This window comes from Pseudomonas sp. PDM09 (genome assembly GCF_014852305.1).
Taxonomy (GTDB): domain Bacteria; phylum Pseudomonadota; class Gammaproteobacteria; order Pseudomonadales; family Pseudomonadaceae; genus Aquipseudomonas.
This window is the reverse complement of the sequence record NZ_JACVBI010000009.1, coordinates 1-113,970: the sequence shown is the minus strand read 5'-3', so window position 1 is coordinate 113,970 and position 113,970 is coordinate 1. Positions and strand designations below refer to the sequence as shown.

General features: G+C 58.9%; 105 protein-coding genes, 2 tRNA genes, 1 other RNA gene, 5 pseudogenes and 1 riboswitch (1 of these 114 only partly in view). Of the genes and pseudogenes, 45 read left to right on the top strand and 68 right to left on the bottom strand.

Annotated features, from left to right (window positions below):
* The 13 genes from murC to rsmI form a co-directional block, all read right to left on the bottom strand.
* Window positions 1–1,141 carry the 5' portion of a UDP-N-acetylmuramate--L-alanine ligase gene (gene murC, locus IB250_RS21420; RefSeq protein WP_123494463.1) on the bottom strand. It extends 320 nt beyond the left edge of the window, so only the first 1,141 of its 1,461 coding nucleotides appear in the window; it begins with the start codon at window positions 1,139–1,141; the stop codon falls past the left edge of the window.
* Window positions 1,134–2,204, bottom strand: a complete 1,071-nt coding sequence (gene murG, locus IB250_RS21415; protein WP_008072109.1) for an undecaprenyldiphospho-muramoylpentapeptide beta-N-acetylglucosaminyltransferase — start codon at window positions 2,202–2,204, stop codon at window positions 1,134–1,136. Before murG ends, murC begins: the two co-directional genes overlap by 8 nt.
* Window positions 2,194–3,411, bottom strand: coding sequence for a putative lipid II flippase FtsW (gene ftsW, locus IB250_RS21410; protein ID WP_008005016.1), 1,218 nt, complete (start codon window positions 3,409–3,411; stop codon window positions 2,194–2,196). Before ftsW ends, murG begins: the two co-directional genes overlap by 11 nt.
* Entirely contained in the window at window positions 3,408–4,754 is a 1,347-nt protein-coding gene (murD, locus tag IB250_RS21405) for a UDP-N-acetylmuramoyl-L-alanine--D-glutamate ligase (protein WP_192345503.1), read from the bottom strand. The genes ftsW and murD overlap by 4 nt, the downstream gene beginning before the upstream one ends.
* Window positions 4,755–4,759: 5 nt before the next feature.
* Window positions 4,760–5,842 (bottom strand): phospho-N-acetylmuramoyl-pentapeptide-transferase, encoded by a 1,083-nt coding sequence (gene mraY, locus IB250_RS21400; protein WP_007904350.1) that lies wholly within the window; start codon window positions 5,840–5,842, stop codon window positions 4,760–4,762.
* Window positions 5,842–7,209 (bottom strand): UDP-N-acetylmuramoyl-tripeptide--D-alanyl-D-alanine ligase, encoded by a 1,368-nt coding sequence (locus IB250_RS21395; protein ID WP_192345502.1) that lies wholly within the window; start codon window positions 7,207–7,209, stop codon window positions 5,842–5,844. Before IB250_RS21395 ends, mraY begins: the two co-directional genes overlap by 1 nt.
* Complete coding sequence (locus IB250_RS21390; protein WP_192345501.1) at window positions 7,202–8,665, bottom strand: UDP-N-acetylmuramoyl-L-alanyl-D-glutamate--2,6-diaminopimelate ligase; 1,464 nt, start codon at window positions 8,663–8,665, stop codon at window positions 7,202–7,204. The genes IB250_RS21395 and IB250_RS21390 overlap by 8 nt, the downstream gene beginning before the upstream one ends.
* Entirely contained in the window at window positions 8,665–10,404 is a 1,740-nt protein-coding gene (locus tag IB250_RS21385) for a peptidoglycan D,D-transpeptidase FtsI family protein (RefSeq protein ID WP_177319036.1), read from the bottom strand. Before IB250_RS21385 ends, IB250_RS21390 begins: the two co-directional genes overlap by 1 nt.
* Complete coding sequence (gene ftsL, locus IB250_RS21380; protein ID WP_032830409.1) at window positions 10,404–10,697, bottom strand: cell division protein FtsL; 294 nt, start codon at window positions 10,695–10,697, stop codon at window positions 10,404–10,406. Before ftsL ends, IB250_RS21385 begins: the two co-directional genes overlap by 1 nt.
* Window positions 10,694–11,641, bottom strand: a complete 948-nt coding sequence (rsmH, locus tag IB250_RS21375; protein ID WP_412548348.1) for a 16S rRNA (cytosine(1402)-N(4))-methyltransferase RsmH — start codon at window positions 11,639–11,641, stop codon at window positions 10,694–10,696. The genes ftsL and rsmH overlap by 4 nt, the downstream gene beginning before the upstream one ends.
* Entirely contained in the window at window positions 11,638–12,093 is a 456-nt protein-coding gene (gene mraZ / locus IB250_RS21370) for a division/cell wall cluster transcriptional repressor MraZ (RefSeq protein ID WP_008147486.1), read from the bottom strand. Before mraZ ends, rsmH begins: the two co-directional genes overlap by 4 nt.
* A gap of 354 nt (window positions 12,094–12,447) precedes the next feature.
* Window positions 12,448–12,801, bottom strand: an RNA gene (gene rnpB, locus IB250_RS21365) — RNase P RNA component class A.
* Window positions 12,802–12,875: 74 nt separating this feature from the next.
* Entirely contained in the window at window positions 12,876–13,748 is an 873-nt protein-coding gene (gene rsmI / locus IB250_RS21360) for a 16S rRNA (cytidine(1402)-2'-O)-methyltransferase (RefSeq protein WP_008005002.1), read from the bottom strand.
* 210 nt (window positions 13,749–13,958) lie between these two features.
* Between rsmI and IB250_RS21355 the strand changes: the two genes are divergently transcribed.
* The 4 genes from IB250_RS21355 to IB250_RS21340 all read left to right on the top strand — a co-directional run bounded on the left by IB250_RS21355 (window position 13,959) and on the right by IB250_RS21340 (window position 17,405).
* Window positions 13,959–15,770, top strand: coding sequence for a penicillin-binding protein activator (locus IB250_RS21355; protein ID WP_192345500.1), 1,812 nt, complete (start codon window positions 13,959–13,961; stop codon window positions 15,768–15,770).
* Window positions 15,770–16,132: a YraN family protein gene (locus tag IB250_RS21350; protein ID WP_007904371.1), complete on the top strand. Its 363-nt coding sequence runs from the start codon at window positions 15,770–15,772 to the stop codon at window positions 16,130–16,132. The genes IB250_RS21355 and IB250_RS21350 overlap by 1 nt, the downstream gene beginning before the upstream one ends.
* 104 nt (window positions 16,133–16,236) lie before the next feature.
* Window positions 16,237–16,830 (top strand): phosphoheptose isomerase, encoded by a 594-nt coding sequence (locus IB250_RS21345; RefSeq protein ID WP_007904374.1) that lies wholly within the window; start codon window positions 16,237–16,239, stop codon window positions 16,828–16,830.
* Window positions 16,827–17,405 (top strand): BON domain-containing protein, encoded by a 579-nt coding sequence (locus IB250_RS21340; protein ID WP_008072118.1) that lies wholly within the window; start codon window positions 16,827–16,829, stop codon window positions 17,403–17,405. The genes IB250_RS21345 and IB250_RS21340 overlap by 4 nt, the downstream gene beginning before the upstream one ends.
* Window positions 17,406–17,508: 103 nt before the next feature.
* On the opposite strand, the gene IB250_RS21335 is transcribed toward IB250_RS21340, so the two are convergent.
* From IB250_RS21335 to rplM, 7 genes are all read right to left on the bottom strand, one after another.
* On the bottom strand, window positions 17,509–17,922 hold the full coding sequence (locus IB250_RS21335; protein WP_008004998.1) for a ClpXP protease specificity-enhancing factor: 414 nt from the start codon (window positions 17,920–17,922) through the stop codon (window positions 17,509–17,511).
* Window positions 17,923–17,938: 16 nt separating this feature from the next.
* Window positions 17,939–18,556, bottom strand: coding sequence for a glutathione S-transferase N-terminal domain-containing protein (locus IB250_RS21330; protein WP_007905304.1), 618 nt, complete (start codon window positions 18,554–18,556; stop codon window positions 17,939–17,941).
* A gap of 150 nt (window positions 18,557–18,706) precedes the next feature.
* Window positions 18,707–19,489 carry a cytochrome c1 gene (locus tag IB250_RS21325; RefSeq protein ID WP_008072119.1) on the bottom strand — a complete coding sequence of 261 codons (783 nt, stop codon included), beginning with the start codon at window positions 19,487–19,489 and terminating at the stop codon, window positions 18,707–18,709.
* Window positions 19,489–20,700, bottom strand: coding sequence for a cytochrome b (locus IB250_RS21320; protein WP_192345499.1), 1,212 nt, complete (start codon window positions 20,698–20,700; stop codon window positions 19,489–19,491). The genes IB250_RS21325 and IB250_RS21320 overlap by 1 nt, the downstream gene beginning before the upstream one ends.
* Entirely contained in the window at window positions 20,700–21,293 is a 594-nt protein-coding gene (petA, locus tag IB250_RS21315; RefSeq protein ID WP_123494473.1) for a ubiquinol-cytochrome c reductase iron-sulfur subunit, read from the bottom strand. The genes IB250_RS21320 and petA overlap by 1 nt, the downstream gene beginning before the upstream one ends.
* Before the next feature lie 267 nt (window positions 21,294–21,560).
* Window positions 21,561–21,953 carry a 30S ribosomal protein S9 gene (rpsI, locus tag IB250_RS21310; RefSeq protein WP_002555064.1) on the bottom strand — a complete coding sequence of 131 codons (393 nt, stop codon included), beginning with the start codon at window positions 21,951–21,953 and terminating at the stop codon, window positions 21,561–21,563.
* A gap of 14 nt (window positions 21,954–21,967) precedes the next feature.
* On the bottom strand, window positions 21,968–22,396 hold the full coding sequence (gene rplM / locus IB250_RS21305) for a 50S ribosomal protein L13 (protein ID WP_007905295.1): 429 nt from the start codon (window positions 22,394–22,396) through the stop codon (window positions 21,968–21,970).
* A gap of 245 nt (window positions 22,397–22,641) precedes the next feature.
* On the opposite strand from rplM, the gene IB250_RS21300 reads away from it, so the two are divergent.
* Window positions 22,642–23,682 (top strand): NADP(H)-dependent aldo-keto reductase, encoded by a 1,041-nt coding sequence (locus IB250_RS21300; RefSeq protein WP_192345498.1) that lies wholly within the window; start codon window positions 22,642–22,644, stop codon window positions 23,680–23,682.
* Between the two features lie 106 nt (window positions 23,683–23,788).
* On the opposite strand, the gene IB250_RS21295 is transcribed toward IB250_RS21300, so the two are convergent.
* Complete coding sequence (locus tag IB250_RS21295; protein ID WP_008004989.1) at window positions 23,789–24,925, bottom strand: acyl-CoA dehydrogenase family protein; 1,137 nt, start codon at window positions 24,923–24,925, stop codon at window positions 23,789–23,791.
* 244 nt (window positions 24,926–25,169) lie between these two features.
* Between IB250_RS21295 and IB250_RS21290 the strand changes: the two genes are divergently transcribed.
* A complete protein-coding gene (locus tag IB250_RS21290; RefSeq protein ID WP_192345616.1) occupies window positions 25,170–26,066 on the top strand; it encodes a GlxA family transcriptional regulator in 897 nt (298 codons plus the stop codon).
* 173 nt (window positions 26,067–26,239) lie between these two features.
* On the opposite strand, the gene zapE is transcribed toward IB250_RS21290, so the two are convergent.
* The 3 genes from zapE to IB250_RS21275 all read right to left on the bottom strand — a co-directional run bounded on the left by zapE (window position 26,240) and on the right by IB250_RS21275 (window position 29,437).
* Window positions 26,240–27,334, bottom strand: coding sequence for a cell division protein ZapE (gene zapE / locus IB250_RS21285; protein WP_192345497.1), 1,095 nt, complete (start codon window positions 27,332–27,334; stop codon window positions 26,240–26,242).
* A 90-nt stretch (window positions 27,335–27,424) separates the two neighbouring features.
* On the bottom strand, window positions 27,425–28,780 hold the full coding sequence (locus IB250_RS21280) for a tryptophan--tRNA ligase (protein ID WP_192345496.1): 1,356 nt from the start codon (window positions 28,778–28,780) through the stop codon (window positions 27,425–27,427).
* Between the two features lie 24 nt (window positions 28,781–28,804).
* Entirely contained in the window at window positions 28,805–29,437 is a 633-nt protein-coding gene (locus IB250_RS21275; RefSeq protein ID WP_192345495.1) for an alpha/beta hydrolase, read from the bottom strand.
* A 145-nt stretch (window positions 29,438–29,582) separates the two neighbouring features.
* Between IB250_RS21275 and IB250_RS21270 the strand changes: the two genes are divergently transcribed.
* Window positions 29,583–30,017: a YhcB family protein gene (locus IB250_RS21270; RefSeq protein WP_192345494.1), complete on the top strand. Its 435-nt coding sequence runs from the start codon at window positions 29,583–29,585 to the stop codon at window positions 30,015–30,017.
* Window positions 30,018–30,261: 244 nt separating this feature from the next.
* Here the strand turns inward: IB250_RS21270 and IB250_RS21265 are convergent, their stop codons facing one another.
* The 7 genes from IB250_RS21265 to IB250_RS21235 all read right to left on the bottom strand — a co-directional run bounded on the left by IB250_RS21265 (window position 30,262) and on the right by IB250_RS21235 (window position 41,005).
* Complete coding sequence (locus IB250_RS21265; protein WP_123494478.1) at window positions 30,262–30,984, bottom strand: OmpA family protein; 723 nt, start codon at window positions 30,982–30,984, stop codon at window positions 30,262–30,264.
* Between the two features lie 117 nt (window positions 30,985–31,101).
* Window positions 31,102–31,743, bottom strand: a complete 642-nt coding sequence (locus tag IB250_RS21260) for an MBL fold metallo-hydrolase (RefSeq protein WP_007905270.1) — start codon at window positions 31,741–31,743, stop codon at window positions 31,102–31,104.
* A gap of 85 nt (window positions 31,744–31,828) precedes the next feature.
* A complete protein-coding gene (locus IB250_RS21255; RefSeq protein WP_192345493.1) occupies window positions 31,829–34,567 on the bottom strand; it encodes a LuxR C-terminal-related transcriptional regulator in 2,739 nt (912 codons plus the stop codon).
* A gap of 324 nt (window positions 34,568–34,891) precedes the next feature.
* The gene (locus IB250_RS21250) at window positions 34,892–36,256 is read right to left on the bottom strand and encodes a DUF1329 domain-containing protein (protein ID WP_192345492.1); all 1,365 of its coding nucleotides are present in this window, start codon (window positions 36,254–36,256) and stop codon (window positions 34,892–34,894) included.
* Between the two features lie 28 nt (window positions 36,257–36,284).
* The gene (locus IB250_RS21245) at window positions 36,285–38,174 is read right to left on the bottom strand and encodes a DUF1302 domain-containing protein (protein WP_192345491.1); all 1,890 of its coding nucleotides are present in this window, start codon (window positions 38,172–38,174) and stop codon (window positions 36,285–36,287) included.
* A gap of 334 nt (window positions 38,175–38,508) precedes the next feature.
* Complete coding sequence (locus IB250_RS21240; RefSeq protein WP_192345490.1) at window positions 38,509–40,191, bottom strand: fatty acid--CoA ligase; 1,683 nt, start codon at window positions 40,189–40,191, stop codon at window positions 38,509–38,511.
* A gap of 184 nt (window positions 40,192–40,375) precedes the next feature.
* Complete coding sequence (locus IB250_RS21235; RefSeq protein WP_192345489.1) at window positions 40,376–41,005, bottom strand: LysE family translocator; 630 nt, start codon at window positions 41,003–41,005, stop codon at window positions 40,376–40,378.
* 285 nt (window positions 41,006–41,290) lie between these two features.
* Between IB250_RS21235 and IB250_RS21230 the strand changes: the two genes are divergently transcribed.
* From IB250_RS21230 to IB250_RS21220, 3 genes are all read left to right on the top strand, one after another.
* A complete protein-coding gene (locus IB250_RS21230; RefSeq protein WP_192345488.1) occupies window positions 41,291–42,256 on the top strand; it encodes a 2-hydroxyacid dehydrogenase in 966 nt (321 codons plus the stop codon).
* 33 nt (window positions 42,257–42,289) lie between these two features.
* A complete protein-coding gene (locus IB250_RS21225) occupies window positions 42,290–43,288 on the top strand; it encodes a class I SAM-dependent methyltransferase (RefSeq protein ID WP_192345487.1) in 999 nt (332 codons plus the stop codon).
* 99 nt (window positions 43,289–43,387) lie between these two features.
* Window positions 43,388–43,509, top strand: a riboswitch (yybP-ykoY riboswitch).
* Between the two features lie 92 nt (window positions 43,510–43,601).
* Entirely contained in the window at window positions 43,602–44,186 is a 585-nt protein-coding gene (locus tag IB250_RS21220) for a TMEM165/GDT1 family protein (protein WP_192345615.1), read from the top strand.
* 150 nt (window positions 44,187–44,336) lie between these two features.
* Here the strand turns inward: IB250_RS21220 and IB250_RS21215 are convergent, their stop codons facing one another.
* Window positions 44,337–45,155 (bottom strand): M48 family metallopeptidase, encoded by an 819-nt coding sequence (locus IB250_RS21215; protein ID WP_123501266.1) that lies wholly within the window; start codon window positions 45,153–45,155, stop codon window positions 44,337–44,339.
* A gap of 275 nt (window positions 45,156–45,430) precedes the next feature.
* Between IB250_RS21215 and IB250_RS29090 the strand changes: the two are divergent.
* Both IB250_RS29090 and IB250_RS29085 read left to right on the top strand, forming a co-directional pair.
* Window positions 45,431–46,717 (top strand): annotated as a pseudogene (locus IB250_RS29090) (HAMP domain-containing protein); the annotation flags it as partial.
* Between the two features lie 12 nt (window positions 46,718–46,729).
* Complete coding sequence (locus IB250_RS29085) at window positions 46,730–47,572, top strand: methyl-accepting chemotaxis protein (protein ID WP_390176107.1); 843 nt, start codon at window positions 46,730–46,732, stop codon at window positions 47,570–47,572.
* Window positions 47,573–47,699: 127 nt separating this feature from the next.
* Here the strand turns inward: IB250_RS29085 and IB250_RS21205 are convergent, their stop codons facing one another.
* Genes IB250_RS21205 through IB250_RS21195 form a run of 3 tightly spaced genes read right to left on the bottom strand, consistent with a single transcriptional unit; the run spans window position 47,700 to window position 48,808 of the window.
* A complete protein-coding gene (locus tag IB250_RS21205) occupies window positions 47,700–48,323 on the bottom strand; it encodes an SOS response-associated peptidase (RefSeq protein WP_192345485.1) in 624 nt (207 codons plus the stop codon).
* A gap of 35 nt (window positions 48,324–48,358) precedes the next feature.
* Window positions 48,359–48,619: a putative signal transducing protein gene (locus IB250_RS21200; protein WP_192345484.1), complete on the bottom strand. Its 261-nt coding sequence runs from the start codon at window positions 48,617–48,619 to the stop codon at window positions 48,359–48,361.
* Between the two features lie 6 nt (window positions 48,620–48,625).
* A complete protein-coding gene (locus IB250_RS21195) occupies window positions 48,626–48,808 on the bottom strand; it encodes a CPXCG motif-containing cysteine-rich protein (protein ID WP_123359205.1) in 183 nt (60 codons plus the stop codon).
* Window positions 48,809–48,950: 142 nt separating this feature from the next.
* Here IB250_RS21195 and IB250_RS21190 point away from each other — a divergent pair, with 142 nt between their 5' ends.
* Window positions 48,951–50,114, top strand: coding sequence for a 1-acyl-sn-glycerol-3-phosphate acyltransferase (locus IB250_RS21190; RefSeq protein ID WP_192345483.1), 1,164 nt, complete (start codon window positions 48,951–48,953; stop codon window positions 50,112–50,114).
* 164 nt (window positions 50,115–50,278) lie between these two features.
* Here IB250_RS21190 and IB250_RS21185 read toward each other — a convergent pair whose 3' ends face one another.
* Window positions 50,279–50,557 carry a hypothetical protein gene (locus IB250_RS21185; protein WP_008014178.1) on the bottom strand — a complete coding sequence of 93 codons (279 nt, stop codon included), beginning with the start codon at window positions 50,555–50,557 and terminating at the stop codon, window positions 50,279–50,281.
* Between the two features lie 193 nt (window positions 50,558–50,750).
* On the opposite strand from IB250_RS21185, the gene IB250_RS21180 reads away from it, so the two are divergent.
* The gene (locus tag IB250_RS21180; RefSeq protein WP_018929592.1) at window positions 50,751–50,957 is read left to right on the top strand and encodes a hypothetical protein; all 207 of its coding nucleotides are present in this window, start codon (window positions 50,751–50,753) and stop codon (window positions 50,955–50,957) included.
* Between the two features lie 314 nt (window positions 50,958–51,271).
* The gene (locus IB250_RS21175; RefSeq protein ID WP_192345482.1) at window positions 51,272–51,649 is read left to right on the top strand and encodes a DUF6124 family protein; all 378 of its coding nucleotides are present in this window, start codon (window positions 51,272–51,274) and stop codon (window positions 51,647–51,649) included.
* Window positions 51,650–51,815: 166 nt separating this feature from the next.
* On the opposite strand, the gene IB250_RS21170 is transcribed toward IB250_RS21175, so the two are convergent.
* Entirely contained in the window at window positions 51,816–52,400 is a 585-nt protein-coding gene (locus IB250_RS21170; protein WP_007905851.1) for a YajG family lipoprotein, read from the bottom strand.
* 205 nt (window positions 52,401–52,605) lie between these two features.
* Between IB250_RS21170 and IB250_RS21165 the strand changes: the two genes are divergently transcribed.
* Window positions 52,606–52,839 (top strand): hypothetical protein, encoded by a 234-nt coding sequence (locus tag IB250_RS21165; RefSeq protein ID WP_008012002.1) that lies wholly within the window; start codon window positions 52,606–52,608, stop codon window positions 52,837–52,839.
* 741 nt (window positions 52,840–53,580) lie between these two features.
* Window positions 53,581–55,089 carry a malate dehydrogenase (quinone) gene (gene mqo, locus IB250_RS21160; protein ID WP_192345481.1) on the top strand — a complete coding sequence of 503 codons (1,509 nt, stop codon included), beginning with the start codon at window positions 53,581–53,583 and terminating at the stop codon, window positions 55,087–55,089.
* A 171-nt stretch (window positions 55,090–55,260) separates the two neighbouring features.
* On the opposite strand, the gene IB250_RS21155 is transcribed toward mqo, so the two are convergent.
* Together IB250_RS21155 and IB250_RS21150 are read right to left on the bottom strand one after the other, a co-directional pair.
* Window positions 55,261–55,548 (bottom strand): PA4642 family protein, encoded by a 288-nt coding sequence (locus IB250_RS21155; RefSeq protein WP_192345480.1) that lies wholly within the window; start codon window positions 55,546–55,548, stop codon window positions 55,261–55,263.
* 63 nt (window positions 55,549–55,611) lie between these two features.
* A complete protein-coding gene (locus IB250_RS21150; protein WP_192345479.1) occupies window positions 55,612–56,097 on the bottom strand; it encodes a hypothetical protein in 486 nt (161 codons plus the stop codon).
* 151 nt (window positions 56,098–56,248) lie between these two features.
* Between IB250_RS21150 and dauA the strand changes: the two genes are divergently transcribed.
* Window positions 56,249–57,970, top strand: a complete 1,722-nt coding sequence (dauA, locus tag IB250_RS21145; protein WP_192345478.1) for a C4-dicarboxylic acid transporter DauA — start codon at window positions 56,249–56,251, stop codon at window positions 57,968–57,970.
* A gap of 100 nt (window positions 57,971–58,070) precedes the next feature.
* Here dauA and IB250_RS21140 read toward each other — a convergent pair whose 3' ends face one another.
* Complete coding sequence (locus IB250_RS21140) at window positions 58,071–58,628, bottom strand: hypoxanthine-guanine phosphoribosyltransferase (protein WP_052965782.1); 558 nt, start codon at window positions 58,626–58,628, stop codon at window positions 58,071–58,073.
* 173 nt (window positions 58,629–58,801) lie between these two features.
* Between IB250_RS21140 and upp the strand changes: the two genes are divergently transcribed.
* Both upp and IB250_RS21130 read left to right on the top strand, forming a co-directional pair.
* Window positions 58,802–59,440 carry a uracil phosphoribosyltransferase gene (gene upp / locus IB250_RS21135; RefSeq protein ID WP_007905839.1) on the top strand — a complete coding sequence of 213 codons (639 nt, stop codon included), beginning with the start codon at window positions 58,802–58,804 and terminating at the stop codon, window positions 59,438–59,440.
* A gap of 2 nt (window positions 59,441–59,442) precedes the next feature.
* Window positions 59,443–60,717 carry a uracil-xanthine permease family protein gene (locus tag IB250_RS21130; protein ID WP_192345477.1) on the top strand — a complete coding sequence of 425 codons (1,275 nt, stop codon included), beginning with the start codon at window positions 59,443–59,445 and terminating at the stop codon, window positions 60,715–60,717.
* 88 nt (window positions 60,718–60,805) lie between these two features.
* On the opposite strand, the gene hemH is transcribed toward IB250_RS21130, so the two are convergent.
* Window positions 60,806–61,831: a ferrochelatase gene (hemH, locus tag IB250_RS21125; RefSeq protein WP_192345476.1), complete on the bottom strand. Its 1,026-nt coding sequence runs from the start codon at window positions 61,829–61,831 to the stop codon at window positions 60,806–60,808.
* Window positions 61,832–61,839: 8 nt separating this feature from the next.
* Window positions 61,840–62,748, bottom strand: a complete 909-nt coding sequence (locus IB250_RS21120; protein WP_192345475.1) for a TIGR01777 family oxidoreductase — start codon at window positions 62,746–62,748, stop codon at window positions 61,840–61,842.
* A gap of 196 nt (window positions 62,749–62,944) precedes the next feature.
* Between IB250_RS21120 and IB250_RS21115 the strand changes: the two genes are divergently transcribed.
* The 6 genes from IB250_RS21115 to IB250_RS21090 all read left to right on the top strand — a co-directional run bounded on the left by IB250_RS21115 (window position 62,945) and on the right by IB250_RS21090 (window position 68,655).
* The gene (locus tag IB250_RS21115) at window positions 62,945–63,931 is read left to right on the top strand and encodes an NAD(P)/FAD-dependent oxidoreductase (RefSeq protein WP_192345474.1); all 987 of its coding nucleotides are present in this window, start codon (window positions 62,945–62,947) and stop codon (window positions 63,929–63,931) included.
* A gap of 141 nt (window positions 63,932–64,072) precedes the next feature.
* Window positions 64,073–65,032 carry a YbgA family protein gene (locus IB250_RS21110; protein WP_192345473.1) on the top strand — a complete coding sequence of 320 codons (960 nt, stop codon included), beginning with the start codon at window positions 64,073–64,075 and terminating at the stop codon, window positions 65,030–65,032.
* Window positions 65,032–65,973, top strand: coding sequence for a MerR family transcriptional regulator (locus IB250_RS21105; RefSeq protein ID WP_192345472.1), 942 nt, complete (start codon window positions 65,032–65,034; stop codon window positions 65,971–65,973). The genes IB250_RS21110 and IB250_RS21105 overlap by 1 nt, the downstream gene beginning before the upstream one ends.
* 34 nt (window positions 65,974–66,007) lie before the next feature.
* The gene (phrB, locus tag IB250_RS21100) at window positions 66,008–67,456 is read left to right on the top strand and encodes a deoxyribodipyrimidine photo-lyase (protein WP_192345471.1); all 1,449 of its coding nucleotides are present in this window, start codon (window positions 66,008–66,010) and stop codon (window positions 67,454–67,456) included.
* Between the two features lie 56 nt (window positions 67,457–67,512).
* Window positions 67,513–68,289 carry an SDR family NAD(P)-dependent oxidoreductase gene (locus tag IB250_RS21095; RefSeq protein ID WP_192345470.1) on the top strand — a complete coding sequence of 259 codons (777 nt, stop codon included), beginning with the start codon at window positions 67,513–67,515 and terminating at the stop codon, window positions 68,287–68,289.
* 60 nt (window positions 68,290–68,349) lie between these two features.
* Window positions 68,350–68,655, top strand: a complete 306-nt coding sequence (locus tag IB250_RS21090; RefSeq protein ID WP_063342543.1) for a YkgJ family cysteine cluster protein — start codon at window positions 68,350–68,352, stop codon at window positions 68,653–68,655.
* A 130-nt stretch (window positions 68,656–68,785) separates the two neighbouring features.
* Here the strand turns inward: IB250_RS21090 and IB250_RS21085 are convergent, their stop codons facing one another.
* The 6 genes from IB250_RS21085 to hemA form a co-directional block, all read right to left on the bottom strand.
* Entirely contained in the window at window positions 68,786–69,304 is a 519-nt protein-coding gene (locus IB250_RS21085; protein ID WP_192345469.1) for an acyloxyacyl hydrolase, read from the bottom strand.
* 120 nt (window positions 69,305–69,424) lie between these two features.
* Window positions 69,425–70,216: a glutamate racemase gene (gene murI / locus IB250_RS21080; RefSeq protein WP_123501310.1), complete on the bottom strand. Its 792-nt coding sequence runs from the start codon at window positions 70,214–70,216 to the stop codon at window positions 69,425–69,427.
* Window positions 70,209–70,964 (bottom strand): molybdopterin-synthase adenylyltransferase MoeB, encoded by a 756-nt coding sequence (locus IB250_RS21075; RefSeq protein ID WP_192345468.1) that lies wholly within the window; start codon window positions 70,962–70,964, stop codon window positions 70,209–70,211. Before IB250_RS21075 ends, murI begins: the two co-directional genes overlap by 8 nt.
* Window positions 70,958–71,788: a peptide chain release factor N(5)-glutamine methyltransferase gene (gene prmC / locus IB250_RS21070; RefSeq protein WP_192345467.1), complete on the bottom strand. Its 831-nt coding sequence runs from the start codon at window positions 71,786–71,788 to the stop codon at window positions 70,958–70,960. Before prmC ends, IB250_RS21075 begins: the two co-directional genes overlap by 7 nt.
* The gene (prfA, locus tag IB250_RS21065) at window positions 71,789–72,871 is read right to left on the bottom strand and encodes a peptide chain release factor 1 (protein WP_095051167.1); all 1,083 of its coding nucleotides are present in this window, start codon (window positions 72,869–72,871) and stop codon (window positions 71,789–71,791) included.
* Window positions 72,868–74,157 (bottom strand): glutamyl-tRNA reductase, encoded by a 1,290-nt coding sequence (hemA, locus tag IB250_RS21060; RefSeq protein ID WP_192345466.1) that lies wholly within the window; start codon window positions 74,155–74,157, stop codon window positions 72,868–72,870. Before hemA ends, prfA begins: the two co-directional genes overlap by 4 nt.
* A gap of 235 nt (window positions 74,158–74,392) precedes the next feature.
* Here hemA and IB250_RS21055 point away from each other — a divergent pair, with 235 nt between their 5' ends.
* The 9 genes from IB250_RS21055 to IB250_RS21015 all read left to right on the top strand — a co-directional run bounded on the left by IB250_RS21055 (window position 74,393) and on the right by IB250_RS21015 (window position 82,488).
* The gene (locus IB250_RS21055) at window positions 74,393–76,117 is read left to right on the top strand and encodes a tetratricopeptide repeat protein (protein WP_192345465.1); all 1,725 of its coding nucleotides are present in this window, start codon (window positions 74,393–74,395) and stop codon (window positions 76,115–76,117) included.
* 4 nt (window positions 76,118–76,121) lie between these two features.
* The gene (lolB, locus tag IB250_RS21050) at window positions 76,122–76,739 is read left to right on the top strand and encodes a lipoprotein insertase outer membrane protein LolB (protein WP_008074188.1); all 618 of its coding nucleotides are present in this window, start codon (window positions 76,122–76,124) and stop codon (window positions 76,737–76,739) included.
* Window positions 76,740–76,741: 2 nt separating this feature from the next.
* Window positions 76,742–77,593, top strand: a complete 852-nt coding sequence (gene ispE / locus IB250_RS21045; RefSeq protein WP_192345464.1) for a 4-(cytidine 5'-diphospho)-2-C-methyl-D-erythritol kinase — start codon at window positions 76,742–76,744, stop codon at window positions 77,591–77,593.
* A gap of 37 nt (window positions 77,594–77,630) precedes the next feature.
* Window positions 77,631–77,705, top strand: a tRNA-Gln gene (locus IB250_RS21040).
* Between the two features lie 46 nt (window positions 77,706–77,751).
* Window positions 77,752–78,693 (top strand): ribose-phosphate pyrophosphokinase, encoded by a 942-nt coding sequence (locus IB250_RS21035; RefSeq protein ID WP_003171603.1) that lies wholly within the window; start codon window positions 77,752–77,754, stop codon window positions 78,691–78,693.
* A gap of 142 nt (window positions 78,694–78,835) precedes the next feature.
* The gene (locus IB250_RS21030) at window positions 78,836–79,435 is read left to right on the top strand and encodes a 50S ribosomal protein L25/general stress protein Ctc (RefSeq protein ID WP_123501321.1); all 600 of its coding nucleotides are present in this window, start codon (window positions 78,836–78,838) and stop codon (window positions 79,433–79,435) included.
* A 168-nt stretch (window positions 79,436–79,603) separates the two neighbouring features.
* Complete coding sequence (gene pth, locus IB250_RS21025; RefSeq protein ID WP_007905795.1) at window positions 79,604–80,188, top strand: aminoacyl-tRNA hydrolase; 585 nt, start codon at window positions 79,604–79,606, stop codon at window positions 80,186–80,188.
* 23 nt (window positions 80,189–80,211) lie between these two features.
* Window positions 80,212–81,312, top strand: coding sequence for a redox-regulated ATPase YchF (gene ychF / locus IB250_RS21020; RefSeq protein ID WP_123501323.1), 1,101 nt, complete (start codon window positions 80,212–80,214; stop codon window positions 81,310–81,312).
* Between the two features lie 162 nt (window positions 81,313–81,474).
* Window positions 81,475–82,488 (top strand): 1-aminocyclopropane-1-carboxylate deaminase, encoded by a 1,014-nt coding sequence (locus IB250_RS21015; protein ID WP_123501325.1) that lies wholly within the window; start codon window positions 81,475–81,477, stop codon window positions 82,486–82,488.
* Between the two features lie 15 nt (window positions 82,489–82,503).
* On the opposite strand, the gene IB250_RS21010 is transcribed toward IB250_RS21015, so the two are convergent.
* On the bottom strand, window positions 82,504–83,721 hold the full coding sequence (locus tag IB250_RS21010) for an MFS transporter (RefSeq protein ID WP_192345463.1): 1,218 nt from the start codon (window positions 83,719–83,721) through the stop codon (window positions 82,504–82,506).
* A gap of 322 nt (window positions 83,722–84,043) precedes the next feature.
* Between IB250_RS21010 and IB250_RS21005 the strand changes: the two genes are divergently transcribed.
* The 3 genes and pseudogenes from IB250_RS21005 to IB250_RS20995 all read left to right on the top strand — a co-directional run.
* Window positions 84,044–86,101: a methyl-accepting chemotaxis protein gene (locus tag IB250_RS21005; RefSeq protein ID WP_192345462.1), complete on the top strand. Its 2,058-nt coding sequence runs from the start codon at window positions 84,044–84,046 to the stop codon at window positions 86,099–86,101.
* A gap of 116 nt (window positions 86,102–86,217) precedes the next feature.
* A tRNA-Met gene (locus tag IB250_RS21000) sits at window positions 86,218–86,294 on the top strand.
* Window positions 86,295–86,487: 193 nt separating this feature from the next.
* A pseudogene (locus tag IB250_RS20995) lies at window positions 86,488–86,955 on the top strand (tyrosine-type recombinase/integrase); the annotation flags it as partial.
* 101 nt (window positions 86,956–87,056) lie between these two features.
* Here IB250_RS20995 and IB250_RS20990 read toward each other — a convergent pair.
* The 10 genes and pseudogenes from IB250_RS20990 to IB250_RS20945 all read right to left on the bottom strand — a co-directional run.
* Window positions 87,057–87,368, bottom strand: a pseudogene (locus IB250_RS20990) (integrase); the annotation flags it as partial.
* 492 nt (window positions 87,369–87,860) lie between these two features.
* A complete protein-coding gene (locus IB250_RS20985) occupies window positions 87,861–88,292 on the bottom strand; it encodes a hypothetical protein (RefSeq protein ID WP_192345461.1) in 432 nt (143 codons plus the stop codon).
* Window positions 88,273–89,040, bottom strand: a complete 768-nt coding sequence (locus IB250_RS20980) for an SDR family NAD(P)-dependent oxidoreductase (protein WP_192345460.1) — start codon at window positions 89,038–89,040, stop codon at window positions 88,273–88,275. Before IB250_RS20980 ends, IB250_RS20985 begins: the two co-directional genes overlap by 20 nt.
* Before the next feature lie 8 nt (window positions 89,041–89,048).
* Window positions 89,049–89,867 carry an SDR family NAD(P)-dependent oxidoreductase gene (locus IB250_RS20975; protein WP_225603689.1) on the bottom strand — a complete coding sequence of 273 codons (819 nt, stop codon included), beginning with the start codon at window positions 89,865–89,867 and terminating at the stop codon, window positions 89,049–89,051.
* Window positions 89,821–90,969: an NADH:flavin oxidoreductase gene (locus IB250_RS20970; protein ID WP_192345459.1), complete on the bottom strand. Its 1,149-nt coding sequence runs from the start codon at window positions 90,967–90,969 to the stop codon at window positions 89,821–89,823. The genes IB250_RS20975 and IB250_RS20970 overlap by 47 nt, the downstream gene beginning before the upstream one ends.
* A 13-nt stretch (window positions 90,970–90,982) precedes the next feature.
* Window positions 90,983–92,182 (bottom strand): AfsA-related hotdog domain-containing protein, encoded by a 1,200-nt coding sequence (locus IB250_RS20965; protein WP_192345458.1) that lies wholly within the window; start codon window positions 92,180–92,182, stop codon window positions 90,983–90,985.
* Window positions 92,179–92,709, bottom strand: coding sequence for a DUF2867 domain-containing protein (locus tag IB250_RS20960; protein ID WP_192345457.1), 531 nt, complete (start codon window positions 92,707–92,709; stop codon window positions 92,179–92,181). Before IB250_RS20960 ends, IB250_RS20965 begins: the two co-directional genes overlap by 4 nt.
* 13 nt (window positions 92,710–92,722) lie before the next feature.
* Entirely contained in the window at window positions 92,723–93,316 is a 594-nt protein-coding gene (locus IB250_RS20955) for an NAD(P)H-dependent oxidoreductase (protein ID WP_192345456.1), read from the bottom strand.
* Window positions 93,317–93,459: 143 nt separating this feature from the next.
* Complete coding sequence (locus IB250_RS20950; RefSeq protein WP_192345455.1) at window positions 93,460–94,035, bottom strand: acyl-homoserine-lactone synthase; 576 nt, start codon at window positions 94,033–94,035, stop codon at window positions 93,460–93,462.
* Window positions 94,036–94,195: 160 nt separating this feature from the next.
* On the bottom strand, window positions 94,196–94,897 hold the full coding sequence (locus tag IB250_RS20945; protein ID WP_225603687.1) for a helix-turn-helix transcriptional regulator: 702 nt from the start codon (window positions 94,895–94,897) through the stop codon (window positions 94,196–94,198).
* Between the two features lie 676 nt (window positions 94,898–95,573).
* On the opposite strand from IB250_RS20945, the gene ggt reads away from it, so the two are divergent.
* Entirely contained in the window at window positions 95,574–97,418 is a 1,845-nt protein-coding gene (gene ggt / locus IB250_RS20940; protein WP_192345453.1) for a gamma-glutamyltransferase, read from the top strand.
* A gap of 129 nt (window positions 97,419–97,547) precedes the next feature.
* On the opposite strand, the pseudogene IB250_RS29080 reads toward ggt, so the two are convergent.
* The 3 genes and pseudogenes from IB250_RS29080 to IB250_RS20930 form a co-directional block, all read right to left on the bottom strand.
* Window positions 97,548–97,979: pseudogene (locus IB250_RS29080) on the bottom strand (methyl-accepting chemotaxis protein); the annotation flags it as partial.
* Window positions 97,980–98,087: 108 nt separating this feature from the next.
* Window positions 98,088–98,774 (bottom strand): annotated as a pseudogene (locus IB250_RS29075) (PAS domain-containing protein); the annotation flags it as partial.
* Between the two features lie 208 nt (window positions 98,775–98,982).
* Window positions 98,983–100,296: an MFS transporter gene (locus IB250_RS20930; RefSeq protein WP_192345451.1), complete on the bottom strand. Its 1,314-nt coding sequence runs from the start codon at window positions 100,294–100,296 to the stop codon at window positions 98,983–98,985.
* A 239-nt stretch (window positions 100,297–100,535) separates the two neighbouring features.
* On the opposite strand from IB250_RS20930, the gene IB250_RS20925 reads away from it, so the two are divergent.
* Window positions 100,536–101,708 carry a hypothetical protein gene (locus tag IB250_RS20925; RefSeq protein ID WP_192345450.1) on the top strand — a complete coding sequence of 391 codons (1,173 nt, stop codon included), beginning with the start codon at window positions 100,536–100,538 and terminating at the stop codon, window positions 101,706–101,708.
* 180 nt (window positions 101,709–101,888) lie between these two features.
* Window positions 101,889–102,413 carry an SET domain-containing protein-lysine N-methyltransferase gene (locus tag IB250_RS20920; protein ID WP_192345449.1) on the top strand — a complete coding sequence of 175 codons (525 nt, stop codon included), beginning with the start codon at window positions 101,889–101,891 and terminating at the stop codon, window positions 102,411–102,413.
* Window positions 102,414–102,419: 6 nt separating this feature from the next.
* On the opposite strand, the gene can is transcribed toward IB250_RS20920, so the two are convergent.
* A complete protein-coding gene (gene can, locus IB250_RS20915) occupies window positions 102,420–103,064 on the bottom strand; it encodes a carbonate dehydratase (RefSeq protein WP_052965823.1) in 645 nt (214 codons plus the stop codon).
* A 183-nt stretch (window positions 103,065–103,247) separates the two neighbouring features.
* Here can and IB250_RS20910 point away from each other — a divergent pair, with 183 nt between their 5' ends.
* Complete coding sequence (locus tag IB250_RS20910) at window positions 103,248–103,652, top strand: serine kinase/phosphatase (RefSeq protein WP_192345448.1); 405 nt, start codon at window positions 103,248–103,250, stop codon at window positions 103,650–103,652.
* Window positions 103,653–103,772: 120 nt separating this feature from the next.
* On the opposite strand, the gene rimI is transcribed toward IB250_RS20910, so the two are convergent.
* Window positions 103,773–104,225 (bottom strand): ribosomal protein S18-alanine N-acetyltransferase, encoded by a 453-nt coding sequence (gene rimI / locus IB250_RS20905; protein ID WP_007896888.1) that lies wholly within the window; start codon window positions 104,223–104,225, stop codon window positions 103,773–103,775.
* Window positions 104,218–104,958 carry an energy transducer TonB gene (locus tag IB250_RS20900; protein WP_192345613.1) on the bottom strand — a complete coding sequence of 247 codons (741 nt, stop codon included), beginning with the start codon at window positions 104,956–104,958 and terminating at the stop codon, window positions 104,218–104,220. Before IB250_RS20900 ends, rimI begins: the two co-directional genes overlap by 8 nt.
* Window positions 104,959–105,164: 206 nt before the next feature.
* Between IB250_RS20900 and mksB the strand changes: the two genes are divergently transcribed.
* Genes mksB through mksF form a run of 3 tightly spaced genes read left to right on the top strand, consistent with a single transcriptional unit; the run spans window position 105,165 to window position 109,970 of the window.
* Window positions 105,165–106,442 (top strand): Mks condensin complex protein MksB, encoded by a 1,278-nt coding sequence (mksB, locus tag IB250_RS20895; RefSeq protein ID WP_192345447.1) that lies wholly within the window; start codon window positions 105,165–105,167, stop codon window positions 106,440–106,442.
* Window positions 106,432–107,133 carry an Mks condensin complex protein MksE gene (mksE, locus tag IB250_RS20890; RefSeq protein WP_192345446.1) on the top strand — a complete coding sequence of 234 codons (702 nt, stop codon included), beginning with the start codon at window positions 106,432–106,434 and terminating at the stop codon, window positions 107,131–107,133. Before mksB ends, mksE begins: the two co-directional genes overlap by 11 nt.
* Window positions 107,130–109,970, top strand: coding sequence for an Mks condensin complex protein MksF (gene mksF, locus IB250_RS20885; RefSeq protein WP_192345445.1), 2,841 nt, complete (start codon window positions 107,130–107,132; stop codon window positions 109,968–109,970). The genes mksE and mksF overlap by 4 nt, the downstream gene beginning before the upstream one ends.
* Before the next feature lie 219 nt (window positions 109,971–110,189).
* Here mksF and IB250_RS20880 read toward each other — a convergent pair whose 3' ends face one another.
* The 3 genes from IB250_RS20880 to IB250_RS20870 are packed head-to-tail and all read right to left on the bottom strand — an operon-like array spanning window position 110,190 to window position 113,755.
* Window positions 110,190–112,493 carry an intermembrane transport protein PqiB gene (locus IB250_RS20880; protein WP_192345444.1) on the bottom strand — a complete coding sequence of 768 codons (2,304 nt, stop codon included), beginning with the start codon at window positions 112,491–112,493 and terminating at the stop codon, window positions 110,190–110,192.
* The gene (locus IB250_RS20875) at window positions 112,486–113,109 is read right to left on the bottom strand and encodes a paraquat-inducible protein A (RefSeq protein WP_007896874.1); all 624 of its coding nucleotides are present in this window, start codon (window positions 113,107–113,109) and stop codon (window positions 112,486–112,488) included. Before IB250_RS20875 ends, IB250_RS20880 begins: the two co-directional genes overlap by 8 nt.
* Window positions 113,096–113,755 (bottom strand): paraquat-inducible protein A, encoded by a 660-nt coding sequence (locus tag IB250_RS20870; RefSeq protein WP_192345443.1) that lies wholly within the window; start codon window positions 113,753–113,755, stop codon window positions 113,096–113,098. Before IB250_RS20870 ends, IB250_RS20875 begins: the two co-directional genes overlap by 14 nt.
* Window positions 113,756–113,970 lie beyond the last annotated feature (215 nt).

The following is a 113,970-nucleotide window of genomic DNA, read 5'->3' as shown; positions in this document are numbered from 1 at the left end:
CGCGGGTGCGGCTGTAACGGTGCGGCTGGTAAACCATCACCAGACGGCGCTCCGGCCAGCCACCGCGCACGGCTTTGATCACGGCCGCGACTTCGGTCGGATGGTGACCGTAGTCATCCACCAGCATCACATTGCCGCCTTCAACCGGCAGTTCGCCGTACACCTGGAAGCGACGACCGACACCCTGGAACCCGGACAGGCCCTGGACGATGGCTTCATCGCTGACGCCTTCGTCGGTGGCGATGCAAATGGTCGCCAGCGCGTTCAACACGTTGTGATTGCCCGGCATGTTCACCGAGACATCCAGCGGCTCACGATCAGGGCGCAGCACGGTAAAGAAGGTCTGCATGCCTTGTTGGCGCACATTGATGGCACGCACATCGGCATCGTCGCCAAAGCCGTAAGTGACCGTCGGACGTTTCACCTGCGGGAGGATTTCGCGCACCACCGGATCGTCCAGGCACACCACCGCCAGACCGTAGAACGGCAGGTTGTGCAGGAACTCGACGAAGGTTTTCTTCAGTTTGTTGAAGTCGCCGTCGTAGGTCGCCATGTGGTCGGCATCGATGTTGGTGACCACGGCCACCAGCGGCTGCAAGTGCAGGAAGCTGGCATCGCTTTCGTCGGCTTCGGCGATCAGGTAACGGCTGGTGCCGAGCTGGGCATTGGTGCCCGCGGCATTCAGACGACCACCGATCACGAATGTCGGGTCCAGGCCACCGGCGGCGAACACCGAAGCGATCAGGCTGGTGGTGGTGGTTTTGCCGTGGGTACCGGCGACGGCGATGCCGTGGCGGTAGCGCATCAGTTCTGCCAGCATCTCTGCACGCGGCACCACCGGAATCCGGCGTTCCAGGGCCGTGGCCACTTCCGGGTTGGAAGTGTTCACGGCGCTGGAGGTGACCAGCACATCGGCGTTCGTGGCGTTCTCGGCACGGTGACCGATATAGATGTGGGCACCGAAGGATTCCAGGCGCTCGGTCACCGGCGATGCTTTGAGGTCGGAACCGGACACTTCATAGCCCAGGTTCAGCAACACTTCGGCAATGCCGCACATACCCACGCCGCCGATACCGACGAAGTGGATGCGACGGATGCGGCGCATTTCCGGGTGCGGCATGGCTTTCTTGTTCTCAACCATGGGCCACCTCCAGGCAGGTATCGACCACGTTACGAGTGGCATCGGGTTTGGCCAGGCGGCGTGCCGCGGTGGCCATGTCGTTGAGTCGTTGCGGTTGCATCAAGACCTCTGTCAGGCGAGCGGCAAGATCCGCTGCGCCAGTCGTTCTTTGCGGCATCAGGAAGGCAGCGCCTTCACGGGCCAAATAATCGGCGTTGCGGGTCTGGTGATCGTCGATCGCGTGGGGCAAAGGCACCAGCATCGAGGGCAGACCGGCAGCCGCCAGTTCACTGATGGTCAATGCGCCTGCGCGGCACACCACCAGGTCGGCCCAGCCATAGGCTTGGGCCATGTCTTTGATGAAAGGCTGCACTTGCGCCTCGACGCCAGCTGCGCGATAGCGCTCTGCAGTCACTTCATCGTGGTTTTTGCCGGCCTGATGAAACACGTCCGGGCGCAGGTCGGGAGCGACTTGCGACAGGGCTTCAGGCAGCAACTTGTTCAACGGCTCTGCGCCCAGACTTCCGCCCAGGATCAGCAAACGCGCCTTGCGACCGGCCAGGGCAGGTCGCGGTGTTTCGAGGAACAGCTCGGTGCGCACCGGGTTACCGGTGGTGCGACGGCTGTTCGACAGGGTAAAGGTGTCGGGGAACGCTTCACAGACTCGGGCGGCCAACGGCACCAGCAACCGATTGGCGGTACCGGCCACGGCGTTCTGCTCATGAACGATCACCGGCACGCCGGACAATTTGGCTGCAACGCCGCCGGGGCCGGTCACATAACCCCCGAAGCCGACCACGCAGACTGGTCGCAGCTGACGAATGATCGCCCGCGCCTGCCAGATCGACTTGAGCAACATGAACGGTGCCTTGAGCAGGGACAATTTGCCCTTGCCGCGCAAACCGCTGGCGTTGATCCGATGCAATTGAAGACCGGCCGCTGGCACCAGATCGTTCTCGATCCCGCGTGGCGTGCCCAACCAGTGCACGGTGTAACCGCGGGCCTGGAACTCGCGAGCGCAGGCCAGTGCCGGAAACACGTGGCCCCCGGTGCCGCCCGCCATGATCAATACGTTAGCGCCCATGGTTCGGCTCCTCGGCGAAGTCGCTCTCATGGAATTCCATCTCTTCACTGCCCAAGTGGGTTCGACTCTCCCACTCGATGCGCAGCAACAAGCCAAGACAGGCACAGCAGATCACCAACGAACTGCCGCCATAACTGAGGAACGGCAGGGTCAGACCCTTGGTTGGCAACAGGCCTACGTTCACTCCAATGTTGATCAGGAACTGACCGATCCACAGGAACGACAAGCCATATGCGATATAGGCGGCGAAAAATTGCTTGGCCTTCTCGGCCCAATAACCGATGTACATGCCACGAATACAGACAAAGACGAACAGCGCTACGGTGCACAAAGAACCCACGGCACCCAGCTCTTCGGCCAGGACCGAGAACACGAAGTCAGTGTGGGCTTCCGGCAGGTAGAACTGTTTCTGCACACTGTTGCCCAGGCCAACGCCCAGCCATTCGCCGCGACCGAAAGCGATCAACGCTTGAGACAACTGATAGCCAGCACCGAACTGGTCGGCCCACGGATCGGCAAAGTTGGTCAGACGCGCCATTCGATACGGCTGCATTTGAATCAACAACACCACCGCACCGACCGCCAGGACCACCATCAAGGAAAAACGGAACAACCCGACACCGCCAAGGAACAGCATTGCTGCAGCCGCCCCCATCATTACAACGGTGGCACCGAAGTCCGGCTCCATCAGCAACAGCCCCGCCATCGGCAGCAGAACGATGAACGGCTTGAAGAAACCCATCCAGCTTTCACGCACTTCTTTCTGGCGACGCACCAGATAACCGGCGAGGTAGATCACCACGAACACCTTGGCGATCTCGGAAGGCTGAACGTTGAAAAAGCTGAAGCCGATCCAGCGCATCGAACCGTTCACTTCACGGCCAATGCCGGGGATGATCACCATCACCAGCAAACCGAACGCACCAATCAGCATCAGCCAGCCCAGGCGCTGCCAGGTCGCGATCGGAATCATCATGGTGACGATGCAGGCACCAAGGCCCAGCACCACGTAGATAAGGTGGCGAATCATGTAATAAAAGGCACTGCCCGACTGCACTGCCGCCACTTCGGTCGAGGCCGACGCAATCATGACCAGACCCAGGCCGAGCAGCGCCAGGCAGCCAGCGAGCATCGGGAAATCGAGGTCGATGCCGCGCCCGGTGATGATCGGCGACGGGTACGGCTTGATGATATTCAGGAGGCTCATGCCAAATCCTCCACGGCGCGGACAAACTGATGACCGCGATCTTCGTAGTTCTTGAACATGTCGAAACTGGCGCAGGCCGGCGACAGCAGCACCGCGTCGCCCTTTTCGGCGATGGCGCGGCATTGCTCGACCGCTTCGATCAGCGAGCCGACGCGAATCAGTGGCACGGCATCGCCGATGGCCTCGCCGATCTTGTCGGAATCACGGCCCATCAAAATGACGGCGCGGCAGTTGGCCGCCACCGGATCACGCAAATCCTTGAATTCGGCGCCCTTGCCATCGCCACCGGCGATCAGCACAAGCTTGCCGTCGATGTCCGCACCCAGGCCTTCGATGGCGGCCAGAGCAGCACCGACGTTGGTGGCTTTGGAGTCGTTGTAGTAGCTCACGCCATTGAGCTCGCGTACCCATTGGCAGCGATGCTCGAGCCCGGCGAAATTGCGCAGGGCCGAAAGCATGGCGTCGAACGGCAGGCCGACGGCATGCCCCAGTGCCAAGGCCGCGAGGGCGTTGGACTGGTTATGCGCGCCACGAATTTTCAATTCGCGCACCGGCATCAGGTTCTGGAATTCGAAGGCCAGGTATTTCTCGCCATCCTCTTCCCGGATCCCGAAGGCCTTGAAATCGGGTTTGCTCAAACCGAAGGTCCAGCATGGCTGACCTTCGCCCATCAGCGGACGGCTCAAGGCGTCCTGACGGTTGACCACAAACTGCCTGGCGCCCCGGAAGATCCGGTGCTTGGCCAGGTGATAGGCCGGCAGACCGCTGTAGCGGTCCATGTGGTCTTCACTGATGTTGAGCACGGTCGCCACTTCGGCGTTGAGTTGATCGGTGGTTTCGAGCTGGAAGCTGGACAACTCCATCACGTACAACTCGATGTCGTCGCTGAGCAAATCCAGCGCCGGCGTACCGAGATTGCCGCCGACGGCAACACGCTTACCGGCCGCTGCGGCCATCTCGCCGACAAGGGTGGTGACGGTGCTTTTCGCATTGGAACCGCTGATGGCGACAATCGGCGCCTTCGCGTTACGCGCGAACAGCTCGATGTCGCCGGACAACTTCACGCCACGGGCGGCGGCAGCCTGCAGGGCCGGGGTCGCCAGCGCCAGGCCGGGGCTCACGTAGAGCTCGTCGGCACGGCACAGGAATTCGACGTCCAGCTCGCCACAACGCACTTCCACGTGCGGATAGTCACGCTTGAGCGTGGCCAGTTCCGGTGGATTTTCCCGCGTATCGGCGACAGCAAACGACACGCCCCGGTTCGCCAGGAAGCGAACCAGGGACATGCCGCTCTTGCCGAGGCCGACAACGATGCGGAAGTGGTCAGAAGCGATCAGAGACACTCGTTCTACCTCAGCTTCAGGGTGGCAAGGCCGACCAGTACCAGAATCACGGTGATGATCCAGAAACGGACGATCACGCGCGGCTCGGGCCAGCCCTTGAGTTCAAAGTGGTGGTGTATCGGTGCCATGCGGAACACACGGCGACCGGTCAGCTTAAAGGAGGCAACCTGAATGACGACTGACAGGGTCTCCATCACGAACACGCCGCCCATGATGAACAGGACGATTTCCTGCCGGACGATCACCGCGATGGTGCCCAGGGCCGCGCCCAGCGCCAGTGCGCCGACGTCGCCCATGAACACTTGGGCCGGATAGGTGTTGAACCACAGGAACCCCAGGCCCGCACCGATCAGCGCGCCACAGAACACAATCAACTCACCCGCGCCCGGTACGTAAGGAATCAGCAGGTATTCAGCGAATTTCACGTTACCCGACAGGTAGCAGAAGATCCCCAAACCGCCGCCGACCATCACGGTAGGCATGATCGCCAGACCGTCGAGGCCATCGGTCAGGTTGACCGCGTTGCTCGAGCCGACAATCACGAAATAGGTCAGGACGATGAAACCCGCGCCCAGTGGAATGCTGTAGTCCTTGAGCATCGGCAGGATCAGGGTGGTTTCTACCGGCGTCGCGGCAGTCATATAAAGGAAGATCGCCGCGCCCAGGCCGAACACCGACTGCCAGAAATACTTCCAGCGGCTCGGAAGGCCACGGGAGTTTTTCTCGATGACTTTGCGGTAGTCGTCGACCCAGCCGATGGCGCCGAACAGCAGGGTCACCAACAACACCACCCAAACGTAACGGTTGGCCAGGTCAGCCCAGAGCAAGGTGCTGACACCAATGGACGACAGAATCAGCGCGCCACCCATGGTCGGGGTGCCGGATTTGGACAGGTGCGATTGCGGGCCGTCGTTGCGAACGGATTGACCGATCTGACGGTTCTGCAAAGTGCGGATCATCCACGGGCCATAGCACAGCGACAAGACCAGCGCGGTCAGCACACCGAGGATCCCGCGCAGGGTCAGGTACTGAAAGACCGCGAAGCCTTTGTAGAACTGTTGCAGATACTCCGCTAGCAGCAGCAGCATTAATGTTTCTCCAGACGGGTCCCGCACAAAGCGGCGACGATGTTTTCCATCGCGGCGCTGCGCGAGCCCTTGATCAAAATGGTGGTGTTTGGGTCCTGCTCGGCTTCCAGGGCCTTGATCAGCTCAGCCTGAGTGCTGAAGTGAAAAGCCTGCTCGCCGAAAGCGTTTACGGCGTGGGTCATCATTGGCCCGACCGCGTAAAGCGCGCAAACCTTGCCGCGGGCGTACTCGCCCACATCGCGGTGCCCCTGCTCCGCCCAATCGCCCAACTCGCCGATATCTCCGAGCACCAAAACGGTGCGACCGGAAAAGCCGGCGAGTATATCAACGGCGGCGCACATAGAGGTGGGGTTTGCGTTGTACGTGTCATCGATCACGCGCATACCGTTAGTTGCCAGTTGTGCGACGGTACGACCCTTGACCGGTTGCACCGCGCCGAGACCGGTGGCGATGCCGGACAGCGACACGCCCAAGGCATGGGCTGCAGCGGCGGCGGCCATGGCATTGGCGACGTTATGGGTGCCGAGCAGGTTGAGCTGAACCCGTTCCACACCTTCAGGGCTGTGCAGGTTGAATGCCGGGCAACCGCGGGCATCGCGGTCCAGATCGCTGGCGTAGAAGTCGGCGCTGATGTTGCTCAGGGCAAACGTCAGCACTTTGCGACCGGCGGCTCGGGTTTTCCAGATTTCAAAAGCCTTGTCGTCGAGATTCAGCACGGCGACGCCATCGGCATCCAGCCCTTCGAGAATCTCACCTTTGGCTTCAACGATTTTTTCCGGCCCGCCGAATTCGCCGACGTGAGCGGTCCCGGCGTTGTTGATGACAGCCACGTGCGGCTTGGTCATACCGACGGTGTAGGCAATCTCGCCGAGCCGCGAAGCGCCGAGTTCGATCACGGCAGCGGTATGTTCCGGTGCCAGTTCGAGCAGGGTCAGCGGAGCGCCCAGGTCATTGTTCAAGTTGCCACGGGTCGCCAACACAGGACCGCGCGTGCGCAGGATGCTCGCGAGCATTTCCTTGACCGTGGTCTTGCCGCTGGAACCGGTGATGGCCACGACCGGCTGAGTGAACGCAGCGCGGTTCATCGCGCCCAGTTGTCCGAGGGCCTGGCGGGTGTCCTTGACCAGCAGTTGCGGCAGCGCGCTGTCGGCAACTTCGCGCTCGACCAGAGCACCCGCGGCGCCTTTGGCGGCAACGTCATTGAGGTAGTCATGGCCATCGAAACGCGGGCCGGCCAGAGCAATAAACAACTGGCCGGGCTTGATCGCGCGGCTGTCGATGCTGACGCCGTCGAAGCTGGCGTCGCTGGCAATCAGACGGCCATTCAATGCACTGGTCAGTTCGCTCAGTTTCAAGGCTTTAAGCATGGGCCACCTCCCATGCGGTCAGGGCGTGATCGGCCTCGACCAGATCGGAGAAAGCGTGGCGCTCGCCATTGATTTCCTGATAGTCCTCGTGACCTTTACCGGCCAGGACAATCACGTCATCGGCCGATGCGCTGGCGATCAATTGGGCAATCGCCTGGCCACGGCCGGCGACGAAGGCAACTTTATCCACAGCGGTAAAACCGGCGCGGATGTCGTCGAAAATCACCGTAGGGTCTTCGGTGCGCGGATTGTCATCGGTGACCAGTACGCCATCGGCCAGACGCTCGACCACTTCCGCCATCAGCGGACGCTTGCCACGATCGCGATCACCACCGCAACCGAACAGGCACAGCAACCGGCCTTTGGCGTGTGGACGCAGGGCCATCAAGACTTTTTCCAGCGCATCCGGTGTGTGGGCGTAATCGACCACCACCAATGGCTGAGTACCGCCACCCAGGCGCTGCATGCGACCGGCCGGGCCTTCGAGTTTCGGCAGTACTTTGAGGATTTCGTCCAGTGCGTAGTCCAGTCCGAGCAAGGCGCCGATGGCTGCCAAGACGTTGCTCAGGTTGAAACGGCCGAGCAAGGTGCTGCGCAAATGGTGTTCGCCTTGCGGCGTGACCAGCGTGGCGCGCACGCCTTCGTCGTCGAACTGCGCTTGGCGGCAATACAGGTAGGCGCTGGAATCTTCCAGGCTGTAAGTGATCAGTCGCGACTCGCCTTCATCGCCAGCCAGTTGCCGGCCAAAATCGTCGTCCAGGTTGACCACCCGGCACTTCAGATCATTCCAGGCAAACAACTTGGCCTTGGTTTCGCCATAGGCCTGCATGGTGCCGTGGTAATCCAGATGATCGCGCGACAGGTTGGTCATCACCGCCACATCGAACGCCAACGCGCTCACGCGGCCCTGATCCAGGCCGTGGGAAGAGACTTCCATGGCCACGGCTTTGGCGCCGGCTTTTTTCAGGTCGGCGAGGGTCGCTTGCACCGCAATCGGGTTTGGCGTGGTATGCAGACCGCTTTCCAGCGCGCCATAGAAACCGGAGCCCAGGGTGCCGACAATGCCGCAGTGCTGACCGAGCAGGTCGAGCGCCTGGGCGACCAATTGCGTCACACTGGTTTTACCGTTGGTGCCAGTCACGCCGATCAGGTTCAAATGACGGCTCGGGTCGCCATAAAAGCGCCCGGCGATGTCCGACAGCTGCGCCGCCAGGCCTTTGACCGGAATCAACGGCACGTCGGTGATCGGTAGCACAGTCGCGCCTTCGACTTCATAAGCCACGGCAGCAGCGCCGCGTTGCAAGGCGTCGGCGATGTGCGCACGCCCGTCAAACTTGCCACCAGGAACCGCGAGAAACAGATCGCCTGCTCGTACGTTGCGGCTGTCCAGCGCCAATTCGCGGATCAACAGATCGCGGCCGGCGTGGGCGAAAATCTTGTTCAGGCTCAGCGACATCAGCCGCGCCCTCCATTAGCTTTCAGCGGAACGACCGGTGCGGCGTTCGCTTGTTGAGTGGCAGGCAGGTTGTCCGGGGTGATGTTCATCAGGCGCAGGGTCCCGGACATCACTTTGCTGAACACCGGCGCCGATACCAGACCACCGAAGTAACCGGCCTTGGTCGGTTCATCGATCACCACCACGATTGCGTAACGCGGATCGCTCATCGGGCCGAAGCCGGCGAACAGCGAGCGGTAGGAATTCTCGGCGTAGCCCTTGGTGCCGACCGACGTTTTACGTGCAGTACCCGACTTGCCGCCCACGTGATACGCCGGCACCTGCGCACGGAATACACCGCGCGGGGCTTCGATCACTTGTTGCAGCATGGTTTGCATGGTTTTCGCGACGGCTTCCGGCAACACCTGTGTGGTTTGCGGCGCCTTGTCGGTTTTGATCAGGGTCAGCGGCGCGAGGCGACCATTGTTGGCCAGGGCCGAGAAGGCGTGGACCAACTGGATCGCGGTCACGGAAATACCGTAGCCGTAGGACAGCGTGGCGGTTTCAGCCTTGCGCCATTCGCGGTAGTTCGGCAGGTTGCCGACGCGCTCACCCGGGAAGCCGAGGCCGGTGTCCTGGCCGAGGCCGACTTTCTGCGCCAGGCGGAAAATCGTTTCGCCGCCGATATCGAACGCGACCTTACTCATGCCGACGTTACTGGAATTGATCAGGATACCGGTCAGGTCGAGCACCGGGCCTTCACTCTTGGATACGTCCTTGATGGTGTACTTACCAATCTGCAAGGTGCCTGGATACACCTCAACCGTATCGGTCGGCTTCCAGCGCCCGGTTTCAATCGCGGCGCTCATGGAGATCGCCTTCATGGTCGAACCCGGTTCGAACACGTCGATCATCGCGCGGTTGCGCATCATCGCCGGTTGCAGATTGCGACGGTTGTTCGGGTTGTAGGTCGGCTGGTTGACCATGGCGAGGATCTCGCCGGTCTTCACGTCCATGATCACCAGGCTGCCAGCCTTGGCGCCGTTCTCGATGATCGCATTGCGCAGTTCACGGTTGGCCAGATATTGCAGACGCAGGTCAATGGACAACGCCAAGGGCTTGCCGGCCTTGGCGTTTTTGGTGACCTGGACATCTTTGATCAGCCGGCCGCGCCGGTCCTTGATCACCTGCCGCTTGCCGGGCACGCCGGCCAGCCATTCGTCGTAGGCCAACTCGACGCCTTCGCGCCCGTGGTCATCGATGTCGGTAAAGCCGACCATGTGGGCGGTGACTTCACCGGCCGGGTAGAAACGCCGGAACTCTTCGATGCCATAAACGCCCGGCACTTTCAGATCGAGCACAGCCTGGCCTTGCTCGGGGGTCAACCCGCGCACCAGATAAATGAATTCTTTGTTGGCCTGGGCTTCGAGACGTTCGGCCAGGGCTTTCGGGTCCTGCCCCAAGGCAGCCGCCAGTGCCGGCCACTTCTCTTTGGCCGTTTGCATTTCCTTGGCGTTGGCCCACAGGGTGGTGACCGGGGTACTCACGGCCAACGGCTCGCCGTTACGGTCGGTGATCAGACCACGGTGAGCCGGAATTGGAATATGACGAACACTGCGCGCATCGCCCTGACCTTTAAGGAAGGCACGGTCGACCACTTGCAAATCGATGATGCGCCAGGCAATCGCCGCCACCATGATGCCGAGCAACCCGACCACCAGACGGAACCGCCATGGAAAGAGCGCGCCTTCGAGTTTCATCATGGCGCCACCATCTGCACTTCAGCTGCGCCGGGAATGCGCATCTTCAGTTGCTCGGTGGCCAGGACTTCGATGCGGCTATGGGCGGTCCAGGTGCTCTGCTCGAGAATCAACCGGCCCCACTCCGCCTGTGCCTTGTCGCGCACGCTCAATTCGCCGTACAGCGAATTGAGCAACTGACGGTTCCAGTGCGCGCTATAGGACACGCCTATAGCCGACACAAGGACGCCGGCAAACAACAGCAGCATGAAAAAGCTTCCGCCGGGAAGTGGCTTGGCGAAAAGCTTGCTCACCGCAATTTCTCCGCGACACGCATGACGGCACTACGGGAACGTGGGTTGGCTTTGAGTTCGGCCTCCGAGGCGGTCTGCGCTTTGCCAAGGATTTTGATTACAGGTTCGAAAGCGACGTGACGGACCGGCAGGTTGCGCGGCAGGTTGTCGGCTTCGCCTTTCACCAGTTTGCGCATGAACAGTTTGACGATGCGGTCTTCCAGCGAGTGGAAGCTGATGACGACCAGACGCCCGCCCACTTCCAGGCATTCCAGCGCCGCTTCGAGGCCGGCTTCCAGATCGCCCAGTTCGTTGTTGACGTGAATACGCAGGCCCTGGAATGCACGGGTGGCCGGGTTCTTGCCCTTTTCCCACGCCGGGTTGGCGACTTTCAGCACTTCAGCCAGATCGCCAGTGCGCTCGAACGGCTTGATGTCGCGACGCTCGGCCACGGCACGCGCCATGCGTCCGGAGAAACGCTCCTCGCCGTATTGCTTGAACACCCGGGCGATTTCTTCCACCGGCGCGGTGTTGACGAACTCGGCAGCGCTGATCCCCCGGGACGGGTCCATGCGCATGTCCAACGGACCGTCGTTGAGGAAGCTGAAGCCGCGCTCCGGGTCGTCGAGTTGTGGCGAGGACACGCCGAGGTCGAGCAGAACACCGCTGACCTTGCCGGCCAGACCGCGTTCGGCGACTTCCGAACCGAGTTCGGCAAAGCTGCGCTGCACAACGACAAAGCGGCCGTCTTCGGCCGCTAGCGTTTGCCCGGTGGCAATCGCTTGAGGATCTTTGTCGAATCCGAGCAACCGGCCATCAGGCCCGAGCTGGCTGAGGATCAACCGACTGTGCCCGCCACGTCCGAACGTACCGTCCAGATAGCAGCCATCAGGACGTACGGCGAGAGCCTCGACGGCTTCGTCAAGCAGTACGGTGATGTGGTTAAAGCCGCTATCAATAGTCACAGGATTAAATCACGCAGTTCATCAGGCATGGCGCCCGGTTGTTGAATAGCAGCCAGGTCAGCGGCAGAAACCGCATCCCAGGCATCCTCGTCCCACAATTGGAACTTGTTCAGTTGGCCTACCAACATCGCGCGCTTATCCAACTTGGCATATTCGCGAAGACGTGGCGGAACCAGAAAACGACCACTGCCATCGAGCTCGAGGTCGACGGCATTACCAATCAGTAAACGTTGCAGGCGGCGGTTCTCTTCGCGAAGCGAAGGCAGTGCGCGCAGTTTGGTTTCGATAATTTCCCACTCATCGAGGGGATAAACACACAAACACGGATCAACGGCATCGATGGTGACGATTAATTGACCGGAACTACGCGAAACCAGCTCGTCACGGTACCGGCTCGGCATTGCGAGACGGCCCTTTGCATCGAGACTGATAGCGTTAGCTCCGCGAAACACGTCAGCGTTTCTCCAAATATTAGCGTTTTACGCTCAAAAAACCCACTTCATGCCACTTTCCGCCACTTGCGCACACTATAGGAATGCGCCCACCACACCGTCAAGGCGCGGATTAAAGGAAAAGCCTTACAGAACGGAGATTTAGCAGCGTAAAAGGAGGGTTAACGAGAATCTGACGGATGAATTCACTCGATAACTTGAATCAGCACAGAAGGCTGCGCTCAGAAGTTAAAGTAGTTTGTTAAGAGTAAGATTTTTTCGGTATTACAAAAGCGCTTCTGCTATTGATTCAGCAGGGAGGGAAATTGCCATTACGTATATCGCTGCCAATGATCCGGCAGAGAGGAAAAAAAGGTGGAGAGTCGATCTGTAAGCCGGGTTCTGTCTTGAACAGTCATTCGTCTACGATGGCCATCACTGGACATCTTTAGCAACCTACCCGGTCCCAGCGCGGGCCACGCCTTGGGACCCTATTTGGTCTTGCTCCAAGTGGGGTTTACCTAGCCACGAACTGTTGCCAGACGTGCGGTGCGCTCTTACCGCACCTTTTCACCCTTACCGGCGCCGAAGCGCTTAGGCGGTTATTTTCTGTGGCACTTTCCGTAGGCTCACGCCTCCCAGGCATTACCTGGCACTTCGCCCTATGGAGCCCGGACTTTCCTCCCCCCCCTAATTTTCATAGAGGGCAGCGACTGTCCGATCGACTCTCCGCCGCGAAGATTAACGGCAGAGCGGCCGAAGAACAAGCGCTAAAAGCCTCTGGCCGGCGCTGCACATCGGTTTTACTCGCCCTTCTGTTTATCCAGCGCGACCTGATAGAGCACATTCTTGCGTTCGCCGGTAATTTGCGCCGCCAATGCCGCCGCACGCTTGAGCGGCATCTCTTCGAGCAGCAGATTGAGAATACGCATGGCTTCACTGCTGACAGCGTCTTCGGTCTCAGGGGCAGTCCAGCCCGCCACCAGCACTACACACTCGCCACGCTGCTGATTGCTGTCCGATTCGACGAACTCGCGCAACTCGGCCAGCGGCAAGCCTTTAAGGGTTTCGAAGGTCTTGGTCAGTTCACGCGCCAGCAACGCCGGACGCTCGGCGCCGAATACCAGCTCCATGTCTTGCAGGCACTCGAGAATGCGGTGCGGTGCTTCATAGAAAATCAGCGTGCGCGGCTCTTCTTTTACCAGCTCCAGACGAGCCCGTCGGCCGACAGCCTTGGCCGGCAAAAACCCTTCGAAGATGAAACGATCGGACGGCAGGCCCGCGGCCGACAATGCCGCAATCAAGGCGCACGCCCCCGGCACCGGCACCACATTGATTCCTGCGGCACGAGCCTGACGCACCAGGTGATAACCCGGATCGGAAATCAGCGGCGTCCCGGCGTCGGAAATCAACGCCACATCGTCGCCCGCCAGCAGACGCGTGATAAAGCGGTTACCCTCCTCACGCTCATTGTGTTCATGGCAGGCCGCCAGCGGCGTGGGAATACCGAAATGCTGCATCAATCGCTGGGAATGGCGAGTGTCTTCGGCCGCGATCAAGGCGACCTCACGCAGGATCTTCAGCGCACGCGCACTGATGTCGTCCAGGTTGCCGATGGGCGTCGCCACCACATAAAGCGAGCCAGCAGCGGAATTCAAAGCACCTGGAGCAGTCAAAGCGCACACCTCATGATCGGTAAAAAGGCGACATTGTAGCGCGTAGCGGCGCTTGCGATACGCTTCACCCTCCGCGGGTTTTCCAGCGTTATGTGCAGTGCTGCAACATTTGTACGAGCTAAATTGATCGATTCACGCCAGTAACATCGCGCCCCGGCCAGCGCTTGGGTACAATTCCACGCTAATTTGATCGAGTATCAGGAACACTACATGATCGCTTGCCTGCGGCTGTTCACTGCCCTCTGCCTCGCTGCCTTGCTGGCGGCTTGCGCCAGCTCGCCCTCTTCCAGCCTTGGCGAACTTCCACGGACCCCGGATGCCAGTATCGAGCAACTGCTCGAGCAGGCCACTCGAAGCAAAGACCCGGAAAAAGCCGCTCTACTGCGCTTGAGCGCGGCAGACCTGGCTTATCGCCAGGGCAATGCCGGCCAGTCCGCGCAAATCCTGCAACAGGTGCCGGTGGAACAACTCAAGCCTGGCCAACAAGTCTTCGCCAGCACCCTGGCGGCTGAACTGGCCATGGTCCGCAATCAGCCCAAAGCGGCGCTGACTGCCCTGAGCCATCCGAGCCTGCAACGCCTGAGCGAACTGCCCGTCGAACAACAGGTTCGCACCGGCACCGTTCATGCCCGCGCCCTTGAGGCCGACGGCCAGACCCTGGCCGCCGCACGGGAGCGCATCTTTATTGCGCCGATGCTTGAAGGTGAAGCAGCCAGCAAAAACCACGAAGCGATCTGGACCCTGATCGCTTCGCTGCCGACCGATCAATTGCAGCCGACCACCGACGATGACCTCGGCGGCTGGATCCGTCTGGCGCTGGTGGTGAAAACGGCCGGCACCCTGGAACAGCAGCAAGCCGCGATCGACAACTGGCGCGAGCAGAATCCAAAGCACCCGGCTGCCATCCAGCTGCCGCTGCCACTGACCAAACTCAAGGAGCTGGCCAGCCAGCCCCTGAGCAAGATCGCCCTGCTGCTGCCGCAAGACGGCCCGTTGGGCTCAGTTGGCAAAGCACTGCGCGAAGGTTTCATGGCCGCTCACTACCAGGCGCAACAAGCCGGGCAGAAGCCTCCAGCCATCGAGTTCTATGACAGCTCGCGCCTGACGTCCCTCGACGAGTTCTATCGCAAGGCCCAGGCCGATGGCGTGCAACTGGTGGTCGGCCCGCTGGAGAAGCCGCTGGTCAAACAGCTCAGCGCCCGCCCGCAACTGCCGATCACTACCCTGGCGCTGAACTACAGCGAAGGCGCACAAGGTCCGGCCCAACTGTTCCAGTTCGGTCTTGCCGCTGAAGACGAAGCCCGCGAAGTGTCTCGCCGTGCACGCGCCGATGGCCTGCATCGCGCCGCGATCATGGTGCCGAAAGGCGAATGGGGCGACCGCGTCTACAAGGCGTTCAGCCAGGATTGGCAAGCCAACGGTGGCAGCATTGTCGCTACCGAGCGCGTCGACCAGCCGGTACAATTGGCCCAGCAGATTGCCGACATGTTCCAGCTGCGCCAGAGCGAAGGCCGCGCCAAAAGCCTGCAAAGCACCGTTGGCTCGCAGGTTGCCGCACAACCTTCGCGTCGTCAGGACATCGAGTTCATCTTCCTGGCTGCGACGCCGCAACAGGCTCAACAAATCAAACCGACCCTGAACTTCCAGTACGCCGGGGACGTGCCGGTTTACGCCACCTCCCACGTGTTCAGCGCCAGCGGCGACCAGAACCAGTACAACGACATGAACGGTATTCGCTTCTGCGAAACCCCATGGCTGCTGGATGCCAACGACCCGCTGCGCAAACAGGTCACTGCACAATGGCCACAAGCCGGCGGCAGCCTGGGCCGTCTGTACGCGATGGGCGTTGACGCCTATCGCCTGGCACCGCGCCTGGGGCAACTCAAGGCCTTGCCGGACAGCCGCATCCAGGGTCAATCGGGCAGCCTGGGCATGACTCAGAGTCAACGGGTCGAGCGTCAGTTGCCATGGGCAGAGTTCATCAACGGTCAGGTTCAACGCCTGCCGGACACCTCGCGCTGATGCCTGACAGGTCACGCCAGCAAAGCGGTAAAGATGCCGAGCGTCATGCGCTCGAGCATCTTCAGCAACAAGGTCTGCGCCTGCTGGCACAGAACTGGTTGTGTAAACGCGGCGAGCTTGATCTGGTCATGCTTGATGGCGATACAGTAGTATTCGTCGAAGTCCGCTACAGAAAAAACACCCAATGGGGTGGTGCGCTCGATAGCATCGATGGGCGCAAACGGCAGAAACTGATTTTCGCCGCGCAGTATTTTCTTCAGCGCGAGTCGCGTTGGGCCAATTCCCCCTGCCGCTTCGACGTGGTTGCCATCGACAGCAACCTTGATCAGTTGAACTGGTTGCAGAATGCCTTCGACAGCTGATCGCTTGCGTCCCGAACCGGACACCTTCACCCAACACTTTTGCTCTTTGCTTTGCGGGCTGCACATTCATGTGCCGAGTAGCCGCGCTAATTAAGGTCACACAGATGGACATGCAATCGCGAATTCGCCAGCTTTTTCAGGCCAGTATCGACACCAAGCAACAGGCGATGGACGTACTTGCACCGCACATCGAGCAAGCCAGCCAGGTCATGGTCAACGCCCTGCTCAACGAGGGCAAAATGCTGTCCTGCGGCAACGGCGGTTCCGCCGGTGACGCACAGCACTTCTCGTCCGAGCTGCTCAACCGCTTCGAACGCGAGCGCCCGAGCCTGCCCGCCATCGCGCTGACCACCGACAGCTCGACGATCACCTCGATCGCCAACGATTACAGCTACAACGAAATCTTCTCCAAACAGATCCGCGCCCTCGGTCAGCCGGGTGATGTTTTGCTGGCGATTTCCACCAGTGGCAACTCAGCAAACATAATTCAAGCGATCCAGGCCGCACATGATCGCGAAATGATTGTCGTAGCATTGACCGGTCGTGATGGCGGCGGCATGGCGTCACTGCTATTGCCTGAGGACGTCGAGATTCGCGTACCGGCCAACGTCACAGCACGTATTCAGGAAGTCCACCTGCTGGCGATCCATTGCCTTTGCGATCTGATCGACAGCCAACTGTTCGGGAGTGAAGAATGACCCCTAATCGCCTAGGCCTTCTGGCCTTGACCCTGTGCCTTGGCATCAGCGGCTGCACCTCGGTGGTTAACGCCAGCCGTGAAGCGCCGATCGATGATGACCGCGGCACCCGCACCTTCGGCAGCAAGATCGACGACTCCCTGATCGAAACCAAGGCCGGTGTAAACATCGCCAAGGCCGATCCGGACCTGGACAACAACTCGCACATCGTCGTCACCAGCTTCAACGGTGTGGTGCTGCTCGCCGGGCAAACCCCTCGTGCCGACCTCAAGGCCAAGGCCGAACAGGTTGCCGCCTCCGTGCAGCGCGTGAAGAAGGTGCACAACGAGCTACAAGTGCTGCAACCGTCCTCGCTGCTGGCGCGTCAGAACGACACCTGGCTGACCACCAAGATCAAGACCCAGATGCTTACCGACGCCTCCATCCCGGGTTCGCGCATCAAGGTTGTGACCGAAAACGGCATCGTCTACTTGCTGGGTCTGCTGACCAAGCAGGAAGCGGCTCAGGCAACCAATTTGGTACAAGGCGTTTCCGGCGTGCAGAAGATCGTGAAGTTGTTTGAGTACATCGACTGATACCTGCTTACCGGCGATGGCATCCTTGAGATCGCCATCGCCCCGTAGCGTTTGAAGGTAATGAAGTAATAAAAAAGGCGATCCTTTCGGATCGCCTTTTTTATTACTTCACCACCTTCAAACTCGGTCGACCGCTGGGACGCGGCGGCTCACTGTCGGGTGGCGGAACATCATCATCCGGCTCGATCTCTTCCTCGTCTTCCAGAGGCGATTCCATATCGAACACCATGCCCTGACCGTTCTCCCGGGCGTAAATGCCCAGGATCGATGCGATAGGCACGTACAGGGTGTGCGGCACGCCACCGAAGCGCCCCTCGAAACTGACTGCCTCGTTGTCCATGTGCAGATGACGCACGGCTGCCGGGGAAACATTCAGGACAATCTGTCCGTCACTGGCAAAACCCTGAGGCACCTGCACCGATGGATACTCGGAATTGACCAGCATGTGCGGGGTGCAATCGTTGTCCACAATCCACTCGTAGAGCGCGCGGACCAGATAAGGTCGACTGGAGTTCATAGCGGCTCCTTAAGCCTTAGCGCATATCGCGTTCGACACCAGACAGACTCGCCTGGAAAGCCTCACGCGCAAACGAGCGCTCCATATAATCAAGCAGCGGCTTGGCAGGCCGCGGCAGTTCAATACCCAGAATCGGCAATCGCCAGAGTATTGGCAATAGGCAGCAATCCACCAGACTTTGTTCCTCACTGAGGAAAAACGGCTTGTCGGCAAACAACGGCGACACGCCTGTCAGGCTTTCGCGCAGCTCTTTACGAGCCACGACACGGGCTGCTTCCTTGGTCCGCGAATCCAGAATCAGATCCACCAGGCCACACCAGTCACGCTGAATACGATGAATCAGCAGACGACTGTTGGCACGCGCCACAGGATAAACCGGCAGTAGCGGCGGGTGCGGGTAACGCTCATCCAGATACTCCATCACCACGGTCGACTCCCACAACGCCAGGTCACGATCGACCAGGGTGGGCAGGCTTCCGTAAGGGTTCACTTCAATCAGTTTAGGCGGCTGGCGACCAGCCTCCACGTAAATGATCTCGGCGCTGACACCCTTCTCTGCAAGTACGATGCGCACTCGGTGGGAATAGTGGTCGGCGGGGTCGGAGTAACAGGCCAACCGATTGGTCACGCCCATGGCGGTCCTCCTCGCTTGTTGAAATTATCGGAAACGGAAAAACACGCGCGCCCAGAGGGCGCCTCCCGTAACGCCTGGATCACCAGACTCGTTACACCTTCAGAGACGCCCCTGGGCGCGTGCGATTAACAGCAATGGCTTACAGCTTTATCAATGGACGTCTTTCCAGTATTCACGCTTGAGCAAGTAAGCGAATACGAAGAAGAACGCCAGGTACAGCAACACATAGGTACCGATGCGCTGATGCTGCAGCTTCACCGGGTTGGCCGAGTAGGCCAGGAAGGTCACCAGATTCTTGACCTTCTCGTCGAACTGCTCTTCGTTCAGCGTGCCGGTTTTCGGCAATACAGTCAGTTGATCGCAGGCTTCATGGGTCAAAGCGGTGCCAGTCAGCGGATCGTATTGCTTCTTGCCGTCTTCGACGACTTGAACTTGTTTACAGCCTACCACCTGACGACCCTGCAGGCCGACCAGAACGTTAGGCATACCGACGTTCGGGAACACCTTGTTGTTCACGCCCCATGGACGTGACGGGTCTTCATAGAACGAACGCAGATAGCCGTAGAGCCAGTCGGTGCCACGAACACGAGCCACCAGCGTCAGGTCGGGCGGCGCCGCACCGAACCAGGTCTTGGCGTCAGCCGGCTGCATGCCGATGTTCATGTGATCGCCAATCTTGGCGCCGGTGAACACCAGCTTCTCAAGCATCAACTCGTGAGGAATGCCCAGGTCATCGGCGACACGCTCGTAGCGCTGGAACTTCGCGCTGTGGCAGCCCATGCAATAGTTGGCGAACGTACGTGCGCCGTCCTGCATGGCAGCCTTGTCGGAAACGTCGATGTCGACCTTCTCAAGCTCAGGACCACCGTGTTCGGCCGCAAAGGACAGTACAGGCATCGCCGCAAGAATCAGTACAGCAAATAGCTTTTTCATCAGCCAGTCACCCTTTCCGGAACCGGTTTGGTCTTCTCGAGCCTGGTATAGAACGGCATCAGAATGAAGTAGGCGAAGTACAGGAAGGTACATACCTGCGACAGCAACGTACGGCCTGGCGTTGGCGCCAGAACACCCAACACACCCAGGATCACGAACGAGATGCAGAACACCCAAAGCCAGATCTTGCTCAGCCAGCCTTTGTAGCGCATCGACTTGACCGGGCTGCGATCAAGCCATGGCAGGACGAACAGCACAGCGATGGCCGCGCCCATGGCGATTACGCCCAGGAGCTTGTCCGGAACCGCCCGCAGAATCGCGTAGAACGGTGTGAAGTACCAGACCGGAGCGATGTGCTCAGGGGTCTTGAAGGCGTTCGCCACTTCAAAGTTCGGCTTCTCGAGGAAGTAGCCGCCCATTTCAGGGAAGAAGAACACGATCGAGCAGAAGATGAACAGGAACACCACCACGCCGACGATATCTTTCACGGTGTAGTACGGGTGGAAGGCAATGCCGTCCAGCGGTACGCCGTTTTCGTCTTTGTGCTTCTTGATGTCGACGCCATCCGGATTGTTCGAACCGACTTCGTGCAGCGCCAGAATATGCACCACCACCAGACCGAGGATCACGATCGGCAGGGCAACCACATGCAAGGCGAAGAAGCGGTTCAGGGTAATACCGGAAATCAGGTAGTCACCACGAATCCACTGGGTCAGGTCGTTACCGATGACCGGGATCGCGCCGAACAGCGAGATGATCACCTGGGCACCCCAGTAGGACATCTGGCCCCACGGCAGCAGATAACCCATGAAGGCCTCAGCCATCAACGCCAGGTAGATCAGCATGCCGAACACCCACACCAGCTCACGCGGCTTCTGGTACGAACCGTAAAGCAGGCCACGGAACATATGCAGGTAAACCACGATGAAGAACATCGAGGCGCCGACTGCGTGCAGCAGGCGCAAGATTGAGCCGTGGTTCACATCACGCATAATGCCTTCAACGGAAGCAAAAGCCTCTTCCGCCGACGGGGTGTAGCTCATGGTCAGCCAGACACCGGTAACGATCTGGTTGACCAGAACGAGCAGTGCCAGGGAGCCAAAGAAATAGAAGAAGTTGAAGTTCTTCGGGGCGTAGTACTTGCTGAGATGGTCTTCCCACATTTTGGTCGCGGGAAAGCGCGCATCAACCCAATCCATGAACTTGCTCATCACGCTTTCTCCGTATCGACGCCAATGACAATGATGTCATCGGTCTCATAGGAATGCGGGGGAACTGGCAGGTTCAAAGGCGCAGGTTGCGACTTGTAGACGCGGCCAGCCAAATCGTAGTGAGAACCGTGGCAAGGGCAGAAATAACCCCCTACCCAATCCTTGCCCAAGTCTGCAGGTGCCACTTCTGGACGGAAAGTCGGAGAGCAACCCAGATGCGTGCAGATACCGATCAGCAGCAGAACTTCTGGCTTGATCGAACGCGTCTCCGGGTCGACATAGGTCGGTTGCGTCGAGTTCTTGGAGGTCGGGTCAGCCAGCTGGCCCTCGATCTTTTTCAGATTCCCCAGGATTTCCTCGGTACGGCGGACAATGAACACCGGCTGGCCGCGCCACTCAGCAATCATTTGCTGACCTGGCTCGATTTTGCTGACATTCACTTTCACCGGTGCACCTGCGGCTTTCGCCTTGGCACTGGGAAACCATGACCCCACGAACGGGACCGCAGCCCCCACCGCTCCTGCAGCACCCACCACGGATGTGGCTGCTACCAAGAAGCGACGCCGGCCTGCATTCACGCCGTCATTGCTCATTCAGTCCTCTCCCATCAGCTTTGTGGCCTGTTAAATCAGGCGTCTACTAAGTAAAAATCTGAACTTATAAAAATTTTGCCGAATGGTAATGAAAAGCCCCAATCCTGACAAGGTAATTACCGAGGGGCTTCACTGCCAAGCCTTGCAGTATAGGGCTTCTGCGGATGTGGCAAGTTGTCACAGCGCAATTCCTCGATAAATCGCGCCCATAAAAAAACGCCCAGCTTCGCGAGGAAACTGGGCGTTCTTTTTGAACGCGAAAGCGAATTAACGCTTCGAGTACTGCGGACGCTTACGCGCTTTACGCAGACCAACTTTCTTACGTTCAACTTCACGAGCATCGCGAGTAACGAAGCCAGCTTTGCGCAGAGCGCCACGCAGGGTTTCGTCGTACTGCATCAGTGCGCGAGTGATACCGTGGCGGATTGCGCCAGCTTGACCACTTACACCACCGCCGATCACGGTGACGTAGATGTCGAACTTCTCGACAGTCTCAGTCAATTCCAGCGGCTGACGAACTACCATGCGGGCAGTTTCGCGGCCGAAGAAATTATCCAGCGAACGGTTGTTGATGGAGATGTTACCAGTACCCGGACGCAGGAAAACGCGTGCGGTTGCGGTCTTGCGACGGCCAGTGCCGTAATTTTGAGTCGCCGACATAATGAACTATTCCGTTAAAACTTCAGTTCTTGGGGCTGCTGAGCAGTATGAGGGTGTACAGCGCCCGCATAGACTTTCAGCTTACGATACATGTCGCGACCCAGCGGGTTCTTAGGCAGCATGCCTTTGACCGCGGTCTCGATCACGCGCTCAGGGGCTTTAGCGATCAGCTTTTCGAAGTTGATCGACTTGATGCCGCCCGGGAAACCGGAGTGGGAGTAGTAGATTTTGTCGGTGGTTTTAGCACCGGTTACACGAATCTGCTCGGCATTGATAACGACGATGTAATCGCCGGTGTCAACGTGAGGAGTGTACTCAGCTTTATGCTTGCCACGCAGACGGCTCGCGATTTCGGTGGCCAGACGACCCAGGGTCTGACCTGCAGCGTCGACGACAAACCAGTCGCGCTGTACTGTTTCCGGTTTAGCAGTAAAAGTTTTCATTCTTTATAGCCTCAGGGGCCGCCCTGTAAATTAGACGGCGGATCTTACTGAATAGTGCGTACTTTGACAAGTCAAAGGCAGCCGGATACAGACGCTTTCGGGGGCTCGGGTCGGCGCGTCCGTTCAACGGCAAGATTCTTCGGCGGCGGCGCATCACTTCCACTGCAGAAAGAGGTGCGCAATTATGCAGATTGCGAAAAATATTTCAACCTGCTTTTATGATTGTTTTGCCCAAGGAGCACCCGATGGACTATCGCCAGCTAGGCCGAACCAATCTGAACGTGAGTGCAATCTGCCTCGGCACCATGACCTGGGGCGAGCAAAACAGCGAGGCTGAAGCCTTCGCCCAGATCGAACGAGCCAAGAGCGCGGGCATCAATTTCATCGACACCGCCGAAATGTACCCGGTGCCACCCAAGGCCGAAACCTACGCCACCACCGAGCGCTACATCGGCAATTACTTCAAAAGTCGCGGCGATCGCGGCGACTGGATCCTGGCGAGCAAGATCGCCGGCCCCGGCAACACCATCGACTACATCCGCGACAAAAACCTCAAGCACAACCGCGAGAACATCGTCCAGGCCGTGGATGCAAGCCTCAAGCGCTTGCAGACCGACTACATCGATCTCTATCAGCTGCACTGGCCTGAACGCAGTACCAATTTCTTCGGACAACTGGGCTACAAGCACACGAGCGAAGTCAACCTCACCCCGCTGGAAGACACCCTCGAAGCACTGGACGAACAGGTCAAGGCCGGCAAGATCCGCCACATCGGCCTGTCCAACGAAACGCCGTGGGGCACCATGCGTTTCCTCGCCCTCGCCGAAGCCCGTGGCTGGCCGCGCGCCGTATCGATCCAGAACCCCTACAACCTGCTCAATCGCAGCTTCGAAGTCGGCCTGGCGGAAATCGCCATCCGCGAACAGTGCGGCCTGCTCGCCTACTCGCCGCTGGCGTTCGGTTTCCTGTCGGGCAAGTACGAAGGTGGCGCGCGTCCGCCCAAAGGTCGCCTGAGCCTCTACAGCCGCTTCAGCCGCTACTTCAATCCTCAGTCAGAGGCAGCGTGCAGCCGTTATGTGGCATTGGCTCGTGAACACGGTCTGGATCCGGCGCAGATGGCACTGGCCTTCGTCACACAGCAACCGTTCGTCACCAGCAACATCATTGGCGCCACCACGCTTGAGCAACTGGACAGCAACATTGCCAGCTTCGAGCTGAAACTTTCCGACGAAGTGTTGGCGGGGATCGAGGCGATTCACCAGGATCACCCGAATCCGGCTCCTTGATTGATTCATAGGCCCAATCGCGGGCAAGCCACGCTCCCACAGGAAATCACCTGACACTGTGGGAGCGTGGCTTGCCCGCGATGGCGTCCGCCCTGTCACTGCAAAATTACAGCGACCGCGCAATAATCTCCTTCATGATCTCATTGGTCCCGGCATAGATCCGCTGCACCCGCGCATCCGCCCACGCCCGGGCGATCGGGTATTCCCACATGAACCCGTAACCGCCATGCAACTGCACGCACTCATCGAGTACCTTGCATTGCAGGTCGGTGCCCCAGTACTTGGCCATGGCCGCTGTCGGCACGTCGAGCTTGCCTTGCAAGTGCAGTTCCAGGCAGCGATCGACAAAAACCCGGCCGATCTGGATTTCGGTCGCCATTTCAGCGAGTTTGAAGCGAGTGTTCTGGAAGTCGGCGATGGCCTTGCCGAAAGCCTTGCGCTCACGGGTGTAATCCAGCGTCCATTGCAACGCCGCTTCAGCTGACGCCAAGCCACCTACCGCGACCGTCAGACGCTCCTGCGGCAGTTCCTGCATCAAGTAAGCGAAGCCCATCCCGGCCTGGCCCAGCAGGTTTTCCTTCGGTACCCGAACGTCCTGGAAGAATAGCTCCGAGGTGTCCTGAGCCTTCATGCCGACCTTTTCCAGACGCTTGCCCTTGGCGAAGCCTGGCGTGTTGGCCTCGACCAGAAACAGACTGGTGCCCTTCGCTCCTGCCTTTGGATCGGTCTTGGCCACGACGATCACCAAATCAGCCAGAAAGCCATTGGTGATGAAGGTCTTCGAACCGTTGATCACGTATTCGTCGCCATCCAGCACAGCGGTGGTTTTTACCCCTTGCAGGTCGGAACCGGCACCCGGCTCGGTCATGGCAATCGCGGTGACCATCTCGCCAGACACCAGTTTGGGCAGGTATTTGTGTTTCAGCGCTTCACTGCCGTAATGCAGGATGTAAGGCGCAACGATGTCCGAATGAAGAGAGAAGCCGATGCCGGTCAACCCCAGGCGGCCGACCTCCTCGATCACCACCGCGCTGTAGAGAAAGTCTGCCCCCAGCCCGCCGTATTCTTCCGGCAGATGCGAACAAAGCATCCCCGCCTCCCCTGCCTTGTTCCAGAGTTGGCGGTCGATATAGCCTTGTTTTTCCCATTGCCCATGGAACGGCACGGCCTCTTTTTCGAGGAACGTTCGCACGCTGTCGCGAAAAAGTTCGTGCTCGGAACTGAACAAGGTTCTGGGGATCATGCGGCACCTGTGGTTATTGTTAGCCGGAATTGACCTTTAGAGACTAAGCCTCGTATCCGATACAGGACACTGGACACATCCGACAAAAAATAAGACGATCCAGCCGTCTGGTGACCACTTTCCCCTATAAGAATAAAGTTGAATTATGTCTAACCAAGTCTCCACGCCCTTGCGGCGCGTCAGCATCCTGGCTATCGACCGGGTTTTCGCTTCCACCCTCATGCAAGCCAAGGATTTCTTCCATCTGGCCAGCCTGCGCTACGGCAAACAACTGGGCCAAGGCCTGACACCGGCGTTTGAAACCCGGCTGGTCAGCCCCGACGGCAAACCGGTGAACAGCTTCAGCGACGTGATCATGCCGGTGGACGGCGGCCTGGAAAATGCCGATGTCATCATCCTTCCCGCGTTCTGGGACGATTTCGACACCCTCTGCAAACGTTATCCACAGGTCCTGCCATGGCTGCGTCAGCAGCATGCACGCGGCGCCGTGTTGTGTGGCGAAGCTACCGGCGTGTTTTGGCTGGCCGAGGCCGGGCTGCTCGATGGCAAGGAAGCGACGACCTACTGGCGCTTCTTCAATGCGTTTGCCGAGCGCTTCCCGCAGGTCCAGCTCAATCAGGACAAACACCTGACCGACGCCGACAACCTGTATTGCGCCGGCGGCACCACCTCGGCCTGCGATCTCTACATTTATTTGATCGAGCGTTTTTGCGGCGCCAACGTGGCCCAGGCCGTGGCCCGCGACATTCTTTATGAAGTGCAGCGCAGCTATGCGCCGGGGCGGATCGGTTTCGGCGGGCAGAAGCTGCACCAGGACGTGATCATCCTGCAGATCCAGCATTGGCTCGAAGAACACTTCGCCGACAAGTTTCGCTTCGAAGACGTGGCCCGCGAACACGGCATGAGCATCCGCAACTTCATGCGTCGTTTCCAGACCGCTACCGGCGACAAACCGCTGCATTACCTGCAACGACTGCGCATCGAGACGGCCAAGGGCTTGTTGTCCGGCAGCCGCAAGAGCATCAAGACCATCAGTTATGAGGTCGGTTACGATGACGCGAGTTTCTTTGCGCGACTGTTCCGCCAACACACAGAGTTGTCGCCGAACCAGTATCGGCAGCAGTTTCAGCAAGCGGCTTAAGGACTGAACACAAATCCAATGTGGGAGCGGGCTTGCTCGCGAAGGCGGTGGTTCAGTCGACATCAATGTTGAATGTCAGACCGCTTTCGCGAGCAAGCCCGCTCCCACATGGGTTCTTCGGTGCGCACAAAAAAGGGCCTGCATTGCAGGCCCTTTTTTTGTTTTCGAATTGTCTACGGCTTATGCGCCCGGGACAGGAATTCGTGTGACTGCATTTCCAGCAGGCGGCTAAGCGTGCGCTGGAACTCGAAGTTCAGGCGACCGCCGGTGTAGAGGTCTTTGAGCTCGACTTCGGCAGAAATGATCAGCTTCACGTTACGGTCGTAGAACTCGTCGACCATGTTGATGAAGCGTCGCGCGATGTCGTCGGTGGTGACGCTCATCTGCTCGACATCGCTGAGCAACACGGCGTGGAAGATTTTCCCCAGTTCGATGTAATCGTTCTGGCTGCGTGGGCCGTCGCAGAGTTCGCGGAAATCGAACCAGGCCACGTCATCGCAAGTGCGCACGGCACGGATTTCACGGTTCTCGATCACCAGTACGTCGTTCTCGATGGCTGCCGTGCATTCCGGCGTCAAGGCCCGGAAGCTCTTGCGCAGGCTTTCCTGGGCAGCGTCATCCAGCGGAAAGTGGAACAGTTCCGCTTGCTCGAGGTGACGCAGACGGTAATCGACGCCACTGTCGACGTTGACGATCTCGGTGTTCTGCTTGATCAGCGCAATGGCCGGCAGGAAACGCGCACGCTGTAGGCCGTCCTTGTACAGGCCGTCGGGCACGATGTTCGAGGTCGCGACCAGGGTCACGCCGTTCTTGAACAACTCTTCCATCAACGTGCCAAGGATCATTGCGTCGGTGATATCGGAGACGAAAAACTCATCGAAACAGATCACTCGCGACTCGTCGGAGAAACGCTTGGCGATGATGGTCAGCGGGTTCTTCTCGCCGCCCAGGGTCTTCATCTCTTCATGCACACGCTTCATGAAGCGGTGGAAGTGAGTGCGGGTCTTTTCCTTGAACGGCAGCGCTTCGAAGAAAGTGTCGACCAGGTAAGTCTTGCCGCGACCAACGCCGCCCCAGAAGTACAGGCCCTTGACCGGCACCTGGTCTTTCTTGCCAAACAGTTTGCCGAGCAGGCCTGGCTTGTTCTGCGAGGCCGCGACCAGATCGTCGTACAGGCGCTGCAAATGGCGCACGGCAGTTTCCTGCGCGGCGTCATGGAAGAATTCCGGGCGTTTCAGATCAGCTTGATATCGTTCTAGGGGCGTCATAATTCGTTAGCAAGGCAACAAAAACGGGCCGTCACTGTAGCGACGGCCCGTGGGAATGGCAATCGGCCCTTGGTCGGACCGAGCCGTTGATTATTCCTGAACCGGTGTCAGGGCAACGCGCAAAGCACCGATGGCAGCGTCGCGAGCAGCGCTGTCGGCGAAGGCCGGGCTGTCGGCAACGCACTCGCCTTCCAGCCAGACGCTGAAGCTAAGGTCTTCACTGCGCACGTCCAAGGCTTGACCGGATTGCAGTTGCTTGGTCACTTGCCCTGCGGTTTTACCGTCGGCGAAATTGCGCGACAGCAACAGTTGCTCGCCATCGGCCGCCAGCAGACGGAAGCGGAAACTGCCGTCGTCTTCACGGAAGCTGACGAAGCGCGCGGCTTTCGCGGCTTTCTTCTTGGTGGTCGCTGCGACTTGGGTCTGAGCGACGAAAGAACGCAGGCCGACCGCTTCACGCAGTTCGTGGAGGAACGGCGTCGCCACCGAACGGGCCTTTTTAGCGCCGAGCTGCAACATGTCTTCCAGATCCGCCGGGCGTTCGATCAGCTGGTGATAACGCTCGCGGGATTCGCCCAATTCGCTGTCGAGCAGTTGGAACAGACGATTCTTCGCCTCGCCCCAACCCAGGCCCTGGAGCAATTCGCTGCGGAATTCGTCGGATTGTGCCGGCGTAGCGAAAGCCTGGAACAAGGTGAACAGGTGCGAATTGTCCGGATCCTTGGCTTCGCCCGGGGCACGGGAGTCGGTGACAATCCGCGAAATCGCGTCTTTCATCTCTTTGGCGCTGCTGAACAACGGAATGGTGTTGTCGTAGCTCTTCGACATCTTGCGACCGTCGAGCCCTGGCAAGGTGGCGACGCTCTCCTCGATCAGCGCTTCGGGCATGGTGAAGAACTCTTTGCCCTGGCCGAACAAGTGATTGAAGCGCTGGCCGATGTCCCGGGCCATTTCCACGTGCTGGATCTGGTCACGGCCGACCGGCACCTTGTGGGCGTTGAACATCAGAATGTCCGCAGCCATCAACACCGGGTAGCTGTACAAGCCCATGGTGATGCCCGCGTCCGGGTCTTCACCGGTCTCGACGTTCTTGTCCACCGAGGCCTTGTAGGCATGCGCGCGGTTGAGCAGACCCTTGGCGGCCACGCAGGTCAGCAGCCAGGTCAGTTCAGGGATTTCCGGGATGTCGGACTGGCGATAGAACGTCACGCGGTCCACGTCCAGGCCGCCGGCCAGCCAGGTCGCGGCGATTTCCAGACGCGAGCGCTGGATGCGCAGCGGGTCATCGCATTTGATCAGGGCGTGGTAGTCGGCCAGGAAGTAGAACGAATCGGCATTGCTGTCACGGCTGGCGATGATCGCCGGACGGATAGCGCCAGCGTAGTTGCCCAGGTGCGGCGTGCCGGTGGTGGTGATGCCGGTGAGGATACGGGTACGAGTCGTCATGGGTAATCGCTTGTCAGACTGCAATCAATTCGAAAGACGCGGCAGGATCAGATCCTTGAGATCGGTCAGCTTGCCATGAAAAAAGTGTCCGCATTCTGCCACTTTCAGCAGCTCATGGGGGCGCTCGAGTGCGTCGGACCAGTCGTAAACGAGCTGCGGATCGATGACTTCGTCGGTTTCCGGCTGGATCAGGGTCAATGTACCTTGTTGCGGCAGTTGATCCTGATCGCCCAAGCGCATGACGGCGGGCGCCACCATGAACAAATGCTTGAGTTGCTCGCCCTTGGCTTCCAGGCGTCCGCCGAGACTTGCTGCAACAAATCCGCCAAAGGAAAAACCGAACAGAGTCAAAGGTATTTCAGGATGCCTGGCCCGCAGCCACTCGGCCGCCGCCTGGGCATCGTCGACTTCACCAGTGCCCATGTCGTGCGTGCCTTCACTGGCACCGACGCCACGGTAATTGAACCGCAAGGTAATCAAACCGGCATCGCGCGCGGTGCGTTGCAAGGTCGAGACGACTTTGTTGAGCATGGTGCCGCCCTGCACCGGGTTGGGGTGGCAGATCAGCGCCAGGCCACGTGGCTGCTGCTCGCTATCTAAATACAGGGCTTCCAGTTGGCCGACCGGGCCATCAATCACTACAGGGGTTTCGCGCATAAGCAAGGAAGGAACTCCGTGACCTCGAATCGGGTCGACTCGTCTAGCCAATTGTCTGTGCCAATTCTATTGCGAGTGAATCGCGGTATACAGCGCAGGTTTGAGCCGTTAACGTAAAGCAAAGCCGTTTATAGAGGAAGGACTCGTGGAACACTCGCTCTTAGTTTGGTTGTTGCCGACTCTTGCCCTGGTTGTGGGTGTCGCCATTGGATTCCTGATCGCTCGCCTGGTGCCGAATGCCGCGCCTAGCAGCACGCAACGTCAGCTGGATGACATTCAGGAACGTTTTGACAGTTATCAGAACGAAGTGGTCACCCACTTCAACAGCACTGCAAACCTGGTCAAGAAACTGACTGCGAGCTATCAGGAAGTGCAGGATCATCTCGCCGAGGGTGCCAACCGTCTGGCCCTGGACGAGCAGACTCGCCAACGCTTGCTGGCCGCCCTGCACGCCGACGCGGTGCAGTCTCCACGGGAACGCCTGACGCCACCGCGCGACCAGGAACCGCCTCGCGACTACGCCCCCAAAGCCCCGAACGCGCCGGGCATGCTCGATGAGCATTACGGCCTGAAGAAGTAATCGGTTTCGCGCGACACAAAAAGCCCTCGGACAAGCGATTGTTCGAGGGCTTTTTGGCTTCTGATTTGATGGTCTGTACCGACCCCATCGCGAGCAGGCTCGCTCCCACATTCGACCGAGTTGCTGAATCGGTACGCGGTCACCTGTGGGAGCGAGCCTGCTCGCGATGGGGCCGTCAACAAAAAGCCCGCACGATCTGCTGAGGATCGGGCGGGCTTTTTTACAACCGGATTCAGTCAGACACTTAAGGATACTGCTGAACCTGGCCCTGCTGCTGATACTCCTGACCAGGAATCGGCTTCAGGTTGACCTCAACGCGACGGTTCTGAGCCCGGCCATTCACATCACCATTGCTGGCAATCGGGTTATCCGGCCCGGCACCGCGCGCTGTCAGGTTGGCGCCGCTGACCCCCTGGGAGGTCAGGTAAGTCGCCACACTCTGGGCACGACGCTGGGACAGGTCCATGTTGTGCTGACGGCTGCCAGTGCTGTCGGTGTAGCCGACGATCTCGATCTGGTTCTGGTTGAACTCCTTGAGCGAGCCCGCCAGGTTGTTCAGCGGCTGGTAGAAGCCCGACGCGATGTTCGCCGAATCGGTGGCGAATGTGATATTGCCCGGCATGATCAGCTTGATCTGATCGCCTTGACGCTGCACTTCAACCCCAGTGTTGGCCATGCTGGCCCGCAATTTCTTCTCCTGCTGGTCGGCGTAATAACCGTAACCGGCAGCAGAAGCCCCCACCACGGCGGCGCCAATCAGCGCGCCCTTGCCACGGTTATCGTGACTGATGGCAGCACCGGCCAGCGCACCGGCCAAGGCACCGAGGCCACCGTATTTGGCGGTTTTACTCATGCCCGTAGAGCCGCCATCAGCCTGACCCTGGCTGTCATAAGGGTTCTGCGATGCGCAACCGGACAACAAAGCCACGGCTGTAGCGACAATAATCAAACGACGCGAGGTGAACATGGAGAGCTCCTACTTTTTTTGCATTCTGTGGTGCAGCGGACTTAAGCAATGAACCTTTGCGGGCGTTGGATCATGGCCAACGCCAAAAATTCCGTCGTGCCTTTCACAACTGCATCTTCAGGCTCGTACAAAGGGGTTACCGCGCATTTCATCGCCCAGACACGTGTCCGGACCATGACCGGTCACCACCGTCGCCTCTTCGTCGAGGGTATACAACCGTTGCTTGATCGAACGCACGAGAGTCGCCTGATCGCCTCCCCATAAATCCGTGCGCCCTACCCCTCGCTTGAAAAGCGTATCACCGGCTATCAGCAGCTTAGCCTCTGAAAACCAAAAGCTCATGGAACCTGGCGTATGACCCGGCGTGTGCAACGCCACGCCACACCCGCAAGCCAACTCTTCGTCGTCGGCCAACCAGCGATCTGGCGATGGCACGGGGGTATAAGGCACACCGAACATCTGGCACTGCATCTCCAGGTTGTCCCAGAGAAATTGATCTTCTTTATGCAGATGCAGCGTCGCGCCGGTTTTCTCCTTGAGCTGCCCGGAAGCCAGGAAATGATCCAGGTGCGCGTGGGTATGAATGATGCTGACCACCTTCAGGCCCAACGCATCAAGGCGCGCGAGGATCAGTTCGTGATTGCCGCCCGGGTCAACGACGATGGCTTTTTTGGTGATCGGGTCGCCGATGATTGTGCAGTTGCACTGCAAAGGGCCGACGGGAAAGGTTTCGCGGATGAGGGTGGGTTGCTGGGACATCGGGGCACGCTCGGGAATCAGGATTGGCTAATTTTGGCACAGAATTGCCCTGATCCATTTACCCCATGTGCATCGTAAAAGTGCGTTACCCCAACACCCCCAACTCCTTCGCCCGCGCCACCGCCTGGGTCCTGCGTTCTACCCCCAACTTACTGTTGATATGACTGGCATGGGTTTTCACCGTGTGCAGCGAAATAAACAACTGATCGCTGATTTCCTGGTTCGAACACCCTTGGGCGATCAGTCGCAGAACGGCCAGTTCACGCGTACTGAGCTGTTCGGCAGCTGGCGATGATTCCACCACCGGCCGAGAGGCCATGGCTGGAAGTTTTTCCGAGAGACTTTGCGAAACGGCCGTCGGTGCACAGAGTTGAAGTTGCCCGCGCAGCCAGTCCGAGTGCTCGGCCAGCAATGGATCAAACGGTTGCAGGACGCCTCCGGCGGCCGCTTCCAAAGCCTGGGCCAGCGCCTTGCGCGCCTCGGATTCGCGCCCGCCCGCCAGCAACAGCATGATTTTCTGACTGAGCGCCATCACGCTGAGCATCTGCCGGCCGCTGTGCTGACCGTGTTCATGCAACGCATTCAATCGCCCTTCGGCGAGCATGGGCTGGCCCTTCATCATGTCCAGCACCGCCTGTTGCAGTTCAATGTGCAACGGCAGTTGCGGATGAAATTCCGGAGGGGCCGCCGGGTGCTCGCCGTTGTAGGTCTGACCCAATCGCGTGAGCCAGGCTTCGGCGAGGTCGGTGCGGCCCTGGGCCAGCCAGAGTTCGCATTTGACCAGAGTGATCATCGCCAGGTAGTAAATCGGCGGGACGTCCCAGATGTGCATCAGGCGCTCGGCCTCGGCGAGTTCGGCGAAGGCTTTTGCGAATTCGCCGTTGTGGCCATCCAGCCGTGCGATCACGCAATGGCCGATCAGCACGCTGATGTCGCGACAGGCCCGGGCTTCGCCCAACCCTGCATGCAAACGTGCTCGCGCAGCTTGGGGTTGCAAGCGCAAAGCCAGCAAAAATCCCTCGTATAAAATCAGCCGCGCGCGCACTGCATATAGCCGTTGCGGGGATAAGCCTTGCAGGCGTTGCAGCCCCTGGCGGACTTCATCCAGTGAGCGAAGAATCTCCCCACGCGCCTGCAGCACACGGGCGCGGTCGTAATGGGCCAGCGCCTCGAACAATGGATTACCGACTCGTTGTGCCAGTTCAAGGGACTCACGATTCAACCCCCGGGCACGCCAGAGGTCGCTGTCGGCAATGGCCAGGTTCGACAATGTAGAGAGGCACATCAGGCGTTGCCCATAGCGTTTGGCCGGCAGGCTCTCCAGCGCTTCGGTGCAATAGCGCAACGTCAGCTCGCGATTGCCTCGGCCCCGGGCGATGATGCCGCTCAGAGCCAGCCATTGCGCCAGCATGGATTTTTGCGCAGTAGCCGACGGCGCCGGCAAGAAGCGGCTCAAATGGCTGGCCAGCTCCTCGGCGGCGTCCAGCTGGCAGGCCAGCCCCAACGCCCAGCTGTAGAGCACGATCAGCCGTGGTGTGCTGATCAGCAGGCTGTCGGGCAGGTCCATTTTCCAGCGCAACAGCATGCCGACGTTCTGCTCGGCCAGCAGCTGTTCTTCGGAGAGGTTTTGCACCAGATTCGCCGCAACATCCAGATGCCCGGCACGCAACGCCTGCTCCACCGCCTCATCGAGTAACCCTTGAGAGTTGAACCAGCGGCAGGCACGCAGATGCAGGCTGGCCGTCGGCACCATCGCCTGGGCGGTGGGCCGGCTGCGCAGCAGGTCGGAAAACAGGTGGTGATAGCGATACCAGTGACCGTGTTCGTCCAGCGGCACCAGAAACACCTGATGCGCCAGCAGGAAACGCAGGATCTCGGCACTGTCATGGGCTTCGCGCACGGCGTCGCATAACTCGCTGCAAAAACGCTCTTGAGGCGCGGTCTCGTACAGGAATGACTGCACCTCGGCGGGCAGGCAATCGATGACTTCTTCGAGCAGGTAATCGCGAATCAGCCCTTCCCCACCGTACAGCGATTGGGGCAATGCTCCCTCGCTGCCCGCCTCGGAGGCCGCCAGTAACCAGAAACGCAGCCCGGCCACCCAGCCTTCGCTGCGCTGGATCAAACTCTCCAGCGCCTCGCCACGTAATGAAATGCTGTGCCGATCAAGCAGGCTCAGGGTTTCATCGTGGGTCAGTCGAAGATCCTGTTCATGTAACTCGAGCAGTTGCCGCGACAGTCGCAGGCGTGCCAGATGCCAGTCGGGACGTTGCCGACTGGTGACCATGACCAGCAGACCATCGGGTAAATGATTGAGAAAAAATTGCAGGCAACGATCAAGCACCGGGCCCTGGGCCAGATGATAGTCATCGAGTACCAGTAACAGCGGCGTACCGGGTGAAAGGTGCACAGCCAGTTCATCGAGCAAACCGTCCAGCCATTCTTCGAAGGCGAACGGCTGATGACGTTGGCGCATTTTCAGCAGCCCCAGCGCCTGGCGGCCCAGTTGCGGAAAATATTCCTGAAGACCTTCGAGCAGGCGCTCAAGAAAACGACCGGGATCGCTGTCCCGCGGACTCAACCCCAGCCACAGGCTTTGCCAGTGACCCGGCAACCCTTGGCAAAACTCCACCGCCAATGAACTCTTGCCGAACCCCGCCGGCGCGCTGACCAGCAATAGCCTGCCACCGAGGCCGGCGCTCAGACGCTCGCACAAACGTGGCCGCAGCACATGGCCGTCGGGCAGCGGAGGCCGGAAAAAGCGCCCGTCCAATGTGGCGACGGCGACGCTTGCAGGGCCCGGAAATGGAGACAGATCAGTCATGGCCGGCTCTTGTTTGAAAGGCTGATGGCGGCGTTACAGATGTCCGCAGCCTAGCGGTAAACGAAGAGCTATTGAAGGTTATTGCTACAAATGGCTACAAAAAGACTACGAACAAAAGTGTCGATGAACCGGCCAGCCACACCGGCCTCGTAGCAGCTGCCGAGCCTGCGAGGCTGCGCAGCCTCGCAAGCTCGACAGCTGCTACCAGCGAACGCAGCCTCGCAGGCTCGGCAGCTGCTACAACGATATTCATGAGCTTCCAAAAAAAACGCCCCGAACCAGTCGGGGCGTTTTTACGAGGATGCGGCCTCGGTTTACAACATACTAACGAACGCCTTCCTGACGTAAAGCTGCCGGCGTGAAGTCTGCAGTGCTGGCAGTGAAGCCGAAGTTATACGCCGACTTCTCTTCGTTCTTCATGCCCAGGGCCAGGTAGCGGCCCGATTGCAGGTCGTACAAGGTTTCGAGGGCGTACCACGGCACTTGCTTGTCGTAGTAGTTCTCGGAGTGAGCCTCGGCGACACGCCACAGTTGCCCGCGACCGTCGTAGTGGTCGACCACAGCCGCCTGCCAGGTGTCTTCGTCGATGTAGAAGTCACGTTTGGCGTAGATGTGACGCTGACCTTCCTTCAGGGTCGCGACCACATGCCAGACCCGACGCAGCTCATAGCGAGTCAGGTCCTGGTTGATATGGCCGGCCTTGATGATGTCAGCGTACTTCAATTGCGGCGAGTCGAGCTTGTAGCTGTTGGAGGCGACGTACATCTCTTTCTTGCCTTCAAGCTTCCAGTCGTAGCGATCCGGCGCACCGTTGTACATGTCCAGGTTGTCGGAGGTACGCAGGCCATCGGCAGCGGTACCCGGCCCGTCATAGGACACTTGCGGCGCACGACGCACACGGCGTTGCCCGGCGTTGTAGACCCACGCCGAACGCGGTTCTTTAACCTGGTCGAGGGTTTCGTGTACCAGCAGCACACCACCGGCCAGACGCGCCGGCGCGGTCACTTTCTGCTTGAAGTAGAACAGGATATTGCCCGGATTTTTCGGGTCGTAATCCTTCATTTTGTCGCGGAACACGAACTGGTCCTCGAAGTACACCAGGCTGAACGAGCCGTTCGGCTGCGGCGTGGCCTGGGTGATCAGACGGGTCACACTGCCACCGCGATAACGGGTGATGTGGTTCCAGATGACTTCAACGCCACTTTTCGGAATCGGGAACGGGATCGCGGTTTCGAAGTTTTCCAGACCGTTGCCACCGGACACCAGATTAGTGTTGGTGGCGTTCTTCTTGATCGAGGCAAACACCTCATCCGGCACGGTGGCACCGCGATGGGACGGGTAGACCGGCATCTTGAAGGTTTCCGGGTAGCGCTTGAACATCGCGTACTGGCCCGGCGCGAGCTTGTCCTTGTACTGGTCAACGTTCTGCGCGGTGATGGTGAACTGCGGTTTTTCACTCGAGAACGGATCAGCCAGGAAACCCTTGCTGTCCACGCTACCGGCGTTTTTCGGCATGGGTTTCCAGGCCGGGATCGAACCGTCGGCGTTACCCGCCATCTCGGCGCCCATCGGGGTCAGGCTCTTGCCCAGCTTGTCCGCTTCGGCTGCCGGGACCGCCGCCATGACGCCGGTTGCCAGCAGCGACAGACCCAGAACACCAACGTGGAACAGACTCTTTGTTATTTTCATAAATGTGTTCGTCCTGAAAATACAGTGCTTAGAAGTTCACGCCGAAGCTGAGTGCAACGAAGTCGCGATCATCCACGGTGGTGTACTTGCCGTCGAAGAAGTTGGTGTAGGCCAGGCTCGCGGTGTAGGTGTTCTGGTATTCGGCATCGACACCCAGGCTCACCGCTTTACGACCTTCCTCGAAGTTGCCGCCAGGGCCAGGCGAGTAACCGCTCACGTCATGGGACCATGCCACGTTCGGCTTGAGGTTCACACCGGCGAACACATCGTTGTAATCCCAGATGGCGCGACCGCGATAACCCCACGACATCGACGTGGTGAAGCCCTCGTCTTCGCAATTACGGCTGCGGTTGTTGGTTGCAGTACCTGCGCCGGCACCATTGATGGTGCTGGTGTTGAGGATCGCCGAGCAGGTGTTGAGGCCGCCGGTAGCCGGCAGTTCACCAGGACCGTAGACCGGGTCACGGCCGTAACGGATTTCGGAGCTGCTTTCCAGGCCGCCAACATGGGTCACGCCCACTTCGCCCACCAGGGTCAGACGGCTGGCGCCCATGACCTGATCGAAGAAGTGCGTCAGCGTGGTCTGGAACTGGGTGATTTCCTTGCGGCGATAGCCGTGCAAATCCTGACCCGGTACACCGGGGAGCAGCGAAGCGTTGGCCAAGGCACCGCCCAATGGGCGTACACCGGCAAACAGGATATCGGTGGAGTTGAGCTGCACCGGCGCGTTCGGACGGTAGCTGATCTCACCGCTCCATGCCGTACCGGTAGGCAGCGTGGTGGAGAAGCTCAAGCCGTAGAGACGGATGTCTTCCGGGTATTCGACGAAGTACTCGGAATTACCGGCGACCACCAGCGGCCCCAGCGCACGGAACGCCGCCGGCAAAGCTGCCACGCCGTTGTAGATCGATTGCGGAGCTCCCGTGGCGCTGAAGATCGGTGCACGGCTGTGGTAGTTCATGAAGTACGCGCCGAACTCGGTATCGAGCGGATCGAACATGTACTTCAAGGACGCGCCCCACTGGCCGCTGTCCCGCGCATCGCGGTCAGGACCACGACGCACCAGTACACCTTCTTCGTTGACGTCGACGCCCGCGTTGGCCAATGGGCCCAATGCGATGGCCGGAATGGTCGAGCGCTTGTTCAGCACGCGCAGGTTATTGTCGCAACCGTCGGCAATGATGTCCGGCTGGGAGAAAAAGGTGCCGCAGTTATCGACAACTGTCTGGTCCCATTCCAGCTGATAGAACGCTTCGGCCGACAGGTTGTCGGTCAGGCTCTGGGATACATAGAACATGTTGACCGGGATCAGGCCTTCCTTGACCTCGGCGCCAGGACGACGGAACGCGGACACGTCAATCGGGTTGATCGAGTTGATGCCGCCGCCGATGAAAGTACTTTCCCCCCAGCTCACGACCTGCTTGCCCAGACGCACGGAACCCGGCTGATCGGCGATGGCGTAGTTGTGGTAGACGAAGGCGTCGAGGATCTGGCCGCCGGAGGACTTGGCGCCCTCCTTGCGGTTGCTGTCGCTGATGTCTTTGAACTCGCGGCTTTCATCCTTGAGCTCGAAGTCGTACCAGTATTTGCCCCGGACGAAGACGCCGGTGTCGCCGTATTTCAATTCAAGGTCATGGATGCCCTTGAAGATCTTCGAGAAGGTTTCGCCGCTCTTGAAGTTGTTGTGACCGTCATCAGAGGTCTGGGACAGGCCGTGGCCCCCGTTATTGACGCCGATGAGGTTTTTGTTCGGGCTCTGAGTAGACCAACTGGCTCCGATCGACAGGGATGAGTCGAATTGCCCCTCGATCTCACCGACGTTGAAACTGACGCCGAATGCAGGCCCGGCGAGCGAAGAGGCAAGACTGACCGCCAGGGGCAGTTTCGCCCGGCGCCAGAACTGGTTTACTGATGTCATCGACGCTACTCCATGTGCATTATTGTTATGGCTGAGTACTTTTAAAAACGTTGTGGGTGACCGCAAGCCAAGTGGTTCCGACGTCACGCCAAAGTTGCATCGCCCCGTTTTGTGCGCGCTCCGTTCTTAAAAATTCCTTGAGCGGACTATAGCCAGCAGGTAGTAGTGCTTGATCCCTCTAAAGTGTGATTTGCAGCTGCCGGCCACTCTGGAACAGTCCTTTCGCCAGTCCGACACATGTCGGCACGGCAAGGATGGCTGAAAATTCGGATTTCACAAGCCAAGCGCTTGCTTGGTGGGTCTGGCGCGCCGTTTTCGGCGCGCCAGATGACGCTTAAAGCGTCGAGAGGAAGGTACTGTTGTTAGCCTGCCATTCGGTGATGTCGACGCGGATGCGCTTCTTGTCGAGTTTGCCGACACTGGTCTTGGGAATTTCAGTAACAATGGCGATCTGGCTCGGGATGGCCCACTTGCTCAGGTGCCCCTGCTCAACGAACGGCTTGAGGTGCTCCTTGAGTTCCTTGGCCCCGATCTCATGCCCTTGACGGACCACCAGCAGCGCAAACGGCCGCTCGCCCCACTGCGGATCGGCGATGCCCACCACTGCTACTTCGCGTACCGCAGGGTGGCGGCTGATCAGGTCTTCCAGGTCCAGGGAGGAGATCCACTCGCCGCCGGTCTTGATCACGTCCTTGATCCGGTCGCGAATGTCGATCACGCCCATGCTGTCCAGCGTCGCCACGTCGCCGGTATGCAGCCAGCCCCCCGCCCAGAGCTCGGCGCCCTTCTGCGGCTCGTTGAAATAGCCCTCGGTGAGCCAGGGTGCACGCAGCACCAGTTCGCCCTGGGTCTCGCCATCGGCAGGCAGGAAGTTGCCGTCGGTGTCGACGATCGCCGCCTCGACCAATGGCCCCGGCACACCGGCCTTGATCCGGTAAGTGGTGCGTTCGTCTTCGGTGCCGGCCATCAGCTCATCGTTGAGGTGCGCGCACGATACCAATGGCCCGGTTTCCGACATGCCGTAAGCGGCGGTCAACTGAATGCCCTTGGCTTTGGCCGCTTCATACAGCGCACGGTTGAGCGCACTGCCGCCGATGACGATTTTCCAGCCGCCGAAATCGGTGTTCTGCGCCGCTTTGGCATTGAGGAGCATTTGCAGAATGGTCGGCACGCAGTGGGAAAAGGTCACCTTCTCCTTGCGCCACAACTCCACCAGATACTCGGGATCGTAACGGCCGGGGTAGACCTGCTTGAGCCCGAGCATGGTCGCGACATACGGCAAGCCCCAAGCGTGCACATGGAACATCGGGGTGATCGGCATGTACACATCGTTGGTGCCCAGCAGGCGCACGCTGTCGATGGAACCCATGATGGTCGACACACCCATGGTGTGCAGCACCAGTTGCCGGTGGGTGAAATACACGCCTTTGGGGTTACCCGTGGTGCCGGTGGTGTAGAACGTGGTGGCAACCGAGTTTTCGTCGAAGTCTTCAAAGTCGTATTGCGTGCTGGCGGCAGCCAGCAATTGCTCGTATTCGCCAATCAGGTTCGGCAGGTCGGCGGTTTTTTCCGGCAGGTCGGTCAACAGCAGGGTTTTCTCCACGGTGGTCAGGTGCCCGGCAATCGCCTTGTACAACCCGACGAACTCGCTGTTGACCAGCACGAAGCGGTCCTCGGCGTGGTTCATGGTGTAGAGAATCTGTTCCGGCGACAGGCGTACGTTGATGGTATGGATCACCGCACCGATCATCGGGATGGCAAACATGCATTCCAGATAGCGATGGCTGTCCCAGTCCATCACTGCCACGGTATCCCCGGCCTTCACGCCAGCGGCCGTCAGCACATTGGCCAGCCGCGCGACCCGCTCGATGAGGGTCGGATAGCTGTAGCGCAATTGATCGCGGTAGATGATCTCGCGGGTCTTTTCGTAACGGGCACCGGACATCAGCAGCCGTTTAATCAACAGCGGATACTGGTAAGCGCCCTCGGCTGGGGGGATAACGCGAGTCTGCAACATAAGAGTCCCTTTTCTGACTGCACGGTCTTGGTTTCTAAAGCTAAGCACTCTAGAGCCCTTGAACGCCAGCCAAATCAGCCAAAGGGATGATTTGCACAGCTGTATAAATGCTAGCTTTGCGCCAGCATTTACAGCAATTCATGATCCATCATGTGGACGGGGGGGTTGCGCATACCTTGAGAAATCAATGCATCTCGGTGAAGGCGAGTTTCACGCCGATGGCAATCAGCACTGCGCCCATGGTCCGGTCGAACCAGTGGCCCATGCGGGCGAAACCGGCGCGCACACGCTGTTGACTGAACAGCATCGCCACCAGGCAGAACCAGACTGCCGTCGCCGCTGCCAGATAAATCCCGTAACCGGCCTGTACCGCCAATGGTGTGTTCGGGTTGATCACCACGGTGAACAGCGACAGGAAAAACAGCGTGGCTTTCGGGTTCAAGCCATTGGTCACGAAGCCCGAGGTGAAAGCGCCCCGCGCGGTGCGTTCGCCAGCCTCCTGATGCAGGTCATCAGCCACCAGTTTGGCCGGTTGCGCGCGCAAGGCCTTGAAGCCGATGTACAGCAGATACGCGGCGGCGGCCCATTTCAAGGCGTTGAACAGCACGATCGACTGAGACACGATCAGCCCGATACCCAACAGCGAATAACCAACGTGCAGGAAAATCGCCGAGCCGACGCCCAGCGCCGTCCAGGTTCCGGCACGGCGCCCGTGGGTCACGCTCTCACGCACCACCACGGCGAAGTCCGGGCCGGGGCTGGCGACGGCCAGCAGGTGAATCAGGGCAACGGTCAAGAACTCTGTCCAGTACATGGGGGTACTCCTTTTGGGCAGGCTGATCAATTCAACAATTCTGAAACGAATTCAATCTCTGTGGCGAGGGAGCTTGCTCCCGCTCGGCTGCGAAGCAGTCGTAAACCGGATGACACGGTATGTCTGACAAAACACGATCGCCTGGGTTGGGGCCGCTGCGCAGCCCAGCGGGAGCAAGCTCCCTCGCCATAGGTTTTTGTCATGCCAGGCAGTGCGTAACCATTTATTTCATCTGGTAGGCTCGGCAGATTACGCCTTCAGTTCAATGCACAAAAGGTACAGTTGATGACGAACTCTCGCCGCGCCGTTTTCCTCGACCATCCGTCCCTGGACCTCGGCGATCTCGATCTCAGCCCATTGCGCGACTGCTTCAGCGAATTGGAGTTGTTCGCGCAGACCACGCCTGATCAAGTGATCGGACGCCTCAAAGGCGCCAGCGTCGCGATCAGCAACAAGATTGTGATCGACGCAGCGGCCATGGCGGCCAGCCCGGAACTGAAGCTGATCCTGATCACCGCCACCGGCACCAACAACGTCGACCTCGCCGCCGCCCGCGCCCACGGAATCACTGTTTGCAACTGCCAGGGTTACGGCACGCCGTCTGTGGCTCAGCACACGATCATGTTGTTGCTGAATCTGGCGACGCGTCTGGCCGATTATCAAAAAGCCGTCGCCGAAGGTCGCTGGCAACAGGCGAAACAGTTCTGCCTGCTCGATTACCCGATCGTCGAACTGGAAGGCAAAACCCTCGGTCTGCTCGGCCATGGCGAACTGGGCAGCGCCGTGGCACGGTTGGCCGAGGCGTTCGGCATGCGCGTGTTGCTGGGGCAGATTCCGGGGCGCCCAGCCCGACCGGATCGTCTGCCGCTGGATGAGCTGCTGCCGCAAATCGATGCCCTGACCCTGCACTGCCCGCTCAACGAACACACGCGCCACTTCATCGGCGCCCGCGAACTGGCCTCGATGAAACCCGGGGCCTTCGTGGTCAACAGCGCGCGCGGTGGTTTGATTGACGAGCAAGCATTGGCTGATGCCCTGCGCAACGGTCACCTGGGCGGCGCGGCCACCGACGTGTTGAGCGTCGAACCACCCACGGCGGGCAATCCGCTGCTGGCCCAGGATATTCCACGGCTGATCGTCACCCCGCACAACGCCTGGGGCAGTCGCGAGGCGCGGCAAAGAATCGTTGGCCAGTTGACCGAAAACGCCCAAGGCTACTTCAGCGGTCAAGCGCTGCGGGTCCTCAGTTGATAAACTGCGGCACTTTTTTTCCAGGAGCAGAGTATGGATCCGCGCAGTGAAGTACTGCTTCGTCAGGCCGAGTTATTCCAGGGTTCGGTGCTGTTGGCCGGTTTGCCCGCCGATGATTTGCTGGGCCGCTTGCCCGATGCCCATGGTTGGTGCTGGCACGCCGGCGATCAAGCGGCGCTGGACGCCCGTTTCGCCGAGCGCAGCCATTTCGGCGTGAATGCGCCGGAGCGCGAGTTCGACAGCGCTGTGGTATTTCTGCCCAAGTCCAAAGACCTGACCGATTACATCCTCAACGCCCTCGCCTCTCGTTTGGCTGGCCGTGAGTTGTACCTGGTGGGCGAAAAACGCAGCGGTATCGAAGGCGCGGCCAAGCAGCTGAACCCCTTCGGCAAACCCCGCAAGCTCGACAGCGCACGGCATTGCCAGCTCTGGCAGGTCACCGTGGCCAATGCACCAGAAGCCAAGTCACTGGAAAGCCTGGCCCAGGAATATGAACTGCCACTGGCCGAAGGCCCATTGAAAGTCATCAGCCTGCCGGGCGTGTTCAGCCATGGTCGACTGGATCGCGGCAGCGCCCTGTTGCTGGAACATCTGGACAAACTGCCCAGCGGCCACTTGCTGGACTTCGGTTGCGGCGCGGGTGTGTTGGGGGCGGCGGTCAAGCGGCGTTATCCGCACAACCAGGTCACCCTGCTCGATGTGGATGCGTTTGCTGCCGCCAGCAGTCGCCTGACCCTGGCCGCCAACGGCCTGGACGCGGAGGTGCTGACCGGTGACGGCATCGATGCCGCCCCCATGGGTTTGAGCGCGATTCTGAGCAACCCACCGTTCCATGTCGGCGTACACACCGATTACTTCGCCACCGAGAACTTGCTGCGAAAAGCGGCTAAACATCTGAAGAACGGCGGAGAACTTCGGCTGGTAGCGAACAGCTTCCTGAAGTATCAACCGCTGATCGAAGAGCACTTGGGCGTGTGTGCAATCAAGGCTGAAGGACAGGGTTTCCGAATCTACCGGGCCAAGCGCGGCTGAAGCGCAAATCTGACATGTAGGAGCCAGCGGTGCGGCAAGCCTGGCTCCTACGAAAAGCGCCCTTGGGGCTTGCCCAATCGGATTTGCCTAGGCAGAATCCGCTCCGTCCTAGGGGAGTAGTCTCCCACGAGCGCCATGCTCGTCCGGCATACGTCAACATACTTGGTCAAAAGACCATGGCGTATGCGACCCAAGCGTCCGCATCAGACGGATCGAGGGTTTGACAAGACCTATGACACGAACACCTTACCCGGGGCGGGAAGGCTGTACGTGTCATAGCCGTGTCGACCCGCCCCTTAGGAAAACCCTGATGATGCTGGACTCTCTACTCGTTCCCACCGCAATCGTTGCCTTGGCCGAAATCGGCGACAAGACGCAACTGCTCGCGCTCATTCTCGCTGCCCGCTTTCGCAAACCCTGGCCGATCATCGCCGGCATCGTCGCCGCGACCCTGGCCAACCATGCGGCCGCCGGCGCGGTAGGCGCCTGGTTCGGCAGTTTCTTCTCGAATGCGACGCTGCACTGGATCCTTGCTGCGAGCTTTACCGCTACCGCCCTGTGGACCCTGGTTCCGGACAAAATGGACGAAGACGAAGCCAGCACCGCCCGCAAATTCGGGCCGTTCCTGACCACGCTGATTGCGTTCTTCCTCGCGGAAATGGGCGACAAGACCCAAGTCGCGACCGTGATGCTCGCGGCGCAATACCCGGACCTTTGGCTGGTGATCATCGGCACAACCGCCGGGATGTTGATTGCTAACGTGCCGGTGGTACTGGCAGGTAACTTTGCGGCAGACAAACTGCCCTTGACCCTGATCCGTCGCCTGGCGGCGTCGGCATTCCTGGTGTTGGCAATTGTTGCGGTGTACAAGGCGATGCAGAGCAGTGGGTGGGTTTGATGCGGTAGGTCGTTAGACCGCGTTATCGTTCTTCGCGAGCAAGCCCGCTCCCACAGTGGATTTTTGGTGTACACAAAATCTGTGTTCACACTGATCCAATGTGGGAGCGGGCTTGCTCGCGAAGGCGTCAGCAGCTTCACCCAATGACTATCAGGATTTCGGTGCTTTCTCGTACAACGGCATCACCTTCGGAATCGCCGCCTGCAAGGCAGCAATCCGACTGGCCGACGCCGGGTGAGTGCTCAAGAACTCTGGCGGCGCGCCATTCGAGGCTTTGCTCATTTTGTTCCACAGGGTAATCGCCGCGTTCGGGTTGTACCCCGCGCGGGCAGCCAATTCGAGGCCGATCAAGTCTGCCTCGTTTTCATTGCCGCGACTGTTGGGCAAGGTCATGCCGTATTTCGCCACAGTGTCCGCCAGAGCCAGGCCGCCCTCGCCCAGGCCGAACAACGCACCAGCACCCTGCTTGGCCATTTCGATACCGTAAGCCTTGGACATCGCTTCACGGCCGTGCTCGCGCAGGGCGTGAGCGATTTCATGGCCGATGATGGCGGCGATTTCGTCGTCGGTGAGTTGCAGGGTGTCGATCAGCCCGGAGTAGAAAATAATCTTGCCGCCAGGCCCGCAAGAGGCATTCAGCTCGTCGCTCTTGATCAGGTTCACTTCCCATTGCCACTGGGCCGAATCCGGACGGAACACCGGCGCCTGGGCAATCAGGCGATTGGAGATCGCCTGAACGCGCTTGGCATTGTTACTGGTTTTGTCCAGCACGCCTTTGCTGTTCGCCTCCCCGACGGTCTTTTGATAAGACTGGGCGTACATCTGGTTGACCTCAGAGGTCGACAACATGCTGAACATGTATTGCTTGCGCTCAACGCCCACGGCCCCACCGCTAGTGGTGTTGACCGACTGACAACCGGCGAGCAGCAGACCTGCGCTCAGTGCACACAAAACCAATGTCTTATTCATCAAGAAGCTCCCTGGAAACATGCCGCGTATCCTAGGTGGGGATTTGTATCGGCGCCAGATACAACGGACGTGTAGCACGTACATTTCAGACAAAGCCCTTGTCACCGTAGGAAAAATTTCACATAACAGTGCCTACCACGGCCGCTCATGGCCCAGCAGTGATTCATTTGCGACATTCAGCACTCCAAAACAGCCAATTCGTCATGCGCCGTTCATGACCTTCCAGCTTCCTGCCGATACAGCACCGCAGACGTCCTCTTGCGTGCGGAGCACCCATGAAATTCAAGTCGATCCAGTTTTCCGTTGCCGCCCTGGCCGGCGCCATTGTGCTCAGCGTCGTTGCAGCCCTGGTGCTGTATGCGCTGTTTTCCGGCGCCCGGACCCAAGACATGGTCCAGCAACGGACTCAGGCGCAGTTCGAACAAGTCATCGAACAACGTCTGACCTCGCTGGCGCAAACCCAGGTCAGCCAGATCCAGCGCGAACTCGAAGCACCGCTGCTGATTGCTGGCGGGCTGGTTCGCGTCAACGCGTTGATCGGTACCCCGGGCGCCGATGGTCAGCCACAGTTGAACCTGAGCCGTGAGCAACTGATCAACCTGATCAAGGAAAACGTCGCCCGCAACCCGAAAATTCTCGGCACCTACATCGGTTGGGAAAAAAACGCCCTCGACCACAATGATGCGGCCTACGTCGACACTCCAGTAATCGGCATCGACGCCAGCAACGGGCGTTTCCTGCCGTGGTGGTTTCGCAACGAAGACGGCAGCCTGGGCCTGGACAAACTGGTGGACGTGGACGACCAGAAAACCCTGTCCACCGGCGTGCGCGCCAGCGAGTACTACCTGTGCTCCAAGGAAACCAAAAAATCCTGCGTGATCGATCCGGCGCCCTACAAGGTCGGCGACAAGATCGTCATGCTCGCCTCCTTCATTGAACCGATCATGCTCAATGGCGCGTTCCAGGGCATTGTCGGCGCTGACCTGTCGGTGAACTTCATCCAGGAAATGCTCCTGGGGGCGAATCAGAAACTGTATAGCGGCGCCGGTGAAATGGCCCTGATCGGCGGTAACGGCCGGATCGTCGCCTACACCAAAGACCCGAGCAAATTCGGCGAAAAGGTCAGCGACATTCTCGACAGCAAACAGATTGCCAACATGGCCAATCTCAAGCGCGGCGAAGTGACTTACACCGTCGACAAGGCCCAGGGCCGGATCGAACTGTACCTGCCCTTCGGCATCGGCCAGACCGACGCCCGCTGGACCTTGATGCTGCAGCTGCCACTGAATGCGGTGATGGCGGACCTGCAAAAGCTTCAGGGTGATCTGGACGCACAGCGCAAATCCGACACCTTTGGCATGGCCATGGTCGGCCTGTTGATCGCGAGTATCGGTTTGCTGGTGATCTGGCTGGTGGGCCACGGCATTGCTCGCCCACTCAAGCAAATGGTGGCGATGCTCGACGATATTGCCCAGGGTGAAGGTGACCTGACCCGCCGCCTGACCAGCGACCGCGCCGACGAATTGGGCTCGATCGCCAAAGGCTTCAACACCTTCCTCGCCAAGTTGCAGGCGATGATCACGCAAGTGGTGACGTCGGTGCAGAGCGTCAGTGACTCCTCGGAACACACCGCCGACATCGCCATCCGCACCAACATCGGCGTGCACAAACAAATGGCCGAGATCGATCAGGTCGCGACCGCCGTGCATGAAATGACCGCCACCGCCCAGGATGTCGCGCGCAATGCGACCCAGGCCGCGCAAGCCGCCAGCCATGCGGATCAGGCAGCGGCGCAAGGCATGCAAATCGTCCGGGATACGTCGAATTCAATTGGCGTTTTAGCGGTGGAAATCGGCAAGGCTGTCGGCGTGGTGCAGACCCTGGCCAAGGACAGCGAAAACATCAACGCGATCCTGACGGCCATTCGCGGTATTGCCGAGCAGACCAACCTGCTGGCCTTGAACGCGGCTATCGAAGCCGCCCGTGCCGGTGAGCAGGGCCGAGGTTTTGCAGTGGTGGCCGATGAAGTGCGCAACCTGGCGCAGAAAACCCAGAAGGCCACTGAAGAAATCCAGACCATGATCCAGCATCTGCAGCAAGGCACCCGCGATGTGGTGCGGGTCATGGAAGACAGCCAGAACCGCACCGACGAAAGTGTGCAACACGCGGCGAAAGCGGCCGAGGCGCTGGAAACCATTACGCAGGCAGTGTCGGTGATCAACGACATGAACACCCAGATCGCCAGCGCCGCCGAGGAACAGAGCGCGGTGGCGGACGACATCAACCGTAACGTGATCAATATCGGGCAAGTGGCCAATGAAGTGGCCGGCGGAGCGGATGAATCGAGTGCGGCCAGTGCGGATTTGACCAAGTTGGCGGAACAGCAGCGGCGGTTGATCAATCAGTTCAAGGTTTGATCAAAGGGCCCCCTTCGCGAGCAAGCCCGCTCTCACATTTGATCTTCAGTGTTCACAAATAATGTGTCCACAGAAAATCCCCTGTGGGAGCGGGCTTGCTCGCGAAGGCGTCAGCACAGACAACTCATCAACCCGGAGTCAAACACTCCGGCCCATTAAGCTTCGGATCATTCACCAGATTTGCCAGCACCCGCTCGCGCAACGCCGCGGGCTCACTGGCCAGCAAGGCCTGCAAGGCATGCAACGGCGTTTCGGGGTTGAGCCAGGCTTGCTGCCCCGCCGCATCGAGAATCAACGGTCGACGCTGACTCGAAGCCGGCTGGGTGATCACCGCCGTACTCAACCACACCTGCTCCTGCACCGGATACGCCTCCCAGATCGCCGCGAAGAACAGCGCCGAACCCTCCCCCGGGGTCAGCCAATACGGACGTTTGCGCGTGGTGCCGCGCCATTCATAGAAACCATTGGCCGGTAGCAGGCAACGACGCAAGCGCAACGCTTCGCGAAACATCGGCTGTTCGGCAACGGTTTCGGCGCGGGCATGGGCCGGGGTGCGGGACAGGTCGGTCAGCCACGGCGGCGTCAGGCCCCAGCGAGCGCGGGCCAACTCACGTTGCCCGTCTGCGCCGGCACGCAGCATCAACACCGAATCGTTGGGGGAGATATTCCACTGGGCCTGCTGATCGGCGGGGAATCCGGGCAGAGCCGCGAAGGCGGGGTTCCAGCGAAACAGGGCATAACGTCCACACATGGGGCAATACGACTCTTGATCAAACGAACGTCAGCCTAACAGACCAGCGTGCCGGGAAAACTCTCCGGTTCATCGCCGGACAGCGGCAGCGCGGCATTGTACGCGGTGATCAGCTCCCGGGCGTATTCGGCCTGATCGTTATCGACCGATAAGCCCAGCAGGCCGAATATCGGCAATTCCCCGGTGCCGCCGATCAAATCCCGGCCCACCAGATGCGCCTCGATACCCTCGCTGGCGAGCATGCCTTGCAGCAATTCGCCTTCCATCAGGTTTTCCGGTTCGTAGATGCGCTGCATAGACCCTCACTCGTTTTCACTGTGAACTTCGAGCAACCATTCATGACCGTCAGTCTGCAACACAAAAGTAATGGGACGGCAACACACAGGACAATCTTCGATATAGGTCTGATCGCCGCCGGACAAGTCCAGAACAGCCTCACACTCTTCACCGCAATACGGGCATTCATAGCGCTCGGTTTCCAGCATCGCGGTCTCCCAGGTGACTTGTGCGTATAATCGCCGGTCTATTTGCAGGGCTATTTTCGTCTGGCTAACTTTTCAGACCGTGCCCCGTTGGTTTTCGATCAAAACCTTTACTTACCCTAGCCGTTTCTAACAAGAGAGCATGATGGGCGAATTCGATGCCATCCGACCTTACGACGACAGTGAAGTCCCGGCAGTGCTGAACCGGCTGCTCGGCGACAAGGCGTTTCTAGATATCCTCATCCACTTCCGCTTCCCGCGCTATGCCGGCGCCTTCGGCTGGATGCTCAAACCTCTTATAGCGCATCGGCTGCGCCGTGAGTTCGCCGGCGTTACGTCGGTGGCCACCTTGCAGGACAAAGTCGAGTTTTACGTCGACCACACCATCGAGCGCGCCACGGACGGGGTGACCTACACCGGTGTTGAGCAATTCAAATCCGGCAGCGCCTACCTGTTCATCGCCAACCACCGCGACATCGTGATGGACCCGGCCTTCGTCAACTACGCCGTGTACCACGCCGGCCTGCCGACCCCACGCATTGCCATTGGCGACAACCTGCTGCAAAAGCCTTTTGTCAGCGATTTGATGCGCCTGAACAAGAGCTTCATCGTGCACCGTTCGATCACTGGTCGCCGGGAAAAAATGGCGGCGTATCAGCTGTTGTCGGCGTACATCAACCACTCGATCCGTAACGACTGCGCCTCGATCTGGATCGCCCAGGCTGAAGGCCGGGCCAAGGACGGCGACGACCGCACCGAGTCGGCGATCCTCAAGATGTTCCACATGAGCCGCAAGGACGAGCCGTTCGGCGAAGTCATCCGCTCGCTGAACCTCACCCCGGTGTCGATCAGCTACGAATACGACCCGTGCGACCAGGCCAAGGCGCGCGAGCTGTACATCCGCGCCACCACCGGCAGCTACACCAAGGTGCCGGGCGAGGATGACGTGAGCATCGCCAAAGGCATCACCGGTTACAAAGGCCGGGTCCATGTGAACTTCGCCGCGCCGATCACCGAATTGTTCGAAGATACCAAGCAATTGGCGATCGAAATGGACAAGCAAATCCTCAGTGGTTATCGGTTGTTCCCGGTGCACTACCTGGCCTATGCGCAGTGGAAAGACGCCGACCCGCAACTACAGGTGCCGAAAGCGGCCGAGGTGTTTGCGGCTGACGAACTGGCCAAGGCCCAGGAAGAATGGCAGCGCCGGCTGGAGGCTTGCCCTGAGGAGCATCGTCCGTTTCTGGTGCTGCAATATGCGACGCCGGTGCGCAATCAGTATCGGGTCAAGGCCGGGTTGCCGCTGTAAGGCAATGGCTGGAAATGACAACGGCGCCTTCGGGCGCCGTTTCTTTATGCAAGATCAAAAGATCGCAGCCTTCGGCAGCTCCTACATTGAACGAGTACACCCGATATCCCACATGTATGCGCAATCCCCCGTAGGAGCTGCCGCAGGCTGCGATCTTTTGATTTTCAGACGCGAGTACTGATCCACGACACCAGCAACGCCATCCCGAGGCAGGCGAAACCGAAGCGGTAGAAAAAACGGTTCATGCGCAGGGTCGCCCAATCCAGTGTTGGCTCTTCACTGGGACGACTTTGGCGCTGCGCCTCGATGCTGGCCATGGCGCGCTGTTCGCGACGACGGGTGGCGTGCAGCAACCAACTGCCCGGGAAGGCGAACAGCAAGGCCAGCAAATTGATCAATTTGGCGGGATGAGCGGTAAAGAGCGAAATCAAATGCAACGACATCACAAACCTCAGGCAAACCGGTGTAGCAGACGCCGGACCGACGACCACGGCGCGGATTCTACCGAAAGCGCTCCGACCTGCCCCGGCTTTCCGACAAATAACGAAACCATTTAGCCGATTGCTGTCCTGTGTCACGGCGCCGTCATCTGAATCCGCCAGTCTGTCGCCCCTCGAAACCGACACGGACCCCGTCATGCTCCACGCCGAAAACCAGGACCGCCTCTACCTCATTGCCCAAAGCGACGAACAACAAACCTTAGTCGGCAGCCTCGCCTTCAACGTTCAGGACCGGCATTGGCTGGTGTATTGCGCGCTGGGTGGGCATCAACATGCGGATTTGCCGGAAACGGATTTGCTGACGGGGGTGAGTGTTCTGGATTTTTATTCGCAGGCGGCTTGAGCGTCCTACAAACGCAGTGATTGGAACGGAAGATTCCGACAGGTTTTGAAGGTTGTCGCTCGGAAATGGGGTGGATAGGCTTTGGGGGTCGCTGGCAATTCAGCGACCGGGTCTGGAAAACCCGAAGTATAGGATCACAGCAAATGACATAATGCGGCGCTTTTGTAGCTCCACAGTTATGGCGGCTGTACGTGGGAGACCTTCGGGTCTGCCGGGTTTGATCCTTTACCGGTTTTTCCAGTCCGCGTACAGCTGCCACCCTCTCGTCTGGAAAACGAAAAATGGCAGCTCCACTCGTTTTAAGGATCTTTGCCATGTTCAAGCCGACACCAAATCCGCCCGAAGCGGACAGCACTTCCCCCTACGAATCCCTCGATTCTAAAAAACTCCACGATGCCGCTAACCGCGCCCTCGATCACTACCTCAACCCATCCGCCCTCAAATCCCCCGTGGCCCGCAAGCCGAGCACGATGTATATGGTTGCGCCGGATATCAAAGACGAAGACCTGTTGGCCCACACCTGTGAATCGTTGGCCCAGGCCAGTGTAATGGCGGGTGATTTTGCGGGGTATCTGGAAGGGCCGCACCGGCACACGGCGATGGCGATTCAACAGATCGTCATGCTGGCAGAACTGGCGGTGAACCGGATGCTGGACAACATGGGCGTACCAAAACCCGCGCCACACAGCTGATCCCCCTGTGGGAGCGGGCTTGCTCGCGAAGGCTTTCTTGCATTCAACATTTCAGTCACCTGACACACCGCCTTCGCGAGCAAGCCCGCTCCCACAATGGATCTACGAGCATAAAAAAACCCGGCGCCATCACTGACACCGGGTTCTTTAAACAAGCCGCAAATCGTTACTCGGCAAGCACCTGACCAATCGTCGGATCCTTGAACAAGCGGGTCAACGCATCACTCAATACATCACTGACCAGCTTGGTATTGGTTTCCTGATTCGGCGCCATGCCAAAACGCTGATCCAGCGACGCACCATAGCGACCGCTGTAACGGCGGTTGGCATTCTGCACATCCGAACGGAACGTCGCGCCAATCGTTGCTTCAGTCACATACAGGCCTTCCTTGGGCGACTGATACTTCAGCTCGGCCAGGGTTACGGTCAATTGCGGTGCATTCAGCGCATTGGCCGTCGGGGTAAAGCCCAGCAAGCGCACGGCCGCTTCAGCCTGAGCCTGTAGCTTCGGCAGAATCTGCGCGCCCTGCACGGTGATCGCACTGGTCTCCGGATACAGGCCGCCACGAGTTCCCAAGGTTGGCGATGGACGACCATCCACCACACGCACCACCACCGGCTGACCACGGCCGACCGGCGCCAGCTGAGCTGTCAGCTTGGGTTCCGGGTTCAGTTGTTGCGGGCTGTGGGCGCAGCCGACAAGGGTCAAACTGGTCACAGTGATCAAACCGAACAACAGGCGTTGCAACATGCTCTTCTCTCCAGAATCAGGCACAAACAGGCCCGCAGTATAGCGGTGCGCCACTGCGGCGAACTAGCTTCGCACAACGATTACTGAAATCTCTGACAAACACGGCGCAGCGCGGTTCCTGTCACACATCTGTCACCGACCTTACACATGCACGTCATGGCTCACTGGCAACCTTCACGGCAGTCACCCCACAAGGTACTTTGCCATGCGTTTTCTTATCTCAATGTTCGCGCCACGTCCACTGCATCGCTGTTTTGCCCTGCTCGACCGCGATGGCCGCTGCCAGGCATTCAAACAGTGCAGCCTGCAGCCCATGGGCGATGGCTGGGTCGAAATCGAAGAAATCCGCCTCAACTGGCTGCACCATCCCCTGCCCGCCAGCGCCCGTGTCAGCCAGCGCCAGCCACGTGCGCGTGCACAACAACTGTTGACCACCTGACCGGACGCCTAATAAAAGTCATTAAACACGACCATTTCCCTGCGTTTCTTAGATACAATCTCCCCCCGATTATAAGGACGTCTCCTGATCGGGCCTCGCAGCATCGTCAATGCCTCGGTATTGACACCCCCGCACCGCCCACAGAGAGCCGCCCACACAGATCGAGTGAAGCTGGCGCGCTTGCTGTTCCCTAAGCAAAAACACCACTTTTCGCGAATCTGCAGAGCTGTCATTACGCTCGGTTACTGAGCTGTTTGCCCGTTTTGCCTGTCATGTATCCCATGGCGGCAATCCATCCGGGCACGGTGCCAGGCTGGGACAGCCCTTTTTTGAGGTTCACGTCTTCAAAAGAGCGTGAAAAAAACGGGTTTTCACAACTTCACAAGAGTGTGGCGAGCAAATGAATAGTTTTGCGTCTGAACATGCACCATTAGCGTCTACAACAGCCCAACGACACAGGACCGAGTATTCCTCGAACACCGGAGCCTGAAGCCTGTCCGCTACGGATTTGGTTGCACAAACGGATGTCTCGACCATAAGTCGAATTGCCAGCCGCGTGCCGAAATGAGTTCATGTGACTCTTGAAGCCAGGCCGCATGCATCCGTCGAAGTTGCAAAAAATTGCGAAGATTCGGACATGGCGATCCTGGCCATGGGTACCTGGGGCATCACTGACATCGCCCCGGAACGCCTGGCAGCTATGCCGACAATTTGGTGCTGCAGATTTTGGAGACGCGTTAAATGGCGCATAACGAAGCAGTCGACGTAGTACTGGTTGGGGCCGGCATCATGAGTGCCACCCTTGCGGTACTGCTCAAAGAGCTCGACCCCGCGATCAAGCTGGAAGTCGTCGAGCTGATGGATTCCGGTGCCGCGGAGAGTTCCAATCCGTGGAACAACGCCGGTACCGGTCACGCCGGGCTGTGTGAGCTGAACTACACGCCGCAGGCCGCCGACGGCACCGTCGACATCAAGAAAGCCGTGCATATCAACACCCAGTTCGAGGTGTCGAAGCAGTTCTGGTCCTACCTGACCAAGAAAGGCACGTTCGGCTCGTGCAAGTCGTTCATCAGCCCGGTGCCGCACCTGAGCTTCGTGCAGGGCGACGACGGCGTCTCCTTCCTCAAGGAACGTTTCAAGACGCTGAGCAAACATCACGCCTTCTCGGACATGGAATACACCGAAGACAAGGCCAAAATGGCCGAGTGGATGCCGTTGATGATGCCGGGCCGCGCGCCTGACGAAGTCCTCGCCGCCACCCGCGTGATGAACGGTACCGACGTCAACTTCGGCGCCTTGACCAACCAATTGCTCACGCACCTGACCAGCGCACCCGATGCCCAGGTCAAGTACTGCAAGCGCGTCACCGGCCTGAAGCGCAACAATGGCGGCTGGACCGTCAGCATCAAGGACGTCAATACCGGCAACAGCCGTGACGTTGACGCCAAGTTCGTGTTCCTCGGCGCTGGCGGTGCGGCACTGCCTCTGTTGCAAGCTTCGGGCATCGAAGAAAGCAAAGGCTTCGGCGGCTTCCCGATCAGCGGCCAGTGGCTGCGTTGCGACAATCCGGAAGTGGTCAAGCACCACCAGGCCAAGGTCTACAGCCAGGCCGCCGTGGGTTCGCCACCGATGTCCGTGCCGCACCTGGACACTCGCGTGGTCGACGGCAAGAAGTCCCTGCTGTTCGGACCTTACGCCGGCTTCACCACCAAGTTCCTCAAGCACGGCTCCTTCATGGACCTGCCGATGTCGGTTCGCGCCGGCAACATCGGCCCGATGCTGGCCGTGGCCAAAAACAACATGGACCTGACCAAGTACCTGGTCAGCGAAGTGATGCAGTCGATGGAACAGCGCCTGGAATCCCTGCGTCGTTTCTACCCTGAAGCGAAAGCCGAAGACTGGCGCCTGGAAGTGGCCGGTCAACGGGTGCAGATCATCAAGAAAGACCCGAAGAAAGGCGGCGTTCTGCAGTTCGGTACCGAACTGGTCGCAGCCAAGGACGGTTCGCTTGCGGCCCTCCTCGGCGCGTCCCCAGGCGCTTCGGTGACTGTTTCGATCATGCTTGAGCTGATCGAAAAATGCTTCCCGAACAAAGCCTCCGGTGAATGGGCTGCCAAGCTGGCGGAAATCTTCCCGGCTCGGGAAAAAGTCCTGGAAACCGACGCTGCGCTGTATCGCAAGATCAATGCGCACAACAACGTCGCGCTGGAACTGGTTGAAGCCAGTAACGAGACCGAAAGCTACGCTTGATTCGGCCGCATAAAAAACGCCCCGTCCTCATTGAAGGCGGGGCGTTTTTTTGTGCCGCTGAAAAGATCGCAGCCTCGCTTCGCTCGACAGCTCCTACAGGTATGAGCGAACTATTTGTAGGAGCTGTCGAGCGAAGCGAGGCTGCGATCTTTTGATCCTGATCTTTTGATCTTAACCGCGAGCCTTGTCGATCAACTCGATGTATTCGGCCGCGTTGCGTTGATCCTGAATCAGGGCAACGAAGTCATTGCCGTGCTCATCCTTGCCATCCAGGTCCAGACCAGCTTCAACGAAGAACGTCAGAAAACGCTCGAAGTCATCGATGCGCAGGCCACGGTAAGCCTTGATCAGTTTGTGCAGCGACGGTGAAGTGGCGTCGACCGGCTCAAAATCGAGGAACAGCTTGATCTGTGCATCGCCGATCTCGTCACCAATCACTTGCTTCTTATCTTTACGCATTGCCGACTCCAGCTCGCAGACATTTCACGGGGCGGGCAGTTTACCCCTGCCCGGGCGTAAGGCTCAACGCGGACGAACGCTGCCAGTGTGCAGATCGGCCCAGATATGGCCGTTGGCGTAGCTGAGGAACTGGCAATACACCGTGTCATTGCGCAACAAATCGATCACCACCCGGTATTGGGCCATTGGGTAGAAGAGCGTCAGGGTTTTGCTTTTTTCGTCGTAGATCGGCTTCTTCAGGCTTTTGCTTTCGCCATCGAAGTTGACCAGCACCTGGCTGATGGTCGCGCCCTTGTTCAAGGATTTGCCCTTGAGGCGGATCAGCAATGGCGATGTGACCGGGATCGGCTGTTGGTTGGACTGGCGCTGACTGCCGATCACCACCGAATAGTCGGTGACTTGCAACAGTTGCTGCTGCTCAGGCTCGGCGTCGCGCAGGGTCAAGTCGTCCGGGGGCAAAAACTGCGAATGCATTGGCGACGGGGCTGCGGCCAGGGGCAGGCTGAGGGTCAGCAACAGGACGACGCAGCTGCGGATCAAAAGGCTCATGACGGGCTCCGGGGGCGGGGTCGAGCACTCTAGCATGAGGATCTACCCGGCGAATAACCGATCCAGGTCAATACTGTGGAAGACAAGGCTGGGCATACTGAGAGAGCTTTCAGCCCCATTTCGACAGTGCACCCTCTGTTGTGGAGTACCCATGTCATTCTCCATGCCCCCGTTATTCGCCGCCTGGCGTCAGACTTGGCGCGCAGGTTACAGCCTCATACGTTTGCGCGGCGATATCAGCGCCGGGGTGACGGTCGGGATTATCGCCATCCCTCTGGCCATGGCCCTGGCGATTGCGGTGGGGGTAGCGCCCCAGCAAGGTCTGTATACGGTGCTGATCGCCGCGCCCCTGATCGCCCTGACGGGAGGCTCGCGCTTCAACGTCAGCGGGCCGACAGCCGCATTCGTGGTGATACTGCTGCCGATCACCCAACAATATGGTCTGGGTGGCCTGCTGCTCTGCACCATGCTAGCCGGGGCAATCCTGATTGCCTTGGGGCTGATTCGGGCCGGACGGCTGATTCAGTACATCCCTTACCCAGTGACCTTGGGCTTTACCGCCGGGATCGGCATTGTCATTGCCACCCTTCAATTAAAGGATTTGCTGGGCCTGAGTACCACCGGGCATGCCGAACATTACATCGAGCAATTAGGTGCGCTGCTCCAGGCGTTACCCAGCGCTCGCCTGGGGGACGGGATCATCGGTGTTATGTGCCTGGCAGTCCTGATCGTCTGGCCGCGTTTTGTGCCGAGGATTCCGGGGCATCTGGTGGCGCTGGCCGTCGGCGCATTGCTGGGGGTGGCACTGGAAAGCGGCGGGTTACCGGTTGCGACGCTGGGGGAGCGCTTCAGCTATATCGTCGATGGCGTCAGCCGCCCCGGCATACCGCCGTTTCTGCCGAGCTTCGACTGGCCGTGGAATCTGCCGGGGCCCTACGGCCAGCCGCTGCACCTGTCTTACGACCTGATCCGCCAATTAATGGCGCCAGCCTTTGCCATCGCCATGCTCGGTGCCATCGAATCATTGTTGTGCGCGGTGGTGGCCGACGGCATGACAGGCAGCAAACACGACCCTAACGCCGAACTTCTGGGTCAAGGCCTGGGGAACCTGGTCGCACCGCTGTTCGGCGGCATTACCGCCACCGCGGCGATTGCCCGCAGCGCCACCAATGTGCGCAGCGGGGCGTTTTCGCCATTGGCGGCAATTATCCACAGTGCTGTGGTGCTGCTGGCGATACTCGTCCTCGCCCCGCTGTTCAGCTATTTGCCCATGGCAGCGCTGGCGGCATTGCTGGTGATGGTGGCGTGGAACATGAGCGAAGCCCGGCACGTCATGCACACCTTGCGCATCGCACCGCGCAGCGATGTGCTGGTCTTGCTGACCTGCCTGAGCCTGACGGTGCTGTTCGACATGGTGCTGGCCGTCGCCGTCGGCCTGCTGCTGGCCGCCGGGTTGTTCATCAAACGCATGAGCGACCTCACGGACACCGCCGAACTGCCTCGCGAGTTCCATCAAGCCTTACAGGATATGCCGGAGCATGTTCGTTGCTATGCGATACGCGGGCCGCTGTTTTTCGGCGCTGCGGAAAAAGCCCTGGGCGTGCTACGTAAATTCAGCCCGGAGGTCAAAGTAGTGATCGTCGAGATGAGTGCCGTGCCCATGCTGGACATGACAGCACTGGCGGCCTTCGACAATATCCTCAGGGATTACCGCACCGATGGTATCGGCCTGATTCTGGTCGGGACCGCTCCACGGGTGCGCCTGAAACTCAGGCGCGCGGGCATCCACCGGGAACAGCGCCAGTTGGCCTACGTGAATAATCTGGAACAGGCTCGACGTAAAAGCGAACATTGGCTCGCCGGGCTGAATTGAGCGCGCAATTCGAGCGAATTGCGCACGCATCCAGGTATGAGGCCTTGCATTCGAGCCTCAACGTGCCTGGCGGCCAATCGCCCCCAGACACTCACCCTGCTTACATGCCTTTAACAGCAAAGATCCCGTTGGCGTTACGCCAGTAGCCTTTGTAGTCCATGCCGTAACCGAAGATGTAACGGTCGATGCACGGCAGGCCGACGAAATCGGCTTTCAGGTCCGGGCGAGCCTTACGGTCGTGGTCCTTGTCGATCAGCACGGCAGTGTGCACGGCGCGGGCGCCAGCGTGCTTGCAGAAGTCGATGATCGCGCCCAGTGTGTGACCTTCGTCGAGGATGTCGTCGATGATCAGCACGTCACGGTCGATGAACGAGACTTCCGGCTTGGCTTTCCAGAACAGATCGCCGCCGCTGGTTTCGTTGCGATAACGGGTGGCGTGCAGGTAGGACGCTTCCAGCGGGAAGTTCAGATGCGTCAGCAGCTTGCCGGAGAAAATCAGCCCGCCGTTCATCACGCAGAACACCACCGGGTTACGTTCAGCCAGCTGATCGTTGATTTGTGCACCGACGCGGGCGATGGCCGCCTCGACTTCAGCTTCGGTGTACAGGCAGTCAGCCTCTCGCATGATTTGACGGATATGCTCGAGATCAGCGGACATGGCGCTCTCCAGGGGGGTGAGGGGGAGGGACGGGTTCGGAAAAGCGGGCAAAGGTACGCATCAAGCGAGGCCAGATCAAGCGTTTGTGGACTAACGTTCTGGATGTCTATAGGACAACACCCTCGGATAGATTAATCTAGGCCGGTTTTTTGCCCGCCGCCGGAGCCTTTCCCATGCCCATCCTCGAGATCCGCCATCCGCTGATCCGTCATAAACTTGGCCTTATGCGTCGCGCCGACATTAGCACGAAGAATTTCCGTGAGCTCGCTCAGGAAGTCGGTGCCCTGCTGACCTATGAAGCCACCAAAGACCTGCCGCTGGAAAGCTACGACATCGAAGGCTGGTGCGGCACGGTGTCGGTCGAGAAAATCGCCGGCAAGAAAATTACCGTGGTGCCGATCCTGCGTGCCGGTATCGGCATGCTCGAAGGCGTGCTGAGCCTGATCCCGGGCGCCAAAGTCAGCGCCGTGGGCGTGGCCCGCAACGAGGAAACCCTCGAAGCCCACACCTACCTTGAGAAACTGGTGCCGGAAATCGACGAGCGTCTGGCGATGATCATCGACCCGATGCTCGCCACTGGTGGCTCGATGGTCGCCACTATCGACCTGCTGAAAAAGGCCGGTTGCAAGGACATCCGCGCGATGGTCCTGGTGGCTGCCCCTGAAGGCATCGCCGCTGTAGGCAAAGCTCACCCGGACGTGATGATCTACACCGCCTCCATTGACGAAAAACTCAACGAACACGGTTACATCATCCCGGGCCTGGGCGATGCCGGTGACAAGATCTTCGGCACCAAGCAGAAGGACGCTTGAGCATGCAGCAAGCGTTCAACGATCCGCTCTGGCGCACGGTGCTGTCGGGTGCACAGATGCTGTTCGTGGCCTTTGGCGCGCTGGTGTTGATGCCGTTGATCACCGGCCTCGACCCGAACGTGGCGCTGTTCACCGCAGGCCTGGGGACGATTCTGTTCCAGATCGTCACCGGGCGTCAGGTGCCGGTGTTCCTGGCATCGAGCTTTGCCTTCATCACGCCGATCATTCTCGCCAAGGGCCAGTTTGGCCTGGCGGCGACCATGGGCGGTGTGATGGCGGCGGGTTTCGTCTACACCTTCCTCGGTCTTGCCGTGAAGATCAAAGGCACCGGGTTCATCGACCGCCTGCTGCCACCGGTGGTGATTGGCCCGGTAATCATCTCCATCGGTCTGGCGATGGCGCCGATCGCCGCCAACATGGCGATGGGCAAGGCTGGCGATGGCACCGAGCTGATTCCTTACCAGACGGCGATGTTGATCTCGATGCCGGCGCTGCTGACCACCCTGATCGTCGCGGTGTTCGGCAAAGGCATTTTCCGCCTGGTGCCGATCATCTCCGGCGTGCTGGTGGGTTTTGCCATGGCGTTCTATTTCGGCGTGGTTGATACCGCGAAGATTGCCGCTGCACCATGGTTCGCGATTCCACAGTTCACGGCGCCGGAATTCAACTGGCAGGCGATTCTGTTCATCGTTCCGGTAGCCCTGGCGCCGGCGATCGAGCACATCGGCGGCGTGATTGCCGTGGGTAGCGTGACGGGGCGCGATTATTTGAAGAAGCCCGGCCTGCACCGCACGTTGCTCGGTGATGGCATTGCCACTACCGCGGCCGGTCTGTTTGGCGGCCCGCCCAACACCACCTACGCCGAAGTGACTGGCGCGGTGATGCTGACCAAAAACTACAACCCCAAAATCATGACGTGGGCGGCGATCTTCGCAATCAGTCTGGCGTTCATCGGCAAGTTCGGCGCCCTGCTGCAAAGCATCCCGGTGCCAGTGATGGGCGGGATTCTCTGCCTGTTGTTCGGTTCGATTGCTGCGGTGGGCATGAACACCATGATTCGCCACAAGATCGACCTGGGCGAAGCACGCAATCTGGTGATTGTCTCGGTGACGCTGGTGTTCGGGATTGGCGGGGTGCTGATCGGCACCGGTACTGGCCCGGACGATTTCGGCCTCAAAGGCATCGCGCTGTGCGCGGTGGTGGCGATTGCGCTGAACCTGTTGCTGCCGGGCCATGACAGCTGGAAGCACAAGAAGGCGGATGAGCCGTTGTTGTAAGCCAGCCTCAAGAATGCCTTCGCGGGCAAGCCTCGCTCCTACAAGGTCAGCGCAATACCTGTAGGAGCGAGGCTTGCCCGCGATGCTTTTAAAGCGCCAACGGCGCCCGCTCACACAATGCGTTCAACGCCTTGGCCCACTGCGGATCATCATTGAGGCACGGCACCAGCACCAACTCCTCCCCTCCCGCTTCGCGGAACTGCTCCTTCCCGCGATCACCGATCTCTTCCAGTGTTTCGATGCAATCGGCAACGAACGCCGGGCACATCACCAGAACTTTCTTCACACCACTTTTGGCCAACTCATCAAGGCGCGCTTCGGTGTAGGGTTCGATCCACTTGGCTCGCCCCAGACGCGACTGGAACGACACCGACCACTTGCCGTCCGGCAGGCCCAGGCGCCGGGCAAACTCGGAAGCGGTGCGCAGGCATTGGGCGCGGTAGCAGGTGGCTAATACTTCCGGCGAAGCCTTCTGACAGCAGTTTTCGCTTTTAAAGCAATGATGACCGGTGGGGTCGATCTTGGTCAGGTGCCGTTCCGGCAAACCATGAAAGCTCAGCAGTAGGTGATCGTAGTCCTGTTGCACATAAGGCTTGGCACTGGCCACCAACGCATCGAGGTATTCCGGCTGATCGTAGAACGGCTGGAGAATCGAGAACTGCACGTCGAGTTTCTTCTCCCGGACCACCCGCTTGGCTTCTTCGATCACTGTGGTCACGGTGCTGTCGGCGAACTGCGGATAGAGCGGTGCCAGGGTGATTTTTTTGTGCCCCTGAGCCGCCAGACGAACCAGCATCGACTCAATGGATGGCTCGCCGTAGCGCATCGCCAGCTCCACCGGCCCGTGGGTCCATTGCGCAGTCATGGCCCGTTGCAGACGACGGCTGAGCACCACCAGTGGCGAGCCGTCCGCCCACCAGATCGACGCATAAGCGTGGGCCGATTGCTCTGGGCGTTTGATCAGAATCAACGACACCAGCAAACGCCGCACCGGCCACGGCAGGTCGATCACATAGGGGTCCATCAGAAATTGATTGAGGTAGCTGCGCACATCCGCCACCGAGGTGGAAGCGGGTGAACCCAGGTTGACCAGAAGCAACGCGTGATCGGTCATGCAACGTCCTATTTCTTAAGGCGGCTGGACAGATCGTCCAACGCCGCGCGCAAATCAGTGAACTGGAAAGTGAAGCCCGCTTCCAGCAAGCGAGCCGGCATGGCCTTCTGGCCACCCAGCAGCAACAATGACAACTCGCCCAGGCCCACCTTCAACACGAGGGTTGGCATCGGCATGAACGCCGGACGATTCAACACGCTACCCAACGTTTGGGCGAATTCGCGATTGCGCACCGGCTTGGGCGCGCAGGCATTATATGGACCGCTGGCCTCATTGCGGTGCAGAAGAAAATCAATCAGGGCGATTTGATCCTTGATATGAATCCACGACATCCACTGCCGACCACTGCCCAGAGGCCCGCCCAGCCCCAGTTTGAACGGCAACAACAGCCGCGACAAAAAGCCGCCCTCGGCGGACAGCACCAACCCGGTACGAATGAGGATCACGCGAATGCCCAAGGCTTCGGCGCGTTGCGCGGTTTCCTCCCAGGCGACGCACAACTGGCTGGCGAAATCATCGATGACCGGTGGCGATTCTTCAGTCAACTCCCGCTCTCCACCGTCGCCGTACCAACCGATCGCGGAGCCAGAAATCAAAACCTGCGGTTTCTGCTCGCGGCTTTCGAGCCAAGAAAGTAGCGTTTCGGTCAGGGTGATCCGGCTGCTCCACAACAACGTCTTGCGTTTGTGCGTCCAGAGCCGATCGGCAATCGGTGCCCCCGCAAGGTTGATAATTGCATCCAACGGTTCTTGACCCAGGTCCTCAAGCCGTGCGATTCCACGAACCTGAGTGCCACAGACTTTGGCGACTTTTGCAGGCGTGCGACTCCAGACCGTCAGGCGATGTCCCTGGCTCAACCAGTGTCGGCAGAGTTGACGTCCTATCAAACCAGTACCGCCGGTCAGCAATATGTGCATGACATCTTCCTCGCGTGGCGTTTTACCCGGATCACTAGTCTATTTTTATAAGCAGGGATCTTTGGTATCGGGCAGGCTCTGTGCTTAACAATAGGCCAAGCTGCCAGAACGAGAACGCTAAAAGTTATACCAAAAAACAATATTGTACAGGTTTGAACCACGGCGTAGTCTGTACAGACAGGTAAACGAGGCCCCTATGACTGTACCTATCGCAATCATCGGCACCGGCATCGCCGGACTCTCAGCCGCCCAGGCCCTTACGGAGGCCGGGCATGTCGTTCAGCTTTTCGATAAAAGCCGCGGCAGTGGCGGACGCATGTCGAGCAAGCGCAGCGATGCGGGTGCTCTGGACATGGGCGCGCAATATTTCACTGCTCGCGATCGCCGCTTCGTCACCGAAGTCCAGCGCTGGCAAACCAATGGCTGGGTCGCCGTATGGACGCCGCAGCTCTATACCTTTCACGGTGGCCAGCTCAGGCCTTCGCCGGACGAACAGACACGCTGGGTCGGCACGCCACGCATGAGTGCCATCACGCGCGGCCTGCTCGGTGATCTGGAAGTGCATTTCGCTTGCCGCATCACTGAGGTCTATCGCGGTGAAGAACATTGGCATCTGCAAGACGCCGAGGGCTTCACCCATGGCCCGTTCAGTCATGTTGTGATCGCCACGCCAGCCCCTCAGGCAACCGCGCTGCTGGCGGCCGCGCCGAAACTCGCCGGGGCCGCTGCCGGGGTAAAAATGGAACCCACCTGGGCCGTCGCCCTGGCTTTCGACACGCCACTTGAAACCGCCATTGAAGGCTGCTTCGTGCAGGACAGTCCGCTGGACTGGCTGGCGCGCAACCGCAGCAAACCGGGACGCGACACCACCCTCGATACGTGGGTGCTGCATGCCACCAGTGCCTGGAGCCGGCAGCATATCGACCTGCCCAAGGATGCCGTGATTGAGCAATTGCACGGTGCCTTTGCCGAATTGCTGCACGACGCCATGCCTGCTCCGACCTTCAGCCTCGCTCACCGCTGGCTGTACGCCCGGCCGGCCAGCAGCCATGAATGGGGGGCGTTGGCCGATGCCGATCTGGGCTTGTATGTGTGCGGTGACTGGTGCTTGTCTGGCCGTGTCGAGGGCGCTTGGCTCAGTGGTCAGGAAGCAGCTCGCCGGCTGCACGAACACCTGCAGTGAATTGAATCGCTGCTGTCGACATGGGCAGCAGCACCGCAAAAAACTTATACAAAAACTTTAACTTGTACACCTTTGAATCTATGATGAAGTCATGTTGTACAGATCTAATAATCTGTACAGGTCTGGATTCGAGGCGATCCGATGCCCCCTACAGCCATGAAACCCAAAATCGCCATCAGCGCTTGCCTGATGGGGGCCGAGGTGCGTTACAACGGTGGGCACAAGGCGTCGCCTCTGTGCAGCCGCATCCTCTCTGAGTATTTCGATTTTGTCCCGGTGTGCCCGGAAGTCGCCATTGGCCTGGGTATCCCTCGCGAACCGATCCGCCTGGTCGGCAACCCCGAGCACCCGGAGGCTGTTGGTACCGTCCACCCTGAGATCAACGTCACCCGAGCTCTGGCCGAGCACGGTCAAAAAATGGCGCTGGAGCTGGATGACATCTGCGGCTATATCTTCATGCAGAAATCCCCTTCTTGCGGGCTGGAACGGGTCAAGGTCTATCACGCCAGCGGCGCGCCAGTGGACGGCGGTAGCCGTGGTATCTACGCCCAAGCCTTCTGTTCATTGCATCCTGATTTACCGGTGGAAGAAGACGGCCGCCTCAACGACCCGGTGCTGCGGGAAAACTTCCTCACCCGCGTGTTCGCCTACAGCGCCTGGCAGCAATTGCTGCACACAGGCCTGACCCGACGCGGTCTCATTGACTTTCACTCGCGCTACAAATACCTGCTGATGGCCCACAACCCGGTGCAATACAAAACCCTGGGCAACTTGCTGGGCAACATGCGACAAACCGACCCGCAAGTGCTCGGCCCGCGCTACTTCAGCGAGCTGATGGCAGCCCTGAAAAAGTGCGCCACACGCCGCACCCACACTAACGTGCTGCAGCACCTCAGCGGTTATCTCAAACAGGCCCTCAGCCGTGAAGACAAACAGGAAGTGCAGCACGTCATCGGCCAATACCGCCGGGGCATCGTGCCGCTGGTGGTGCCATTGATGTTGCTCAAACACTACTTTCGCCAATACCCGGATCCGTACATTGCGCAACAGGTTTACCTGCAACCGCACCCGGAAAACCTCAGCCTGCGAAACGCGATTTAATGAAAAATCCACCGGACACCAGCGCCAGCGAAGACCTTGGCAGTGACTTCAAGAAGGCCCTGGACGCTGGGTGGCTGCCCATTCGTGAAGTGGCCCGGCAGACCGGAGTCAATGCTGTCACCTTGCGCGCCTGGGAACGGCGCTATGGGCTGATCGTGCCTCAACGTACGCCCAAGGGGCACCGGCTGTTCTGCGCCGAGCACGTACAACGGATCCTGACGATCCTTACCTGGCTCAATCGCGGCGTGGCTGTCAGCCAGGTCAAACAATTGCTCGACACGCCACAGGGGCTTACCGACCCCATCGGAAACGATTGGCTGGTGCTGCGCCAGACGCTGCTGCAAGCGGTCACTCAGCTGGCCGAACGCACCCTCGATGACACGGTGAATCAGGCGATGGCGCTGTATCCGCCACGCACCTTGTGTGAAAAATTGTTGATGCCGTTGCTGGCGGATCTGGAGCAGCGCTGGCAAGGCCAGTTCGGCGCGCAAATGGAGCGGGTGTTTGTTTATTCCTGGTTGCGCAGCAAATTCGGCGCGAGGATCTACCATAACAACCGTCAGTTGCGCACCGCGCCACTGTTGCTGATCAATCACTCGGACCTGCCGCTGGAGCCTTATCTGTGGCTCACCGCCTGGCTGATCAGCAGCGTCGATTGTCCGGTGGAAGTCTTCGACTGGCCGCTCCCCGCTGGCGAACTTGCGCTGGCGGTTGATCACCTGCAAGCCCGCGGCGTACTGCTGTATTCCAGCAAAGCCATGAATCTTGCGCATCTGACGAAACTTTTGAATGGCGTCAGCTGCCCAAAAATGATTGCCGGGGCAACGGTGTGCATCCACCACACCGAGTTATCCGCAAGAACCGCTGCCATTACTGACTTGTCCCTGGCCGAAGACCCATTATCGGCTCATCAGGGCCTGATTCAGCGCGGGCTCATTTAATGGCGTATTTTTCAATGATCGTGCGGATACCACCATGCAATTGATCTGGCTGCGCAGCGACTTGCGTCTACACGACAACACCGCCCTCTCGGCCGCTGCAGCCCGCGGCCCGAGTGTGGCGGTGTATTTGCTGAGTCCACAGCAATGGCTGGCCCATGACGACGCGCCGTGCAAAGTGGATTTCTGGCTGCGCAACCTGAGTGAATTACGTCATGCGCTGGGCGCCCTGAACATCCCGCTGCTGATTCGCAAGGCGTCCCGCTGGGATGAGGCACCGAAGGTCCTGCTCGAGTTGTGCCAGCAATTGAAGATCGACGCAGTGCACGTCAACGAGGAATACGGCATTCATGAAACCCGTCGTGATGCCGCGGCGGCCCAAATCCTGAAAGCCCAAGGCATTGATTTTTACCGCTACCTTGATCAACTGCTGTTCAAGCCTGGCACAGTGCTGACCAGAACCGGCACCTATTTCCAGGTCTTCAGCCAGTTCCGCAAGGTCTGCTACGAACGCTTGCATGCATCATTGCCGAGATTGGTTGCCGCCCCCGCCATCCAGGCGCCGCTGGGCATCGCCAGCGACGAACCACCCTCTCGTGTCGAGGGTTTCGACACGCCCAGCGACCGTTTGCGTGCGCTCTGGCCAGCCGGCGAAACCGAGGCCCGGCGCCGTCTCGAGACCTTTGTCGACGCACAGATCGACTATTACCACAGCGAGCGTGATTTCCCGGCAAAACCCGGCACCAGCCAGCTCTCGGCCTATCTCACCGCCGGGGTCATCTCCCCTCGCCAGTGTCTGCACGCCGCGTTGCAAAGCAATCAGGGGGAATTCGAAAGCGGCAAGGTCGGTGCCGTCACCTGGATCAACGAGTTGCTGTGGCGCGAATTCTACAAACACATTCTGGTGGGCTATCCACGGGTTTCCCGGCACCGCGCCTTTCGCCCGGAAACCGAAGCCCTGGCCTGGCGTGATGCCCCGCAAGACCTCAAGGCCTGGCAGCAAGGCCGTACCGGCCTGCCGATCATTGACGCCGCCATGCGCCAATTGCTGGAAACCGGCTGGATGCACAACCGTCTGCGCATGGTCGTGGCAATGTTCCTGACCAAAAATCTGCTGATCGACTGGCGTGAAGGCGAGCGTTTCTTCATGCGGCATCTGATTGACGGCGATCTGGCGGCGAACAACGGTGGCTGGCAGTGGAGTTCGTCCACTGGCACCGATTCGGTGCCCTACTTCCGCATCTTCAACCCCCTGAGTCAGTCGGAAAAATTCGACGCCGAAGGGGTTTTCATCAAACATTGGTTGCCGCAGATCAACGAAATGAATAAAAAAGACCTGCACAATCGCGCGAGACTCGACGGATTATTCGGCGTGACGGATTATCCATCGCCGATTGTCAACCTGAGCACTTCCCGCGAACGGGCCTTGGCCGCGTTCAAAAACCTGCCGTCACGACAGGGTTTATCGCCACCGGAATCACCTTGATAGCGCAGTTTTACGTATGAACATGGGATTGAATCAGGAAGATAAAGGAGATCGAGATGAGTCGTACACCTCCAAGGCGATACTGGTTGACCGGCGCCAGCAACGGTATTGGTGCCGCGCTGGCCGAAGAAATACTGAAAAGCGGTGCCCACCTGGCCGTCAGCTCCCGCTCATTGGCGCCCTTGAAAGCCCTGTCTCAGCGTTACCCCGGCCAAGTGTTGGTGGTTGCCGGTGATTTGACCAACAGCCAACGGGTGCGCGAAATCGGCGAGCAGATTGCCAGGCAATGGGGTTCTCTGGACACCATGATCCTCAACGCGGGCACCTGCGAATACGTCGACGCCAATCAGTTCGACTCGTCAATCATCGAGCACATCGTGCGTACCAACCTGCTTGCCAGCAGCTATTGCATCGAAGCCGCCCGGCCCTTGCTGCAGGCGGGCACTGCGCCGCATCTGGTGGGCATGGCCAGCTCGGTGACCTATCTGCCCCTGCCACGGGCCGAAGCCTATGGCGATTCAAAGCCCGGGTTGCGTCATCTTTTCGAGTCCTTGCGCATCGACGTGGCGCCGGAAAACATCGAAATGACCATAGTCCGCCCGGGACTTATCGATACCCCCCTGAGCAACGAGGTTTCACAACACCTCGATTGGTCGGCGGACAAAGCTGCGCGATACGTCTTCGACCTGCTCAAGCATCGACCACTTGAGCTCCCTTTACCGGAACTGCTCATGCCTGTCCTTTGGCCTCTGCCGCAAAATCCCGGCCAGACGGGACTGGAAATTGGCAAATGCCTGGAGCGAAACAATCCGCCAATGGAAGATCTTCCGTGAAGCCTGAGCGTCTGTCAGACCTTTCACACAGCGTGGCCCCACTGGCTTACACTGCGCGCCATGAAAACCATTCCCCATACGCAAATCGCCGAGCCGGCGGTCACCTGCTCGACCTGTGCAGCCTGCTGCTGTCAGCTTGAAGTCATGTTGATCACCGACACCGGCGTGCCCGAGCGTTTTATCGATACCGATGATTGGGGCGGGGAAGTCATGCTGCGACTGGATGACGGCTGGTGCGCCGCGCTGGATCGCGACAGCATGATGTGCACCATCTACGAAAAACGTCCGCTGATTTGCCGGGAATTCGAAATGGGCGCACCGGAATGCATCACCGAACGCCAGGGGATTGCGACGGCGTATCGGTGACGTCCAGATCACCTGATACCAATGTGGGAGCGAGCCTGCTCGCGACGACGGAGTAACATTCAACATCAATGTTGACCATTAAACCGCAATCGCGAGCAGGCTCGCTCCCACATTGACTTGTGCAGACTGCTTACAACGGCATCGTGTAATGCAGCGAGTAACTCTCTACGCCATCGTTCGGGCTGCTGATGCCGGCATTGGAATAGTGCGTGGCGCGAATCCCGACTTCATGTCCGCCGGTAAAGCGCAGACCAAACCCGAAACGATCTTCGAACTGAAAGGCCCCGCCAAGTTTGTTGTCTTCGACTTCAGTGTTGGCAAACACCGCGATACCGATACCCGCTTCAACGTAGGGTTTGATGGTTTGACCGGCAAACTCGTACACCAGCACCGGCGAGAATGACAAACTGTGATTGCTCGACGTTTCATCGCCCTCCCAGTAGGTGTAAGCGCCGCTCCAGTAGCCGGTCAAGCGACCGATATCACTCTGCAACCAGCTCTTGTCCCAGTCGAATTGCATGCCCAGTCGGTAGGTCATGGTCGAATCGCTGGTCTGGCCGACCCCGAATTCCACCCCCGCTGCCTGCGCGGTAAAACTGTGCCCCATCAATGCGGTCGCAATCGCGGCCAAGCAGAATAGTCGCTTCATTAGAAACATCCTTTTCCGAACAATTTCGTATGGTTATTATGCTGCCCAACAGACAAAGCTATAGAAGTTGAAGCTTGATCAGAAGTTCAGCTCAATTATTCGTGTCATCTCTTTTTTTATCTACAAGTCGAAGCTTTGCACAACACCCGTCGAATGCCACAAAACCGGCAAGATATTTCTGAAATGTTCCGGATCCGCACTCGTCCAGAACCGGGCAGCGCGAGCAGGCCCCTCGGCCAGCAACTCACGCTCTGCCAACAATCGTTGAAGCTGCCGGGCCACAGCGGCACCGGTATCGATCAGGCTGATGTTCTGGGGGAGCAACTGCTTAAGCAGAGGCTTTAGGAAAGGATAATGCGTGCAGCCAAGAATGATTGTGTCTGCACCTTCAGCCAGCAGCGGATCGACATACCCTTGCAGCAACTGACGCAATGCCTCGCTGTGCAAATCGCCATTTTCAATCAGCTCCACCAGCCCTGGGCATGGCTGGGTGATGACTCGCACATCGGCGGCGAAACGGTCGAGCAAGGCGGCGAACTTCGCACTCTGTAAAGTGCCGGTGGTGGCGAGTACGCCAACGACACCACTACGCGTCGCCGCAGCCGCCGGTTTGACCGCAGGCTCCATGCCGACGATGGGCCACTCGGGGAAATCGCGACGCAAGTCCGCAACACCCGCGACGGTCGCGGTATTGCAAGCGAGCACCAGCGCCTTGGCGCCCTGCTGCTGAAAGAACTGCGCCATGACACTGCAACGCTGACGGATGAATGCCGGGGATTTCTCACCGTAGGGAATGTTCCCGCAATCGCCGAGGTACAACAGAGATTCATTGGGCAGCAACTGCTGGATCTCGGCCAGCACGGAGAGGCCACCGACGCCGGAATCGAATACAGCAATCGGCGCTTCACGCATGGCTTGACCCGCAGACGCTACAGACTGGATCACGCTTGACCCGCAATTCACGGAAGCGCGTGCCCAAGGCATCGATCAATAACAGGCGTCCCACCAGCGGTTCGCCGAACCCCACCAGCAATTTCAACGCTTCGAGGGCTTGCAGGCTACCGACCAGGCCCACCAGCGGACCGAGTACGCCGGCCTCGCTGCAAGTCAACTCGGCTTCGCTGCCGTGCCCGTATAAACAGTGGTAGCACGGGCTTTCCGGACGACGGGAGTCGAAGACCGACAATTGCCCTTCCAGCCGAATCGCCGCGCCGCTGACCAGCGGTTTGCGCGTCGCCACACACGCGGCGTTGACCGCTTCGCGGGTGGAAAAATTATCAGAACAGTCCAGCACCAGATCCACCGCCGCAACGGCCGCCGCCAGGGAATCTTCATCGAGTGCGGTGTGATGGGCGATCAGTTGAATCTGGGGATTAATCGCAGTCAGGCGCCGCATCGCCGAATCGACCTTGCTCAGGCCGACGCTGTCGGTGTCGTGAACGATCTGACGTTGCAGATTGGTCAGGTCGACCGTGTCGAAGTCCGCCAGATGCAACTCACCGACACCGGCCGCAGCCAGGTACAGCGCCACCGGTGAGCCGAGACCGCCGAGGCCGACAATCAGCACACGGCTTTCCTTGAGCCGCAACTGGCCGTCGATGTCGACGTGTTGCAGCAGAATCTGCCGGCTATAGCGCAATAATTCCTGATCATTCAGCACGGCAAGCGCCCCAGACTGATGCGTTCGTGACCGCCCAGATCGGTGCGGCTATGGACTTCTTCAAAGCCGCGGGTCAGCAGCAAATCGCGCACGGCCTCGGCTTGATCGTAACCATGTTCGAGCATCAACCAGCCACCCGCCTCAAGATGATCCGGTGCCTGATCGACGATCAGACGCAAATCGTCGAGCCCATCGACGCCGGCCACCAGGGCACTGGCCGGTTCGAAGCGCACGTCACCCTGCGCCAGATGCGGATCGGTCGAAGCAATGTAGGGCGGATTGCTGATGATCAATTGAAAGCGCTGGCCTTCCAAAGCACTGAACCAATGACTGCTCAGCACCGTGGCGTTGTTCAGGTGCAGCCGCTGGCGATTGCGCTCAGCCAGAGCCACGGCTTCCAGCACGCGATCCACGGCGGTGACTTTCCAGGCCGGACGCTCGCTGGCCAGCGCCAGGGCAATGGCGCCGCTGCCGGTGCCCAGATCAAGAACCCTGGCCGGGGTCGCCGGCAACAGCTCCAACGCGGTTTCTACCAGCAGTTCGGTGTCGGGACGCGGAATCAGCGTGTGGGGCGCGACTTCCAGGTCAAGTTTCCAGAAGCCCTGCTGCCCCAGAATGTAAGCCACCGGCTCACCGCTACGGCGGCGTTGCAGGTACTCGGCAAATTTCAGTGCCGCTTCGCTCGGGACGATACGTTCAGGCCAGGTGTGCAGAAAACTGCGGGATTTACCCAAGGCAGCCGCCAGCAGCAGTTCGGCATCCAGACGCGCGGTGGGCGAGTCGGGCAAATCAGCGGCGCGCAACAAACTGGCAATGATCGTCATTTACTCACCTATCGCTGCCAATTGGTCGGCCTGATATTCGGCCAGCAACGGTTCGATCACCGCATCCACGCCACCGGCGAGAATTTCGTCGAGCGAATACAGCGTCAGGTTGACCCGATGGTCGGTGACCCGGCCCTGGGCAAAGTTATAGGTGCGAATACGCTCGGAACGGTCACCGGAACCTACCAGTAATTTACGCTCGCTCGCGATAGCGTTCGCGGCGGCGCTGGTCTGCTGGTCGTTGAGCTTGGCCGACAGCCAGGACATCGCCCGGGCGCGGTTCTTGTGCTGGGAACGCTCTTCCTGGCACTCGACGACAATACCGGACGGCAAGTGCGTGATACGGATTGCCGAATCGGTCTTGTTGACGTGCTGACCACCGGCACCGGAGGAGCGATAGGTGTCGACCCGCAGGTCTGCCGGGTTGATCTCGATCGCTTCCTGCTCGTCCGGCTCGGGCAACACGGCCACGGTGCAGGCCGAGGTGTGGATGCGGCCTTGGGATTCAGTGGCCGGAACCCGCTGTACGCGGTGCGCGCCGGATTCGAACTTTAGCTTGCCGTAGACATTCTCGCCTTCGACCCGAGCAATGACTTCTTTATAGCCGCCGTGTTCGCCTTCGTTCTCCGACAGAATCTCTACCCGCCAACCACGTCGCTCGGCATAACGCGAATACATGCGGAACAGGTCACCGGAGAAAATCGCCGCTTCGTCACCGCCGGTGCCGGCACGGATTTCGAGGAATACGTTGCGTCCGTCGTTCGGATCCTTGGGCAGCAGCATGCGTTGCAGTTGGGCTTCGATTTCGATCAGTTGCTCTTTGGCTTCGCGAACTTCTTCCACGGCCATTTCGCGCATGTCCGGATCGCTGTCCTTGAGCAGCGCCTGAGCCCCTTCGAGGTCACCCTGCACTTTAAGCAGCTGTTTATAGGTGCCAACGATCGGCTCGACTTCCGCGTATTCCTTGGAATAGGTACGGAACTTGTTCTGATCGGAAATGACCTCGCCGTCGCCAAGCAGGGCGGTCAATTCCTCGAAACGGTCCTGGAGGATGTCCAGCTTATTGAGCAGTGACGCTTTCATTGCGGTTTCTTATCCGAAAAGCTATCCGATGAGCCCTCACCGAGGGCAAAGAGTTCCTGGGCCATGGCCAGCGCATCGAGGCGGCCTTCGGCAGAGAGCTTTTTCAACTGCACGCTCGGTGCATGCAAGAGTTTATTGGTCAGGCTGCGGGCCAGTTGCACCAGCACGTCTTCGGCGCTGCTGCCATTGGCGAGCATGCGCTGAGCTTTAAGCAATTCTTCGTCACGCATGCGCTCGCTTTGTTGACGATAGGCCTTGAGCACATCTACCGCCGCCAGTTCGCGCAGGCGAACCATGAAATCTTCGGCACCGATCGACACCATCTCTTCCGCGGCCTGGGCTGCGCCCTGACGGCTCTTGAGGTTTTCGGCGACCACTTCGTGGAGATCGTCGACGCTATAGAGGTATACGTCGTCCAACTCGCCGACTTCCGGTTCGATATCCCGAGGGACAGCGATATCCACCATGAAAATCGGCTTGTGCTTGCGCAATTTCAAGGCACTTTCCACCGCGCCTTTACCGAGAATCGGCAACTGGCTAGCGGTGGAACTGATGACGATGTCGCTGCGCACCAGTTCTGCCGGGATGTCCGAGAGCAGCACTGCGTGGGCGCCGAACTGTTCGGCCAGAATGCTCGCGCGCTCCAGGGTGCGGTTGGCGACCACGATTCGCTTGACCCCCAGCTCATGCAGATGGCGGGCGACCAGGGTGATGGTCTCACCGGCGCCAATCAACAAAGCCTGGCTGCGTTGCAAATCACTGAAAATCTGTTTCGCCAGGCTGACCGCGGCAAACGCTACGGATACCGGGTTTTCGCCGATGGCGGTGTCGGTTCGCACCTGTTTGGCCGCATTGAATGTGGCCTGGAACAGCCGTCCGAGCAGCGGACCGATGGTGCCGGCCTCGCGAGCAACAGCGTAGGCCGATTTCATCTGACCGAGAATCTGCGGTTCGCCCAACACCAGCGAGTCGAGCCCGGAGGCAACCCGCATCATGTGACGAACTGCCGCATCATCTTCATGCACATAAGCGCTCGCGCGCAGCTCATCGAGGCTCAAATGATGATAATCGGCCAGCCAGCGCAATATGATGTCAGCCGAAAGGTGATCCTGTTCTATATACAGTTCACTGCGATTGCAGGTGGAGAGGATCGCAGCTTCGCGGCTGTCGGTGAGTCGGCAGAGCTGCTGCAAGGCCTCAACCAGCTGCTCAGGGGTAAAGGCCACGCGCTCGCGGACGTCTACTGAAGCAGTCTTGTGGTTAATACCGAGTGCAAGGAAGGCCATTCAAGGTCGCTGATGGTGACGTGAAGCCGACAATTGTCCTACTTCGACAGAGCCAGAACAACCACTCGATATCTATCGCGCCCGCAAGAGCTGCCGAAGGCTGCGATCCGTTCTCGTTTACAAGGGCGCCGGGGCTGCGAGGATTGCCCGCGCGGGTAAATTGGCCGGGCGGTTATGTTTGGCTCAAGGCTTGTGTCATGATGATCCGACCGCAGGTTAGTCGTCCTTTTCCTATATGAATAGATCTTCCGCGTTGCTCCTCGCTTTAGTCTTCCTCAGCGGCTGCCAGGCCTTGGCGCCCGTTTCATCGGACGGTACGCCGCCGGTCGAAGACAGCACTCCGGCCCCTGAAAAGCCCAAGGTTTACAGCTCGTTCAGCGAAGAAACCATCTTCAGCTTGTTGAGCGCCGAACTGGCTGGCCAGCGCAATCGTTACGACATTGCCCTGGACAACTACGTGACCCAGGCCATCAATACCCAGGATCCGGGCATCTCCGAGCGGGCATTTCGCATTGCCGAGTATCTGGGTGCCGATCAGGCTGCCCTCGACACCGCACTGGTCTGGGCAAGGAACGCCCCGGACGATCTCGAAGCGCAACGGGCGGCTGCCGTGCAACTCGCCCGCGCCGGTCGTTACGACGACTCCATGGTCTATATGGAGAAAGTCCTGCAAGGCAAGGGCGACACGCATTTCGATTTTCTCGCCCTGTCCGCAGCCGATACAGACCAGGAAACTCGCAACGGTCTGATGAAAGGTTTTGACCGCTTGCTGCAGCGCCATCCGCACAACAACCAGCTGATTTTTGGCAAGGCCTTGTTGCTGCAACAGGACGGCGATGCCAAGGGCGCCCTGACCCTGCTCGAAGACAATCCGCCGGACGAAGGCGAAATAGCGCCGATCCTGCTGCGCGCGCGCCTGCTGCAAGGGCTCAACCGTGGCGATGAAGCCTTGCCGCTGCTGCAAAAAAGCATCAAGAAGTACCCGGATGACAAACGCCTGCGCCTGACTTACGCGCGCATGCTGGTTGAACAGGATCGCATGGACGACGCCAAGGTCGAGTTCTCGAGCCTGGTGCAGCAATACCCCGAAGACGACGAATTGCGTTATTCCCTGGCACTGGTCTGCCTGGAAGCCAAAGCCTGGGACGAAGCCAAAGGCTACCTGGAAGATTTGATCGCCCGGGAAAGCCACGTCGACTCTGCTCACTTGAACCTGGGGCGCATTGCGGAAGAGCGTAACGACCCGCAGGGCGCATTGATTGAATACGCCCAGGTCGGGCCGGGCAACGATTACCTGCCGGCGCAATTGCGTCTTGCCGATATTCTGATGAACAACGGCAAGACCGCCGAAGCCCAAAGCCGTCTGGCAGCGGAGCGCGGCGAGCAACCTGATTACGCGATCCAGTTGTATCTGATCGAAGCCGAAACCTTGTCCGCCAACAAACAGGGCGACAAGGCCTGGAAAGTCTTGCAGCAAGCCCTGCAGCAATACCCGGACGATCTGAATCTGCTGTATACCCGGGCCATGCTGGCAGAAAAACGTAATGACCTGGCGCAGATGGAAAAAGATCTGCGACTGATCATCAAGCGCGATCCGAACAACGCGATGGCGTTGAACGCCCTCGGCTACACCCTGTCCGACCGCACCACACGCTACGCCGAAGCCAAGGCCTTGATCGAACAGGCACACCAGATCACCCCTGAAGACCCGGCCGTCCTGGACAGCCTCGGATGGGTCAATTTCCGCTTGGGCAACCTCGATGAAGCCGAGCGCTATTTGCGCCAGGCGCTGGAGCGCTTCCCCGATCAGGAAGTTGCCGCGCACCTGGGCGAAGTCCTGTGGGCCAACGGCAAACAACGCGAAGCCAAGCAAATCTGGAGCAAGTTCCTCAAGGAACAACCCGACAGCCCTACCCTGCGTGGCACCATCAAACGCCTGACCGGATCAGAGACTCTTTAAAATTATGTTTTTGCGCCACCTCATTATTTTCAGCTTCATCGCCCTGCTCGCCGGTTGCGCGGGCTTCGTTGCCCGCGAATCGGTCCAGGGTCAAGGCAACAAGGCCCAATGGCGCGAGCACAAACAGCAACTGACCGGCCTCGATGGCTGGCAGATCAACGGCAAAATCGGCATCCGCGCGCCAAAAGATTCGGGCAGCGGCACGTTGTTCTGGCTGCAACGCCAGGATTACTACGACATCCGCCTTTCCGGTCCTCTGGGTCGGGGCGCGGCCCGTTTGACCGGTCGTCCGGGCAAAGTCTCGCTGGAAGTGGCCAATCAGGGCCGCTATGACGCGCCGACCCCGGAAGCTCTGGTTGAAGAACAACTGGGCTGGAAATTGCCGGTATCCCATCTGGCATGGTGGGTTCGCGGGCTCCCGGCCCCGGACAGCAAAAGTCGCCTGACCCTCGACGTCGACAGTCGTCTGGCCAATCTCGAACAGGATGGCTGGCAGGTCGAGTACCTCAGTTATGCCGAGCAAAACGGCTACTGGCTGCCCGAGCGGATCAAACTGCATGGCACCGACCTTGATGTCACGCTGGTGATCAAGGAATGGCAACCACGCAAACTGGGGCAGTGAACATGACTGCGCCACGCCTGACATTGCCTTCGCCCGCCAAGCTCAACTTGATGCTGCACATCCTCGGTCGTCGCGAAGACGGTTACCACGAGTTGCAGACGATTTTTCAGTTCCTCGATTACGGCGATGAAATCACCTTCGCCGTTCGCGACGATGGCGTGATTCGGTTGCACACCGAATTCGCCGACGTCCCTCACGACAGCAACCTGATCGTCAAAGCCGCAAAAAAACTTCAGGCGCAATCCGGTTGTTCGCTGGGTGCCGACATCTGGATCGAAAAAATCCTGCCCATGGGCGGTGGAATCGGTGGCGGCAGTTCGAATGCGGCAACCACGTTGCTGGGCCTCAATCATCTTTGGCAACTGGGTTGGGATGAGGATCGACTGGCCGCGCTGGGCCTTACGCTTGGCGCCGACGTCCCGGTTTTCGTGCGCGGTCACGCGGCTTTCGCCGAGGGCGTGGGGGAAAAACTCACCCCTGTAGAGCCCGAAGAACCGTGGTATCTCGTACTGGTGCCGCAAGTATCTGTAAGTACAGCAGAAATTTTTTCAGATCCACTGTTGACACGTAACACTCCTCCCATTAAAGTGCGCCCCGTTCCCAAGGGAAACAGTCGAAATGACTGCTTGCCGGTGGTAGCAATGCGTTATCCAGATGTACGTAACGCATTGAATTTGCTAGGTAAATTTACCGAAGCAAAACTCACCGGAACTGGAAGTTGTGTGTTTGGGGGCTTCCCAAGCAAAGCTGAAGCTGATAAAGTCTCGGCCCTTCTGACAGAGACCCTTACAGGGTTTGTAGCAAAAGGAAGCAACGTTTCGATGTTGCATCGCAAGCTGCAAAGTCTGCTCTAACAGGAATCGGGTACTGGGTACTCGTTGCAACAGATACAGGGGCGTCGCCAAGCGGTAAGGCAGCAGGTTTTGATCCTGCCATGCGTTGGTTCGAATCCAGCCGCCCCTGCCATTTTTCTATACTCATCCAGGTTACCCTCAGCCTTCAGGTACTGCGCGTGTCCAAGATGATGGTCTTTACGGGGAACGCTAACCCCGATCTGGCTCGGCGTGTTGTACGTCAGCTGCATATCCCTCTCGGTGACATCTCTGTCGGTAAGTTCTCCGACGGCGAAATTACTGCCGAGATCAATGAAAACGTTCGCGGTAAAGACGTTTTCATTATTCAGCCGACTTGCGCTCCGACCAACGATAACCTGATGGAACTGGTAGTGATGGCTGATGCCTTCCGCCGCTCCTCGGCTACTCGTATCACTGCTGTTATTCCTTACTTTGGTTATGCCCGTCAGGATCGCCGTCCGCGTTCCGCACGTGTGGCTATCAGCGCGAAAGTTGTTGCTGACATGCTTACCGTAGTCGGCATCGACCGTGTTCTCACGGTTGATTTGCATGCTGACCAGATTCAGGGCTTCTTCGATATTCCGGTAGATAACATCTACGGCTCCCCGGTACTGGTGGATGACATTGAAGATCAGCGCTTCGAAAACCTGATGATCGTGTCCCCGGACATTGGTGGCGTCGTGCGTGCACGGGCTGTTGCCAAATCCCTGGGCGTGGATCTCGGGATCATCGACAAACGCCGTGAGAAAGCCAATCACTCTGAAGTGATGCATATCATCGGTGATGTCGAAGGGCGTACCTGTATTCTGGTCGATGACATGGTCGATACCGCCGGCACTCTGTGCCACGCGGCCAAGGCCTTGAAAGAGCATGGCGCTGCCAAGGTTTTCGCCTACTGCACGCACCCTGTGCTGTCGGGTCGGGCGATCGAAAACATTGAAAATTCCGTGCTGGACGAGTTGGTGGTAACAAATACCATCCCGCTGTCCGCTGCAGCACAAGCCTGTGCGCGTATCCGTCAACTGGATATCGCGCCGGTAGTTGCCGAGGCGGTCCGCCGCATCAGCAATGAAGAATCGATCAGCGCGATGTTCCGTTAAGGGCCCTGCCCTTTTCATTACATCTCGTTGACGAAAAGCGCCCCGCCCCGGCATTCCTGTCGGGGCGGGGCTTTTTTGCCCATATCGCCTTTAGCGCTGGTCGCAAACGCTGGGGCGAATGTGGTTATTTTGGAGATACAACATGAACGATTTTACTCTGAATGCTGAAGTGCGTTCCGACCTGGGGAAAGGTGCGAGCCGCCGCCTGCGTCGTCTCGCAAGCCTGGTTCCAGCTGTAGTTTACGGTGGCGAAAAAGCCCCTGAATCCATCAGCATGCTGGCTAAAGAAGTTGCCAAACTGCTCGAAAACGAAGCGGCTTACAGCCACATCATCGAGCTGAACGTTGGCGGCACCAAGCAAAACGTAATCATCAAAGCTCTGCAGCGTCACCCGGCCAAAGGCCACGTGATGCACGCTGACTTCGTACGCGTAGTAGCTGGCCAGAAACTGACCGCTATCGTGCCTGTACACTTCGTTGGCGAAGCTGCTCCGATCAAGAAAGGCGGCGAAATTTCGCACGTTGTTTCTGAAATCGAAGTTTCGTGCCTGCCGAAAGACCTGCCTGAATTCATCGAAGTTGACCTGGCTGATGCCGAAGTCGGCGCGATCATTCACCTGTCTGACCTCAAAGCCCCTAAAGGCGTTGAGTTTGTTGCTCTGGCTCACGGTAACGACCTGGCTGTTGCCAACGTTCACGCTCCACGTGTTGCTCCAGAAGCTACTGAAGGCGCAGCAGAGTAATTTCACTCTGTTCGCCGGAGTGACCGGAACATCGCGGACTAGAGCGTAGCGAGAAAGCGGGCGAGAACGCGGAGTTTACATAATGGTAAATGAGCATTTGTCGTCCACTTTCGCCGCACACACTGGTTGCGGCGTTGTTATCCACCACTCCAAGGAAGGGCCCCTATTGTGACTGCCATCAAACTGATCGTTGGCCTGGGAAATCCAGGCGCTGAATACGAACAGACCCGGCATAACGCAGGGGCCCTTTTTGTTGAGCGCATCGCGCACGCGCAGGGTGTCAACCTTGTGGCCGATCGCAAATATTTCGGCCTGACCGGGCGCTATTCGCATCAGGGTCAGGATGTTCGTCTGCTGATTCCCACCACCTACATGAACCGCAGCGGCCAGGCCGTCGCGGCACTTGCCGGCTTCTTCCGCATCAAGCCTGAAGAAATCCTGGTGGCGCATGACGAACTCGATCTGCCTCCGGGCGTTGCCAAGCTCAAACAGGGCGGCGGCCATGGCGGTCACAACGGGTTGCGCGACATCATCGCGCAACTGGGCAATCAGAATACCTTTCACCGCTTGCGGCTTGGCATTGGCCACCCGGGCGTTGCCAGTATGGTTTCAAATTTCGTCCTGGGTCGTGCGCCACGCGCCGAACAGGAAAAACTCGATGCCAGCATCGACTTTGCCCTCGGCGTGCTGCCGGATATCCTCGCCGGCGAATGGAACCGCGCGATGAAAAACCTGCACAGCCAGAAGGCCTGACTCTAACTCCTCGGGGAAACACCATGGGATTCAATTGCGGCATCGTCGGCCTGCCTAACGTCGGCAAGTCCACCCTGTTCAACGCCCTGACCAAATCCGGGATCGCGGCCGAGAACTTCCCCTTCTGCACCATCGAGCCGAACACCGGTATCGTGCCGATGCCGGATCCGCGTCTGGAAGCCCTGGCGGTCATCGTCAATCCCAAGCGCATCCTGCCGACTACCATGGAATTCGTCGACATCGCCGGCCTGGTTGCCGGTGCCTCGAAAGGTGAAGGCCTGGGCAACAAATTCCTCGCCAACATCCGCGAGACCGATGCTATCGCTCACGTGGTCCGCTGCTTCGAAGACGAGAACGTGATTCACGTCTCCAACAGCGTCGACCCGAAACGCGACATCGAGATCATCGACCTGGAACTGATCTTCGCCGACCTCGACAGTTGCGAGAAGCAACTGCAGAAAGTCGCCCGTAACGCCAAAGGTGGTGACAAGGACGCCGTAGTCCAGAAAGGCCTGCTGGAGCAATTGATCGCTCACTTCACCCTCGGCAAGCCAGCGCGCACGCTGATGAAGAACATGGGCGCCGACGACAAAGCGGTGATTCGTGGCTTCCATCTGCTGACCACCAAGCCGGTCATGTATATCGCCAACGTCGCTGAAGACGGTTTCGAAAACAACCCGCTGCTGGACATCGTCAAAGCCATCGCCGAAGAAGAAGGCGCCATGGTGGTTCCGGTCTGCAACAAGATCGAAGCCGAAATCGCCGAACTGGAAGACGGTGAAGAGAAAGACATGTTCCTCGAAGCCCTGGGTCTCGAAGAGCCTGGCCTGAACCGCGTAATCCGCGCTGGCTACGAAATGCTGCACCTGCAGACCTACTTCACCGCCGGTGTCGAAGAGGTCCGCGCCTGGACCGTCCGCGTCGGTGCTACCGCGCCACAAGCCGCGGGCGTGATCCACACCGACTTCGAAAAAGGCTTCATCCGCGCCGAAGTCATCGCTTACGACGACTTCATTCAGTACAAGGGCGAAGCCGGCGCCAAAGAAGCTGGTAAATGGCGCCTGGAAGGCAAGGACTACATCGTTAAAGACGGCGACGTGATGCACTTCCGTTTTAACGTGTAACAGGAACCGTGGATTTACACGGACCTCGATAGACTGAAAATCCCCGTAATCACTCGCTGATACGGGGATTTTGCTTTTTGGGATCGCGGTGCCTAACGCGCAACTCCCTCACAGGTGCTCTGCTAGACTAAAAACGGCTCCTCCCTGATCTGGAGAACCGTCATGTTGGAAAAATTTGAACGCTATCCACTCATGTTTGGCCCAACGCCGATCGAGAAACTGAATCGTCTGTCGGCATGTCTTGGTGGCAACATCGAGCTCTATGCCAAACGAGAGGATTGCAACTCCGGACTTGCGTTTGGCGGCAACAAGATCCGCAAGCTGGAATACATCATTCCCGATGCCATTGCCTCGCAGGCAGACACGCTGGTTTCCATCGGTGGCGTTCAGTCAAACCACACGCGCCAGGTCGCGGCTGTCGCTGCCAAACTCGGCATGAAGTGCCGTCTCGTTCAAGAAAGCTGGGTTCCATTCCCGGATGCGGTCTACGACCGGGTCGGGAATATCCTGATGAGCCGCGTGCTGGGAGCGGAGATTGAATTCGTCGACGAAGGTTTCGATATCGGTATCCGCGAGAGCTGGGAGCGGGCGCTGGAGGACGTCAAGGCCAAAGGAGGCAAACCGTATGCAATTCCTGCCGGTGCTTCCATGCACAAATATGGAGGTCTGGGCTATGTCGGCTTCGCCGAAGAAGTACGCGAGCAAGAAGCCAGGATGGGGATCAAATTTGATTACATCATCGTCTGCACGGTGACTGGCTCCACCCATGCGGGCATGCTGGTGGGGTTCGCCAAGGATGGTCGTGCGCGCAATGTGATTGGTATCGACGCCTCTGCCACGCCTGAGCAAACCAGGGCACAAGTATTGGCAATCGCTCAGCATACGGCGCAGCTTATCGGGCTTGGCCAGGAAATCACCGCTGACGATGTTGTCCTAAAAGAAGACTACGCCTATCCGGCCTACGGTATTCCATCAGAAGAAACCAACGCAGCCATCCGTTTGTGCGCTCGCATGGAAGGCATGATGACGGATCCGGTCTATGAGGGAAAATCCATGCAAGGCCTCATTGATCTCGTCCGCCAGGGGTTTTTCCCGACTGGGTCGAAGGTACTTTATGCACATCTTGGCGGGGTACCAGCGATTAACGCGTATAGCTATATCTATCGAAACGGCTGACTTTGCCGGTCCGCCTCAGACTTTTTTGGTTCGTGGCAGAAAGATCGCCAACACCCCCAGCAGCGGCAAGAACGAGCACAGGAAGTACACATATTCAATGCCGTGAATATCCGCCAGATGCCCAAGCAATGCCGCGCCAATCCCGCCGAAACCGAACATCAGGCCGAAGAACACCCCGGCAATCATTCCGACGTTCCCTGGCACCAGCTCCTGGGCATACACCACAATGGCCGAGAACGCCGAGGCGAGGATGAAACCGATCACCACGCTGAGGATGCTGGTCCAGAACAGGTCTACATGGGGCAGCAGCAGCGTGAACGGTGCGACGCCAAGGATCGAGAACCAGATTACCGCCTTGCGCCCGATCTTGTCGCCGATCGGCCCGCCGAAGAAGGTCCCAGCCGCTACTGCACCGAGAAACAGGAACAGATGCAGCTGCGAGCTGGCCACCGACAGGTCGAATTTTTCAATCAGGTAGAACGTGAAGTAACTGGTCAGGCTGGCCATGTAGAAGTACTTGGAAAACACCAGAAGCCCGAGCACTACCAGTGCGCTGATCACCCGTCGTTTCGACAGGCCATGAGTCGCTGCCTGACCTTGTTTGAGCTTGAACAGATTCAGATGGTTGGCGTACCAGCGACTGATCCGATACAGCACGAACAGCGCAAACAGCGCGAACAATCCGAACCAGGCCACATGACCCTGACCGTAGGGAATGATGATCGCCGCCGCCAGCAACGGCCCGAAGGCCGAGCCCGCATTACCACCGACCTGAAACGTCGACTGCGCCAAGCCGAAACGCCCACCCGAAGCCAATCGCGCCACCCGAGAAGCTTCCGGGTGAAAGGTCGATGAACCGACACCGATCAACCCCGCCGCCAGCAGAATCATCGGAAAACTTCCGACCACCGACATCATCAGAATGCCGATCAATGTGCACACGGTACCGGCCGGCAACAGCCAGGGCTTGGGATGACGATCCGTGTGGTAACCGACCCATGGTTGCAACAGCGAGGCCGTCAGTTGAAAAGTCAGGGTGATCAGGCCGATCTGGGTGAAGGTCAGGCCATAGCTGGCCTTGAGCATCGGATAGATCGACGGCAATACCGCCTGAATCAGGTCGTTGATCAAATGCGCCAGCGCCACCGCGCCGATGATGCGCATGACCAGCGGACTGCTTTGTGAAGTGGCGGGCGCCGACGTCGCGGCGGACTGAACGTTGCTGATAGCCATGAGAGTTTCCGTACTGCGGATGGGTGCGCACTGGCAGGTCGGTCAATGTGCCATTTTTCGGTGCGGTTGCGCCATCCCCTTAGCCTGCTAACGACCTTAATAAAAGGTGATAGCGCAACGCCATGGTCTGAATCTTGCCTTGCTTATCCGCTTCAACGCGGCCCCTTACAAAGGGGACCGAGAATGGGAAGTTTCGCTACAGAGTCGGCCTACAGAGCGGACCAAGGGTGAACTTTCGAGGCCTTTTAGAAGGGCACAAGTCGCGGTCGCAATGACCTCGACGCACGCCAATGGTGCGTGGTGTCCAGAGGAGTCATGGGGCATGCAGGCTTTTTTATCACCGGGGATCGGGCTGCTGGGGCGATTCGGTTTCGCGCGTAAATTTCAGCTGCTGTTTCTGCTGTTTATCCTGCCACTTGCAGGCAGCCTGTGGATGATCGGCCAGGACTATCGTGACAAGTTGAGCCTGATCTCTGGCGAACGCGCCGGCGTTCGGCAATTGCTCGCCCTCGATGCGCTCGACAACCTGCTCGCCGCCCAGCGTGACCGCGCCGCTCGTTGGCGCGCCACCGAAACCAATCGCCAACCGACACCCGCAACCATCGCGGCGATGGCAGCGTTCGACGCGGTTCAGCCGGCCGTCGCCCAAGCCATTACGGACTTGGGCAATACCCTGAAAACCGAAGGCGCCGAGGGTCAAACCCTCACCCGCTATCAGGCTCTGCAAACCGCCCTCACCGGCCTGGACTCGAAAAGCCTGAGCAACGTCGGTTGGTGGCCAGACGGTTACGATCGCTTCACCCATGCCTTGAGTGCTCTGCAAGCCTTGCGCGAACAAATTGCCATGGACACTCGCCTGACCCTCGCGCCGTGGCTGGAAACCTGGCTGCTGACGCAGATTTCCACTCAACACGCACCGGACCTGATCGAACGGGTCGGGCGTCTCGCCGCGGTCGGTCAGGCATCCGTGGTATCCGGGCAGTTCACCCTGCAAAGCCGCCTGCAACTGCGGGACTTGCGCAGTCGCATCGGCGATGCGCGGGAGCAGCTTGTTAAAACAGCTGGCCTGCTGGAAACACGCCTGCCCAGCGCACTGCAAACCTGGGCCGGGCAATACCACGACAGCCTCAAGCACCTGGACGCCGGTTTGAAAGTGCTGGACGAGGGCGTCTTCGGCGGCAGCATCAACCTCAAGCCGGAAGACTTTGAACGCAGCCTCGACGCCCTCCTCAGCGACCTCGCCTCGTTGCGTCAGCAATCGTTGGTTTCTCTGGATCTACGGCTGGATTATTACCACGGCTCGGCCATCCGCCAGTTCATTCTGGTGGCGATAATTTTTGGCTGCCTGCTGCTGGCCGCGCTGTACCTGTTTATCTGTCTGCAGGCTTCAATCCGTCGCAGCGCCAGTGGCATCACACTCCTGGCCGAAGCACTGCGTGACGGCAACCTGAGCTTGCAAGTACCGGTGCAGGGCCGCGACGAACTGGCGGCGATCAGCACCGCCTTGAATGTCGCCGTGGTGCAACTGCGCAACAGTCTGTTGGGGGTCGATCACGAAACCCTGCAACTGAGCAACGCGGTGCGCGCACTCAACGATCACTCCAGCGGCGCTCTAGGCGAAGTCGAGGCTCAGCAGTTGCAGATCAGTCAGATCGCCGCTGCGGCCACGCAATTGGCGGCGACCTCGCAAGGGGTCGCCCAGAGTTGCGAACAGGCCTCAGGCAGCGCTCAGCACACCCAGCGCATCGCCGCCGACAGCAGCCGTGACAGCCAACGCACGACAGCAAGTATTCAGCAGCTCAATCAGCGTTTGAACGATACCGCAGCGGCACTGGGACGGGTCAGCGAGCAAGGGCAGCAGATTCAATTGGTGGTCGATACCATTCGAGGCGTCGCCGAGCAGACCAACCTGCTGGCCCTCAACGCCGCCATCGAGGCCGCACGGGCCGGCGAGCAAGGTCGTGGTTTTGCCGTAGTGGCCGATGAAGTGCGCAGCCTGTCGCAACGCACCCAGGCCTCCACTGCGCAAATCGCCGGCACCGTTGACAGCCTGCGCAGCACCGTCAACGAAGCCGTAAGCTTGATGGAAGCCGCCTGCGGCCAGGCCCAAACGGATGCGCAAGCCGTCACCGGTCTCGGCGAGCGCCTGGGGGAAATCGCCAGCGCGGTGCAGAGCGTCACCGACACCCTGGCGCAGATCGCCACCGCTGTCGAAGAGCAAGCGAGCACCGCCGATGAAGTCAGCGGCAACATCCAGCAAGTCGATCAGGCTGCGGTACGCTTACTTGAAGGCGCACGGGCGGTGAACCTGGCTGCGGACACCTTGAGCCAGGGCAGCAAGGCCTTGAGTGCGAATACCGGGAGATTTCAGCTCGGTTGACGCCATCCCATGGCCCGATTTTTCGGGTCAGCGGGATAAGCGGTTGAAAGTGTGGAGAAATATTTTAAATTTACGCTTGACGCATCTTCGTTCCAGGTGAATAATGCGCGCCACTTGGCTACATAGCTCAGTTGGTTAGAGCATAGCATTCATAATGCTGGGGTCCGGGGTTCAAGTCCCTGTGTAGCCACCAAGTACCGATTTATAGAGATCCACAGATGTCTATAAATCACCTCAAGAAGCCCGCCTAGTGCGGGCTTTCTTGTATCTGGAAGTCCATCCTGATCTACCCGTATCTTTCACATCGTGTATGCCTCCATGCATGCTTCAATAAAAATTGAACTGGAGGCATACATGGATGAAGCGCAGCGATATCAAACGCCGTCCCCTCTCCGCAGAAATCGTGGGAGTTGCGCTATAAGAAGCCCGACGGTAAATGGTCGTGGCTCGGGCTTGGCGGTTATCCGGAAGTCAGCGGCGCCCTTGCCCGGCAAAAAGCTGCCGAATTAAGAGCGGATGCAGCAGAAGGCAAGAATCCGATAGCCGCCAAGAAAGCTAGAAAAGCTGCGAAAGTAAAAGCAGCAAACGACACCTTTGAAGCCTTGGCTCGTGAATGGCATACGTCTCGCTTGGGTGGCTGGGATGTCGGCACAGCGAAAAGAGTACTTGGAGCCTTGGAACGCCACGTGTTCCCTCTTGTTGGAAAACGTCCTTATGTCTCCATCATGTCGATGGAATGGATGGATCTTTTGAGAGGGCTCGAACGTCAGGGAATCCTAGAACAGATGAGTCGTGTGAGGGCTTACTGCAAAGACATCTACGACCTGGCTCGCGTAACCGGCAGGGCGATGAACAAATCGTGCATGCTTTTCTGTCTGCCTGATATGCCGCTGCCGTGTGGCATGCGCACCTTTGAGCACGGGACTCAGAAACAATGCCATATCGAACTCGAACTTCATCGCCGGCCTCCGATGTAGGCACTCACCACATCGATGCGGCTATGTCCCAACTCGTGGCTGAGCTGCTGACGGGCGTGCTGATCAAGCTCCAGATCTTCTCGATGAACACGACCGCCATTGATGGGCGCAGGGAAGCCGGTCAGTTGCTCATAGCGCTCACAGGCGTACGCCGCACGCAGCTCATGAAAGCCTTTCAATCCCTACTCATGCAGGAGGTCCCGTGCCGGTCGCACAACTGATTGCATAAAGTCTTTGTAGCTCTCGTTGGGTGCTAACAGGTTCCGACTGCCCTTGGGTGAGGTAGTCGGGTCCGTGGTGATCAGCCGGGGTGCAGAGAGTTCCGCTTCGAGCGTCGCGCCGCTTGCGGAGTCGGGTTCGGCAGGGTTGATACGCTGCGCCTGTCGAGATATAAGCCCGCATGGCCTTGGGTGCCCAGCGCCGAGGCCGAGAATTCCGCCCAGTGCCTGGACCGGATAAGGCTCGGCCTCAGGATTCGACTCGATTAACGGTCGAGGGGCTCGTGGTAGTTCAAGCTTCGGATCTAACTGCTGCATGGCCCTCTCCTCGGTGATTGCTGGCTGTCCTCACGTACTCCCGCCAGGCCGATTGTCACGAGGAGAATTGCGGCAATGCTCTGTACGACGGGGCTTGCAGCAGTGGTACGAGCGCCCGTCTCTTTCCAGAAGAAAGAGACGGGCGTAATGATGAGCCATCGAACCAGGTCCCAGCGCATCGAACGCCATCCTCTGTCATCGGGCGGAATTCATTGCCCCATGGTGTTCGGAACCAAAAGGAATTACTTAGTAATGATAAGTATTAGTGGGTTTGGCGACGTTGCGCTCGAATAATCTGTGGGAAAACTCCAGTACCGCCAACACCAGTTGAACGGCACCCAGCACCAGTAAGAAAGGCGAAGCGCCACCGCTGACGGCCAATACCTGCAGTACCACTACGATCACGCGCAGCAAGGCGCTGAGACGGGCGTGTTCGCACGTGGGGGCTCGCCAACGCACAAAGCCCCACACAAGGTATGCCCAGGCGCCGATGTTGAGCAGGAACATGGCCGTGGGGTCGAGCGTCGAGAAGCGGCTGTCGAAGCCCAGTTGATGATCGAGCCATTGGATCAGTGAATAGGCCCAGACGGACACCATCGGCAAGGCAAATGGAGCCATTGCAAGAATGTCGTATACAGCGCCGACGCGTACGATTTTCTCATGTGTGGATTGGGTCATTGCGAGTCTCCTCCTGGAGTGGCTGGTTCAACAAGTCGCGAATTTCCTGGAACTCCCCCGATTTCAGTCCATTACGATGGCGCTCGGCCAAGACTTGGACGATATGCCCAGCGCGGGACTCGGCGTCGACGATGTAGCCGGGAACTGTCGCTCGTTGCCGCAGCGCGACAAGATCGCTGAAACGTTCATCCGCCGCCATGATGGTCCGCGCCACAGTCGTCTGGACGTTGCAGAGCCCCAGAACTGCAAAGAATGTGTGTGGGTTTTCCAATTGATAGATTTTTGCCAGAGCGTTCAACGCCGCCTTGGATACCGAATATGAGAGCATCCCGGCACGTTGGCGCAGTGCCGAAATCGATGATGAGAAGACCACAGTGCTGGGGGGCTGCGTCGCACTCAGCATAATGTCCAGGACCATTTTCACGGCGCCCAGGTTTAGCGCCAAGACGCTATTGAACTCCTGCATCGAGGTCTGCGTGGCCAGTTGGGGCGCGCTGCCGAACCTTCCCGCATTCAGGTAGACGGTCTCTACCGGGGTAGGGGTGCGCGATAGCAACGCCTGCAAGATTGCCGGCGCGCGCTCGATATCGGTCAAATCGCACCGCAGGAAGTGGAAGTGCTCCTGTGGCGGGATATTGGCCGCAGGATTTCGTGACACCGCGAGCACCTCGTCGCCCCTGGCCAGGTGATAGCGGGCCAGAGCGTTGCCGATACCGGTGCTTACACCGGTGATCAATATGCTAGCCATGATTGCCCCTAGAATTTGCCGATGTGATAGCCGCCATCGGCGCTGAGCACCGTGCCGGTGATGTAGCTGGATCTCTTGCTCAGCAAAAACACGATCGCGTCGGCGATTTCCTCTGGCTGGGCAAAGCGCTTCATGGCCGTCACGTCACGCTTGCGCTGAGTGTTTTCCGGATGGGCAGCCAGCCGTTCCGGAGAGTTCATACCTCCCAGTGTCGGCCCGGGGGCTACGGCGTTGACACGCACGGCAAAGCAGGATTCGCTGTCGCAGGCATTCTCCATGGCGGCGACCTGCGTCAAGGCATTGAGCGCTGTCTTGCTGGCGACGTAGGCCGCCTGATTGGCCATAGGCATCACGCCAGCGCACGAGGACACATTGACGATCGCTCCATCGGGGTACTGGCTGATCAATGCCAGTTCTTTTTGCAGGCAGTAAAGGGGGCCGTTCAGGTTGGTGTGGATGACCCTGTTCCAGTCCTGCGGTTGGACTGTCGCGATCGGCGCGTAGGGGGCGGTAATGCCTGCATTGTTGATTGCGTAGTGCAAGCGATCAACCTCGCCAGCCACCGTCGCGAATGCCTCAGCTACTGAAGTTTCCGACGCTACATCGCAAAAGATGAACTGCGCCGAAGCACCCAGTATCTCCAGAGCGGCGGCGGCCTTTTGCTGGTTCCTGCTCATGAGGAACAGCCGCGCGCCCGCTCCGGCCAGTTGCTTTGCCACCGCCAGGCCGATGCCGCTTGCACCGCCGGTGATGACGATGTTCTTGTCTTGAAATTCCATGTTATTGATTCCCGTAATGGATGTGAGCGGGACGCTTGTAATGCTCATTCACACAGCAATACACCCGCTCGAGTTGCGGATTGCTCTTGTCCCGAAAGCAGTTACCGTCAAACCGGCATTGCTGGACCTGATCTTCATGACCGGCGAGTGACTTGCTGATCAGGTCGTTATCTGCAAAAAGGGCTCGGCTCATGCCGATCAGATCGCAGTGACCAAGCCGCAGTTGATCTTCTGCTTCTTGCAGGGAGCCAATGAAACCGGCATAGCCGACCGGGAGCGAGGTGAACGACTTGATCAGGCGTACCCCTTCGACGAACTGTCGCTGAATCGTCGGATGGGCAGAAAGCATGTAGCGGAAGGTTTCCTTGATGGTGATCGAGCACATGATTGCCGACGTCCCGGCGTCCGCCAGGGCCGCCACGACGTCCTCGAGCAGTTCCGGTTGCTGCCCTTTCGCGCCCAGACAATCATCGATGCCCAGGCGCACGGAAACCTCCAGGTCTCCAGCGGTAACCCTGTGAATGCGGTCGATGACTTCCAACAGGAACCGCGCTCGCTTGAGCGGGCTGCCGCCATAGGCGTCACGACGATGGTTGGTCCAGGGCGACAGAAAACTGCTCAGCAGATAGCCGTTGGATGCCTGAAGCTGGACCATCCTGGCGCCGGCCTGTCTGGCACGCAGAGCCGCTTGGGCAAACTGATCGCAGACAGCGTCGATGTCCTCGACACTCATCTCTACCAATAGATCGGCGCCGCTGCTGCCAGATAACGCACTGCGGCTCGGGCAAAGCAGCGGCTGGCCGCTGATCTGCGTGCCACCTTGGGCTCCGTAATGCTGAAGTTGCACCACCACCGGACAGTCCCGCTGGTGGCCGTACTCCACCAGCGGCGCGAGCTTTTCCATGTTGGCATCGCTGTGCAGGCACAGGCCACGCGCATGCAGACGCGTGGAGGGCGCTATGGAGGAGTTGCCCAGCACCACCATGGCGCAGCCACCATCGATCACATGTTGATAGAAAGTGAGCATTTCTTCGGACAGCGAACCGTCCGAGGTGGCCAGGTCGATGCCCATCGGGGCGAAATACAACCGGTTTTTCAGCGAAACGCTCTGACCGATCACCAGTGGGCGTTGTGACATCTCATAGCTCATGGGCGCACGATCCTCATGCCACGATTTGCTCGTGGGCGAGAGTGGCAGGCGAAGAGGCAGCAGCCCATTGCATCTGCCCGGCAAAGAAGCAGTGGCACTTGATCGTTTCACGGAGCTCGCGGGCCTGGTCCTTGGACAGCTTGCCGAACACCAGCACCCGCTGATCGGATTCGCTGGTGGAGCAGGTCGAAGCAACTGGCAGGCTGAGGAAACCACCCCCTTCGATGTAGAGCGATACAGTACTGACCGTGCTCCAATCGATGGCCCCGGCTTGATGAGTCACCAGCACTCCCAGTACCGAGAGCAGGCTCAGCCTGGCTTGCAACACGCTATCGGCGTGATGCACGAGGATGTTCTTGGGCAAGCGATCAGAGGGGGCAAACCAATGATCCTGAGGGTAGTTCAACGAACGCATGCGTTTGAACAGCGGTAACTTGATCACTGCGCCTTGCAGCCAAAGACGCGACACCAGCCGACCGTTCTGATAGAAGTTCGCGCACTTGTCGATGGACTTGGGTTGTGATCGCTTGAGGCCCTTGGCCTGCTGCACCACGATTTCGACTTCATAGGCCGATTCGGTGTAGGCATTGAAGGAAATGCGCAAGTCTTCGATGGAAATGGAAACTGCGCCGCGCTGGTGTCCCAAGTAGTTGTAGATATAGTGGTACATGGCTTGCCTGGCCACTTCGATCAACATCAGGCCCGGCACATGTTCGTGCTGCTTGTTGTAGAAGTAGTAATTCTTGGTGTCGTTGATCAACAGATAAGACCCCTGCCTGGCCTTATCCCACTGCGCGAGCGCTTCAAGGCATTCGATCATGCGTAATACCTGGTCGGACGGTATCTCGGCATCACCGCCCTGAAAATGCTGGGCCAGGTAGCGTTGGGCCTGCTGGGGAATGAATTCAGCCGTGAGGATGAAGTGGTCGCCGCACTCGGTATAGAAATCGGTCAGGCGGATCTCGAAGGTGGAGAGTGTGCTCGCCTGTTCCGCGCTGATGGTCAAGGGCAGATAGCGCAGCACATACTGGCCATCTTGCGCACGATACAGTTCCTTGAACAGGGCCTGATCCTGCGCGTTGCCAGCCAGTATTTCGGCACCGATCGGAGCACTGAGAAAACTGGGCAGAATCAGCCTTGGTCGAGCGATCAGGACATCCTTGGGTGTGTCTTTGTGCAACAGATGAGGGTCAATCGAGTCTGCGCTGTTCATGAGTTGCGATCTCCAAGTGAGCGAGTTGGGGAATGTAGGGGGAGATGGGACAGCAAAAGCTTGATGATGACCCCATGTACCGGCGCCACCGGCAGCATGTACAGGCGGCCGAAAGTATTGAAGGTCTTGACGGAGGTGGTGATATGCAGGCAACGCGGTTGCGTGAGTGCTGCATCGATCGAGACCATGACCGCCAGATGGGTATCGCGTGAGGTCAGTACCAGCTTCTGTGCGCTGATGGCCTCGACGGTGAAGAAATCGAGCTTTTCGCCAACCGCCGGGACGCACTGTGGTGTGACGCCCGAGAACCCGCCGATCCTCTCGACGTGAAAGTGCCGCGAGATGCTGTCGCGCAGCCTGAACGCGCCTCTGAGCCAGGCGGGCGTCGCGGCCGTCATCAGGCAGTACAGTTCGAATACCGTGGCTTCGGTGTCGATGATCGCGCTGGCCGAATGCAGAAAACCCAGCTCATGGTGCGCGGCCACCAGGCTGGCGCACTGGGGGATCTGGTCGTTTGGCGTCTTCATGATTGATGACACCTTATTGCAGCAAGGCGATTTGCGCCCGCTCGGCCTGCAACAGCATGTTTTCGTAGAGCTGGTCGGCGGATGCCTGGTCCTCAATGACCTGTTCGGCGACATTCTGAGCGGCGACGTCGATTGACTCGTCATCGATGAATACCGATTCGTAAATCCCGACGACAGGCAGGTAGATACCTTTGACGTACGCCACCGTCTGCTGCAAAGGCCTGAGCAATTCATCCAGTGTGTAACGGTTGAACCCGCCAGCGCGGTAGCCTGTGGATGGCGCACCCACCGTGGTGATGATCATGAACTCCTTGTTCTTGAGCTTGTCGCCGCCGCGTGCATAGGCATATCCGGGGGTGAACACTTCGTCGATCCACTGCTTCATGATTGCCGGGCAGGAATACCAATACAGCGGGAACAGCAACACGATGCGGTCATAGGCATCGAGCAACGCCTGCTCTGCACGAATATCGAACCCGGTGGTCGTTACCGCGCTGGCCAGGCTATGGACCTTGACGCCACGATGGCTGATCTTGCTCATGATCGCGATATTGACGCGGGAAACCGAGAGATCAGGATGGCCAGAAATAACAATGACTTTTTTCACGTAGGGCGCGTGTCCTTTATATAAGTAATCGGTTGGAATGCCGATGCAGCACTATTTAAGAGAAGGTGCCTGAAGTTGTAACCTAACCTTTTGGGGAGGCGGCTTGGCCAACTTGCCGGCAGCGGCAGGCCACTCGTAGTGCTTCAGGCCACTTCTCGATCAACAAGGCTGGGCGGTACCCTGATCCAGTTGGCCATGATCTTGTGCCCGTCGATCACGGTCAGTTTGTCGTCGCAATGAGCGTCGAAGCCCGCTTTGCGCAACAATCGGGCAATCCCCGGCGGAGATACCGTGATCAATTGGCGAACCCCGTGGAGGGCCGCGACCTTGAGCACTTCGTGCAGTAGCGCCACGGCGTTCGGCGATGACAGTGAATGGCTAGTGAAGGTCCGTTGTTGCAGGTCGACGGCGGCAAAACGGGAGATTTCCCAGATGTCCGCGGAATGGGGGAGTGCCTGGCCGCCGATCACCTGGGGAAACACTTCTCCCAGCAGATAGGGCTTGTGCGTGGGCAGCAGCCGCGCTACGCCGACGATGCGCGGGCCTTGATGGGCGATCACGTATACCGTGTCGTCGCGATCGAATTGATCCAATTCCTCACCGATTGCACAGTCCAGATGCCATCCAAGTTTCTCGACAAATACGCGATAGCGGTATTGCAGCAGGGCCTGCCACAGTTCTATCGGTAAGGTAAGGCGCGTACCCGTGGTCATATACATGAGGAACCCTCGGCAAATAATCGAGGGGGCATTCGGCAGAATAATCGAATGCTTAGGTACTGCTCTTTTGGGCAGGTGTGTCGTCAAGGTGCGAGTATTATTATTGTTGTTATCACTCAGCGACGTTAACGCTTCAGAGGTGCGGAAATGAGTGGGTGTGTCAGGCGAGCAAGCCCAGTGAAGTGGCGCGCACTACGGTAGCGGTGCAGTTATGGACGCCCAGTTTCGAGCCTGCATTGCGCAGGTGAAACTTGATGGTTTCCCGCGATAGCGAGAGGATCAAACCGATCTCGTAGGCGGTCTTGCCGTCGGCTGCCCACTTAAGGACTTCACATTCGCGCCGCGACAGCGATTTTTCCTGCGGTAATTGCCAGTGCGGTGTCAGCACGCGCAAGAAACCCTGATGGGCGACATGCACTAAAAAACGCATGTATTTTTGATTGGCGGCAAGCTCTTGGGTAGTAATAGGGTCGCTGGAGCGCGCCAGTGTCAGCATGCCGCCGCTGCCGCGGCCGTCCAGACAGGATTGCGCCCAACCGTGGACCAGTCCGGCGGCGCGAGCTTCCTCCCACATCTGCGGGCTTTGCTGGGTCATTTGCTCGTCCCAGACAATCGGTGTCGTCGATTTCGTGCAGTGTTGTACCGTCGGGTCCACGGCCATGTATTCGCATTGGACATAGCGTTGTCGCCACGAAGGCAGAAAATTGTTGCTCATCACGACCTTGGGGCGGGTGACGGGTATGGGTATTCGGATCCCATAGGCGCAATAGTCGAACCCTAGGTGTCTTGCAGTGCTTACGATCCGGGCCAACAATTCAGCTTCGGTTCGGGCATTGTCGATCGTGTCCAGCAGATCATCCATCCACTTCACTGTCATTCTCCTTGAATTGACTTTGTTACGCTCTATCTGCGCCGAAAATTACTTTCGGACACACTGATGACGCAGGGTGGTGTTGTCATGGCTTGGTTGACTGGTCGGGCCAGTGATCGGTATCGGGATTACTGGCCCTAGGCAAGGGTAGCCTGACCGCGGCGGAAAAACATTGGGTTCCTCACGGAATCCCGGGAAACACAGAAACAAGAACACCGATTTGATGGATGATGTTCGTGCGAGCAAACACATCTAAAAAACCGGCGCTCTTATGCACGATATTAATACGTTCCTTCCCTTTTGGGCGGGCTTTTCTATTATCACCATCAAACCTGACGGTGACACGCTCCAAATCACACTGTGGGTGTAATTTCGCAAGATATTCAAACTGGCATTCCACATAAAAATCAAAACTAATAGCAGAAGCAGGCAGCTTGTATGCCTGATCTCAATCAAAAACAACTAGACCCTTTATATACAATGCATTAACAACCCCGTTCAAATGACTGTGCACACCAAGTACTAAAAACGGCTTACCGAAAGGTAGGCCGTTTTTTTATGCCTCGAGAAAAGTGGCATTGCTTCAGGACTGCGGACCTGATTTGCGTCGCGTCCCCCAGGCCGATAAAGTCCCCGGACATTTTATCCCATGGACGGAGTGCCCCGCGTGTTCTCAGCCTTCCACTTGAGTCGCTATCGCCTGTCAGCTTTTTCGCTGATCGCCACCGCTTTAACCCTCGCCGCGTGTAATACCCTGCCCTCTTCGCCGTCAGTCTCAACCCTGCCGGTCGCACCAGAAATCGCCTCCGGCTATCGCACCGACCTGCAGACCCGGCATGCCTCGAAACACATGGCCGCAGCCGCCAACCCGCTGGCAGCCGAAGCCGGGCGGGAGATGCTGCGTCAGGGCGGTTCGGCGATTGATGCGGCCATTGCCATGCAAGCGGTGTTGACGCTGGTCGAACCGCAATCGTCGGGCATCGGCGGTGGCGCGTTGATTGTGCTGTGGGATGGCAAGGCTGTACGTACCTATGACGGGCGCGAAACCGCTCCGGCCGGCGCCACCGAGAAACTGTTCCTGCAAGCCGACGGCAAACCGATGCCGTTCACCCAGGCACAGATCGGCGGGCGCTCGGTGGGGACGCCGGGTGTATTGCGGGCGCTGGAGCTGGCCCATCAAAAGCACGGTCGTCTGCCGTGGGCGAAGTTGTTCGGGCCCGCCATCGAACTGGCGGAACAAGGCTTCGCCATTTCGCCACGCCTGCATCAACTGATCGCGGCAGACGCGTTCATACAGCGTTCACCAGACATGGCCGCCTACTTTCTGAATGCCGATGGCAGCCCGAAAGCCATCGGTACACAGCTGAAAAACCCGGCACTGGCCGCAGTGTTCAAGCGCATCGCCAAGGAAGGTCCCGATGCCCTGTATAAAGGGCCAATTGCAAAAGAGATCATCGCCAAGGTTCAGGGCCACGCCAACCCCGGCAGCCTGTCGCTGAGCGACCTCCAAGGCTACAAGGCCAAGGAACGCGCGCCGTTATGCACCGACTACAAACGCTGGCAGGTTTGCGGCATGCCGCCACCGTCGTCGGGCGGGATCGCCGTGGCGCAAATTCTTGGCACCTTGCAGGCATTGGAATCCCGCGGCCCGCGTTTTGCCCTGGCACCACTCAAACCGCTCAAGACCAGCAAACCGGCAGGCATCGAACCCGCCCCAGAAGCGGTGCACCTGATCGCCGAAGCCGAGCGCCTGGCTTACGCCGACCGAGCGCAGTACGTCGCCGACACCGACTTCGTACCTGTGCCGGTAAAAGGTCTGATCGACCCGACTTATCTGACCAGCCGCGCCTCCTTGATTGGCGATCGCAGCATGGGGCAGGCCAAACCCGGTACCCCGCCGGGCATTCGGGTTGCCTATGCGCCGGACCGCTCGCCACTGCGCATCTCCACCTCGCAAGTGGTAGCAGTCGATGACGAAGGCGGCGCCGTGTCCATGACCACCACCGTGGAGGCAGCATTTGGCTCGCACCTGATGGTCCAGGGTTTCCTGCTCAACAACCAGATGACCGACTTCTCGTTCATTCCCGAAGAGAATGGGCAAAAAGTCGCCAACCGTGTTGAACCGGGTAAACGTCCGCGCTCGTCCATGGCGCCCACGCTGATCTTCGACCGTCAGAACGGCGAGTTCCTGGCCACCGTCGGCTCCCCCGGCGGCTCGCAGATCATCGAATACGTAGTCAAATCCACCATCGGCCTGCTCGACTGGAACCTCGACCCGCAAGCGGCCATCAGCCTGCCCAATTTCGGCAGCCGTAACGGCCCGACCGAACTGGAACAGGGTCAGTTCAGCACAGAGCTGATTCAGGCACTGAAGGACAAAGGGCACAACGTGAACGAGATCGACATGACCAGCGGGACTCAGGCGATTGTTCAGGTCAAGGATGCACAGGGCAAAGCCGCGTTGGCCGGCGGGGCCGATCCGCGACGTGAGGGAGAAGCGTTGGGGGATTGAGTCGTACGCAGGAATAAGAAAAGGCTTACCGGGAGGTAGGCCTTTTTTTGTTAGCGAAGAATCCTGGTCTGATCAAGCCGCAAAAGCAGGCCTGGCCTTTTTAGGGCTATTCACGCCGCACAGCGAGCATCAAGTCGATAACTGATTGGCAAACTGCCCAACCGCGTTAACCACTTTCTGCGCCCCGTCCTGGATTTCGACGATCACTGTGCCCGCCTCCGCTGCCAGCGCCAGCCCCTGTTCGGCCTGGAGTCTGCCATCGGTCATCAGGGCCACGGCGTTGCGCGCCATGTCCTGGTTCTGGCGCACAACGCCGACAATTTCGTCGGTCGCCTGGCTGGTTCGCGAGGCCAGTTGCCGGACCTCATCAGCCACCACGGCAAAACCTCGACCCTGCTCACCGGCGCGAGCGGCTTCGATGGCCGCGTTGAGCGCCAGCAGGTTGGTCTGTTCGGCGATGCCACTGATGGTTTTGACGATGGTGCCGATCACCAGTGATTGCTCGTTCAGCGCCTCGATGCCTTCGCCAGCAGTTTGCATATGTTTGGCCAAGTCACGCATGACGTCCACCGCTTGAGTCACTACAGTGGTACCGCGCTGGGCGCTGCTGTCGGTTTGCAACGAAGTGCTGTAGGCGATGTTGGCCGCTTCGGCGACGGCCTGCTCCTGATTGACCTGATCGGTTATCACCGTAGCGAACTTGACCACTTTGTAGAGCTTGTTGTTGGCGTCGACGACTGGGTTGTAGGAAGCCTCCAGCCAGACCACGTTACCGTGGCTATCGATACGCTTGAAACGATCGGCCACAAATTCGCCGGCGTTCAAGCGGCGCCAGAAGTTCTGATACTCGGGGCTGTTGTATTCCTCTGATTCACAGAAGGTGCGGTGATGTTTGCCCTGGACCTGCGCCAGACTGTAACCCATGCCGTTGAGAAACCGCTCGTTGGCCGTCAGCACGTTGCCATTGAGGTCGAACTCGATGACCGCCGTCGAGCGCACTAGCGCGCCGATCAGGTTCTCATGTTCACGAGACGCCTCGATGGTGCGGGTCAGGTCGCTGGAGTAAATCGAGAAGTGTTTGATCCGGCCATCCGCGGAGCGCACCGGCTGCACGATCGACCGCAACCAGGCTTCGGCACCATTGCCCCGCAATAAACGAACCGTGCCGGCAAAATGCTCGCCACGGGTCAGTGCAGTCTTGAAGCGGCGGTGGAATTCGTCCGACTTCACATGAGCCGGGACGATGTCTTCGATGTGCCGGCCGTCCAGCTCGTTGCCCTTGTAGAGCATTTCACCCATGAAGTTCTGGTTGGCCGATTGAATCCTGCCATCGGAATCAAGGGTCAGGACCAGCATCTCGCTGTCCAGGCTCTCCTTGACTTGCTGAAGGCTGGAGAGTTCTTCGCGAAGAGCCGACAGCTCCTGCTTCAAGCGTTTGTTGAACATGGGAAGCACCGATGGACAGGGATAAAAAGCTGCATACAGCCTAGCCATCGGCCTTGGGGATATTTTCTGAAGAGTGTCTCAGGGTTGTCCTACAAAAATAGTGGTAACACGAACATCTTTATACCGCGCCGGCTACCGAACAGCGCCCAATTCGCGGTACTCGCGCGCCAAAGTACGCCGCACTGCTGATGCCCACCGCCCCCATCACTGCGCAGAAAATCACACAAATCCACGGACTCCACGGCATCAGACCGATCAACAACAGCGGTGTGACGCTGGCCCAGGCGGCGTAGGCAATGTTGTAGGTAAAGGAAATCCCCGAGACGCGAATCCGCGCCGGAAACAGGCTGACCATCACCGACGGCACTGCGCCGACTACCCCGCAAGAGAGGCCTGCCACTGCATAGGCCAGACCGAGCCACTGGCCTTCAATGATCAGGCAGGTATAGAGCACGCCAATACCCAGAGGCAGCAGCAGGCTATACAGCATCACCGTGCGCCAGGCGCCGATGCGATCGACAAGCAGCCCCGCGAGCACACAGCCGATGTTCAGAAACACGATGCCCAAGGCACTCAGGGCGAAGGTATGACTGGCGGTCATGCCGAAGGTTTTTTGCATCATGGTCGGGGTAATGACCACGAATACCACCACGGCCGAGGTCAGCACGCAGGTGAGGATCATTGCCGGCAGCATCGCCAGGCGGTGCTCCCGCAGGACCGTGCGCAGCGGCAGTTCCACAGTAGCCTCGCGCTGGGCCTGCATCGCCATGAATACCGGGGTTTCACTAAGCCAGCGACGTAGCCAGACACCGATGACGCCAAACACACCGCCCAACAGAAACGGGTAGCGCCAGGCGTAATCAAGAATTTCCGCCGGGGTGAACGTCTGTGCCAGAAATGTCGCCGTCAGGGCTCCGATCAAGTAGCCGAAGGTCAGCCCCGCCTGTAGGAAACCGAGGGCATAGCCGCGATGCCCGACCGGTGCATGCTCGGCCACGAACACCCAGGCACTCGGCACTTCACCGCCTACCGCCGCGCCTTGCAGGACTCTCAGGCCCAATAGCAACAACGGTGCGAAATAACCGATCTGGGCGTAGGTCGGCATGATCCCGATCAGCAGACACGGCAACGCCATCATCAGGATGCTCAGGCTGAAAACCTTCTTGCGCCCCAGTCGATCGGCGAAATGTGCCATCAGGATCCCGCCCAACGGCCGCGCCAGGTAGCCGGTAACGAAAATCCCGAAGCTTTGCAGCAGACGCAGCCACTCAGGCATTTCGGGTGGGAAGAACAGTTGGCTGAGGGTCAGCGCGAAAAATACGAAAATGATGAAATCGTAGATTTCCAACGCGCCGCCAAGGGCTGCTAGCCCCAGTGTTTTGTAGTCCGAGCGGGTGAGGGGCGCCGGGCGCGCATCTGTGTTGGCAGTCATGGAAAAGAACTCTGGCAGGCAAAAAACCAAGGCGCCCATGGTCTACGCAAATGCGCTTGTGGACAACCCGCTAGCCCTGGAATCCCAATGCCATACCGCGCTGCTAGCGCGTACCTTCCAGTATGAAGGGCACTCCTGGACTGGAAATGTTTTCAGATGGGCACTAGACCGCTCGACACAAGTAGTTTCAAGATGTACCCGCCCTGCCTCCGAGGGCTCACGCTGAAAAGGATCTGAGCATGTTCAAACTCGCAGGACTCACCCTGGCCGCACTCACTCTGAGTGCCGCCGCTCACGCCGATGTCGATCTGAATCTGGGCAGTACCGAACGTGTTACCCGACTGTTCGCCTATCCCAACAACTGCAACGTCATCTGCTATCGCAACTGGACACTGGAACAGACCGTCGAGCACTACCTGACTCAAAGCGTACAACGCGATGGCTACAACACCGCAAAAGTAGTGGTCAAAACCGACAACAAGCAGCTCTACGCCACTATCAGCGGTGTGCCCAAAGGCTATGACAAGCCACTGACCGCATTGCTCCAGGCTGGGGATTTGGCTTACAACGGCGCCAGCAAACTGAGTGCCGATGGCAAATGGACCTACAACTGGTACTTGTTCCTTCCGCTGGGCATGGCGCTGGAAAATCGCAAAAGCATCGAATTGCTGCACTTCCCGCCAGATTACTCGCTGACCCAGGCCCAGGACTACCTGGAGTCCAAGACGACCGACCGTTGGGCCACGCTGCTGACTGCCAACGGCATCCCCGCCGACCAGACACCGGGCTATCAGACCATCATCGACATCGCGCCGATTGCCGCGCCATCCAGCGCCGGTAAGGACCTTGAAGGCGTCTACGACTACTTCAAGGATTACCAGACCACCATGGTCAAGGAAGTCAGCCAGAACGCCAGCGGCGCAGCGTTGCCAATGGTCGCCTTCGGCGCACCGGTACGTAACTGGATCAAGCAACAATATGGGCCGACCGTAGACGTGCTCGGTCTGGCAACCATCAGCCCGAGCGAGGGTGTGAAAGTACCAGTACTGGGTTCCAACCACCCGAGCTACATCTGGTACGCCGCCGATCCCGAGGCCTATAGCGGCAGCGATGCCCAGGCCAAGGCGGACGCTGCAGGGCTGAAAGTCATGGGCCAGGATTTGAGCGCCGCGTGCTGGCAGGCCGGGATGGGCAGCAAACCGGGCACTGACCCTACCGTTCAGCTGAAAAGCTGTACTCAGACCTGGCAAGTGACCCAGAAAGAAAAAACCTGCGAACTGTTCTACACCTCGATCCGCAACCTGACGCCTGAACAGGCCGTGGCCAAATGCGCAACAACGACGGTCAAATCCCAGCTGAAACAGCTGAAGAGCCCGTCTCTTGCGACCTCTGCTCCTTCCCCACACTTGTAAACGATGAAAGTCTTTCCCGCGTGAGCCATGGCTGACGCGGGAAAGAGCCTTTTTCGCCTGTCATATTTGACAGTAGACTGATGGTTTCATTTGCGAGAGCCTTGGGGCATACCCATGTGCTGCAGGGCTGACAGGATGTCAGTAGACGGCGGTCGTAGCACTCGACTGACAAGGATTGTTATGAGAGCTCATGCAGAACAGGCAATACCCCCACCGCCATCAAATGGCATCTATCCGTTTGTAGAGTTGCCCCTTCGCCTTGGATTCCCCTCCAAAGACGACTTTGAAATCATCTGCAACACTCAGGGATCGGCAATAGCTGTCATGGCACTGCGCGAGTTCCCCCGCATCAGCCGAATCTGCAGGGTTTCCGGACATCTGTTGCCCTATCGCTGCCGACACACCCGGCAGCTGGCGCCAGGCATCCACGTCCACGATCCGCGCTTCTGCGGTCTACTGAACCACTCCTGCGACCCCAACGTCTTTCTCGACATGAGCGAACTGTGGATATGGGCGCTCAAGGACATCAAAAAGGGTGACCGGCTGACGATGGATTTCGCCGCAACAGAAGACAAGCTGCTGCGGCAGTTCGCCTGCCGCTGCGGTTGTCCGTCCTGCCGTGGCTGGATCATCGGCTATGACGAGTCGCCGAACGCCAATGGAGAACAGTTTTTTCAACACTGGCGTCGACGAAGTCTCATCTAAAAGGCTTTACAACGCCTCGACCGGACGCAAACGGTACTGCGGTGGTAACTGTTCGAAACCGCTGATGGTGGCGTTCAGGCTTTTCCAGCGTCCATCCTTGATGCCATAGATGCAACCATGGATCGACAAGCTCTGCCCGCGGTGCCAGGCGTTTTGCACAATGCTGGTATGACCGACGTTGGCCACCTGCTGAATCACATTGAGTTCGCAGAGGCGGTCGACCCGCTCTTCTTCGGTGGACAACTTGGCCAGTTCGTCGCGCTTTTCATAATAGAGATCGCGAATCGAGCGCAGCCAGCCGTCGATCAGGCCCAACTGACGGTCCTGCATCGAGGCGCGTACACCACCGCAACCGTAGTGGCCGGTGACCAGGATGTGTTTGACCTTGAGTACATCGACCGCGTATTGAATCACCGACAGGCAATTGAGGTCGGTGTGCAGTACAACGTTGGCCACGTTGCGGTGCACAAACAGATCGCCCGGCAGCATGCCGACGATTTCATTGGCCGGCACGCGGGCATCGGAGCAACCGATCCACAGGTATTCCGGGGTTTGTTGACGGGCCAGCTTGGCGAAGAAATCAGGATCTTCCTGGGTGATCGCGTCGGCCCAGCGCTCATTGTTATCAATCAGATCTTGTAATTCGTTCATGCAATGAAGCCTCGATAATGATGCGCTGGTTTGACAGACAACCGTCTGTCCGGGTCACGCGCAAGATGCAGATCCCCCATGATGCCCTGATGCATTTAATGGCTATCCGATGCTCCATGCCGGTGGAATTCTCGCAAGCCCAGTGGGTCAACTGTAGTAAGGCCTACAGTATGAGGGAATGCCATGACTGATTCACGACGTCCGTTCGATAAGGCGCAACCCGAGCCCATCGACGACAACGAAGACCGCATGGGCTCAGTGCATGAGCTGGATTTCGACGAGGAAGAACCGGGCACCAGAATCGGCGACCTGATCCCCGAACGCGAGCGTGCGCAGAAGATGTCCGACGAACGCGTCCGTGAAGCTGGCATGACCGGCGGCTCGACCGATGACCACGAATCTACCGACGATGACATGAGCCCGGAAACCTTGATCCGTGAAGACGGCGCACGGGATGCCCAGGAAGAGGGTGAAGACGGCCAGGCGGATTGGGAGTTGAGCATTGTCGATGAGGACGACATCGGCGGGGGCAATGGACTGGATGAAGCGGAATTGGCGCGGCGCGATCCAATGGATGGCAAGCGTTGATCTACAGATCTGACCAGATTCCAACGCAGGAGCTGCCGAAGGCTGCGATCTTTTGATCTGTTGTTGCCGTGACATAGAAAGATCAAAAGATCGCAGCCTTCGGCAGCTCCTACAGGTGTTTCAGTCAACCAAGGTGCAGGCCATGACGACCGCATCCTCACGCCCACCCACTGCCGGGTAGTAATCGCGCCGACGTCCGATTTCGTTGAATCCATACCGCTCATACAACCGAAACGCCGCCCGGTTGCTGTCGCGCACCTCCAGAAAACATTCCCGCGCCTCTGCCTTGTAGGCAATTGACATCAAATGCTCCAGCAGCGTCAAACCCAGGCCTCGACCCTGATTTTCCGGCTTGACGGTAATGTTCAGCAAATGCGCCTCGTCGAGAATGATCTGCACCACGCCATGACCGACCTGCTGCTGCCCTTCGAACATCAGCCAGATCTGGTACTTGCCCAGGCCATCGAGAAAAATCCCGCGGGTCCAGGGGTGGCTGTAAGCCGCGTATTCAATTTTCAGTACAGTGTCCAGGTCCGCCTCGGTCATCGGGCGGAACGATACAGCGTCACTCATTCGATTCTTTCCAGCGCGCCATCAGCCGACGCATGGCTTGCCAGACATCAGCCTTACGCTGTGGCTCTTCCATTAATAATTCCAGACCCGGCAGGGCCCAGACCGAACCCAGGCCTTCGACCTGAAGTTCACGGTTGAAGGACTCGGCGTCGGCCTCACCGGCAAAACGCACCGCTGGCAAGCCGATCAGCCACAGGCAGACGCATGGAGCATCTTCGAGACGGGCCGACAGAAAGCCTTGTACGAAATCCCGAGCCGCTTCCGGCCCTTGATCCATGGTGCCGCGAGCCAGCAGTGGCCAGCGCACCGGCTCGCCGACGATCTGCGGGCTGTCCGGCAGACCGGCGGCGCGCAGCATGTCCTTGAGCAACAGATAGGCAGGATCGCGGGTCTGGAAGCTTTCGCCTGTGGGTAACTCCACCAGCAGCAGGCAGCGACCGGCCCGTAACAATTGCAAGGCGAAACGCGGTGGCGGCACGACCGGCGCCTTGATCGCGACCGGGGCCTCCTCTTCTTCGACCTTGGCGTTCGTGCGGGTGCTGGCCAACGATGGCCGTGGCACTTCGATTTTTACCCGTTCGGCCGGTTTGACCACGGGCTCCATCGGTGCCTCGGCCACGGGAGCCGGCGCAACCGGGGTGACGACCAATGGCTCGGGCATCTCCAGCAGTTCGGGGCGCGAGGGCGCAGCAAAGGGCAATTCGGTGCGCGGCAGCCAGTTGACCACCTGCATGGCGGTCAAATAAGCGCGGCGACGGGACTCGATAAGCAAAGGTCGGCCACTTGTGGATAACTAAAGTGCAGTGATTCTACCGCCCTTCGCTCAAGATCGCCCGCGCTTGATCGATAGAAAGCCAACTGTCCGTCCCGAGAGTGAATCGCAACGGGCATGATGCAGTACAATCGCGACTTTTAATCGCCAACCAGCCGGCCATTCCGATGATCGAACCCAAGCGCGTCTTGCGCGCCCTCGCTGAACACTGGGCACTTCTGGAGCCACTGTGCGAGCACTTCGACCAAGGCACCTTGAGCCTCAACGAACTGCGCACGCAACTGGCCGCCCAGCAACTCGACAGTACGCCACAGGACATCACCAGCCTGCTCGACGTGTGGATCCGCCTCGACATTCTGGTTCCCGTGGCGAAAAGCCCGAACCGTTTCGAGCTCAACGCGCAGATCCACGATTTCCTCGCTTACCTGCGCCGTGAGCACCGTCTGGGCCTGTGCCTGGAAATCGAAGCCTATTTGCGTCACCTTGAGCGCTTGGCCGGTTACATCCAGGACGCGTTCGACATCCGCGACGGCAACGATCTGGCGCGTCAATTGCGCCTGCTCGACATGCGCGTGCGCGATGTGCTGAAAAAACTCGACAACGACGAACAGGCGTTGGTGGCCGTCGCCGAACGGGCGAAAACCAGCGATCGGCAGATCCCGCTGCGTCAGCGCTACGCTGAAGTGCTGGCGACCTGGGACGAATACGTCGAGCCAATGATTGAACTGGTGAACGCCGACGGCGCCTTCGAACAAGGCGTGCGCAAGGTCGAAACGGTCCTGCTGAAGATGCTCTCCGAACAGCAGCGCCTCGGCCATCTGGTTGACGACGACATGCTGCTGCGTACCCACGCACGCATCCTCGAAATGCAGACCAGCGCCCAGCTGACGCTGCGTCATGCCCGTGAACTGCTGCTGCCGCTGCGTGAAGAAGCCCGCCGGCACAACGCCGTGACCCGTGGCGCGGCGCTGGCCCTGTCGGCCATTCGTCGTAAAGGTATCGATGCGGTGCCACAAGCGGCGATGCCGATGTTCACCCGTCCGCAAAGCACGTTTCTGGGCAGCGCCAGTCAGGTCGAAGCCTACGTTTATGCCCTGGCCCGTTTCGAGCCGAAACCGGCACGCTTCCCCAAGGCCCACAAGACCCAGAAAGGCGAAGCGCCGCGCGCGCCACGCACGGTTCGGGAAATGCTCGAACGCTGCGAAGACGCCCTGCCGATGCCGGACCTGATGACCTGGCTGCTGGAGCAGGAGCCGGACGGAGCCACCGACGAATTGCTCTACTGGTTCTCGCGCCTGTCGCGGGAAAAACGCTTCAAACGCGAGCGTCTGGAACGCCGCGATTACCACACTCACGAGCATCAGGTCAGCCTGCGCTCCTTCGCCCTGCTCTCGGCCGGCGACACCGCCGCCGAGGATTCTGCGAGCATCCCACATGCATCTTGATCTATCCGAACTGTCCCAGCTGGCGCCGATCTTTCGCGAGCTGTTCAAGGGCTACCACGTCAGCCGCCGCGACCCGGAGCTGTACGCCCAACTGTCGAATTTCCAGGACCAGTACCGCACGTTGTTCAAGGCGTTGGGCTTTGAACTGGTCTGCGACACCCGTGGTTTCTATTACTTCGTTCCGGACCTGGCTGCGGCGGCAGTAAACAAGACCGCGCAACGTCTGGCGCTGTTTACCTTCATCCTTGTCGAGCATCTGGCCGATCAGGGCCGTGACCCGGTCGCCGTGCTCGACGGCGGCAGCCTCGGCCGCGATGAGTTGCCATCGTTGCTGGAGAAATACCGCGACCTGTTTATCCAGGCAGAAGTGCAGACCGTCGAAGAACTCGAAGAAAAAATCATGCGCCGCATGACTCAGCTCGGTTTCGCCAGCGAAGAAAACGGCGTTTACCGTTTCCTGCCGCCGATGCATCGCTTCCTTGATGTTTGCCTGTCGGTTCAGCAGGACCGTGATCTGGCGGCCAGCCTGCACAGCGTCCTGCCATTGCCCGTGCCCGTGCTGATCGATGACGACAGCGATGAAAAGCTGCTGCAAACAGACGACCCGCTGGATCTGAGTGACTTCGCTGAAGAAAGCGAAGAAGACGCCCTGGCCCGCGCCATTGCCGAAGAACAGGAGACCGACGCATGAGCAAGGAACGCTACGGCATTCGCCGCTTTGCCCTTTTGAACACCGCCGGTTACAGCCTCGGCCTGTTCCCGCTGGAAGAGCCGCTGTCGGTTTACGGGGCGAACAACCTCGGTAAATCCGCATCGATCAACGCCTTGCAGTTCCCGATTCTTGCACGCATGTCGGACATGAGTTTCGGCAAGTACAGCCTGGAACAATCCCGGCGTTTCTATTTCGCCTCGGACACCAGTTACATCCTGGTGGAAGTCTCCCTGCCCCACGGCCCGCACGTGATTGGCGTGGTCGGACGCGGCCCGGGCGGCGGTTTCGGTCACCAGTTCTTTGCCTATGCCGGCAAACTCGATCTGGCCCATTACCAGAAAGACGATACCTGCCTGCGGCAGAAAGAGCTGTTCACCAACCTTGAGCGCGAAGGCCTGAAAGCCTATGAACTCAAGCCGGATGAACTGCGTCGTTTGCTGGTGGGCGGTCACACCTCTATTCCGCTGGACCTGACGCTGATCCCGCTGCGCTCCACCAGCGAGCAGAGCCTGAAGACCTTCCGCGCGCTGTTCATCAACTTGTTGCACATGCGCGAAATCACCGCGGCCAAACTCAAGCAGTTGTTCCTCGATGCCTTCGAACACAGCCTGCGTTCCGGCAGCGTCGATTACATCGCCGCGTGTGAGGAAGCCTTCCGTGATGTTCGCCGCATGGAGCAGGACTACAACTCGCTGGTCGCCGCCGGCCCATTGGTTGAAGCCTTGGCCAACGGCGTGAAACAGCGGGACATCCTGCGCGGCAAACTACATCGCCTGTCGCCGCTGCTCGACTCCCTGCTCGGCACCTGGTCGGACTACGCCAGTGCGCGCAAGGAAGAACTGACGATTCAGGCCGAGCACTACCGCAACGAGCAGGACGCGCTGCAAAACGATCAGCGCGGCGGCACTCAGGAGCTGATGCGTCTGGAGCGGGAAATCACCGGCATCCAGCGCTGGCTCGGCGAGTTGTCGGTGCTCAAGCATCGCTTCGCGCTGGTCGATGACGTCAAAGTCCTCGAGCAGCAACTGCTCGCCGCCAAAGACGCGCACGACGAACTGGCCGGTGCACTGGCCCAGTCGCGGCAGTTCAGTGCCGAAGACCTCGAAGAGCGTCTACGGGATCTGGAAAAACGCCTGAAGTCGGTCAAGCAACAACTCGATCACGCCGACAACAACAGCTACGCCCGTCTGCGCGAAGAGTTCTCACAACAGGACGTCGAGCGCCTGATGCGCCTGTTCAACAGCGCACTGTTCAGCCTCCCGCTGGGTGAACACGGCATTACGCTGGACGAGGACGGTCAGTGGGTCAAATCCATGGAGCTGATCCTCGATGGCTTCAAAGGCGAGCGCTTCGAAGTGCCGGGCCTGTCCATCGATATCTCGCACATTGAGCCTCCAGCCCTGCAAGCCCTGGCCGACCGCGCGGCGCTGCGCGATCAGAAAGACCGCCTGGAAAAAGAACTCAAGCAGCTGAAAACTCAAGCCGCCGTGGCAGCCGACCGCGCGGCCAGCAAGACCCAGACTGAAGCGCTATACCAGCAAGTGCTGGATGCGCAGAAAGCCCTGGAAGATTTCCGCCGCGCGCAAACCCTGAGCGCCGAGGAAGGGGACAAGCTTGAGCAGTTGGCGCAGATGGAAGCTGCTCAGGACGAATTGAAGCGTTCCAGCGATGCCTTCACCGAGCGCGTCCAGCAACTGTCGGCCAAGCTGCAGCTGGTCGGCCGGCAGATCGGCGATATGGAAGCCAAGCAACGCACCCTCGACGACGCCTTGCGCCGTCGTCAGCTGTTGCCGGCGGACCTGCCATTCGGCACGCCGTTCATGGACCCGGTCGACGACTCCATGGACAACCTGCTGCCGTTGCTCAACGACTATCAGGACAGCTGGCAAGGCCTGCTGCGCAGCGACGGGCAGATCGAGGCGCTCTATGCTCAGGTTCGCCTCAAGGGCGTGGCCAAGTTCGACAGCGAAGACGATATGGAGCGTCGCCTGCAACTGCTGATCAACGCTTACGCACACCGCACCGACGAAGCCCTGACTCTCGGCAAGGCCCGTCGTGCAGCCGTCACCGACATCGCCCGGACCCTGCGTAACATTCGCAGCGACTATGACAGCCTCGAACATCAACTGGCGCTGTTCAACCGCGAGATCAACAAGCGCCAGGTCTCCAACCTGCAAAGCTTCCGCATCGTGCTCGCGCCGAACAAGGAAGCGCTCAAGCACATTGACCAGATCATCCACAGCGCCGGTCAGTACGAAGAAGGCGAAACCCTTTCCGTCTTCGACCTGAGCCAAAGCGCCGATCAAGACAACAAGAACGAAGAGGCCAAGGAATACCTGGCGCGGCTGGTGGCGGCGAACCACAACCAGCTCGGCCTCAAGGATCTGTTCGAGCTGGCGTTCGAGATCACCAAGGTCAACGGCCAACCGGTGATCCACACCGACATCGACGGCGCGGCGTCCAACGGCACCACCATGACCATCAAGGCGCTGACCAACATGTACTTGTTGCTGCACTTGATGGACCGCGACCAGGCCGGTCGCGTGCGCCTGCCGTACTACCTCGACGAAGCGGCGGACATCGACGAGAAGAACCAGGCAGCACTGCTGGAAACCAGCCTGCAATTGGGCTTCGTGCCGATTCTGGCGAGTGTGAAGCCGCAAGTTTGCGCCAGTGTCGCCATCGACCTGGAAGGCGGCAGCGGCCCGAACGGCATTTACATCGACGAGGCGGACTGGAAGTACATTCGTCGCCACGATGAAGTGAAGGCAACCGTTGTTGTACAGGCTGATGAGCCAGAGCTGGATGCGGTCTGATTTGACTTAAATCCAACAAAAAGGCCGCGATCCAAATGGATCGCGGCCTTTTTGTTTGTGGGGGCATTCTTGAAATTTTGAGTGGACTTGAGGGCCTCTTCGCGGGCAAGCCCACTCCCACAGGGTTTTGTACTGAACCCAGATTTTGGGTACGCCATCAATCACTGTGGGAGCGGGCTTGCCCGCGAAGGCGCCTTCTCAGACGCCAATCAACCTGGATTACTTACCGAGAGAAATCTTTGGCGCCCAGGTCAGCCACTCATCTTCGAACTGGTCGAACAATGGAAAGGTTTGCTCAGCCCGCGCCGGAACACCCATGCGGTCGCCATCCGGTGTGGCAAACGCAATGCCGCCCTGAACCAGCGTCTCCAGCGATTCGGTGCGTATTGTCGCGCCTTTGAACAAGCCGTAGTCAAAACCAAAACCACTGGTGTTCCAGAACCGCGTGCCACTGCGCACCAGCGGCGCGTACTTCGGCTCGATCAGGATGTGCACCAACACTCGATCAGCCGTCTGGCCCAGTTCATAGCCGGTCACCTTGCCTACCGTGATTTCGCGATAGGTGACGGGGACGCCTGTTTTCAGCGAACCCCGACGAGCAGCGCTCAACACCAGGCTTAAACCAGCCTCTTCCTTGGCGATTTCCGGAGGATTGGTCAAGGCCACGAAAGTCTTCTGTGGGCCGAGGTTCTTCGGCGCCGGTTGCACTTCGATGTATTGCCCGGTGACCAAAGTGTCGAGGTTCGAGGTTTTAATCAGACCGAGCTCAGGTTTAACCACCCAGAACTGACTGCCGACCCGAGCGATACGCTCCGGCACTTCGGTGATCCGCGCGGTCAGCAGTACTGATTGCAGGTCATCACTGAGGTCGACGTCCTCAATCTTGCCAACGTCCAGGCCTTTGAATCGAACCGGCGTGCCAGTGCGCAGGCCATCGGCGCGATCGACCTTGATCGTCACCATGGTGCCTTTCTGCGTTGCCTCATCATGGCTGGCATGCAGGCGGAAACGCGGAATACGCTTTTGCAACGGCGCTTTGGCTTCCGGGGTTTCGAAGGCGATGCCACCGGCCATCAGGCTCTGTAACGACTCACTTTTGACTTGGATTCCGCCGGTTAATCCACCGGTGAGCGTAATGCCGCTGGCATTCCAGAAACGCGTCGAGGCGTTGACCAGCCCTTCGTATTCCTTCTCGATATGCACCCCGATCACCAGCTGCTTTTTGGTGCGGGAGAATTGATAGCTTTGAACCGAACCGACCTTGACCTGTTTGTAGAGAATCGGACTGCCGACTTCCAGAGAACCAAGGTTGTCGGTGAACAACACCAAATGCAGGCCGGGCGAACGCAGATCCAGCGGCGGCGCCTTGGGCCGTGCTTCGAACTCGCGCTGCGGCGCACCGCCCTTGTCGCCTGGGCGCACGGCAATGTAGTTGCCTTTAACCAGCGCTTCCAGGCCTGTAATACCGGCGAGCGAAATCGATGGTTTTACCACCCAGAACTGAGTGCCGGTGACCAGGTAGTCCTCGGCCAGCGGGTCGAGAGTCAACTCGGCGGTCGCACTGGACAGGTCCGGATCAACCTTGAGCGTTTTCAAATTGCCGACCTGGATACCTTTGTACATCACCGGCGTACGACCGGACTGCAGGCCTTCGAAATCGCTGAGTTTGACCTTGACCCGAATACCGGCTGCAGCCGCATCGAAATCCTCATAGAGACGGAACGGCAGGCTTGGATCGGTAGGCGGGCTGTCCTTGCGATTTTCCGGAGTGGCAAATGCAATACCACCAGCGACGATGCTGGCGAGGGACTCGCTACGTACTTTCACACCGGAAAGGTTGGCGTCGATACTGATGCCGCTGGCATTCCAGAAACGCGTGTGCTTACGCACGAGGCTGGCGTAGGTCGGCTCGATGAAGACTTTGAGTTCGACAGTGCTTTGGTCTGCGGACAGCACATAGCTTTTGATCTGACCGACCTGAATCTGCTTGTAGAACACCGGGCTGCCGCGATTCAGCGAGCCGAGGCGATCAGCCTTGATGGTCAAGTGCAGGCCGGGTTGCGCGTCCGATAGCGGAGGCTCCTGGGCCAGGGCTTTGAACTTGCGGGTCGGCTCGCCTTCACCCGGGCTGACGGCCACGTAGTTACCCGAAACCAGCGTCTCCAGTCCCGTGATGCCAGCCAGGGTCACGCTCGGTTTGACCAACCAGAAACGCGTGCTGGTCCTCAGGTATTGCTCCACGTCTTTATTCATCTCGATGGTGGCGATCACTCCTTTGGAGCTGCCTTCGTCATCGAGTTTGAGGGCTTTCACCTTGCCGACCGACATGCCTTTGTAGACAACTTCGGTCTTGTTGGCCTGAATGCCTTCGCCGCTTTCGAAGCGCACCTGAATCTCGATGCCCGTCTCGCTGTAGGCACGCCAGCCGAGCCAGCCGCCGATGATCAAGGCGATCAGGGGCAACACCCAAATAGCTGACCAGTTCGAGGCCGGTCGGGTTTTCGCTTTAGGCAAATCAGTCATGGTCGTCGTCCGACTCCGTGTTATCCCAAATCAGTCGGGGATCGAAAGTTACTGCGGCAAGCATCGTCAGAATCACCACACTGGCGAAGGCGATGGCGCCAAGATTGGCTTCGATGCTGGCAAGCCGTCCAAAATTCACAACCGCCACCAAAATGGCGATTACAAAGATATCCAGCATCGACCAGCGGCCGATGAACTCGATAAAGCGATACATCAGAATGCGCTGGCGTGCCGAGAGCGGCTGACGGCGCTGCACCGAAAACAGCAGCAATGCGATGCCCACCAGCTTGAACGTGGGAACCAGAATGCTGGCGATAAAAACCACGGCGGCGATTGGAATCATGCCGTGCTGAACCAGCTGGATCACACCGGACATAATAGTGCTCGGATCGCCCTGCCCCAGGGAATTGACGGTCATGATCGGTAGCACATTGGCCGGGATGTAGAGAATCGCGCCCGTGATTAATAACGCCCAAGTACGCATCAGACTGTTCGGGCGGCGAGCGTGAACCAGCGCACCGCAGCGAGTGCAAACCTGCTCGTCGGTATCGGCTTCCTGTTTATTCAACTCGTGGCATTCGGCACAAATCAGAATGCCTGCATCAATCGCCCGCATGGGCATCCTCTCCTGATAGAGCCTGCCAGATCTGGTGCGGTGACATCACTACTTCCAGCCAGACCTGAACCAACAACAAACCGATGAAGCACGCCAGACCAAGACCTACGGTCATCGCCGCCATATCGGCCAATTTGACGATCGCAACCAGTACGCCCATGAGGTAAACCTCGAGCATCCCCCAGTCCCGTAGATGGTGATAAATGCGGTAGAGCAGCAGGCCATAACTGCGTCCGATATCGAAGCGAATACTCAGCAGCACGAACAGCTGGCAAAGCAGCTTGAGCAGCGGAATCCCCATGCTGCAAAGGAATACCACTACCGCTACGCCTCGCATACCGGTATCGAACAGACCGACAACGCCACTCCAGACAGTATCGTGCGACGACTGTCCGAGTAGATGGAGCTGCATGATGGGTAAAAAGTTCGCCGGGATGAACAACAACAGCGCGGCAATGACCAAGGCGAGACTGCGCTGCACGACATTGTGTCGATGGGCATACAGCTCATAACCGCAGCGTACACAGATGGCTTTCTCATCATGAGCAAGCTCAGGCTTGCGCATCAGCAAGTCGCACTCATGGCACGCTACCAAGTCGTCCAGCGGTAAATCTGACAGCCCTGGGGCGTCAACCGGATCTGGCATAAATGCTCTGGCTCCAAAAAAGTTGGACCTATTCTAGTGTCCTGACTCGAAAATAACTGTGCAATTTTGTATTGTCGCCAGAGTGCTCTTTTCCTGCGGACAAAACAAAACCCCTACCTGCATACGCAGATAGGGGTTTCGGAATTTAATCTTGACGATGACCTACTCTCACATGGGGAAACCCCACACTACCATCGGCGATGCATCGTTTCACT

Bases quoted from the DNA above. Each gene is read 5' to 3' on its own strand.
- murG (WP_008072109.1), bottom strand. From the start codon at position 2,204: ATGGGCGCTAACGTATTGATCATGGCGGGCGGCACCGGGGGCCACGTG.
- ftsW (WP_008005016.1), bottom strand. From the start codon at position 3,411: ATGAGCCTCCTGAATATCATCAAGCCGTACCCGTCGCCGATCATCACC.
- mraY (WP_007904350.1), bottom strand. From the start codon at position 5,842: ATGCTGCTGCTGCTAGCGGAGTATCTGCAACAGTTCTACAAAGGCTTC.
- IB250_RS21395 (WP_192345502.1), bottom strand. From the start codon at position 7,209: ATGCTTAAAGCCTTGAAACTGAGCGAACTGACCAGTGCATTGAATGGC.
- IB250_RS21390 (WP_192345501.1), bottom strand. From the start codon at position 8,665: ATGTCGCTGAGCCTGAACAAGATTTTCGCCCACGCCGGCCGCGATCTG.
- IB250_RS21385 (WP_177319036.1), bottom strand. From the start codon at position 10,404: ATGAAACTCGAAGGCGCGCTCTTTCCATGGCGGTTCCGTCTGGTGGTC.
- IB250_RS21355 (WP_192345500.1), top strand. From the start codon at position 13,959: ATGATCGCTTGCCTGCGGCTGTTCACTGCCCTCTGCCTCGCTGCCTTG.
- IB250_RS21350 (WP_007904371.1), top strand. From the start codon at position 15,770: ATGCCTGACAGGTCACGCCAGCAAAGCGGTAAAGATGCCGAGCGTCAT.
- IB250_RS21345 (WP_007904374.1), top strand. From the start codon at position 16,237: ATGGACATGCAATCGCGAATTCGCCAGCTTTTTCAGGCCAGTATCGAC.
- IB250_RS21340 (WP_008072118.1), top strand. From the start codon at position 16,827: ATGACCCCTAATCGCCTAGGCCTTCTGGCCTTGACCCTGTGCCTTGGC.
- IB250_RS21335 (WP_008004998.1), bottom strand. From the start codon at position 17,922: ATGAACTCCAGTCGACCTTATCTGGTCCGCGCGCTCTACGAGTGGATT.
- IB250_RS21330 (WP_007905304.1), bottom strand. From the start codon at position 18,556: ATGGGCGTGACCAATCGGTTGGCCTGTTACTCCGACCCCGCCGACCAC.
- IB250_RS21325 (WP_008072119.1), bottom strand. From the start codon at position 19,489: ATGAAAAAGCTATTTGCTGTACTGATTCTTGCGGCGATGCCTGTACTG.
- IB250_RS21320 (WP_192345499.1), bottom strand. From the start codon at position 20,700: ATGAGCAAGTTCATGGATTGGGTTGATGCGCGCTTTCCCGCGACCAAA.
- petA (WP_123494473.1), bottom strand. From the start codon at position 21,293: ATGAGCAATGACGGCGTGAATGCAGGCCGGCGTCGCTTCTTGGTAGCA.
- rpsI (WP_002555064.1), bottom strand. From the start codon at position 21,953: ATGTCGGCGACTCAAAATTACGGCACTGGCCGTCGCAAGACCGCAACC.
- rplM (WP_007905295.1), bottom strand. From the start codon at position 22,396: ATGAAAACTTTTACTGCTAAACCGGAAACAGTACAGCGCGACTGGTTT.
- IB250_RS21300 (WP_192345498.1), top strand. From the start codon at position 22,642: ATGGACTATCGCCAGCTAGGCCGAACCAATCTGAACGTGAGTGCAATC.
- IB250_RS21295 (WP_008004989.1), bottom strand. From the start codon at position 24,925: ATGATCCCCAGAACCTTGTTCAGTTCCGAGCACGAACTTTTTCGCGAC.
- zapE (WP_192345497.1), bottom strand. From the start codon at position 27,334: ATGACGCCCCTAGAACGATATCAAGCTGATCTGAAACGCCCGGAATTC.
- IB250_RS21280 (WP_192345496.1), bottom strand. From the start codon at position 28,780: ATGACGACTCGTACCCGTATCCTCACCGGCATCACCACCACCGGCACG.
- IB250_RS21275 (WP_192345495.1), bottom strand. From the start codon at position 29,437: ATGCGCGAAACCCCTGTAGTGATTGATGGCCCGGTCGGCCAACTGGAA.
- IB250_RS21265 (WP_123494478.1), bottom strand. From the start codon at position 30,984: ATGTTCACCTCGCGTCGTTTGATTATTGTCGCTACAGCCGTGGCTTTG.
- IB250_RS21260 (WP_007905270.1), bottom strand. From the start codon at position 31,743: ATGTCCCAGCAACCCACCCTCATCCGCGAAACCTTTCCCGTCGGCCCT.
- IB250_RS21255 (WP_192345493.1), bottom strand. From the start codon at position 34,567: ATGACTGATCTGTCTCCATTTCCGGGCCCTGCAAGCGTCGCCGTCGCC.
- IB250_RS21250 (WP_192345492.1), bottom strand. From the start codon at position 36,256: ATGAAAATAACAAAGAGTCTGTTCCACGTTGGTGTTCTGGGTCTGTCG.
- IB250_RS21245 (WP_192345491.1), bottom strand. From the start codon at position 38,174: ATGACATCAGTAAACCAGTTCTGGCGCCGGGCGAAACTGCCCCTGGCG.
- IB250_RS21240 (WP_192345490.1), bottom strand. From the start codon at position 40,191: ATGTTGCAGACTCGCGTTATCCCCCCAGCCGAGGGCGCTTACCAGTAT.
- IB250_RS21235 (WP_192345489.1), bottom strand. From the start codon at position 41,005: ATGTACTGGACAGAGTTCTTGACCGTTGCCCTGATTCACCTGCTGGCC.
- IB250_RS21230 (WP_192345488.1), top strand. From the start codon at position 41,291: ATGACGAACTCTCGCCGCGCCGTTTTCCTCGACCATCCGTCCCTGGAC.
- IB250_RS21225 (WP_192345487.1), top strand. From the start codon at position 42,290: ATGGATCCGCGCAGTGAAGTACTGCTTCGTCAGGCCGAGTTATTCCAG.
- IB250_RS21220 (WP_192345615.1), top strand. From the start codon at position 43,602: ATGCTGGACTCTCTACTCGTTCCCACCGCAATCGTTGCCTTGGCCGAA.
- IB250_RS21215 (WP_123501266.1), bottom strand. From the start codon at position 45,155: ATGAATAAGACATTGGTTTTGTGTGCACTGAGCGCAGGTCTGCTGCTC.
- IB250_RS29085 (WP_390176107.1), top strand. From the start codon at position 46,730: ATGATCACGCAAGTGGTGACGTCGGTGCAGAGCGTCAGTGACTCCTCG.
- IB250_RS21205 (WP_192345485.1), bottom strand. From the start codon at position 48,323: ATGTGTGGACGTTATGCCCTGTTTCGCTGGAACCCCGCCTTCGCGGCT.
- IB250_RS21200 (WP_192345484.1), bottom strand. From the start codon at position 48,619: ATGCAGCGCATCTACGAACCGGAAAACCTGATGGAAGGCGAATTGCTG.
- IB250_RS21195 (WP_123359205.1), bottom strand. From the start codon at position 48,808: ATGCTGGAAACCGAGCGCTATGAATGCCCGTATTGCGGTGAAGAGTGT.
- IB250_RS21190 (WP_192345483.1), top strand. From the start codon at position 48,951: ATGGGCGAATTCGATGCCATCCGACCTTACGACGACAGTGAAGTCCCG.
- IB250_RS21185 (WP_008014178.1), bottom strand. From the start codon at position 50,557: ATGTCGTTGCATTTGATTTCGCTCTTTACCGCTCATCCCGCCAAATTG.
- IB250_RS21180 (WP_018929592.1), top strand. From the start codon at position 50,751: ATGCTCCACGCCGAAAACCAGGACCGCCTCTACCTCATTGCCCAAAGC.
- IB250_RS21175 (WP_192345482.1), top strand. From the start codon at position 51,272: ATGTTCAAGCCGACACCAAATCCGCCCGAAGCGGACAGCACTTCCCCC.
- IB250_RS21170 (WP_007905851.1), bottom strand. From the start codon at position 52,400: ATGTTGCAACGCCTGTTGTTCGGTTTGATCACTGTGACCAGTTTGACC.
- IB250_RS21165 (WP_008012002.1), top strand. From the start codon at position 52,606: ATGCGTTTTCTTATCTCAATGTTCGCGCCACGTCCACTGCATCGCTGT.
- mqo (WP_192345481.1), top strand. From the start codon at position 53,581: ATGGCGCATAACGAAGCAGTCGACGTAGTACTGGTTGGGGCCGGCATC.
- IB250_RS21155 (WP_192345480.1), bottom strand. From the start codon at position 55,548: ATGCGTAAAGATAAGAAGCAAGTGATTGGTGACGAGATCGGCGATGCA.
- IB250_RS21150 (WP_192345479.1), bottom strand. From the start codon at position 56,097: ATGAGCCTTTTGATCCGCAGCTGCGTCGTCCTGTTGCTGACCCTCAGC.
- dauA (WP_192345478.1), top strand. From the start codon at position 56,249: ATGTCATTCTCCATGCCCCCGTTATTCGCCGCCTGGCGTCAGACTTGG.
- IB250_RS21140 (WP_052965782.1), bottom strand. From the start codon at position 58,628: ATGTCCGCTGATCTCGAGCATATCCGTCAAATCATGCGAGAGGCTGAC.
- upp (WP_007905839.1), top strand. From the start codon at position 58,802: ATGCCCATCCTCGAGATCCGCCATCCGCTGATCCGTCATAAACTTGGC.
- IB250_RS21130 (WP_192345477.1), top strand. From the start codon at position 59,443: ATGCAGCAAGCGTTCAACGATCCGCTCTGGCGCACGGTGCTGTCGGGT.
- hemH (WP_192345476.1), bottom strand. From the start codon at position 61,831: ATGACCGATCACGCGTTGCTTCTGGTCAACCTGGGTTCACCCGCTTCC.
- IB250_RS21120 (WP_192345475.1), bottom strand. From the start codon at position 62,748: ATGCACATATTGCTGACCGGCGGTACTGGTTTGATAGGACGTCAACTC.
- IB250_RS21115 (WP_192345474.1), top strand. From the start codon at position 62,945: ATGACTGTACCTATCGCAATCATCGGCACCGGCATCGCCGGACTCTCA.
- IB250_RS21110 (WP_192345473.1), top strand. From the start codon at position 64,073: ATGCCCCCTACAGCCATGAAACCCAAAATCGCCATCAGCGCTTGCCTG.
- IB250_RS21105 (WP_192345472.1), top strand. From the start codon at position 65,032: ATGAAAAATCCACCGGACACCAGCGCCAGCGAAGACCTTGGCAGTGAC.
- phrB (WP_192345471.1), top strand. From the start codon at position 66,008: ATGCAATTGATCTGGCTGCGCAGCGACTTGCGTCTACACGACAACACC.
- IB250_RS21095 (WP_192345470.1), top strand. From the start codon at position 67,513: ATGAGTCGTACACCTCCAAGGCGATACTGGTTGACCGGCGCCAGCAAC.
- IB250_RS21090 (WP_063342543.1), top strand. From the start codon at position 68,350: ATGAAAACCATTCCCCATACGCAAATCGCCGAGCCGGCGGTCACCTGC.
- IB250_RS21085 (WP_192345469.1), bottom strand. From the start codon at position 69,304: ATGAAGCGACTATTCTGCTTGGCCGCGATTGCGACCGCATTGATGGGG.
- murI (WP_123501310.1), bottom strand. From the start codon at position 70,216: ATGCGTGAAGCGCCGATTGCTGTATTCGATTCCGGCGTCGGTGGCCTC.
- prmC (WP_192345467.1), bottom strand. From the start codon at position 71,788: ATGACGATCATTGCCAGTTTGTTGCGCGCCGCTGATTTGCCCGACTCG.
- prfA (WP_095051167.1), bottom strand. From the start codon at position 72,871: ATGAAAGCGTCACTGCTCAATAAGCTGGACATCCTCCAGGACCGTTTC.
- hemA (WP_192345466.1), bottom strand. From the start codon at position 74,157: ATGGCCTTCCTTGCACTCGGTATTAACCACAAGACTGCTTCAGTAGAC.
- IB250_RS21055 (WP_192345465.1), top strand. From the start codon at position 74,393: ATGAATAGATCTTCCGCGTTGCTCCTCGCTTTAGTCTTCCTCAGCGGC.
- lolB (WP_008074188.1), top strand. From the start codon at position 76,122: ATGTTTTTGCGCCACCTCATTATTTTCAGCTTCATCGCCCTGCTCGCC.
- ispE (WP_192345464.1), top strand. From the start codon at position 76,742: ATGACTGCGCCACGCCTGACATTGCCTTCGCCCGCCAAGCTCAACTTG.
- IB250_RS21030 (WP_123501321.1), top strand. From the start codon at position 78,836: ATGAACGATTTTACTCTGAATGCTGAAGTGCGTTCCGACCTGGGGAAA.
- ychF (WP_123501323.1), top strand. From the start codon at position 80,212: ATGGGATTCAATTGCGGCATCGTCGGCCTGCCTAACGTCGGCAAGTCC.
- IB250_RS21015 (WP_123501325.1), top strand. From the start codon at position 81,475: ATGTTGGAAAAATTTGAACGCTATCCACTCATGTTTGGCCCAACGCCG.
- IB250_RS21010 (WP_192345463.1), bottom strand. From the start codon at position 83,721: ATGGCTATCAGCAACGTTCAGTCCGCCGCGACGTCGGCGCCCGCCACT.
- IB250_RS21005 (WP_192345462.1), top strand. From the start codon at position 84,044: ATGCAGGCTTTTTTATCACCGGGGATCGGGCTGCTGGGGCGATTCGGT.
- IB250_RS20985 (WP_192345461.1), bottom strand. From the start codon at position 88,292: ATGACCCAATCCACACATGAGAAAATCGTACGCGTCGGCGCTGTATAC.
- IB250_RS20980 (WP_192345460.1), bottom strand. From the start codon at position 89,040: ATGGCTAGCATATTGATCACCGGTGTAAGCACCGGTATCGGCAACGCT.
- IB250_RS20975 (WP_225603689.1), bottom strand. From the start codon at position 89,867: ATGAGCATTACAAGCGTCCCGCTCACATCCATTACGGGAATCAATAAC.
- IB250_RS20970 (WP_192345459.1), bottom strand. From the start codon at position 90,969: ATGAGCTATGAGATGTCACAACGCCCACTGGTGATCGGTCAGAGCGTT.
- IB250_RS20965 (WP_192345458.1), bottom strand. From the start codon at position 92,182: ATGAACAGCGCAGACTCGATTGACCCTCATCTGTTGCACAAAGACACA.
- IB250_RS20960 (WP_192345457.1), bottom strand. From the start codon at position 92,709: ATGAAGACGCCAAACGACCAGATCCCCCAGTGCGCCAGCCTGGTGGCC.
- IB250_RS20950 (WP_192345455.1), bottom strand. From the start codon at position 94,035: ATGTATATGACCACGGGTACGCGCCTTACCTTACCGATAGAACTGTGG.
- IB250_RS20945 (WP_225603687.1), bottom strand. From the start codon at position 94,897: ATGGATGATCTGCTGGACACGATCGACAATGCCCGAACCGAAGCTGAA.
- IB250_RS20930 (WP_192345451.1), bottom strand. From the start codon at position 100,296: ATGACTGCCAACACAGATGCGCGCCCGGCGCCCCTCACCCGCTCGGAC.
- IB250_RS20925 (WP_192345450.1), top strand. From the start codon at position 100,536: ATGTTCAAACTCGCAGGACTCACCCTGGCCGCACTCACTCTGAGTGCC.
- IB250_RS20920 (WP_192345449.1), top strand. From the start codon at position 101,889: ATGAGAGCTCATGCAGAACAGGCAATACCCCCACCGCCATCAAATGGC.
- can (WP_052965823.1), bottom strand. From the start codon at position 103,064: ATGAACGAATTACAAGATCTGATTGATAACAATGAGCGCTGGGCCGAC.
- IB250_RS20910 (WP_192345448.1), top strand. From the start codon at position 103,248: ATGACTGATTCACGACGTCCGTTCGATAAGGCGCAACCCGAGCCCATC.
- rimI (WP_007896888.1), bottom strand. From the start codon at position 104,225: ATGAGTGACGCTGTATCGTTCCGCCCGATGACCGAGGCGGACCTGGAC.
- IB250_RS20900 (WP_192345613.1), bottom strand. From the start codon at position 104,958: ATGCAGGTGGTCAACTGGCTGCCGCGCACCGAATTGCCCTTTGCTGCG.
- mksB (WP_192345447.1), top strand. From the start codon at position 105,165: ATGATCGAACCCAAGCGCGTCTTGCGCGCCCTCGCTGAACACTGGGCA.
- mksE (WP_192345446.1), top strand. From the start codon at position 106,432: ATGCATCTTGATCTATCCGAACTGTCCCAGCTGGCGCCGATCTTTCGC.
- mksF (WP_192345445.1), top strand. From the start codon at position 107,130: ATGAGCAAGGAACGCTACGGCATTCGCCGCTTTGCCCTTTTGAACACC.
- IB250_RS20880 (WP_192345444.1), bottom strand. From the start codon at position 112,493: ATGACTGATTTGCCTAAAGCGAAAACCCGACCGGCCTCGAACTGGTCA.
- IB250_RS20875 (WP_007896874.1), bottom strand. From the start codon at position 113,109: ATGCGGGCGATTGATGCAGGCATTCTGATTTGTGCCGAATGCCACGAG.
- IB250_RS20870 (WP_192345443.1), bottom strand. From the start codon at position 113,755: ATGCCAGATCCGGTTGACGCCCCAGGGCTGTCAGATTTACCGCTGGAC.